The organism is Oxalobacteraceae bacterium OTU3CINTB1 (assembly GCA_024123955.1).
Taxonomy (GTDB): Bacteria; Pseudomonadota; Gammaproteobacteria; order Burkholderiales; family Burkholderiaceae_D; genus Rugamonas.
In genome coordinates, this window is sequence record CP099652.1 from 3054725 (window position 1) to 3167767 (window position 113043).

Genomic DNA, 113043 nt, shown 5'->3' on the forward strand with positions numbered 1-113043 from the left:
GTGGCCAAGCTGGTGCAGGGCGCCATCGACGAGATGACGGTGCGCCAGGTGCATTTGACCTTGTACGCCGACGGCAGCACCGACGTCGAGCAGCGCCGCCTGGTGATCGAAAAACAGGACCGCCTGCTGTTCACCGATACCGGCGCGACCACGGTGACGCCGTTGTCGGCGGCCGAACGCGGCGACTATCTGGAGTCGGTGCTGCCGATCGATTTCAATGGCAGCTTGTGGAAGGCCCACTTCCAGGTGAAGAAATCGCAGCTGCTGACCGGCTTCGATGTCTACTTCCCCTGGCTGGCGGGGTTGACCGGGTTCGCCGGCACCTTGCTGCTATATAGCTATCTGGCGGTGCTGTATTCGTCGCGCCGGCGCGCCGTCAAGCACCGGGTGCTGCTCGACACGGTGCTTAACAACGTCGACGCCCACGTCTACATGAAGGACCAGAACCGCCGCTTCATCTATGTCAACGCCCGCATGGCGCACAGCCTGGGCATGCCGGTGCAGGACATCGTCGGCAAACTCGATAGCGAGTTGATGCCGGCCGCCGCCGCCGACGCCGCGTGGGCGCTGGAGCAGCCCGTGTTCCAGGAAAACGTCAAGCGCTCCGGCGAGACCCAGTTCGTCGGCGCCGACGGCGAGGTGCAGTACCACTGGACCGTCAGGGCGCCGGTGGAGATCGGCCGCTCGGTGACGGCGGTGATCGGCATGTCGACCGACGTCACCGAGCTCCATCAACTCAAGGAAAAGGCCGATACCGCCAACCAGGCCAAGAGCGATTTCCTGTCCAATATGAGCCACGAGATCCGCACGCCGATGAACAGTATCATCGGCATGGCCCACCTGGCGCTGAAATCGGTCACGCATCCGAAGCAGCGCGACTATCTGCTGAAGATTTATCACTCCGGCCAGCACCTGCTGGGCATCATCAACGATATCCTGGACTTCTCCAAGATCGAAGCGGGCAAGATGGATCTGGAGATGCTCGACTTCACGCTCGACGCGCTGCTGGCCAACATCACCAGTCAGCTCGGCGAGAGCGCGCGCGCCAAGGGATTGGAGCTGGTGTACGAGGTCAATCCCGGCTTGTCGCGCCAGTTGCGCGGCGATCCGCTGCGGCTCGAGCAGGTGCTGCTCAACTTCACCAGCAACGCGATCAAATTCTCGGAGAACGGCAAGGTCTTCGTGCGCGCGCGCCAGCTGGAAGATAACGACTGCCATATCCTGGTGCGCTTCGAGGTCGCCGACCGCGGCATCGGCATGACGCCGGACCAGATGTCGCAGCTGTTCCAGTCGTTCCACCAGGCCGACACCTCCACCACGCGGCGCTACGGCGGCACCGGCCTGGGACTGGTCATCAGCAAGCAGCTGGCCGAGTTGATGGGCGGCGGCGTCGGTGTCGACAGCCATCCGGGCGAGGGCAGCACCTTTTGGTTCACGGCGCGCCTGGCCAAGGGCACGCAATTGCTGCAGCCCAGCGTGGAGGCGGTGCAGCCGGAAGTGCTCGACAGCATACGCGGCGCATCCATCCTGCTGGTCGAGGACAATATCTTCAGCCAGCAGGTCGGGCAGGAGCTGCTGGAGGACGCCGGCGCCACCGTTTGCGTGGCCAATAACGGCAAGGAGGCGATCGACCTGCTGCTCAAGGAGCGCTTCGATTGCGTGCTGATGGACGTGCAGATGCCGGTGATGGACGGCTACGAGACCACGCGCCTGATCCGCGCGCATCCCAAGCTGTCGGCCACCTTGATCATCGCGATGACCGCCAACGCCGGGCGCGGCGACCAGGAGCGCTGCCTGGAGGCGGGCATGGACGAATTCGTGACCAAGCCGATCGCGCCCAAGGTGCTGTTTAATATGCTGTCGAAGTGGATGAGTCAACGCGCCAGGGGCGCCGCCGGCGTGGCGCGGCCGGTGTCGCCGCCGCCGCCGTCGTACTTCACGATGGCCGATGGCACGGCGTCGGCCGCAATGGCCGCGTCCAGCGCGATCGGAGCGCTGGCGCCTCCACAGCCGCCGGTGCGGACGATGACGGAAGCGGACGTGGAAATACGCGCGCATGGCATCGTGCAAACGAGGTTGCAAACGATGCCACAGCTTGCGCTGCCGGAACCTGAACGCGAATCGGAACCCGTGCCGCATCCAATGCCGGTCGACGGCGAGTTGTTCGACCTGGCCGCGCTGGCGCAGACCTTCGGCGGCAAGCCTGACAAGATGCGTAAATACGCGCTGCTGTTTGTCGAATCGGCGCGCGACGGCATGCGCGAAGTCGACGCCGCACTGGCACAGAACGACCTGGTGGCGCTGTCGGAATTGGGCCACCGCATCAAATCGTCTGCCCGCGCGGTGGGTGCGATGCAATTCGGGGATCTTTGCCTGGCGCTGGAACGGGTGCGCGCCGATCCCGATACGGCCAACGCGCGCCGCCTGGTGGCGCAGATGCACGCCATGCTGGTGGTGCTGGACCGGCACATCGCACAGGAGTTGCTGGCCTACGCGCCGGGCTAGATGAGCGATAATAGGGTTTTCACGGCGGCGTTTCGACCCGTTTGGTCCCTATAAAGAGTCTTATGCAACCCAGCATCACCCCCGGCTTGTTGATTTTGCACGGCAATCAGATGGAGCAGCTGCGCGCCGCTGTGTTCCAGTGGCTGCGCAATCACTCGCTTGGGGCGCTGGAATCGGATATCTTCCTTGTCCAGTCCAACGGCGTGGCCGAGTGGCTGAAGATCGCGCTGGCCGAGGAAATGGGCGTGTGCGCCGCCACCCGCGTGGCGCTGCCGGCCCGCTTCCTCTGGGAAACCTATCGCGGCATGCTGGGGCGCGACCGGGTGCCGGTCCGTTCCGCCTTCGACAAGGGGCCGCTGACCTGGCGCCTGATGCGCCTGCTGCCCACCTTGCTGGCCGATCCCGTGTTCACGCCATTGCGCCACTTCCTCGCCGACGGCGAAGCGGAGCGGCGCCTGCAACTGGCCGAGCGGCTGGCCGACTTGTTCGACCAGTACCAGGTGTACCGCGCCGATTGGCTCGACGACTGGGCGCATGGCCGCGATCAGCTGCGCAACGCCCGCAACGAGGCCGTGCCGCTGCCGGACGACCAGCGCTGGCAAGGCCAGTTATGGCGTGCCGTGATCGCCGACGTCGATCCGCAGGAACGTGACCTGGGCCGCGCGACGGTGCACACGGAGTTCGTGCGCGCGGCCGCCGCCGGCGAAGCGCCGCTCGGACGTCTGCCGCGCCGCATCGTCATTTTCGGCGTCTCTGCGCTGCCGTATCAAAGCCTGCAGGCGCTCGCCTCGCTGGCGCGTTATGCGCAAGTGGTGCTGGCCGTGCCCAATCCGTGCCAGTTCTATTGGGGCGACATCATCGAAGGGCGCGACCTGCTGCGCTCCGCGCACCGCCGCCAGCAACTGCGCAACGGCCAGGACCTGGGCCAGATCCCGCTCGAGGAACTGCATGCGCACAGCCATCCGCTGCTGGCCAGCTGGGGGCGTCAGGGACGCGACTTCGTCCGCATGCTCGACGAATTCGACGAGGCTTCGGCCAGCGCCGCCGCCATCGCCAGCGAGGCGGGCGACGACGACCACGTGGCGCCGCTGCGCATCGATTTGTTCAGCGAGGGCGATGGCGGAACACTGTTGTCGCAGGTGCAGGCGGCGGTGCGCGACTTACTTCCGTTGTCCGAGCATCCGCACGTGCCGCCGCCGGACGACGACCGTTCTATCGAATTCCACGTCACCCACAGCGTGCAGCGCGAGGTGGAGGTGCTGCACGATCAGCTGCTGAAGATGTTCGCCGGCTCAGAGAGTGGCGGGCAGCCGTTGCGTCCGCGCGACGTGGTGGTGATGGTGCCGGACATCGACACCTTCTCGGCCGCCATCCACGCGGTCTTCGCGCAGCACCGGCGCAGCGATGCGCGCTACATTCCTTTCGAGATCGGCGACGTCAATGACCGCAGCGTCAATCCGCTGCTGGTGGCGCTGGAGTGGCTGTTGCGATTGCCGCAGCAGCGCTGCCGCCAGAGCGAGATCCGCGATCTGCTGGACGTGCCGGCGCTGGCCGCGCGCTTCGGCCTTGGCGAGGAAGATTTGCCGACCCTCGGACTGTGGATCGAAGGCGCCGGCGTGCGCTGGGGCCTGGACCAGGAGCACCGCAGCGGCCTGGGACTCGGCCCGGCGGGTGAGCAGAATGCCTGGATCTTCGGCGTGCGCCGCATGCTGCTCGGCTATGCCAGTGGCGGCGGTGGCGATGTCGGCGCCAGCTTCGCGGGCATCGAACCGTTTTCGGAAGTCGGCGGCCTCGATGCCGCGCTGGCCGGCTCGCTGGCGCAACTGGTCGAGGCGCTGCTGCACTGGCGCGCGGTGCTGGCGCAGGCGCGCTCGCCGGCCGATTGGGGCGTGCAGGCGCGCGCCTTGCTGGCGGCGTTCTTCGATGCCGGCGAGGAGGGCGACCGACTGACCTTGGCGCAGCTGGACGATGCCCTCAGCAACTGGCTGGAAACCTGCGAAGGCGCGCAGTTCGACGAAGCGGTACCGCTGGCGGTGCTGCGCGAGGCGTGGCTGGGATTGATGGACGAGCCGACCTTGAACCACCAATTCGTCTCCGGTGGGGTGACCTTCTGCACTTTGATGCCGATGCGCGCCGTGCCGTTCCGCGTGGTGTGCCTGCTCGGCATGAACGACGGCGACTTCCCGCGCCGCGCGCCGAAGGCCGATTTCGATCTGCTGGCGCAGCCGGGCATGGCGCGTCCCGGCGACCGCTCGCGCCGCGACGACGACCGTTACCTGATGCTGGAGGCGCTGCTGGCGGCGCGCGACAAGCTGTATATCAGCTGGGTCGGCCGCAATGTGCGCGACAACAGCGAGCAGCCGGCGTCGGTGCTGGTGTCGCAGTTGCGCGATTACCTGGTCAACGGCTGGCAACTCGATCTGCACGCGCGCACCACCGAGCATGCGTTGCAGCCGTTCAGCCGCCGCTATTTCGAGGCCGGCGGTTTGCTGACCTATGCGCGGGAATGGCGCGAGGCGCATAAAGCGGGGGAGGATGGCGAGGCGCCTGTATCGTCCGAGCTGCCGCCGTTCGACATCGACGACAAATTCAGCCTCAAACTCATTAGCCTGAATAACTTCGTGCGCCAGCCGGTGCGCTTCTTCTTCCGCCAGCGGCTGGGCGTGATGTTCGGCGAGTCGGCGCTGGTGGGCGAGGACGAGGAACCGTTCTCGCTGAACGCGCTGGAACGCTATCTGCTCGAAGACACGATGCTCGACGACGGCGCCGACGCGGAGCAGATCGAGGAAGTCTACGACAAGCTGACCGAACGCGCGGAACGGCTGGCGCGCGAAGGCGTGCTGCCGATCGGGTTGATCGGGCAGCAGTATCAACGCCAGCTGGTCGAGGCGCTGGTCCCGGTGCGTTGCGCCTGGCTCACGTTGCGCGAGCACTATCCGCAACCCGCCGCGAAGGTGGCATTGAGCCTGGTGCTGGCTGGCGTACGGGTGGACGACTGGATCGACCAGCTGCGCAGCAACGGCCTGGAGACGGTGTGGCTGACGCAGATGTCGTCCAAGGTGACGGACAAGCAGGGCAAGCCGCGCGGCGATAAATTGATCGCCATGTGGCTGCGGCAGTTGGCCGCCGCCGCTGCCGGCATGCCGGTCACCGGGTATTTGGTGGCGCGCGACGCCATCGTGACGATGAAGGCGTTGCCGGGCGACGAGGCGCTGGAAGCGCTGCGCGAGCTGGTATGCCTGTGGCGCGACGGCATGAACCGTCCTTTGCCGACCGCATGCAAAACCGCGCTGGCACTTGCGCAGGGCGGCGACCCGCGCGCGGTCTACGACGGCGGCTTCGAAATCTCCGGCGAAAACGAGGAGCTGTGCCTGGCCCGCCTGTGGCCCGACTTCGCGGCGCTGAGCGCGCAGCCGGACTTCGCCGATGTCTCCGATGCCTTGTACGGACCATTGGCGAACTGGCTGGAACATCACATCACGATCGAAGCCATCGAGGCGGGGAGCCCGGCATGAACAACGTCGCCAATCAACTCGCGCCGCTGACGTTCCCGCTGCACGGTTCGCGCCTGATCGAGGCCAGCGCCGGCACCGGCAAGACCTGGACCATCGCCGCGCTGTATGTGCGGCTGGTGCTCGGGCATGGCGGCGAGAACGGCTACCGCCGGCCGCTGCTGCCGGCCGATATCCTGGTGATGACCTTCACCCGCGCCGCCACGCGGGAGTTGTCGAACCGGGTGCGCGAGCGGCTGGTGGAGGCCGCGGCCTACGTGCGCCGCTTCGAGGACATGAGCGACGACGACGCGCGTGACGATTATCTGGACGCGATCCTGGAGTCGTACCCGAGCCACGCCGAGCGCCAGCAGGCCGCGCACCGCCTGATGCTGGCGGCGGAGACGATGGACGAAGCGGCCATCTTCACCATCGACGCCTGGTGCCAGCGCATGCTGCGCGAGCACGCCTTCGACAGCGGCAGTTTGTTCGACGAGGAACTGGTCAGCGACGAGCAGGCGCTGTTCGAGGACGCCGCCCACGACTACTGGCGCCAGCAGGTCTATCCGCTCAACGCTGTGTCGCTGGAGGCGCTGCTGTCCTGCTGGAGCGACGTCGGCGTGATGAAGAAGTCGATCCGCGAACTGGTCAAGCGCGCCGATATCATCGGCGACGTCGACGCGACGCAGTCGCTGGGGGCGCTGATCGGCGCGGTCCAGCGCGAGCAACTGGCGCAGCTGGCCGGTTTGAAGGCCGGCTGGCACGAACGCGCCAACCGCATGGAACAGTGGATCGCCCAGCACCGCGAGATGTCGCCCAAGTGCTTCAACGGTAACAAGATGCGGCCCGATTCGCTGGCCGGCTGGTTCAACGGCCTGCGCGCCTGGGCGCTTGACCCCGGCGCGGTGCTGCCCGAGATTACCGACACGGCTTGGAAGCGGCTCACGCCCTGGGGCATCGAGGACGCCTTCTCCAAGGGCTTCAGCGCGGCCATCCCGGAAGACTTCGACGCCACCGAGGTGCTCAAGCAGGCGCTCGACCAGCTGGAGCCGATGGCGCACGCGCTGTACCGCCACGCCGCCGCGTCGGTCGCCAAGCGCATGGACGAACTGAAAAAGCGCAACCGCCAGTTCGGTTTCGCCGACATGCTGGACCGCCTGAACGCGGCGCTCCAGGGCGAGAATGCGGACGCGCTGCGCAAGCGCATCACCGAGCAGTATCCGGTGGCGATGGTCGACGAGTTCCAGGATACGGCGCCGAACCAGTACCAGATCTTCAACCTGCTGTACCGCGTGGCGGACAACGATGCGGAGACGGGGCTGTTCCTGATCGGCGACCCGAAGCAGTCGATCTACGGTTTCCGTGGCGCCGACATCCACAGCTATCTGTCGGCGCGCAAGGCCACCACCGGGCGCCATTATCAATTGGGCACCAACTACCGCTCCACCAAGCCGGTGGTCGAAGCGGTCAACCATTTGTTCATGATCGCCGAGGGCGAGGCGGCGCAGGGCGGTTTCGGACGCGGCGCGTTCCGCTTCCGCGATCCAGGCACGCGCGTCAATCCGCTGCCGTTCGAGGCGGTCGGCGCCAAGGGCCGCAAGGAACGCATGGTCGACGCCGACGGCGACGTGCCCGCGCTGGTGGTCGCGTGCAGCGCCGCGCAGGATCTGAAAGCCGACAGCTACCGCGAGTTCTTCGCCCATCACTGCGCCGAGGACATCGTCGCGAAGCTCAACGACGAACGGGCAGGCTTCGACGGCCCGGATGGATTCGAGCGTTTGAAGCCGGCCGATATCGCGGTGCTGGTGCGCGACCGCAAGGAAGCGGCGGCGATCCGCCGCGCGCTGCAACGGCGTCAGATCGCCAGCGTCTACCTGTCCGACAAGGATTCGGTCACCGACAGCGAGGAAGCGGCCGACGTACTGCGCTGGCTGTCGGCGGTCGCCAATCCGCTCGATGGCGCGCTGGCGCGGGCCGCTTACGCCACCCGTACGGCGGGACTGGAACTGGCGCAACTGGCGCTGATGACATCGGACGAACTGGCATGGGAAGAGCGCGTCGAGCAGTTGAAGGCGCTGCACATCATCTGGCAGCGCCAGGGCGTGCTGGCGATGCTGCGCCGCTTCATCCACGAGCTGCAATTGCCGGCGGCCTTGCTGCGCCAGCCGGGCGGCGAGCGGCGTTTGACCAATCTGCTGCATCTGGCGGAGCTGCTGCAATCGGCCAGCCGCCAACTGGATGGCGAACAGGCGCTGATACGCTGGCTCGCGGAGCAGATCGAAGGCGGCGAGGGTGCCGGCGACGAGCGCGTGCTGCGTCTGGAAAGCGACGCCGAACTGGTGAAGGTCGTCACGGTCCATAAATCGAAAGGGCTGGAGTATCCGCTGGTGTATCTGCCGTTTGCTGTTACCGCGCGCAAGGTGGAACGGCGCAACCGCAGCTTCTTCGAATTCAGCGACGACGACGGCGTGCGCCGGATCGACATGGCGCTGACCGAAACGGCGATGGAACTGGTCGAGCGCGCGCGTCTGCAAGAGGACTTGCGCCTGCTGTACGTGGCGCTGACGCGGGCGCGCCACTTCCTGTGGCTGGGTGTGACGGCGCTGGCCAGCCGCAAGGCCGGCGACAACACCTTGCACGAATCGGCGCTCGGCTACCTGCTCACCGGCGGCGAAGCGCTGCCGTCCGACCTGGTGATGGAGCGTTGGGAGCACACGTGCAAAGGCTGCGCATCGATCAGTATCGTCCCCCTGGACATGACGCCGCAGCCGCCGACGCGCTTGAGCCGAATCGAACACCGCCCGCCGTTGCTGGAGCCGCTGCATTACACCGGCCGTTTCGAGCGCGATTGGTCGGTCGGCAGTTTCAGCTCGCTGGCGCGGCGCACCGGGCCGACCGGCATGATCGGCTCTTCCGATAACATCGGCGCGGCGCCGGTGCCGCGCGACGGATCGCAGGCCACCTTGCTCGAAGACGGCGACGTGCCGGGCATCGTGCTGCCGGTGCGGGTGGAGGACGCGCCATGGCATCGCTTCCCGCGCGGCTCGGTGCCCGGTAACTTCCTGCACGAGCAGCTGGAGTGGATGGGCGAGGAGGGCTTCGCCATCGTCGAGCAGGAGAACTTCGAGGCGCGCCTGACGCGGCGTGTCGAGCGTGCGGGCTGGGGCAACCGGCTGGCCGACACGCTGGCGTGGCTGCGCGAGATCGCCACCACCGAGCTGCCGTATGTGAACGCGCCGCTCAGCCGCATCGAGGCGCCGCTGCCGGAAATGGAATTCTGGTTCCCCAGCGAGCGGCTCGACACCGGCGCGTTGGACCAGTTGTGCGTCGCGCATTTGCTGGACGGCGCGGCGCGGCCATCGCTGCCGGAGCGCCAGCTGCACGGCATGCTCAAAGGCTTCGCCGACCTGGTGTTCGAGCATGAGGGCAAATTCTGGGTGCTCGATTACAAGTCGAACGCGCTGGGCGCGGGCGACGCGGCCTATCACGAGCCGGCGCTGATCGCCGCGATCGCCGAGCATCGCTACGATATCCAGGGCGCCATCTATATGTTGGCGCTGCACCGGCTGCTGCAAAGCCGCCTTGGCCGGCGCTACGATCCAACCGAGCACTTGGGCGGCGCCGTGTTCCTGTTCCTGCGCGGCATCGCCAATACGCAAACGCGGGGGTGTTACTGGATGGCGCCGGACCCGGCGCTATTGAACGGATTGGATGAACTGCTCGGCTACACATCCGCAGCGAATGGCGAGGTCCACGATGACTATTGAAACCCGGCTGGCCTCCGAAGCGTCCGCGCCATTGTTCGCACAGATCGACGCGTTGACCGAAAGCGGCCATCTGCGCCGGCTAAGCGGCGCCTTTGCGCGCTTTATCGCCTCCGTTGGAAGCAGTTCGCCGCAGTTGATGGCCGCTTGCGTACTGTTGTCGGAACTGGAAGGGCGCGGCCACAGCTGTCTGCTGCTGGAGGAATTGTCGGCCGACCCCGCCGCATTACTGGGCTGGGCGGGCGACGAGTGGCGCGAACTGCGCGACACGGTGGGCGCCTGGCCGAAAAACGCCGCCGCTTGGCGAGCCCTGCTGGCTGGTTGCGACCAGGTGTGGCCGGTTGGCGATCTCGATTTCCAGCAGCCGCTGGTGCTGGAGGGCGAGCGGCTGTATCTGCGCCGCTATTGGCGCGACGAAACGCTGGTCGCCCAAGCGGTGCGCAGCCGCTCGCTTGGCGGCGTCATCGCCATCGACGCCGACGACGAAGTGGCCGGCGTGCGCCGCTGGCTCGATATCCTGTTCCCCCACGCAGCGCGCGGCGGCGGTGTCGACTGGCAAAAAGTCGCGTGCGCCGTGGCCATGCGTGGCAAGCTCGGCATCATTACGGGCGGCCCCGGCACCGGCAAAACCTACACGGTGGCACGCTTGTTGGCACTGTTGTTCGCCACCAGCGGCGGCCGGCATTCCGATCTGCGCGTCGCCCTGGCGGCGCCAACCGGCAAGGCGGCGGCCCGGCTGAAGCAATCGATCGACGTCGCGCTTGCCGGCCTGGACCAGCGGGTGCGCGAAGTGATGCCGGAGCGTGAACTGGGCGCGGCCCGGACCTTGCACAGCTTGCTGGGCGCGCGCCCGGACACGCGCGCGTTCCAGCACCACGCCGGCAACCAGCTGGATGTCGACGTGCTGATTGTTGATGAAGCGTCAATGATTCACTTGGAGATGATGTCGGCGCTGCTGGCCGCGCTGCCGCCAACCGCCACCTTGATACTGCTGGGTGACAAGGATCAGCTTGCGTCTGTGGAAGCCGGCGCGGTGCTGGGCGACCTGTGCCACAACGCCGAAGCCGGCGACTACGGCGCGGAAACGTTGACATATGTACTCGAAAGCACGGGCCAGCAATTGCCTGCCAGCTTCGCCGGCGACGGCGGCCCGATCGCCCAGCAAACGGTCATGCTGCGCGAAAGCCGTCGTTTTGGCGGTCCGATCGGCGCGTTGGCGCTTGCGGTCAATGCCGGCGACGCTGCCGCCGCGGTCAATGTCCTGCGCGAGAGCGAGGAAGAAAAGGTGGCCTGGATCGATCCGGCGCAAGCGGCGGACCTGTTGCAACTCGCTTTGGCAGGCCGCCACGGCGCCGCCGGCGGTTATCAGGATTACCTCAAAATGATCGCGGCAGGCGCTCCGGAAGGCGAGGAGATCGTACGACTTGCCTGGGTGAAATCTGTGCTGAACAGCTTCGAAACCTTCCGCATCTTGTGCGCGGTCCGAGAAGGCGAATGGGGCGTGACCGGTTTGAATGATGCAATCGAGAAGACGTTGCAGTCGGCCGGCCTGCTGAAAAGGACCGGCGAATGGTACGTCGGGCGACCGGTCATGGTCACCCGCAACGACTACGGCACCGGCGTTTTCAACGGCGACATCGGCCTGACTTTGCCTGACCCGGCGCGTCCCGGAGCGCTGCGCGTGTATTTCTCGGAGGGCGAAAACGTCCGCAGCGTGCTCGCCACGCGGCTGCGGAATGTGGAAACCGCGTTCGCCATGACGGTGCATAAATCACAAGGTTCCGAGTTCAAGCACACCGTGCTGGTGCTGCCGAAAGACAGCGGCGGCATGCTCGCGCGCGAGCTGATTTATACCGGCATCACCCGCGCCCGTGACTACTTTACGTTACTGACTCCGAACGGCCAAGTCTTGCTGGACGCCATCGCCCAACGCACGCAACGCGCGAGCGGCCTGCGCAACCTCCTCGACAACTGAACGATCAAAACGAACTGGCGCAGGGCTAGTCCACGCTCCCAATAAGCCAAAAATTAGCACGAAAACACCAAAATCCGGCATGGTGAGGGCGCGTAATAACGAAAACACGTAGGGCGGATTAGGCGGCACGCCGTAATCCGCCAAGCGTCGCCACCACCGCCAGCGTCGGCCCCCATCCACCAGACGAAAAAAAACCGGACCCAAAGTCCGGTTTTCAGCATCCCAAAACAGCAAAAAATCACATTGCCCGACGATTCCGCTTGCTCGCCTTGATAACCTTCTTCTTGGTTTTCGCCGCCGCCTTCAATACTTTTGGTTTCTCGATCGGACCCGAAATAAAGCGGCGGATATTGAACGCATCCATCAACCTAGCCGAATTTGCTTTCGCATTCAACAACACCAAAGTATTGTCCTTACCACCAGACTTAAAGCGCATGATCAGGCAGCGACCAGCCTCTTCGGTGTAGCCGGTTTTCGACAAACCGACATCCCAACCCTTGGCGCCGACCAAGCGGTTGGTGTTGTGATACTCCACCTGCCGACCCTTGATCTTGATGATGTCCTTGGTGTCGGTGGTGATGCGGGCGATCTCCGGATAGGCCGAAGCGGCCTTTGCCATTTTGACCAGATCGGTTGCGGTCGAGCGGTTATGCGGCGACAAACCGGTCGGCTCCTCGATCACCGTCTGGGTCAGCCCCAGCGCGCGGATCTTGGCGTTGACCGCCGCCTTGAACGCGGCAGGACCACCCGGATAGGTACGCGCCAGCGACGCGGCGGCACGGTTGTCTGACGACATCAGTGCCAACTGCAGCACGTCGCCACGCGGGATTTCCGCGCCGACCGGCACGCGCGAGGTGCTGTGCTTCAGCATATCGACGTCGGCCTGGTCGATGCTGATGGGCGCCGACATGTCCGGTTTGGAGTCGAGCACCACCATCGCCGTCATCAGCTTGGTCAGCGACGCGATCGGGACTTGAACGTTGGAATTCTTTTCGACGAGGACCTTGCCAGTGGCGTCTTCGACGACCAGCACGGACTGAGAGCCGAGCGGCACTGCGAGCGCGGCCGCAGTGAACGTACTCAGCAATACAGCGACAATTTTCTTGAGCATGTTAGGTATTCTTGGGAGTGAGGAGTGAAACGGGCGCCTGACGAAGGCGCAGCGCAAAGCTAAGACTAGCTATACGGCAATACGAAGGATAGACGATAACATTAAAGTGGTTTCTCGTCTATTGTATGTAACCTACGGATTCTATTATTTTGTATCAAGCAGAAATAAAGCCCCGAGGCGGGGGGAGCGCTCGGGGCTTTATCGGTGTCCGGCGGCGGCGGCGGCCGGTTGCGGGTGCTGCGGCGGTTGGACGGCTCAGCTACTGATCTTGGCGATCGAGACCTCGGTGGATTTGACCAGGGCGATCACTTCGCTGCCCACTTTCAGGTCCAGGTCGTGGATGGAGCGCGACGTGATCACCGAGGTGACGATGCCGTGCTGGGTTTCCACATCGACTTCCGAGACCACAGGCCCGAAGATGATTTCCTTGATCTTGCCACGGAACTGGTTACGTACGTTAATTTCAGAAATGGCCATCGTGCATCCTTTGTCTGGTTAGTTACTACACGTCCAGATTAAGGGCATTCACGGCCTTTGCAAACGAATCGATCCGTATAACCTTATTTGTTCTGGTAGATCTTGTCGAATTCGCCGCCGTCGTCAAAGTGCTTTTTCTGGGCCGCTTTCCAGCCGCCGAAGACGTCATCCACCGTGAACATGGTGATTTGACGGAAGTTGGCGCTGTATTTCTTGAAAGCCTTTTCCGAGCGCGGACGGAAATAGTGCTTGGCGATGATGTCCTGCGCCGCCTCGGTGTAGAGGAAGTTCAGGTAGCCGGTGGCCTGCTTGCGCAAACCGCGACGGTCGACCACCTTGTCGACCACCGCCACCGGCGATTCGGCCAGGATGGAGATCGAAGGATAGACCACCTCGAAGTTGTCGCCGAACTCGGCGCGCACCATGTTGACCTCGTTTTCGAAGGTCACCAGCACATCGCCGATGTCGCGCTGGGTGAAGGTCGTGGTGGCGCCGCGTCCGCCCGCGTCGAGCACCGGCACATTCTTGAAGATCTTGGCGACCAGGTCGCGCGCTTGCGCTTCGGTGCCACCTTTTTTCACTACCGAGCCCCACGCTGCCAGATAGGTATAGCGGCCGTTGCCGGCGGTTTTGGGATTCGGGATGACAACCTTGACGCCGGGCTTGGCCAGGTCGGCCCAATCCTTGATCTGTTTCGGATTGCCCTTGCGGACGAGGTATACCATCGTCGAGTAGAACGGCGCGGCGTTGTTGGGGAACTTCTTGGCCCAGTCCTGCACCACCAAGCCGCGATCGGCCAGCATATCGATGTCATTGGCCTGGTTCATGCTGACAACGGCCGCTTCCATGCCGTCGGCGACGGAGCGGGCCTGCTTCGACGAGCCGCCGTGCGACTGGTTGACGCTGACGGTCTCGCCGGTGGTCTTCTTCCAGTCAGCAACGAATACGGGATTGATGTCCTTGAACAGTTCGCGCGCGACGTCGTAGGAGGCGTTCAGCAGCACAGGCTCGGCGGCGGCGCTGGCATGCAGCGGCAGGCCCATCAAGAGCGCCGAGGCGGCCAGGAACGAGGTGACAACGAGGCGGCGAGCAGGATTTTTGTTGGTCATAATGAGCTTTCGTAATAACAGACGCCCATGGTGTAAAATTTCGCCCGGAAAAGATACGAATTTTTCGTAATATGCTTAGACCGTATGGATTTCGCGAAGTTTTCGTTAAAAACCGTATAACGATTTTTGAAAACATTCGTGGGCAAAAGCAGGGCCAGCCACTAGGCTGTCATAGGGGAAACCGGTGCGTCCGCAACGGCTTTGGCAGCTTGGTGTATAGTCGAATCAGGCACTGAGAAGGCGACTTCATTTTGCTATCGGGAATATTTGTGAGCGTACATGAGTCTTGAAATTCGGAGTCTTGAAGTCCGCATTGCTGTTTCGACAGATGCGGACGCGGCGTGCAACGTCTTGCGCCGTTCTATCTCGGAGTGCTGTGCGCTCGACCACAAAAACGATCCGGCGATCCTGGATGCGTGGTTGGGCAACAAAACGCCGCAGATGGTGGCCAACTGGTTCAGTTCGCCCACCAATTTTTCGCTGGTCGCGGTCAGCGAAGGCATCGTGGTCGGCGTCGCTTTGCTGACCGGGGCAGGGAAGTTGGCTTTATGCTATCTATTGCCGGAAGCACGGGGGCACGGGGTCGGCACGGCCCTGCTGGCGCGCGTCGAGGAGCAGGCTTGCAGTTGGGGCGTCAAGGCCCTGCAGCTGCACAGCACGGCCACCGGCCAGGCGTTTTTCGCGCGGCGCGGCTATGTGGATGCTGGCAAGGTCCGCTCGCCCTATGGCGTCGAGACGGTGTTCTTCTGGAAGCAGCTCGACGAGGCCGGCGTGCCGGACGCGGCCAAGCGTAAACGGTTTTGTAACTGTAATTCAGCGTAAATCAAAGCCGGCCTTGGCCGGCTTTACTTTAATAGCACACGGCCAGTTGCCACGCCTCGCGCCTTGCCGGCGCAGCGCCCACCTCCTCACCCCCAACGAACAGCTTGAGCTCGCCCGGCGCCAGCCTGGTCCACGTCTCGTTCGACGTCAGCGGCTGGGTGGCGATCACGGCGATCCGGTCGTCGAGATGGTTGTGCTTGCTGAAATCGATGCTGAGGTCGCAATCGATCAGTTTGGCGACCGAAAACGGATACTCCCTCACCACGAAATGCAAATCCGTACTGCAATGCGCGAACAGCAGCTCGCCATTGGACAAAATGAAGTTGAAGGTACCGTAATCGGCGATCTCGCCGGCCAGCGTTTCCAGCGTTTGATACAGCAGGTGGCGCGGCGGCGCCTGCTCGAAGCGCAGCGCCAGGCCCGATAGCAGGTGGCAGAAAGCCCGCTCGCTGTCGGTATCGCCCCATGGCGCGTACAGGCTGGGGTTGGGGTTGAACAGTTTCAAATCGCCATTGTGGGCGAACGACCAGGTCTGGCCCCACAGCTCCCGCGTGAACGGGTGGCTGTTTTCCAGCGAGATGCGGCCTTGCGTGGCCTTGCGGATATGCGCGACGACGTTTTTCGCCTTGATCGGGTTTTGCTTGAACTGCGCCGCCAGCGGCGAATCGATCGACGGCAGGAAGTCGGTGTACAGGCGGCAGCCGGTGCTGGTGTGCAGCGCGATGCCCCAGCCGTCCTTGTGTTCGCCCGTGCGTCCGCCCCGTTCGGCAAAGCCCGCGAACGAAAAATCCACGGCGGCAGGCTTGCTGCTGTTCATAGCGAGTAGTTGGCACATGGGTCTGGGGAGTTGGTTGACGATGCCCCACAATAGCCGCGCCCCCATGGGAGCGGAAGGAATGTTTTGGCATATCCATAGGTGAAAGCATTCGTTCTGGTTTTCCCGGGGCGCGCATACGCTGTCGACATTGCCTGTATCCGTCGAGGAACCCATGTCATTTCCCGTTCTACAAAAATACCTGGCGCGTTTATCCGACGCGACCGGCGCCGCCACCAGCATCTGGCTCGATCACGAGGGCAAGGCGCAGGGGCGGTTTTTCAATTGCACCATGAGCAGCGCCTTCCAGCCGGTGCGCCAGCTCGAAACCGGCACGATCCACGCGTACGAGGGGCTGGCGCGCAGCGTGTCGGCGCAGGACATGGGCCTGTCGCTGTGGAAGCTGCTCGACCATGCGGCCAGCGACGACGAGTCCATCGAGCTCGACCGGCTGTGCCGCATGCTGCACTCGATCAATTTCTTCCGCCAGGCCGACACGGCGCCCAATGCCGACGCCGATCTGTACCTGAACGTGCACGACCGCCTGCTCAGCGCCGTCAGCAGCAACCACGGGCACGCATTCCGGCGCATCCTCGACGCGCTGGAGTTGCCGTTGTCGCGCATCGTGCTGCAACTGCCGGCGGCCACGCCGCAGCAGGGCTGGCTGTTGAATTATGTGTCCGACAATTACCGGCGCAACGGTTTCCGTTTCGCCGTCAACGTGGCCAGCGCGCAGGACGGCTTGCAGGTGTTGGACCGTCTGCGTCCGGACGTGTTCAAGCTCGATGCGCGCGAGCTGCACGACACCGAAAATTTGCTGATCTTGCTGCGTCGCTCGGCCGCCGCCAACGTGTCGGTGCTGTTCAAACGGGTGGAAGCGCCGCAGACGCTGACGGTGCTGCGGCAGCTGGGCGAGGCCGCCGGCGTGCCGCTGCTGGCCCAGGGCTATCTGCTCGATGAGCCGCGCGCGGCCTTGCTGCCGCCGCAGTCGGCGCCGCAGCGGGTGGCCGCCGCCGCGTAATCGTCCATCGTGCCCGAACGGGCGGCGCGGCAGGCGCTTTACTAGCGCGATGGCGTTACGCAGCGCCTGCCGTGTTTTTCATTTCCCCCTGCTTACGCTATAGTATCCCTATCGAGTTTTACGGAATAGCTATGGCATCGCGCAGAGAGTTTTTACAGCAGGGCTTGGGGTTGACGGCGGCGGGGTTCTTGTCCGTGCCGTTGATAGGATGTGCATCGGACGGCGCCGCGCGCAAAACCGCCGCGGCCGCCAAGCCGCCGGCGGCGCGAGTGGCGGCCCCGGCTGTTGTCACGCAGTCGCGCACGGCGGGCAGCATGCCGTCGGCATCGACGCAATCGGCGCCGTCGGGCCTCGGTTCGGGCTCGGGCGAGATCGAGCCGCCGCCGGACATCTTCGACGCCCAGCTGCTCGACATGGAATTCTGGCTCAAGCCGCGCACCATCGAGGTCTTCCGTCCGGCCAGCAACGAGCGCGCCAAGCTGCTGTACTGGCGCGACGGCGAGATCATCGAGTCCGCCTACCAGGACTTGTGCCACCTGCTGCGCGACGTCAACGGCAAGGAAACCGCGCGCATCGATCCCAAACTGTTCGAAACCTTGTGGGGCACCCAGGCTTTCGTGCAGCGCTACGGCATCGATACGCCGCTGGAGATCCTGTCGGGCTACCGCACCTCGGCGTCCAACAACAAGCTGCGCGAGGCCGGCGTGCCCGCCGCGCGCCAGTCGCTGCACATCGAAGGCCGCGCCGCCGACATCCGCATCGCCAACCTGAACGCCGAAGTGCTCGGCGGCTTGGTCAAGAGCTTCCGCCAGGGCGGCGTCGGCTTTTACTACCGCGCCGGCCCGCGCGGCGGGTGGATCCACGCGGATACCGGCCTCAAGCGCACCTGGAAGGGTTGACCCGGGCCGCCATCGACGGCGTCTACTCGTAATAGTAGGAGTGGTAGGCGGTCGGCTTCAGGTTGGCCTGCCGCTCGCGGTCGATCGCGCGCGGGTCCACCGGGCGCTCCCACCAGATACGCCAGCCGAGTTCCTGGTCGCGCTTGACTTCGGGATGCTCGTCCATGAACTGGTTCAGAAACTGGCCGAAGTCAGAGACATATTCCCTCCGGCGGGGGGCGAATAAAGATTTGAATTTCATCGTCGATTCCTCCTATCGAGTAAACTGGCGGCTTGGCCAGTCAATGGGATGAGTATGCAAGATAAGAATGAGCCGCCGCGTTTCAAGCCGGTGCCGTGGCAGGGGCTCGAGAGCCCGGCCGATGTCGAACTGTGGATCGAGGAACATAACCTCAGCCTGCAGCAACATATCGGCAAGAACGAAACCGGTTACGGCGTCTGCTTCACGCTGGCCGAGGGCGGCGAGATCTATATGCAGACCACCCAGGACGGCGCGCTGATATTGGATGTTACGCCCGAAGCGCAATGGGTGGCGCCACTGATCATGGCGGCCGCGCGCACCGACGAGGCGCCGCAGGGCTCGCTGTGGGTGCTACCGGACGATAAGCTGGTACAGTTGATGATCGGGCTGAGCGGACTGATCGCCACCTCGATGCTGGTCGTGCGCCACAATTTCGGCCTGCGCCGCCGTATGGGCGCCTGGTAGCGCCTGCCACTATGAGGAATTCCATGCAGACACAGTTCAGTATCGCTTCCGCCATCAAACCCGGGCGCCGCCGCGCGCTGCGGACCGTGGCCATGACCTTGGTGCTCGCGGCCGGCCTGGCGGCGGCTTGGGCGCCGACGACGGCGTCGGCGGCGGACCTGCTGGCCACCGTCAAGGCGCGCGGCACGCTGAAGGTGGCGCTGGAGGGAACGTATCCGCCGTTCAACTACAAGGACCAGAAGACGGGTCAGCTGGCCGGCTACGACGTCGATGTGGCGCGCCTGCTGGCGGCGAAGTTGGGCGTGAAGGTGGAGTTTGTCAGCAGCGAATGGGCCAGCATCCTGGCCGGGCTGTCGGCCAACAAATACGATGTGATCATTTCGCAGGTCGGCATCAATCCCAAGCGCGAGCAGGCGTTCGACTTTTCCACCCCATATATCTATTCGATGCCGCAACTGATCGTGCGCAAGGACGAGAAGGCCGCCTACGCTTCGCTGGCCGATCTGAAGGGCAAGAAGCTCGGCGTGGGGCAGGGCAGCGTCTACGAGCAGCAGGCCAGGGCGGTGCCCGGCATCGACGTGCGCAGCTACGCGGCCGCGCCCGACACCATGTCGGACCTGGCCAGCGGCCGGCTCGACGCCGCGCTCAACGACAGCCTGATGTCGGCCTATCTGCTGAAAATCTCCAAGTTGCCGATCAAGGCCGGCGCCCGGGTCGGCGCGGTCGAGCGCATGGGCATTCCCTTCCACAAGGGCAATCCCGAGTTCAAGGCCGCGCTCAACAAGGCGCTGGCCGACGTCGCCGCCGACGGCAGCCTGAAGGCGATTTCGATCAAATGGTTCGGTACTGACGTCAGCAAGGCGCCCTGAGCATGGCGTGGCAGGACGTGCTGGAGCTGCGCACGCTGCTGGCGGAGGCGGCGCCGGTCATGTTGCGCGGCGCCGGCTACACGGTGATCTTCGCGCTGGCCTCGATGCTGGGCGGGTTGCTGATCGGCTTCCCGGTGGCGGTGATGCGCATCCTGCCGTACCGGCTGCTGCGCTGGCCGGCCACCGTGTATGTCAGCCTGTTCCGGGGCACGCCGCTGCTGGTGCAGATGTTCGTCATCTATTACGGCCTGCCCAGCGTCGGCATCGAATTCACGCCGGTGACGGCCGGCATCCTGGCGCTGAGCCTGAACTCGGGCGCGTTCCTGTCCGAAAGCCTGCGCGGCGCCATCGGCGCGGTCAGCCAGGGGCAGTGGGCGGCCAGCTACAGCCTCGGACTCGGTTACTGGAGCACCTTGCGCCACGTGGTGTTGCCGCAGGCGCTAAGGATCGCGGTGCCGGCGATGAGCAACACCTTGATCAGCCTGATCAAGGACACCTCGCTGGTGTCGGTCATCACCATGACCGAGCTGATGCTCTCGACCAAGGAAGTGATCGCCACCACGTTCCGGCCGTTGCCGCTGTACCTGGCCGCGGCGCTGATCTACTGGGCGCTGAGCCTGCTGTTTGAGGCGCTGCAACGACGCGCCGAACAACGTTTGAACCGTGCACATCGCTAACTTCCCGTGTTTTCTCGACATCGCCACCCGTAAATGCTAGTCTAACCCCATACCCCCAAGCGGGGGTCAGTGCCGACATTCGGACACGAGCTCCGCCAACGTCTGCATGGCGGCGCCGGGCTCCGGGCCAGATTCGCCATTGAAGCATGAGTCCGTGTCCGAATGTCGGCACTGACCCCGGAGTTGCGGAGTTGGGGTTACGCAAAGGGAGGGTATGGAGAAGCAAACGTCCGGTACCGAGTCGCTGGGCCGCGGGCAGCCGATCACCGAGGAGCGCCTCGGCGGGCTGGCGTCCCTGGCGCCCTATGAGGCCATGATGGCCACCATCGGCGAGTCCACCGTGCCCGCCGCCGGCTTCGCCGAGACCGGCACGGCCGTCGTCGAGACCTCCTATTTCAACGATATCTATCTGCTGGCGCCGGTCGGCTATTTCGTGCTCGGCTTCGACACCGCCATCCTGCAGATGAACGTGGTCGGCGCCGATTTGCTGGGCTTGTCACGCGGGCATCCCGAGCAGGCGTCGTTCCGCCAGTTCGTCGCGCCACGCTTCCACGAGGACTTCGACCGCTTCGTGCGGCACGCCCTCAACAGTGCGCAGCCCGAGCAGTGCGACCTGCAGATGGTGCGCGGGCGCAACCAGCAGGGCTTCCCCGTCACCCTGCGCGCCAGCGCCGACGCCAGCGGCCAGGCGCTGCGGGTGGTGGTCGAGCTGGCCGAGGGCAAGACCGCCGCGCTCGAACGCAGCGAGGAGCGCTTCCGCCGCATCGTCCATTGCGCCGAGGAGGGCATCTGGGAAATCGATGCCAGCGCGCGCACCAGCTTTGTCAATCCGAAGATGGCGCAGATGCTCGGCTATACGATCGAGGAAATGCTCGACCAGCCGCTGGTGGCGTTCATGGACGACGAGGGCCGCGCCATCCTCGAGCGCAACATCGCGCGGCGCCAGCGCGGCGTGGCCGAGCGCCACGAGTTCAAGTTCCTGCGCAAGGACCGCGCCGAGCTGTGGGTGACCCTGGCGACCAATCCCATCTTCGATGGCGAAGGCGGCTACCTGGGCGCGCTGGCGCTGGTGAGCGACATCACGGCGACCCGCGCCTCGACCGAACTGATCTGGCAGCAGGCCAACTTCGACAGCCTGACCGCCTTGCCCAACCGCCACATGTTCCACGACCGGCTGGCGCAGGAGGTCAAGAAGGCGCGCCGCGAGGGCGTGCTGCTGGGACTGCTTTTCATCGACCTCGACGGCTTCAAGCGGGTCAACGACACCCTGGGCCACGACCAGGGCGATGTGTTGCTGGTCGAAGCGGCGCACCGCATCGGCGCCTGCGTGCGTACCTCCGACACGGTAGCGCGCCTGGGCGGCGACGAGTTCACCGTCATCCTGACGGGACTGGAGCAGATCAGCGCCATCGAACGCATCGCGCAGACCATCCTGGCGCGGCTGAACCGGCCGTTTACCCTGGGCGTGGCCCATCCGTCGGTGTCGGCCAGCATCGGCATTTCGGTGTTCCCGGCCGACGCCAATTCCCCCGAGGCGCTGCTGCGCAACGCCGACCAGGCCATGTACGCGGCCAAGCAGAGCGGGCGCAACCGCTATAGCTATTTCACGCCGGAACTGCAAAAGGCGGCGCAGGCGCGCCAGCAGGTCACCGTCGACTTGCGAACGGCGCTGTCGGGCCAGCAGTTCGAGTTGCATTACCAGCCCATCGTCAACCTGCGCAGCGGCCAGATCGAGCGCGCCGAGGCGCTGCTGCGCTGGCGCCATCCGCGCCGCGGCCTGCTGGCGCCGGCCGAGTTCCTGCCGTTCGCCGAATCGGGCGGGCTGATGATGGAGATCGGCGACTGGGTGTTCCGCCAGGCCGCCAGGCAGGCCCGGCAGTGGCAGGACGAGCTCGGTTCGGGCTTTCAGGTGGGCATCAACCAGTCGTCGGCGCAGTTTCGCGGCGACACGGCGCTGTATGTCGGCTGGCTCGAGCACGCGGCCGCGCTGGGCCTGTCGCCGCGCAGCCTGATCATCGAGATCACCGAGGGCGTGCTGCTCGACGGCGCCGCCCAGGTCGGCGACCGCCTGCGCGAGTTGCGCGAGATGGGCTTGCAGGTGGCGCTGGACAACTTCGGCACCGGCTATTCGTCGCTGGCCCACCTCAAGCATTTCGGCATCGACCTGCTCAAGCTCGATCACAGCTTCATCCAGCACCTGGCCAACGACAGCGGCGACCTGGCCATGTGCGAGGCGCTGATCCTGATGGCCCACAAGCTGGGGCTGCGGGTGGTGGCGGAGGGTGTCGAGACGGTGGCCCAGAGCAATCTGCTGGAGCTGGCAGGCTGCGATTTCGCGCAGGGCTATGTGTACGCACAGCCGATGCCGGCCGAGGCGTTCAGCGCGCTGGCGCGCCAGGGACTACCGAGGCTGAATTGATTGTGTAGGGCGGACTAGCGGGTGAGGCCCGCCAATCCGCCCCGGGGGCCCACAGGAGGAGGCGGCCTACCTGCCGGTAGACCTTAAGAGGCGGCACGCCGTAATCCGCCAAGCTTCGTCGGCGGCGCATGGATGGCGGATTACGCTGCGCTAATCCGCCCTACGTGTTGCAGATGGTAAATTGGCGCGCTGGATTAGCGCAGACTCAGCAGCGAAACCACGCGCTCGCGGCTGATGCCGGCCAGCGCCGACGTGATCGACAGCAGCGACTGGTAGCCGGGCTGCCTGGCGGTCGTCACGAAGTTCTGCGCGACCTGCTCCATGCCGTCGGTGGTGCCGGACGGCACCGCGTTCTTGACCCGCGCGGCGGCCTGGTTGAGCGCCGTTTGCACCGAGGCGATCGAGCGTTCCACCTGCGCCAGCGCCTGCAGCACTTGCTGCAAGGTGGTGCGGATCGATTCGACATCGGCCGTCTGCCAGTTGTCCGGGTCGACCACCGGCGCCTGCGCCTCGGCCTTGACGCGGTTCAACTGGCCGGTGGGGAAGCGCTGTCCGCCGCCCTGCACGGCGATGGTGTCGCGGATATTGCCCCATTGCGATTCGGCGACGGAAAATTCCAGCTGGCCGTCCTCGCCCAAGGCGGCGCGCACGCCGCTTGGCGCCAGCGCCGTGTCGAAGCGCTGGGCGATCTGCTGGTCGGTCAGGCCCGGCTCGAGCACCACCGAACTGAGGTTTTGCCCGCCCAGCGAGATGGCCAGCACCTCGCGCCCGCCGGGGCGCAGGTTGGTCAGGTTCATGCCGCGCACGTTGAAGCGCGTGTTGGTGGCCTGGTTGCTGAAGTTGAGCTGGGAGTCGAGGGTGCCGCCGGACGCCTGCGAACGGTTGCGCCAGCTGTTGCTGAACTGGCGCACCCGCGCCTCCAGGGTGCCGTCGGCGCGCTGGCGGTTGGCCAGGCGCGCGCTCAGGTCGGCCTTGAGGTTGCGCAGCTGGGCCGCGCTTTGTTCGAGGAAGTCGAGCGCTTGCTGGGCGCCGGAGATTTCGCCCTGCAGCGGCTGGTCCATATTGGTCAGGCCGCGGCGCAACGGCGCCGCCGAGGTCGGCGTCGGGTTGACCGGGGTGGCCGTGGCCGCGTTCTCGCCGTTCAGCCCGAGCGCGGTGCCGTCCACCGCGCTGGCATTGCCGGCGCCGCCGGGGACAATGACGGTGGGAGCGGGTTGGGGCGAGATTTGCATACGCTAGGATGGTGACGTGGTGACGCGGTTACAGGATGCTGAACAACGACAGGTTGCTCACCTTGGAATAGGCCTTGTACGATGCTTCGAGCGACAGATTATACCCGGACAGCTCGGTGGCGGCCTCGGCGTAATCGAGCTGTGACAGGTCCACGATGGCGGTCTTGTTGGACAGGCTGACGTTGGCGTGGTTGTCGTCGAGCGTGCTCATGATGTTCTGGGCGCCCCCCAGTTCGGCGATCTTACCGGCCAGCAGGTCGAGCGTGGCCGTGGCGCTGTCCATGTTGTCGGTCAGCGTGGTGCGCAGCCCCGGGTCGCCGGCGGACATGGCGGGATCGGACAGCGCGGCGATGGTGGCGCTCAGCTTGGTCAGCAAGTGCTGCAAGCCGTCGACGTTGACGTTGACGGTCTGCGTGATGCCGTTGCCGATGACGGTCTTTTGCTGGCCCGGATTGCCCATGTAGGCGTAGGTCGCCGGCGGGCCGGCCGTGGCCTGCATCGGCTCGATGTCCGTTGCGGTGCCGGAAAAGATGTAGCGGCCTTCCTGGTCCTTCTGGTTGGCGGTGTAAAGCAGGCTGTCGCGCAACGCGCTCAGCGAGGTGACGGTCGCCTTCAGGTCGGCCGTCGAGTTGCTGCCGTCCGTGGCCTGCACCAGCAGGTCGTTGAGCGAGGTGATGTCGCGCGTCATGCTGCTCAGGTATTCTTCGTTGCTGTTCAAGCGGATCTTGGAGGCGGCGATGTTGTCGCGGTACTGTCCGACGATGGCTTCCTCGCGCGTCAGGCGCGAAATGCGCACCGCGCCGATCGGATCGTCCGACGGCACCATGATGCGGGTGCGCGCGGCCATCTGCTCGGTCAGCTTGGAGACCCAGCTTTGGTTTTCCTGCAGGCCACGGTTCATGGTGGCCTGGAATTGACTGGAGGCGATACGCATGACGTTTCCTTAATTAAACATTTGCAAGGTGGCGTCGAACAGGTTGTTCGCCACCGAGATGACCTTCATATTGGCCTGGTACATGTTCTGGAACTCGATCAGGTTGATCGCTTCCTCGTCGCGGTTGACGGCGCTGGTGGACTTCCAGTCGTCTTCGGACTGCTGACGGATGGTGGTGGCGGTCTTGAGCAGCGCCTGGTTTTGCTGGCTTTCGACGGCCAGCTTGCCGACCACCTGGGTATCGGCGTCGTTGAGCAGCACGCTGCCCAGGCCGGTCAACGTGATCGGCTGGCTCTTGATATCGATGAGCACCTGCAAATTGCTGCTGTCGCCCGGGGTGCCGTCGTTGGAGAAGGCCAGGCCGGCCGCCGTGATGGTCGGATCGATGCCCAGCAGGCCGGTGGCGCTGGATGGGTTGAACACGAACAGGTCCGTGCCGTGCACGCCGGGCGCGGTGTAGCCCAGTTTGAGCTGGTCGTTGACCAATGTCGACATCTGCTCGGCGATCTCGGAGATCGATGTTTGCAGCGGCTCGAGGGTTTTTTTCAGGAAATCTCCCAGGCCGCCCAACTGGCCGCCGACCTTGGTGTCGTCGAGCTTGAACTTGGTGCCGGCGAAGGTCAGGTTCAGCGTTTGCGTGCCCGACAGCGTCTCGAAACCGAGCGTGGCCGCCATGTCGGTGATCACCAGCGGCTGGCCGCTCTTGAGCGACACGCTGACGCTGCCGTCGGGATTGTTGAGCACTTCCACCGCCACCTGCGCCGACACGTCGTCGATCAGCTGTTCGCGCTGGTCGATCAGGCCAGAGGTGCTGGTGCCGGCGGAGCCGACCTGGATGATTTGCTTGTTGAGCGCGGCGATGCCGGCCAGCGATTCGTTGATCGACGGCAGCATCGTGGTGCGCTGCTGGTCGACCGAGACGCGCTGGGTCGCGGTCAGGTTGTAGATGCTGTTGATCTGTTGCGACATCGCGTTGGCCATCGTGATGACCTGCTGGCGCAGCGGCGTCGAGGTCGGATCGACGGCGGCCGCGTTGAGCGCCTTGAAGAAGTTGTCGACCCCGTAGCTGATGCTCGAGGTCTTGTCGGCCATCACCTTTTCCAGCTGGGTCAGGTAGGGCTGGATCTGCCCGCGCTGGCCAAGGTCCGAGTTGGCGCGCCACATCTGCTGCGACTTGTAGGAATCGCTAAAGCGCAGCAGCGCGCCGACCTGCACACCGTTGCCCGGGCTGTTGACGCCGGGATCGGAACCGATCGACTGCAACAGCACGCCCTGGCGGGTGTAGCCCTTGGTCTGCAGGTTGGCGACGTTCTGGCTGGCGGTGTTGATGGCGGCTTGGGCGGCCAGGGCGCCGGACAATGCATTGTATGAGATGCTCATGGTGCTGGGTCTTTCCTGGTGAAGGCCGAAGGAGCGGTCGCTTGCAGCGCTAACGCTGGCACGAGCGCTCCGTTATCAGTACAAGGCGACAGCGAAGCGGCCAGGATTAAGCGCTGCCCGCATAAAATTTCCGTTCGGGAAGTTTTCCCGGCTCAGGCGGCCGGTGCGGCGCCGTTCACGCCGGCCGGGGAGGCCGGAGCGGCGTCGGCTTTCGGCGCCGCCGCCACCGGGGCCGCCGCCGGCAGCAACTGGCGCAGGATGACGTCGGCCACGCCGAAGGCGCGGCGGCCGGCCATCTGGTCGGCCACCAGGTTGTCGGCCATGTCCAGCATGTCCTGGTTGACCTTGTTTTTGAAGACGCTGTCCTCGGCCGACAGTTCGCGCGTGCCCGAGCGCATCTGGTGCAGCATGTGGCTGATGAAGAAACTCTCGAACTTGACGGCCGCCTGCGTGACCTTGGCGCGGTAGGCCGGATCGACCGTGTCGCCCGGCTGGGCCGCCGCCGGCGCCACATGCACGTCGCTCAGCTTGTCGGCGATGCCGGGAATCAGCTTGCTGGGATCGAAAGGGGCTTGGATGCTCATGGGGCGCTTTCAGTGACGATTAGATGACGACCAGTTCGCCTTCGATGGCACCGGCGTGGTCGAGCGCCTGCAGGATCGCCATGATGTCGTCGGGCGAGGCGCCCAGGCTGTTGATGACGTCGATGATGCCTTGCAGCTTGGCGCCGGCCGGCCAGTTGAACATCTGGCCCGAGCCCTGGTCGACGCTGACCTGCGATTGCGGCGTGGCCACGGTGTTGCCGGCGGCCAGGGCGTTCGGCTGGCTGACCTTGGTGCTCTCGGAGATCACCACCTTGAGCGAGCCGTGGGTGACGGCGGCCGCGCGCACGCGCAGGCCCTCGGCGATGACCACGGTGCCGGTGCGCGAATTGAACACTACTTTCGGCGAATCGTCGCCGACGTCGATCGACAGCGCTTCGAGCTTGGCCATGAACGCGATGCGCTGGGTCGGGTTGGCCGGGGCCACCACGTCGACGCTGGTGGCGTCGCTGGCGGTGGCGATGTCGCCGAAGCGCTTGTTGATCGAATCGACAATATTGATGGCGGTCTGGAAGTGCGGGTGGCGCAGCGACAGGCGCACGCTTGGCTTGGTGGCGAAATCGGTGGCGATCTCGCGTTCGATCGCCGCGCCGCTCGGGATGCGGCCCGAGGTCGGGGTGTTGACGGTCACCGACGAGCCGCTCTTGCCCTGGGCGCTGAAGCCGCCGACCACCACGTTGCCCTGGGCCAGCGCGTAGACTTCGTTGTCGGCCGCGCGCAGCGGGGTCAGCAGCAGGGCGCCGCCGCGCAGGCTCTTGGCGTCGCCCATCGACGACACCACCACGTCGATGTTCTGGCCCTTGCGGTAGCCGGGCGGGAACACCGCCGACACCATCACGGTGGCGACGTTTTTCGATTTGGCGTCGGTGCCGTCGGGCACCTTGACGCCGAACTGCTTGAGCATGTTGATGACGGACTGGCTGGCGAACTTGACCTGGGTCGAGTCGCCGCTGCCGTTCAGGCCCACCACCAGGCCGTAGCCGACCAGCGGATTGTCACGCATGCCTTCGACGGCGACCAGGTTGCGCAGCACTTGCGCGGCCTGCGCCGGCACCGTCGCGGTCAGCGTCAGGCACAGCGTCAAGGGCAGGGCGAGAATGCGGTGCAGCTTGCGGAAGTTCATGATGTTCATCCAGGTAATTAAAACGGCCGCCGTTAAAACGGCATATATGGACCGGTGAAGAAACGCGACAGCCAGCCGGCCGATTGCGTGTCGGCCAAGGTGCCCTGGGCCGAGTAGGCGATGCGGGCGTTGGCGATGCGCAGCGACGACACCTGGTTGTTGGCGTCGATGTCGGCCGCGCGCAGGTAGCCGCGCAGGCGGACGAATTCCTCGCCCTGGTTCAGGGTCAGCGTTTTTTCGCCGGACACGCGCAGCAGGCCGTTGGGCAGCACTTCCTGCACGATCACGGTGATGGCGCCGGTCAAAGCGTTCTGCTGGGTGCTGGTGGCGTCGCCGGCGAAGTTGGTCGACGAGCCCAGGCCGATGGATGCTTTGGGGAACACCTTGCCCAACAGGCTGGGGGCGTTGATGTTGTTGTCCGAATCCTTGGAATAGCTGGTGCCGGCCTTCTTGCTGGCCTGCGTGGTTTCCTGCAGGCTCACGGTGACGACGTCGCCGACGCGGAAGGCGCGGCTGTCGGAGGTCAGCGACAGGCCGACGTCGGGACTGTAGACGCCGCCCGAGCTGCCCTTCGGTCCCATCACGCGCGAGATCGTCGGCGCCTCGTCGGACGGACCGGGGCGCACCGGCGGCGGTTGGATCGCGGCACACCCGGCCAGCAGCGAGGCCGCGACCACCAGTGCCAGGGTGTGCGATGCGGCTTTCATCAGCGTGCCGCCTGCGCCAGGTATTGCAGCATGTTGTCGGCGGCCGACAGCACCTTGGTGTTCATTTCGTAGGTGCGCTGGGCGGCGATCATGTCGACCATTTCCTCGACCACTTGCACATTCGAGCCTTCCAGGGTGCCTTGCTTGAGCTTGCCCCACTGGGCGGTGCCCGGCGCGCCTTCGGTCGGTGTGCCGCTCGAGGCGGTTTCGGCGAACAGGTTCTCGCCCAGCGCCATCAGGCCGGTCGGGTTGATGAAGCTGGTCAGGGTCAGCTGGCCCAGCTGGCTCGGGGTGGCGGTGCCGGCGATGGTGGCCGAGACGGTGCCGTCCTCGCCGATGGTCAGCGCGGTGGCGGTCGGCGGCACGGTGATCTGCGGGATTAGCGGCAGGCCGTGGGCGTTGACCAGGATGCCGTTGGCGTCGACCTGCAACTGGCCGGCGCGGGTGTAGGCGGTCTCGCCGTTGGGCTGGCGCACGGCCATGAAACCGTTGCCCATGACGGCGACGTCGAGGTCGCGGCCGGTCGTTTGCAGGCTGCCGTTGGTGAACACTTTTTGCGTGCCGACCATGTGCACGCCGTTACCGAGCTGCACGCCCGACGGCGCCAGCGTGTTGTTGTCGGCCACTTGCGCGCCCGGCTGCTGTTCGATCGAGTAGAACAGGTCCTCGAACACCACGCGGTCGCGCTTGAAGCCGACGGTGTTGGCGTTGGCGAGGTTGTTGGCGATGGCTTGCAGTTTCTGGTCTTGCGCCTGCACACCGGTCTTGCTGATCCACATTGCTGGATTCATGAATTGCTCCTGTTAATAGTACGAGAGTACGAGGTACTTGGATCAGCTTAGCCGCTAATCAGGCGGTTACCGGTTTCGGCCATCGAATCGCTGGCCTTGAATAATTTCATCTGGATCTCGAACGTGCGGTTCAGGCTCATGGTGGCGACCATTTCCTCCACCGCCGAGACGTTGCTGCCCTCGAGGTGGCCGGCGCGGATCACCACGGTCGGATCGGTGGCCAGCGGGATGCCGTCGCGCGCGATCAGCAGGCCCGCTTCGTTCTTGGTCAGCTCGGACGCTTCGGCCTTGACCAGGCGCAGCTTGTCGACCGTTTGCATGGTCGTCGTGCCCGGATTCTGGATCGAGATGGTGCCGTCGGCGCCGATGTCGATCTTGCTGTACTCGGGCAGGGTGATCGGACCGCCTTCGCCCAGCACCACGTTGCCGTTGATGCGCAGGGTGCCGTTTTCGTCGAGCGCCATGTTGCCGGCGCGGGTGTAGGCCTCCCCGGTCGGGCCGTCGACGGCCAGGAAACCGGCGCCGGAGACGGCCACGTCGAGCTCGCGGCCGGTGGCCTTGAGCGTGCCCTGGCGGGTCGACACCGAATTCGCCTGCAGCTGCGACATGTGGCGGTCGTCGTAGCCGTAGCCTTGCACGGTTTGCGCCGTCGCCAGCTCCATATTGGCGCGGAAGCCGCCCGTGTCGATGTTGGCCAGGTTGTTGGCCCGCACCTGTTGTCCGCGCAGGGCCCGTTCGGCCCCGCTCACCGCTGTGTAAAGCAACGCGTCCATGGCTCAGTCGTTCCTTAGATCGCTTGCATCAGCGATTGCAGCATCGTGCTCTCGGTCTGGATGACCTTCGAGTTGGCCTGGTAGTTGCGCTGCGAGGTCATCAGGCCGACCAGTTCGGACGTGATGTCGACGTTGGACTGCTCCAGCGACGAGGTGTTGATGTTGCCGCCCTGGCCGATGCCCGGGGCGTTGACCAGCGGCGTGCCGGAATTGACCGACTCGATCCAGCTGGTGCCGTCGATGGCCTGCAGCGAGCCCTCGTCCGGGAACGTGGCGATCGCCAGGCGGCCGACGGCCTGCTTCTGGCCGTTGTTGTAGCTGGCGATGACGGAGCCGTCGGTGGCCAGCGCGATGCCGGTGAAGGTGCCGGCCGCGTAGCCGTCGGCGGCGTTGGTGCTGGTGGTCGCTTCGCCGGCGAAACCGGTGGTGCCGGCGTAGTCGATGTCGAGCGGGCCGTACTGGCCGCCGTTGGGGGCGGTAGCCGGCAGCGTCACCGTGAACTTGCCGGTGGCCGGGGCGGTCATCTGGCCGGTGGCGGCGTTGAACGTCAGGGTGGCGGTGCCGCCCACGCTCACGCCGTCCAGCACGTAGTGGACGCTGATGGAGTTGGCGGTCGCGTCCTGCGCGAAATACTGGGTCATGGTGTGCTTGCCGCCCAGGGTGTCGTAGATCACCGAGGCCTTGGACATGTTGAAGGTCGACGGGTCGGGCGGCGCGGCGACGGTGGCCGGCACCCAGGTGGCGGCCGGCGTCCAGTCGGCCGACATGTTGCCGACGTAATCCATGTTTTTCGAGACCACGGCCGGGATCGAACCGGTCGGGATCGGCACGTCGCCCAGCGCGCCCAGCGTGGTGCTGCCTTGCTTGATCGGATAGCCCTGCACCTTGCGGCCGGTGGCGTCGACCAGGAAGCCGTCCTTGGAGGCGTCGAAGATGCCGACGCGGGTGTATTCGGTCTGGCCGGTGTTCTGGTCCTTGGTGACGAAGAAGCCGCGGCCGTTGATCGAGGCGTCGAGCGCGCGGCCGGTGTTGAGCACGCCGCCCTGTTTGCTGATGCTCTGCGTGGTCGAACCGATCATGACGCCGGTCTGGACGTCGCCCGAGACCAGCGACGAGAAGTTGGCGCGCGACGACTTGTAGCCGTAGGTGCCGGCGTTGGCGATGTTCTGGCTGGTGCTGTTCAGCGATTCGTTGATGGCCTGGATGCCAGACAATGCGATATCGAAACTCATGATGGAGTCCTTCCTAAGTAAAGATTATTGAATGGCAGAGGCGGATTTGCCGTTGAAGGCGGTGATCGAGGTCGGCGCGATTTCGCCGATGTTGCTGACGTTGAGCACGACGCCGCCGTTGGCCGACAGGCGCACGCTGTTGAGGCGGCCCTGGACGTCAACCGGCGGGACTTCCTTGGAACTGGTCTCGACCGACAGCTTGTAGGTGCCGGCCGGAATCTTCAGGCCGGCCGTATCGATCGTGAACGGCACCGTGCCGGCCGCCTGCGTGCCCAGCTTGACGGTGTACTTTGTGCCGTCGTCGCCGGTCAGCACGACGCTGGTCGCGGTGCTGGAGGCGGCCAGGGTGGTCTGGCCGCTGACGGGCGTCTTGCCATCGATCTTGACGGAGCTGCTCTCGGCCATGACGTCCGAGCCGACCTGGGCGCCCAGCGAGATCACTTGCATGCTTTGCAGCACGCTCGAGTTGGCGCTGGTGAGCTGCGACAGGTTCTGCAGCGCCTCGGTCTGCGACAGCTGGGTCAGCTGCTGGACGAACTGCGACGGATCGGTCGGCGACAACGGGTCCTGGTTCTGGATCTGCGCCACCAGCAATTTGGTGAACATGTCCGACGAGGCGCTGGCGGCGTTGCCGGTCACGCTGGTGCCGCCGTTGCCGGTGCTGGCGCTGCTGTTGTTGAGTAGACTGACTGCCATGGCTTAACCTTCAGCGAGTTTGAGGAGGGATTGCTGCATGCCGCGGATGCGGCCCAGGACTTCGACATTGGTTTCGAAGGCGCGCGAGGCCGACATCATGTCGGCCATCTCCGCCACTTCGTTGACGTTGGGGTAGAACACCATGCCCTCGGCGTTGGCCATCGGATGGCCCGGCTCGTAGACCTTGCGCAGCGGCTCGGCCGACTGGACCACGTCGAGCACTTGCACCTTGCCGCCGGCCTGCATGTCGCCGTCGAAGCTGTCGCCCATGACGGCCGAGAACACGGGCTTGCGCGCGCGGTAGGTGTCGGCTTCGTTGCCGTTGACCGAATCGGCGTTGGCCAGGTTGCTGGCGATGGTATTGAGGCGCACGGTCTGGGCCGACATGGCCGATCCTGCGATCTCGGAAATATTTTTAAAGGACATGGCTTACTCCGTGGTGGATGCGGGCGCTGCTGCGGTTGTTGCGGCCGGGATCATGGCGGCGGCGTGCTCACTGGCCATTGATGGCTTTGGCGAGACCGCGCAGACGCATCGTCACGAACGTCAGGCTGGTCTGGAAGTCGGAGGCGTTTTGCGAGAACGCGGCCTGCTCGACGCCGATCTCGACGGTGTTGCCGTCGCGGGTCGGGTGGTAGGGCACGCGGTACATCGACGCGGCACCGTCGTCGCCGCCGATGTCGCCGGCCGCCTCGGCCTGGGTGTTGGCCAGGGTGGCGGCGAAGTCCATGTCGCGCGCCTGGAAGCCCGGCGTGTTCTCGTTGGCCAGGTTGGTGGCCAGGATGCGGGTGCGTTCGGCGCGCAACTGGAGCGCGTCGGCGTGGACCCCTGCCGCTTCTTTGAAGTTGATGCCCATAGTCTTCCCCTGTCCAAATTCAGGCTGCGTTGCTAAAAAACGGTGTTGCATGAGTGCAAAACGTTACCGTCAATGTAAAATGACGGCACAGCGGTTTAACTACCATCGCTCTCCGCATCATAGTAGAGGTATTGCCCATGTTCAACAAAAGTATTGTAACTGGTTTAGGTGGAATGTTGCTGCTTAGCACAACAATTTTTAACACTTTAGCCGCCTCCAGCCCCACAAACGCCGAACAAGTCCCCGTTTTGGTGGAGGCTGCGGCGCGTCAATATGTGTTGCGCTGGGCAGACAGTAGCGGTTTGATAGAGCCTCAATTCGCGTTGAATGTGTTGCGCGGCAGCCGCCCTTTGGCCGCGTGCGGGCAGGGCGTGACGGTCGAGGCGGTCGATACGCGCTCGCCGGGCCGCATGAAATTCGCCGCGTCGTGTGCGGCCGGCGCCGGCGCGCCGGGCTGGCGCTACGAGTTCGTGGTGCGGGCGCAGGTGTCGGCGCGGATCGCCATCGTGGCCAGCGACGTGCCGGCCGGGAAAGTTATTGCGGACGAAGATGTGTTACTTGAACGCCACGATATTTCCAACATCACGGACCCGGTCTCCGATCCGCAGGACGTGGTGGGCATGAGCGGCAAGCGCGCGCTGCGCAGTGGTGAGGTGCTGCGCTTGGCGCTGCTGGCTTCGCCGACCCTGGTCAAGCGCGGGGAGGCGGTGCGCATCGTCGCGCGCAACGACCAGGTGGAGGTGAGCATGGCCGGCGAGGCGCTCGACGCCGGCGCGCGCGGCTCGCTGGTGCGGGTGCGCAATGCCAGCGGCACCATCATCCGCGCCAAGGTGACCGGCGCCGGCACGGTGCAGCCGGCCGACATGCCGGTGACGATCAAGCCCTAGCGCGTTCCGAACAGCTGCTTACGCACGTTACAAAGGGTAACAGCTTGATGTCCGGGTGATTGTTAATCTAGTTCCATACTTTTAGCGTGGAAGGATGTCAATCATGGGTACGCCGTCGAAGAACATGAGGACCGTGGTGTCCTCGGCGCTGTTGCTGAGTCTGCTGGCTGTTGCCGGATGTAACAAGCCTTCCGACCCCGTGCAGCCGAAGACGGCGGACACGCCGGCCGCCGCGCAGGCCGCGCCCTACACGCCGCCGACGGCCGACCAGCTGTCGCAGATGGTCGCGCCGATCGCACTGTTTCCGGACAAGCTGGTCGGCCAAGTGCTGGCGGGGGCGACCTATCCGGAGCAAATCTCCGCCGCCAACCAGTGGCTGGCGCAAAATCCATCGCTGAAGGGCGACGCGCTGCAGAGTGCCGAAGCCGGCCAGCCGTGGGATGTCAGCGTCAAGGCGCTGACCACCTTCCCAAGTGTGCTGAATCAGATGGCCGGCAATCTCCAGTGGACCACGGCGCTGGGCGAGGCCTATGTCAACGATCCGAACGATGTGATGAACGCGATCCAGGCCATGCGCTTGCGCGCGCAGCAGGCGGGCAACCTGAAATCCTCGCCGCATCTGCGGGTATCGACCACCGCGCGCGCCGCGCCGCCGCCCAATTACGTCGAGCAATCGCCTGTGGAACCGCTGGTCTATTCGGGGCCGGCGGTGATTCCGCCGCCGCCCCAAACCATCGTCATCGAGCCGGCCGAGCCCGATGTGGTGTATGTCCCGCGCTACGATCCGGCGGTGGTCTATGGCGCGCCGGTGCCGGTATACCGCAGCTACCGTCAGCCGGCCTATTCCGGCGAGAACCTGGTCGCGACCGGCGTGATTTCGTTCGGTGTCGGGGTGCTGGTGGGCGCGGCCGCCAGCCATCACCATGACTGGGGATGGAATGCCTGGGACGTCAACTGGGGCGCGCCGCGCCACTACGACGGCGGCTGGCAGCGTCCGGCGGTGGTGTACAACAACGCGACCTATATCTCGAAATCGGTGACGGTCGTGAATCATGTCAACAATATAAACGTCGTCAACAATAACTACCGAACGACTAACAACGTTGTCAATCGCACCCAGAACGTCGCGATTCACAACGCTCCGCAGCCGCCTGCCGGGATCCCCGGCGCGGCCCGTTTCCAGCCGAATTATGCGCCCCTGGGAACGTCGTTGGCGGCCCATCCACCGGCACAGCGTCCGGTCGGCGCGATGACGGTGCCGCATTTCAACGCCCACGACACGGTGCCCGGCACGCGCCCGTCCTTTGGCTCCCCGGCGATGTCGTTACAGGAGCGCGGCGGCGGCATGCATATGCCGCTGGTCCGGCATGCCGAGTCCTCGACGACGCCCACCCCTCACGCCGAAGCCCCGATGCCGCCCGTCCATCACGCCGAGGCGCCGATGAGAGCCTTCCAGCACCCGGAGACCGCGCCGGTCCTGCGCGCCGAGGTGCCGGTACGGCCCGTCGAGCACGCAGAGGCTCCCATGCGGCCGGTCCAGCACGCCGAGGCTCCCATGCGACCGGTCCAGCACGCCGAGGCTTTCCTGCCGCGCGGCACGCCGTCCAACCACGACGTCAACGATTTTGAGCGGGCGCATGCCAACGGCGCACGCCAGGAGATGCTCGCCATGCACAATGAGCGCCCTCATGCGTCACCGCCGGCGCCGGTCAAGCACGTGGCGGCGAAGCACGAAGACAACCATCATCACGACAAGCACGACGGACAGGAGCGTCACGGCTAGCGTGCCGTCCACCAGCTGGAAAGCGAAAAGCCAACCCGAGGGGTTGGCTTTTCGTTGTTTTGCCTGACGATCTGACTTAAGGCTTGGAATCGAGCGCTGCGCTGGCGCCACGCTGGACTTGCGCCGCCAGCTTGCTCAGCTTGTCGGCATAGGCGGGGTCGGTGGCGTAGCCGCCGCGCGCCAGGCCTGTGGCGAAGGCGTGGGCGTCGTTGCCGGTGTTGAGCGCGGCCTGGTAGCGCGGATTGCTCGACAGCATATCGGCGTAGTCGCGGAAGGCGCTGGCGGCATCCGGGTAGCTGCGGAAGCGCTCGGTCTTCTTGACCATCGCGCCCTGTTCGTATTCGGTGGTGGTGGCCGCCGCCACGGCACCTTGCCAGTTGCCGCCGGCCTTGATGCCGAACAGGTTGTTGGTGTCGGCACCGCCCTTGCGCAGCGGTTGCTGACCCCAGCCCGATTCGAGCGCGGCGTGGGCGGCGACCACGTCCGCCGAGACGCCCAGCTTCTGGCCGGTTTCCTCGGCCCAAGGCTTGATGGAGGCCAGGAATTGATTTTTGAGATCGTTGTCGATGCCGCCGCCGTTTGCCCCCGCGCTGACCCCATCGATGGCGCCGCTCGAGCGCTGCAACGCCATCGCCTGCAGGCTCATCGCTTGTGACGCGGAAGGCGAGGGCGACGGATCGCCGAAGCCGCCGCCGCCGTGGCTGATGAACGTGGCGACATCCTGCTGCACCTGGCGGAAGGTCGAGGCGAAGTTGCCGGAGGACGAGGACGAAGGCGAAGACGAGAAAGCGCCCACAGCCGCGACGGGGCGGCTGGAGGTCATGTTCGATACGGTGGCGGCGGTCGGCGCCGTCGCGGGCATAAAGTTAAGCTGGCGCATAAAGTTGGTCCTCGCCATGCAGCACGCGCTGCATGATGCTGTGCTGTTCTAACAGCAAGTCGCTATTGCGCTTGCCGAGACGCTTGCATTCAACCACCATGGTTTCCAGCGTCTTCCAGTCGGACTCTATTTTCTCTCGGGCAGCATTTTTCAGCAAGGCAAACGCCTGGTCCATGTTGGCAGTTGGACCAAGTAAACGTTGCGCAAGCGCAACGCGTTGGGCGCGGCGCGCCTGCAAGACGTCCACCAGGGCCGAAATGGCCTCGGCCGCCTGGCCCAGCTCCGCAGCCTGGTGGCGCAGCGCGGCATGGAATTGCTGTTCCAGCAAATCCTGCAACGCGGGGTAGGCGCGCAAGTCGTCGGCGATGCCGGCCAGCAGCACGCGCATGGCGTCCTGGCGCGTCATGGCGGCGATGTTCACGGCTCGCTCCCGTGGAAGCGCTGGATCAGGCCGGCGAGCTTGGCCGGGTCGAACGGCAATTCGCCCTTGGCCAGCGCGTCGCGCAGCATGTCGACCTTTTCCTGGTCGATTTCGGGCATGTCGCGCATCGCCTGCAGCGCCGGCTGCATGACGGCCGACTGCAACGGCGCGGCGGCCGGCGCCGGCGCGGCGGCTTCGCCGGCGTCGACCGGCGCGGCGTCGGCCACGCGTTGGACGGTCATGCCGTCCGGGGTGGAGGTCGTGATTCTCATACGTGTGCCTCTGCTTGGCTTGGTTTCCATACGATATCTTTAATGTTACCGCTTAATTGTGGCCGCTGCTGTTACCGCTGCGGCGCGGATCGGCCGGCGCCGGCGCGGGCTGGCGCTGGGCGCCGCCGCCGAGCGAGTCGCGCAGCTTTTCCAGCAGGCCGCGGTCGGGCAGGGCGGTGTGGATCTCGTCGGTCAGCGGCACCGAGTTGTCCGGCATGCCGAACATGGCGGCGATGATCTTCGCTTGCGTCGTGGTCAGGATCAGCAGCTCGATGCGGCGGTTGACGCCGGCGTCGACGCGCTTGGTGTCGAGCGGCGCGCGGTCGGCCATGCCGACCACCTGCAGCACCGATTCCGGATTCATGGTGCCGGCCAGCAGCTGGGCGCGGGCCGACATGGCGCGGTTCGACGACAAGGTCCAGTTCGAGAAGGCGGCGTAGCTGGTGTCGGCGTACTGCAGCGAGTCGGTGTGGCCGACGATCAGCATCTGGTTTTCCATCTTCTTGAACAGCGGCCCCATCTTGCGCAGCAGCGCGCTGAACTTGTCGGTCGGCACGGCGCTGCCGCGCACGAACATGCCCTGGCGGTCGGTGTCGTGCAGCATCACGCGCAGGCCGTAGGGCGTGATGATGGCCTCCAGGTTGGACGTCAGGCCGAAATCGGCGCTCATCTTGGTCAGCGCCTTCGACAGCGCGGCCAGGTCGGCTTGCGACTCGTACTTGACCTTGTCCTGCTTGAGCGGCGGCACCGGGTCCGGCTCGCCCTGGGCGTTGGTTTTCTCGCCGGGCGCGTCGCTGGTGCCGAAGTGCGGCATCGGGTAGCGGTCGATCAGGCTGCCGCGCGGGCCGCCGACCTGCTGCGGCATGACGCCCTTGCCCTGGTCGGTCTTGGCGCCGTTGGCCTCGGTGAGGATTTGTTCGAGCGATTCCGTGTTGCGCGCGGCCATCAGCCACAGCACCAGGAACAAACACATCAGTGCCAGGCAGAAGTCGGCGAACGCCACCTTCCAGGCGCCGCCGTGGTCGTCGTGCTTGTGCTTGCCGCCACCGCGCTTGACGATGGTCTGGTCATGCCCCTTGTCATGCGGCTTTAGCACCACGACCTCCCCTGGCGTTGTCGGCTGGTTCGCTGTCGCGGCCCTCGAGGTCGTTGATCCAGCGTTCCAGCTGGGCAAAGCTCGGTTTGATGTTCAGCGCCACCAGGCGGCGCCCGGCGTCGATCGCCAGCAGCGGCGGTTTGCCGGCCACGTGCGTGACCAGCACCACCTTGACGGTTTCCTTGTTCGAGCCTTCCGAGTTGACCAGCTGCTTCATCATGTTGCACAGCGGGTCGATCAGGCCGTAGCACAGGAAAATACCGATGAAGGTACCGACCATGGCCGCGCCGACGTGCTCGGCGATCTCGCCCGAGGTCGCACCTTCGCTCACGGTGCTCATGGTGATCACGATGCCCAGCACGGCGGCCAGAATGCCGAAGCCCGGCATCGCCTCGCCGATCTTGCCGAGCGACTTGGCCGGCTGCTCGAGCTCGGTGTGGATCGCTTCCAGTTCCTGTTCCAGCACGCCTTCCAGCTCGTGGGCGTTGATCTTGCCCATGGCCATCAGGCGGAAGTTGTCGACGATGAAGGCCAGCAATTTGGGTTCTTCCAGCACGCGCGGATAGCGCTGGAACAGCGGACTGTCCTTGGGCGCCTCGACGTGGGCGTCGAGCGCCTTGAGGCCGCCGGCGGCCAGTTGCAGCAGTTCGTACATCAGCAACAGCAGCTGGCGCTGGAATTCGGAGTCGTACTTTTTCTTGGTGACGATTTTTTTAATTTGCGTCATCATTTCCTTGAGCACGTGGGTCGGGTTGCCGATGACCAGCGCGCCCAGGCCCGAGCCGGCGATGACGATCAACTCGATCGGCTGCCAGATTTGATGGAACGAGCCGCCCATCATGAAGAAGCCGCCGAAGACGCTGCCTAAAACGATGAGGATGCCGACTATTTGCTGCATGATGATTCGCCTTTCCGCGTCATTGACTAATTCCTGGTGCAGTCCCGAACGATTCAGGCCTGCAGCACGGCTTTCATTTTGCCCAGCGCCGCCTTGTTGAGCTGACAGACGCGGGCGTCGGTCAGGTCCAGCACGGCAGCGATTTCCTTGTAGCTGAGCTCAAATTCGTAATACATTTGCACCACCCGCTGTTCGCGCTCGTCGAGCCCGCGCAGCGCCTGTTCCAGGCTGCGGCGCACCATCAGCTGGTCTTCCGGGCTGGGCGCGCTCTCGTTGCTGACGCTGTCCTGCAGGATCTCGTCGAAACTGGCGATCAGCTCGGCGTTCTCGTCGAGCTGGTAGGCTTGGTAGGCCTCGGCCGTCAGGCCCAGGCCGGTCGTGATCTCCTGCTCGCTCGGCTCGCGGCCGAGCTTGCGGGTCAGCGCGCGCACCGCGTCGCGCAGCTTATGGCTTTGCTGGCGCACCGCGCGCGGGCGCCAGTCCTGGCGCCGCAATTCGTCGAGGATGGCGCCGCGGATGCGCAGGCTGGCGTAGCTGCCGAAGCCGCCGTCGGGCTCGCCGTAACGGCGCAGCGCCTCCAGCAGGCCCATCAGCCCGATCTGCTCCATGTCGTCGCGGTCGATGGCGCCGGCGACCTGCGAATTGAGCTGGCGCACGATGCGCTTGACCAGCGGCGCATAGGCGAGCAGATACTTTTGCTCGTCGGCCGCACTGTGCATGACCGGCGCCTTGCCGTCTTCACTGTAGCCTTCGGCATAAGTTTCCGCATACTGCTCTGTGTAGGCCATGCCCGCTCCGCTTGTGTTCATGCCCGGTCCGGCTTACTCAATGATGAGTTTGCCGATCATGACTTCGGAAAATGGTTTTTCCCGGCCTTCCTGCTCGTACGTTTCGTCGAAGGCCTTGTTCAATTCGTTGGCGAACTGGTCGATCGTCATCACTTGCGCGGTCGCCATCGGCAAATTCGACAGGGTGCGCACGGCAACGCTGCGCAGCATCGGCAAGTGTTCCTTGGCTTCCTTCTCCAGCTTGGCGTTGGTGGTGATCACCAGGTCGGCCGACATGTAGTGGGCCGAGGTGTCGGTCGGCACCCGCTTGAGCATGATGATGACCTTGTCGACCGTCAGGTACTTCGGCGGCGTTTCATCCTTTTTCTCTTCCTTCTTGGCCTTCTTGGCCTTGGCTTCCTTGCCGTCCTTGCCGCCCTTGGCGTCGTGTTCCTCGGCGGCGGCCTCGTCGCCCTTGGACATGTACCACACCGCGCCGCCGGCGACGGCGGCGCCGACCACCGCCACTAGGGCGAACGCGACAATCATTTTCATGTTCTTCATCTACTGATTACTCCTGCTCGGACGTCATGGCAAAGAGGGAGGCGGCGCCGTCCTCGGACAGCGCGCGGCCCGGCGCGCGGCCGTTGTCCTGGTCGCGCTGCTGGCCGTTGCGTCCGCCGCCGTCGGCCTGGGCTTGCGCGCGGCTCGACGACACCGTCACGGCGACGTCGCCGAACTGGCGCGTGGACAGGTCCTGGCGCACGCTGTCGCCGATGGTGTTGAGCTGGCGTAGCACTTCGCTGTTGTTGGCCGACAGGTTCACTTGCAGCGAACCGGCGCTGTGGCGGATGGAGATCTCGATGCTGCCCATGTTGGGCGGTTCCAGGCGGATCACCGCGTGGTCGTTGTTGCGCTGGAGGTTGAGCTGCAGGCGGTCGCCCAGCGCCTGGCGCAGCGGCTGCTGCCACTGTTCCGGCGTGCCGGCGAGCTTGACGGTGGCGCCGGCGGCGGACGGGGCGGCGGGCGCGCCCGCCGTCAAGCCGGCGCCGGCGGTGGTGGCCGCCGGCGTGGCGGCCGTGGCGCGGGTCTCGTCTTTCGTTACGGCGGCGTTGGCCATTGGCGCGGCGGCGCTGTCTGCGCGCTGGCCGGCTGCCGCTTCGGCGCCACGCGGCAGTGCGCGCGGTGCCGGACCGGCGTTGGCCGTTTGTGGGACGGCCGCGTCGATCGCCGGCGCAGGAGCGGCATCGGCGCCGGGCGCGTCCGCCTTGGTTTGCTGGGCAATGGCGGGCAGGGCGGCGCCGTTGGGCAAGCCCTGGGCGGTGGCGCCGGCCGTGGCTTGCAGCTGGGCGGCGGCCAGCGCGGCGGCGGCATCGGCGGCCGGCTGCGGCGCGACGACGTTGACGGCCACGCTGGCGGCGGCCAGGTTCAGGCGCGTGGCCGAGTTGCTCAGCGTGGAGACGGCGCTGACCGTCTCGCCGCGGGCGTCGGCGGCCATGGCCAGCGTGCCGCCGGGGGCGGCGCCGGCGTTGAGCATCGAGGCGAGCATGGCCGGCAGCGTGTCGGCGCCCGTCGCGGCGGCGTGGTCGGCGCTTGCGCTGGCGGTTGTGTCGCTTGCAGCGGCGGCCGGCGCGGCGGCATCGTCCTGGCTGGCGGCGGCCGGGTCACCCATATTGAGCAGGTAGGCGAACGGCGCCACCACCGGGGTGTCGGCGCTGGGCTCGTCGGTCGGTTCGGCGGCCTGGCCGGTCTTGCCGGATTGCGTGGTCTTGGCCGCTTGCGTGCCCGCGCCGGACTGGGCGCTTTTGGCCGGGGCCGGGCCGGACGGCGATCTGGCCGGCCCGGCCTGGCCCGTCGTTGCGTTGGACGCGGTCGCGTTGCGCTGGGCCGGCTGCCTGGCGGGGGGGGCGCTGTTGCCGGCGCGCTCCTGCTGGCCGCGATTGGCGGCGACCGGCGCGGCGAAATCGGCTTTGGCGGCCTGGTCGGCGGCGCTGGCGTGGTTGACGCGGTTCATAGTGATGCTCATGCTTGAATTCCGTTTTCTGCTTGTTCGCTGTCGAGGGCGTAGGCCAGCCACCCCTCCTTGTTTGCCTGCATTTCGTTCAGACGACGCCCCAGGTCTTCGGTGGCGAGGTCGCAACGCTGTACCGCTTCCTGATGCATTTCATGCAAGGCCGACAGGGCGGCCCGTTCGGCGCCGCTCCATTTGCCCTGCGCCGCCATGTGCGGCAAGGTCGACGCCACCAGCGTGTTGATCGCCGCCAGCAGCTTCCAATCCTCGGCGGCGATGGCGGCGTTCATTTTCTTTGCCATCTGCAGCAATGTCGCTTGCCTATCCATTTTTGGCCTGCACGCCCAGCCAGCCTTTTTTGATGGTCGTCAGTAAAGTGGTCACCTCGTCGATGACGGCCGGGTCCAGGCTGACGCCGGCGGTGTAGAGGCGGCCCGCGCAGTAGTCGTACAGGCGGCCGAGGTTTTCGACCACCTCGCCGCCGTTGTCGAAGTCCAGCGAGCTCGACAGACCATTGATGATGTCGGTGCACTTGTTCAGGCTGACAGCCTTGAGCTCGTAGCGCTTGCCGACGATGTGGCCGCGCGCGCGCGCCAGCTCCTCGAGCAAGCCGTCGGTCAGCACCAGCACCAGTTCGATCGGCGACGCCCGTGCCACCTGGGCGTCCAGATTGGTGGAGTGGTAACTGCTATAAGCTTCATGGTTCAACATGGGATTCACCGTACGGGTAAGTATCCGCGGCACGATTGCCGCGGCGATAAGTGGGTTGCTAGCTATTGCTGTCCGACGAGAACATCGCCGTGAACATGTTCGACGTCGACGTCATTGACGCCTGCAGCGTCTGCAGCGCGGTAAATTGCGCCAGGTAGCGCTCGTAGGCGTTGGTGAACTGGTTTTCCAGCGTCGCCAGGCGGTCCGTGACGGCGTTTTGCTCCTTGGTCGTCTGCTGCTGGCGGGCGCCGATGAAGCCGTTGGTGGCGTTGGTCCAGCTCGACACGAGCTTGTTCATCGTGCCCAGCACGCCGGTGCCGGCGTTGGTGCCGACGCCGGTCTTGCCGAACAGCGTGTCGAGCGCGGCCGGATTGTTGCCGACGGCCTTGTTCAGGCGGGCGGTGTCGAGCGTGAGCATGCCGTCGCGTCCGGCCGCGATGCCGAAGGTGACCAGCGACTGGCCGCCGGTGGCCGAGCGCAGCGCCGCGCCGAGGCGGTCGCGCAGCGAGGCCAGCCCGGCGTCGCCGTGCAGCGCGGCGTCCGCGCCCTGGGCGCCCTCGGCGCCCGAGCTGGTCAGCGTGTTCATCACGCCCAGCAGGGTGTTGTAGGCGGTCACGAAGGTCTGGACGTTGGCGGCGGTGCCGCCGCTGTCGGCGCCCACGGTGAGGGTCACCGGCGCGGCGTTGGCCGCTTGCGCCTGCGCCACCGTGAAGCTGATGTCGTCGATGGCGGTGATGGTGTTCGAGGCCTGCTCGATCTTGGTGCCGTTCTGGCCGCCGATCCAGACGATGGCGTTGCTGGCGGCGCGCAGCACCGTCTTGGCCGACAGGTCGGACTGCAGCGCCGAGTCGCCCAGGCCGGCGACGTCGATCGACGCGACGGCGTTGTCGGCGCCGGTCTTGGTCGACGTCAGCACCAGCTTGGAGACGCCGTTGATCGTCATCGTCGATGCCGAGATGCGCGAGTTGTTGGTGGCGGCGACGTTGACGGCGGCGGCGATTTCCCTGGCGGTGAGCTTGCCGTCCATGTCGCTGTCGGCGCTGGTCAGCGTGACCTGGAAGCTCGAGCCGTCGGCCAGCGCGATCTTGAGCGAGCCGGCATTGGTGGCGGTGCTGTCGGCAACGTTATAGGAGACCTGGCCGGCCGTGGCCAGCTGTTCGACGTAGAACGAATAGGTGCCGGCGACGGCCTTCGAGTTGGCGCTGGCGGTGGCGACCGCCGTGTTGCTCATGGTCGCTGTGTTGGCCGTCACCGTCTTGGTGCCCGAGGTCAGGCCGGACAGCGCGCCCTGGAACGCGCTCAGCGCCGAACCGAGGGCCGACAGCGCGCTCGAGGTGGCCTTGGCCTCGGCCGCCTGCGCGTCGAGGATCGCCTTGGTCGGGCCGACGTAGGCGTTGGCCAGGTTGGTGGCGGTGGTTTTCGGGTCGTAGGTCGGACTGCTGATGACTGCCATGATCTTGCTCCTGGAAAGGATGAATGAAGTGTACCTTGATACAAGGCGACCCTAATCGTTTCCGTATGAAAATATTTCTAACTTTTTTTTTGGTGTTGCAAATGTGTCGCGCAGCGCTGGAATGTGTCCTGAAGGCTATCGATGACGCGGCGACAACAGAGCTGACAAGGCGTCAAGATTACCCGGGGATTTTTTGCCCGCGCAGCCAGGCCTGGGTTGCCAGGTCGTCATGCTGCTTGCGCTCCTTGGCGTCCTTTTCCTTGAGCACCACCTTCTGTTGCGTCACCAGCACCTTGCCCAGCACCTCGCGCTTGGCCCAGGCGGCGTTGAGCGCCTGTTGCGACACCGCCATGTCGGCCTCGTGCATGTGCAGGTCGAGCCGGTGGCTGTCGACCATTTGCATCACGGCCTGCTTGTAGTCGCCGCAATTGCCGGCCAGGGCCGGGTGCAGGTTGCCGCTGGCGCCGCTATTCGTATACAGCCCGGTCAGGCGGTCGAGGTTTTTCTGGTAGCGGTCGCGCAAGTTTTGCTTTTCGGCCATCTCGGTCTGCAGCTTCTCGACCTCGGTGTTGCGCAGCGCGACCAGGGTGGTCAGGTTACGGATGTTGTTGTGGCTCATGTCATCAGCTTTTCAAGTTCACTTACGCACGGCGCGAACGGCGCTTCTTCCTTGGTGCCCTGGCACAGAAAATCTTCCACTTTCGGGTGCAGCATGACCGCCTTGTCGGTGATCGGATCGGCGCCGGGCACGTAGGCGCCCAGCGGGATCAGGTCGCGCACGCGGTTGTGGCGCGCCATGCTCGACTTGAGCGCGCGCGCGGCCAGCATGTGTTCCTGCGTGATAACCTGGCTCATGCAGCGGCTGATGGAGGCGCCGATGTCGATCGCCGGATAGTGGCCGCGCTCGGCCAGCTCGCGGGTGAGCACGATATGGCCGTCGAGCACGGCGCGGGCGGTGTCGACCACCGGGTCCTGCTGGTCGTCGCCCTCGGCCAGCACGGTGTAGATCGCGCTCATCGAGCCGGTCTGGTTCTCGCCGTTGCCGGCCGATTCGACCAATTGCGGCAGCGCCGAGAACACCGACGGCGGATAGCCCTTGGTGGCCGGCGGCTCGCCCAGCGCCAGCGCCACCTCGCGCATCGCCATCGCGTAGCGCGTGAGCGAATCGACCAGCAGCAGCACGTTCTTGCCCTGGTCGCGGTAGTGGGCCGCGATCGAATGGCACAATTCGGTGGCCATGATGCGCATCAGCGGGCTTTCGTCGGCCGGGGCGATCACCAGCACCGCCTTGGCCAGGCCGTCCTTGCCGAGCGACATGTCGACAAATTCGCGCACCTCGCGCGAACGCTCGCCGATCAGGCCCACCACCACCACGTCGGCCACGGTCTGGCGGGTCATCAGGCCCAGCAGCACGGACTTGCCGACGCCGGAACCGGCCATCAGGCCGACCCGCTGGCCCTTGCCCAGGGTCAGCATGGAGTTGATGGCGCGCACGCCGACGTCGAGCGGCTCGGTGACCGGTTTTTTCTTCAGGGGATGCACGCGCGGCGGCTGCGACTCGAGCGGAAAGTCGCCGGTCAGCTTGCCCAGGCCGTCGATCGGTTCGCCCAGGCCGTTGACCATGCGCCCGAGCCAACTCGAGCCGATTTGCAGGCTGATTTTTTCGGGGGAGGGCAGCACGCGGGCGCCGGTGGTCAGCCCGACCGCTTTTTTGAACGGCATCAAAAAGGAAAGCTTGTCGCGAAAGCCAACGACTTGCGCGTCGAGCCATTCGCCGCTGACTGTCTCGATTTGGCAACGCTGGCCGGTGTGCAGCGGGCACCCGGCGGCCTCGAGCAGCAAGCCGGACGCGCCCACCAGGCGGCCCGTCGGGGTCGCCATGGGCACGGAGCCCAGCTCAAGGTTGCGTAACGCGTCAGCGATCACTCTTCCGTCTCCGTTTCGTCGCCGCCGTCGGCCGCCTGCAATTGATTATCGACCTGTTCCATGACAGCGGCAAGACGTTGATGACATCCGGCATCGACTTCGTTATCGCCAGCCTTGATGCGGCACTCGCCCACTTCCAGGCGGGCGTCGGGGATCAGGTTCCAGCGCTTGGAGCGTTTCGGATCGAGCTCGGCGATGCGTTTCAATTCCTCCGGGTTGAGGAAGACGTCGATCTCTTCGCGCGTCGGTGGCATCGATGCCAACGTTTCCTCGACCAGGGCCATCAGCTGCACCGGCTGCAGGGCCAGTTCGGCGCGGATCACCTGGCGCGCCACCTTGGCCACCAGGTCGACCACTTCCTTGCGCTGGGCGGCGCGGTAGTCCGAGCGCAGCTTCTTCAAACTTTTGAGCATGGCGTCGACCGGGCGCGCCATCTGGTCGTAGGCGACCAGGGTTTCGTGGCGGCCTTCCTCGCGGCCCTGTTCCTGGCCGGCGGTGCGGCCGGCCTCGAAGCCGTCCTCCTGGCCGCGCGCCATGCCGATCTCGTAACCGTCGCGCTGGCCTTGTTCAAAACCCTCGCTGACCGACGCCGCCCACTGGGCGCCGCCGTCGCCGCCCTGGCCGTGGCTTTGCGCCACGGCGCGCTGGTGGGCGAGGTTGGTGAACTGGGCCAGCGGCGGAAAGCGGTAGGCACGGAACTGCTTCATTCGACCACCTGTTCTGCGAACAATTGAATTTCGATCTCGCCGCCGTCGGCCAGGGCCTTGACGGTGGCCATGATCTCCTGGCGGGTTTGCTCGATGCGCGACATCGGCATCGGGCCGGCGCGGCGCATCATGTCCTCGAAGGCCTGGGCCTGGCGTTTCGGCATGGTCTTGAGCACGGCGTCGCGGATCGACACTTCGGCGCCCTTGAGCGCGATCGCCCATTGCTCCAGCGGCACTTCCTCGATGATGCGGGTGATCGCCACTTCGGACTGGTTGCCGAGGATGAAGAAGTCGTACATCGACAGCTCGATCTGCGCCACCACCTCCGGATCATGGGCGCGCAGCAGCTCGACCATCTGGGCGCGGTTGCCCGGCAGGCGGTTGAGGATCTCGGCGGCCTGGCGGATGCCTTCGACGCTGGTGCTTTGCGAGTCGAACGAGCTCAGGCATCGCACCACCAGTTCGTCGAGCTCCTGCAGCAGGTCGCGGTCGATCTCGTCGAGGCGCGCCAGGTTCAGCAGCACCAGGTCGCGGCCTTCCTGGGGCAGGGCGTCGATGATCTGGCCGGCCAGCGCCGGCGGCAGGAAGGCCAGGAACACCGACTGCATCTGCACGTGTTCGTTGGAGATGTATTCGGCCAGCCACTTCGGCGAGGCCCACTGCAGGCGCGCCATTTTCGGGCGCAGCTCGTCGCCGTAGATGTTGTTGAGGACGGTGTTGGCGAGGTCGCCGCCGAGCGCCAGGTCCAGCGAGCGCTTGAGGTAGCTGCGCGAGGCGCCATGCACGCCGGACTGTTCGCGGTAGTCGTCGAAGAAGGTCTGCATTGCCGATTTGACGGACTCGACCTTGATGCCGCTCATGCGCGACATCACCTGCGTCACCTCCAGCAATTCCTCGCGGCTCAGGCAGCGCAGCACGGCGGCGGCGGGCTCCTCGCCAATGCTCAGCAAGACGATCGCGGCCTGCTCGACCGGCGACAGCTTGGGCGCCGCGTGGGCGTAGTCGGAATCGTCCTGGTCCTGCGGTTTATTGAGTTCGGCCATTTTTCTGCATCCATTGTTTAACGACTTCGGCTACGCGTTCCGGTTCCTTGGCGGCCAGCACCTTGAGGTGGTCGACCATGACGTCGACCGCCGAGCCCGGTGGCGGCAGATCGTAGTTCTCCAGCAGCGGCACCACCGGCATGCCCGGCTGTCCGGCGGCGCCCGGCAGGGCCGGGGCCGCGCCCGGCGTGCCCGGCGCGGCGGCGCCCGCCAGCGCCGGCAGCACGCCGTCCTTGGCGTCCTTGGCTTCCTTGGCGGCCGCCACGGCGGCGGCCTCGGCGGCGCGGCGTTCGGCGGCCACGCGCTGCAATTCCTTCGGATCGGGCGTGAAGCGCACCGTCACCAGGCGCATCAGCGGACGCAGGATCAACAGGTAGCCCAGCAGCAGGCCGACGCCGTAGATCACGTAGGAGCTGATGTCGACGATGTTGTCGCGCTCTTCCCACCATGGCGTCACGGCCGCCCTCGGCGGGAAGTTCATGGCCGACACCACCAGCTGGTCGCCGCGCTCGGCGTTGATGCCCAGGCCGTTGCGCAGGATTTTGTCGATGTTGGCGATCTCGGCGGCGCTCCAGCCGGTCTTCGGCGTCGGCGCGGCGGCCTGCGCCAGGACCACGGCCACGCTGAGTTTTTGCAGGCGGCCACGGCTGCGCTTGGTCTGGACGATGCTGCGGTCGTAGGCGTACTGGCGGGTGGTGGCGTTCTTGCGCGCCGTGCCGTCGCCGGCGCTGGCCGGGTCGGTGGCCGGCTTGGCGGCGTCGGCCGGATTCGGGTTGGCCGGCGGCGGCCGGTTCGACAGCGTGCCGGGCACGCCCATGGTCATGCGGTTGCGGTCCTGCTCCTCGCGCATGGCCTCGCTCGTCACTTTCGGGTCGGCGCCGAATTTCTCCACCGTCTCTTCGATCTTGTCGTTGTCGACGGCGGCCATCACGCTCAGGCGGAAGTTGTCGTCGCCGATCACCGGGCCCAGCAGGTTCTTGACGTTGGCCTTGACCTCGTCCTGGATGCGCTTGCCGTTTTCGTTGCCGGCGCTGCCGGCGTCGAAGCCGTCGGTCAGGTCGATGTGCGACGACAGCAGGTTGCCGGTCTGGTCGACCAGGCTGACCCGCTGCGGGCTGAGGCTGGCGACGCTGCCGGCCACCATGTTGACCACGGCGGCGATCGCTTCAGGCTGCAGGGTGCGGCCCGGCTTGAGCGCCACCACCACCGAGGCCGACGACTTGTCGCCGTCGGACGAGACGAACGAGGTCGACTTGGCGATCGACAGGTGCACGCGGGCGTGCGCGATGGCGTCCATGGTCATGATCGACTGCGCCAGCTCGCCTTCGAGGCCGCGGCGGAAGCGCACGTCCTGGACGAACTGCGACACGCCCAGCGGGTCGTTCTTGTCCATCAATTCGAGGCCGGCCGGCAGCTGGGCGGTGACGCCCTTGGCCGCCAGCAGCATGCGCACCTTGCCCAGCATCGACGCCGGCACCAGCACCTGGCCGCTCTCGGGATGCAGGCGGTAGGGGATGTGGTCGGTGTCGAGCACGGTCATCATGTCGGACGCCGAGACTTTCTCGCGCGCGCCGAAGACCGGCTTGTAGCCGGACTGGTCGTTCCAAAGGTACATCAGCACCAGGGCCGTCACGCCGATCGCCAGCAGCAGCAGCGGATACAGGTTCTTGAGCAGGTTAGGTGGCAGCGACATGGCGGCCGGGCTGGTGCGCCAGCGACCAAAGGCGGTCTTGATGGTGTTGATCACGTTGATTGCTTTCGCGTTGTGGGTGCGCGGTGGTGGGGTGGTGTTTGCTTGGTCCGCTGGGTTGCCTGATTAACGGCGCTTACAGCGGCAACTTGATGAGCTCGTCGACGGCGCCCATCACTTTGTTGCGCACTTGCATCAGCATCGAGAACGACAGGCTCGCTTCCTGGCTGGCCAGCATGGCGCCGACCAGGTCGTCGCTCTTGCCGGCGTCGACGTCGGCCATCTTCTGGCCGGCGGCGGCGTCGCCGTCGTTGACCTTGCCGATCGCGTCCTTCATCGACTGGGCGAACGAAAAGCCGGCGTTGGCGTCGGCGGCGCCGAACTGGCCCGCGTGGCCGCCGAACTGGGCCGCCGGCGCGATGGCGCTGTTGCCCAGCGTTTGCGCGGCGTTGGTCAGGGACGCCAGGTCGGCCTGAATCAGGCTGGAGAATCCGTTACTCATGCTTGTTACCTCCTGTTGCGTGCAACTGTGCGGCTTGCATGCCGCGTCTGTCCCACGTGTCTACCATATCCAGATTGCCGGTATGCAGCAAGCTCGGCGTCCATCGCCGGGCTGTGCCGCCTCGTCTCTATCGCATTCGTGCTACACATTCATCTTGCATGTCACAGTCTTGTAGTAATGACAGTGAGGGCAATGACCAACCCTGGTGAATTGCTTGAAAGCAATTGTGTCGGGCGGTATGGTGTGGCGGGAAAATGTCACGTTTTGAGCGTACCCTGATTAAATGTTTGCGCCGCGAATCTCGGATCTCCTGAAAAGTGTTTTCCTGGAGTAAATACCGTTATAAATCATTCACTAAGGGTCGTTTGTTAAGGTTGTTGCATTGCAGCGTTTCCTCTATGAGGCTGCGTTTAGCTTACCGACTGGCAATATTCTTGTAAAGGTTTATTTGCCCACCGTAAACATCCTGCGACAAAAACTTGTTCCATAGCAATAATGTGAATTATCCTGTAGACTCTGGCTAGCGATCCGGAGCTACTTTCCGTTATGCTGTTGCACGGAGCCAAATTTTGCGCTGGAAGTAACCAGTTTTTAGCTGGATAGTGCGATGATGGAGCGTATGAAGAATTATCCGACCCGGCCCTAACACCCGACCTGGCCCTAACATGACAACCACAAAACCGACCGCGCCCCATCAGGTTCTGGACCCTTGCTTGCTGGGGCGTCCCGTGCACCTGCTGCACATTTTCGCGGCCCAGTTGCGCGACGACCTGACGCAGGCCATGCGCCTGAACATGAACCGCCGCTACTGGGGCGGGTTCCGGGTCGACGACGTGCAGTTCACCCGCTTCGACGGCGAACAGCGCGGCCGCTGGTTGAGTTTTGCGGCCCCGGCCGGCCACATCTCTTTCTCGCTCGAACGCAAGGTGTTGCTCAGCGTACTCAATTCCCGCTACGGCAGCCCCGGCAAGTCCGACACCAGTCCGGCCCCGGTCGACGAGAGCGCGGTGCGCGTGACCGCCACCGAGGAGCGCCTCGCTGTGGTTTTGGGGCAACAGTTGGCCGGCACCCTGGCCGGCCGCATCGAGCTGAACCTGCCGGTGATCGACAAGGCGCCGGCCGGCGACGGCGAAGAGGGCGTCGATACCGAATTCAAACCGGCGCCCGGCGCACCGCCGCCCAAGGGCAATTGGACCATCACCGTCACCCTGGCCGACAACGCCAGCGGCGCCACCGGCCAGTTCTGGTTTGCGCTGGACAAGGCGCTGATGGCCAGCGTGCTGCGCGGCCTGTTGCGCGACCGCGACGGCGCCAAGAAGCCGCAGGCCGCCAGTCCGCTGGCGCAGCGCCTGCAGGTCGGCCTGACGGGCCGCCTGGCCAGCAAGGAAGTGATGCTGGGAACCTTGTACGATTTGCAGGTGGGCGATGTCATCCCCATCAGCCTGAGCAGAGCCGACGTCCTGCTCGAGGATTCCCGGCTGTTCACCGCGGCCGTGACCGAGCACAAGGGCAAACTCTGTCTAACCTCCTTTGAAGATGTTGAATAAACATGATGAACATGAACGTAGCCAACCCCACCGACGCCCTGCTGGAAGACTTGTCCGAGGAAATGATCATCGACCAGGTCGGCACCGAGCTGGCCGACGTGCCGGCCGTCGCGCCGCGCCGCGACCTGCCGGCGATGATGCGCAAGATCCCGGTGACGCTGACCCTGGAGGTCGGCTCGGCGCGCATCTCGCTGCAGGAGTTGATGGCGATCGGCCCGGACAGCGTGGTCGAGCTCGACGTGCTGGCCGGCGAGCCGCTGGTCATCAAGGTCAACGGCACCGCCATCGGCCGCGCCGAGGTGGTGGTGGCCGGTGAGAACTACGGCCTCAAAGTCATCGACCTGGACGGCCTCAATCTCGACATGATGACTTCATGACCCGGAGTGCGACGACGCGGTGGCGCCGGCCCGGCCTGGCCGCCGCCGGCGTGGCGGCGCTCGCGGCCGGCATGACCCTGGCGCTGGCGCCGGGCGCGGCCCAGGCGGTCGACCTGCTGGCCAACGTGGTGCCGGGCGCCAAGACCGAGCTGACGGTCAAGATGCAAATCCTGATCATCATGACCTTGCTGGGTTTGCTCCCGGTGATGGTCATGATGATGACCAGCTTTACCCGCTTCGTCATTGTGCTGTCTCTGCTGCGCCAGGCGCTGGGCCTGCAGCAGGGCTTGCCCAACCGGGTGATCACCGGGGTCGCCCTGATTCTGACCTTGCTGGTGATGCGCCCGATCGGCGACCAGATCTGGACCGACGCCTTCGTGCCCTACGACCAGGACAAGATCAGCCTGGAGACGGCGCTGCAAATCGCCGAAAAACCCATTTCCCGCTTCATGCTGGCGCAAACCAGCAAGGCCGCGCTGCAGCAGATCGCCCACCTGGCCGGCGAGGACAAAATCACCGTGCCGGCCGAGCACGCGTTCACCGTCAAGCTGGCCGCGTTCGTGCTGTCGGAGCTCAAGACCGCGTTCCAGATCGGCTGCATGCTGTTCATCCCGTTCCTGGTGATCGACCTGGTGGTGTCGTCGGTGCTGATGGCGATGGGCATGATGATGCTCTCGCCGCTGGTTATTTCGCTGCCGTTCAAGCTGCTGCTGTTCGTGCTGGTCGACGGCTGGACCCTGACCGTCAACACGCTCGTCACCAGCGTGCAGGCGTATTAGATAGATAGTAGATAGAGATAAAGATAGGCTAGCCCCATGCTGACTCCCGAAGTTGCCGTCGACCTGGTGGTCGAATCGCTGCACATCGTCATGCTGCTGGTGATCCTGCTGGTGGTGCCCGGCCTGATCATGGGCCTGCTGGTGGCGCTGGTGCAGGCGGCCACGCAAATCAACGAACAGACGCTCAGTTTCCTGCCCAGGTTGCTGGTCACCCTGCTGGCCATCATTTTGATGGGCCGCTGGATGGCCGGCTACCTGATGGACTTCTGCGTCTCCATTTTCACCCGCGCCGCCACGCTGGTCGGCTAGCCGCGCGCCGACCCGCGACATGGAACCGGTCCTGGCCCAGCTGCTGCCGATGCTCACCGCCATCTGGTGGCCGTTCTGCCGCATCCTGGCGATGTTCATCGGCGCCCCGGTGCTGGGCGAGGCCGTCACGCCGGTAACGGTGCGCATCCTGATCGCGCTGGTGCTGGCGGTGCTGATGCTGCCGGCCACTGGCGGCGTCGGCGGGTACCAGATCGACCCGTTCTCGATGCACGGCGTGGTCGCCACCATCGAGCAGGCGCTGATCGGCTTCGTGCTGGGGCTGGCGTTCCACTTCGCCATGTCGGTCATCGGCGTGCTCGGCTTTATGGTGTCGTCGCAGATGGGCTTTTCGATGGCGGTGATGAACGACCCGATGAACGGCCAGTCGTCGGACGTGGTCTCGGCGCTGTTGTCGGTGCTGTCGATCATCGTGTTCTTCGCCATCGACGGCCACCTGGTGATCTCCAACATCATCGGCCAGAGCTTCCGCGCCTGGCCGCTGGGGCACGGCTACGCGCCGATCCTGCTCAACGCGGTGGCCTACAATGTCGCCTGGATCTTCTCGGCGGCGATGCTGCTGGCGATCCCGATCGTGTTTTCCACGCTGGTGGTGCAGCTCGGCTTCGGCTTTTTGAACCGGGTCGCCCCCAGCCTGAACCTGTTCGCGCTGGGCTTTTCGGTGATCACCATCTTTGGGCTGATGATGCTGGCCGAGGTGGTGCGCTTCATTCCCGAGCATTACGTGCGCATGACCAACCAGGTGCTCGAGCTGATCCGCCAGCAGATGCAGGTGGCCGCCAATGGCTGACAATAGCAGCGGCGACAAAACAGAAAAGGCTTCCCAACAGAAGCTGAAAAAGTCGCGCGACGAAGGGCAGGTGGTCCGCTCGCGCGACCTGTCGACGGCGATCGGCATCCTGGTGAGCCTGAAGCTGTTTGTTTACCTGTTGCCGACCTATATGGCCGAGTTCCACGAAATCTTCCACCAGAGCTTTGCGCCGTTCGACAGCACCGGGTCGATCGACAACGCGATGTCGACCGTGTTCGGCAGCGCCATGTGGCTGTTCATCAAGATGGTGCTGCCGCTATTCGTGGTGCCCTTGTTCATCGTGCTGGGCGCGATGGTGCCGGGCGGCTGGGTGATGAGCACCAAGCACTGGGCGCCCAAGCTGAGCCGCATGAGCCCGGCCGCCAACCTGGGCCGGCTGTTCGGCGGCAAGCACGCCTTCGAGCTGCTGGTGTCGATCGCTAAGGCCGGCGTGCTGATTTCCGTGCTGATCCACGTTGCCCGCTCGACGGTCAAGGATTACACGCAGCTGCAGCACATGCCGATGGGGCTGGCGATGATGAACGGCTCGAACCTGATGCTTGACGGCCTGATGGCGTTGATCGCCGTGTTCGTCATCTTCGCGTTGATCGACGTGCCGGCGCAGGCCTTCTTCTTCGCCAAGCAGCAGCGCATGAGCAAGCAGGACCAGAAGGAGGAGCACAAGTCGACCGAGGGCCGCCCCGAGGTGAAAGGCCGGATCCGCCAGTTGCAGCGCGCGCTGGCGCGCAACAGCGCTCGCAAGACCGTGCCCAGCGCCGACGTCGTCATCGTCAATCCGGAACACTACGCGGTTGCGCTGAAGTACGACCACGACCGCGCCGAGGCGCCGTACGTGGTGGCCAAGGGCGTCGACGAGATGGCGCTCTACATCCGCCAGATCGCCACCGAACACAAGATCGAAGTAATGGCGCTGGCGCCGCTGGCGCGCGCCATCTACAACACCAGCCAGGTCAACCAGCAGATCCCGGTGCAGCTGTACCAGGCGGTCTCGCAGGTGCTGAACTATGTGCTGCAATTGAAAGCATTCCGTACCGGGCGGCGCGCCGCCGAGCCGGCGTATCCGAATGAAGTCGTCGTCCCAACATCCATGAGCGAGGTTAAGCAGTCATGAATTTATTCCAGCGGTTGATCGCCGAAGCGCGTCGCCACAAGTTCGCCACACCGATATTCCTGTTGGTGATCCTGGCGATGATCATCCTGCCGTTGCCGCCTATCCTGCTGGACGTGATGTTCACGTTCAACATCGTGCTGGCGCTGATCGTCATCATGGTGGCCGTCTCGGCCAAGCGGCCGCTGGACTTCTCGGTGTTCCCGACGGTGATCCTGGCCACCACCATGCTCAGGCTGACGTTGAACGTGGCCTCGACCCGGGTGGTGCTGCTGCACGGCCACCAGGGCACGGCCGCGGCCGGCGAGGTGATCGAGGCCTTCGGCGAGGTCGTCATCGGCGGCAACTACGTGGTCGGTATCGTCGTGTTCGTCATTTTGATGATCATCAACTTCATGGTGGTGACCAAGGGCGCCGAGCGCATTTCCGAGGTCTCCGCGCGCTTCACCCTGGACGCCTTGCCGGGCAAGCAGATGGCGATCGACGCCGACCTCAACGCCGGCCTGATCAACCAGGAGAAGGCCCAGGCGCGGCGCAAGGACGTCGCCGCCGAGGCCGACTTCTACGGCGCCATGGACGGCGCCTCCAAGTTCGTGCGCGGCGACGCCGTCGCCAGCATCCTGATTTTGATCATCAACATGGTCGGCGGCGTGGCGATCGGCTCGATCATGCAGGACATGTCGTTCGGCGACGCCTTCAAGCAATACGCGCTGCTGACCATCGGTGACGGCCTGGTGGCGCAGATTCCGGCGCTGCTGCTGTCGGCCGCCTCGGCCATCCTGGTGACCCGCATTTCCGACTCGGGCGACTTCGAGAAGCAGGTCGGCGACCAGGTGCTGACGTCGCCGCAGGTGATGTTTAGCGCGGCCGGCATGATGCTGATCCTGGCCCTGGTGCCGGGCATGCCGTGGCAGATGTTCGCGCCCTTCGCCATCGTGCTGGCCTATGTCGGCTGGAAGCTGGGGCAGGTGGTCAAGGCGCCCGACACCTCCGGCATCGACGCCATCGAGGCGGCGCTGCGCGACGACCGCGCGCCCGAGCTCGACTGGCACAGCCTGCCGGCGGTGCAGCAGTTGCAGCTGGCGCTGGGCTACAAGCTCGTCGGCCTGATCGACAAGACCCACGGCGAGCCGCTGACCAAGCGGGTGCGCGGCGTGCGCCAGAGCCTGTCCGAATCGATGGGCCTGCTGCTGCCGCCGATCGTCGTGCGCGACGACCTCGGGCTCAAGCCGTCGCAATATTCCGTGATGCTCTCGGGCAGCGTGGTGGCCCAGGCCGAGGTGTTCGCCGACCGCCTGATGGCGATCCCGTCGCCGAATGTTTACGGCCAGATCGACGGCATTCCCGGCATCGAGCCGGCCTACGGCATGCCGGTGACGTGGATCGAAACCAGCGAGAAGGCCAACGCGCTGGGGCTGGGCTACCAGGTGGTGGAGGCGCCGAGCGCGATCGCCACCCACCTGTCCAAGCTGATCCGCGAATACCTGCCGGAACTGTTCCGCCACGAGGACGTGCCGGCGCTGATGGACCGGCTCACGGCCTTGTCGCCCAAGCTGGCCGCCTCGCTCGACAAGGCGCTGACGCACACGCAGATGCTGCGCGTGTTCCGCGTGCTGCTGGCCGAGAACGTCTCGCTGAAGGATATCGTGCCAATCGCCACCACCCTGGTCGACAGCTCGGAGACCACCAAGGATCCGATCCTGCTGGCGGCCGAGGTGCGCTGCGCGCTGCGGCGCCAGATCGTCACCGGGCTGTTCGGGCAAAAGACCGAGATGCTGGCTTTCAACCTCGGCGGCGACCTGGAGAACATGCTGCTTGGCTCGCTGAACCAGGCGCGCCAGGGCGGCAAGGTGGTGTTGGACAATTACCCGATCGACCCGCACCTGCTGGCGCAGCTGCAAGTGAACATGCCGGTGGCGCGCGAGCAGATGAAGCAGCAGGCCACGCCACCGCTGCTGCTGGTGCTGCCGCAGATCCGGCCGCTGCTGGCGCGCTACGCCAGGTTGTTCGCGCCCGGCCTGCACGTGCTGTCGTACAACGAGATCCCCGAGAACCGCGAAGTGAGCATCATCGGCACGGTGGGATAGACCGGGCGGAGCGGGCTGAACGCCCGTATGCGCCTAGCCGCCGAGCAGTTTCATTGCCCAGCTTGGCACGCGATTGAAGATGCAGTGGGTGACGCTGTTGAAGCTGCCGAACTGCAGTGCGTGGCGCTCGGCCAGCAGCACCAGGCTGCGCTTTGAAAACAGGCTGATGTGCCCGTTGCGCGGTGAGGCATACCACCAGGTCAGCCGGCTGTTGGGCGTGATGTGCCCGTCCGATAGCAATGTTGAAAAAATGACCACGCACTCGTCCTCCATCAGGGAAGTGATGTTGCGCATTAATTCAGACACGTCGGGCACATGTTCAAACACCTCGAACGCGGTGATGAGATTGAATTTGCCCAGATCTTCGATCCGCCGCTCATTGCGCGGAAACGGATCGTACGTGGTCGAGTTCCAGCCCTGCGAGCGCAGGTCTTTCGACAGCACGCCACTGCCGCCGCCGTAATCGAGGTGGCGGATCTGCTTGCGGCTTTCCCCGAACAACTTTTTCAGGAATTCGGCGTTGCCCCGGGGGCGTATGCTGACGTAGTCGGGATCGATGTCGATGTAGCGATCATTGTAGATGTGGTCCTGGAACTCCTGGTCCGACCACTGGCCGAACTCCGGCGCCAGCGTGAAAGCGCAGCCCGGACAGCGATTGTAATAGATAGGCCGTCCCGATAGCGGCAGGAAGAATTGACGCGCTTCTTCGCAGCTTTTGTTGAAATCGACGACGTCGTGGATGACCGTCTCGGTGTTGCATACTGGGCAGAGTGGATGGGTGGTCATGGCAATTCCGGTTAAGTCCTCAGTTCGCATGGCAGGTATTGGCGGGGTAGAAGTAAAAGTTGGCCAGGGCGATGAACGGTGTGGCCGGCGCGACCCTGTAGGTCAGCTCGCGGCGCTGCGCGTTGTAGCCGGTCAGCGCGCCGATCTTGCTGCGCAGTTGTACCTTCGTCAGATCCGTCGGGAATGGTTCGGTGCCGCCCAGGGTCAGCGTCAGAATGCCGGTGCCGGCATCCTGACGCCATGTGCCGGGCTGGTAGAACCGCAGGCCGCCCTTGAACGCCAGCGTGCCGTCCTCCAGCATCAGCATGCAGAGCGCCGGATACTCGGCGGCCGGGCTTTCCCAGGTCTGCACCGCCTTCGGTGCCGGCTTGAGCAGGGTGCAGCCGCCCAGCGCGGCCAGGATCACTGCGGAATATAAATGTGCTTTCATGTGCCTCATTTGAGTAGGAGCGTCCAGGCCAGGCCGGCCAGTCCGCAGGCTGCCACGACCGGGATCACGCCGCGTTTGTAACGGAACAGGGCCGCACCCGCCGCCAGCCCGATCAGCGCCGACGGCCACTCGAAGGCGCCGGTCCAGCCGTCGGGCCAGAGGGTGTGCCAGGCGAAAAACAGTGCCAGGTTGAGTATCACGCCGACCACGGCGGCGGTGATGCCGGTCAGCGGCGCGGTGAACTTGAGGTTGCCGTGCGTCGATTCGATGAACGGTCCGCCCAGCAGAATGAACAGGAACGACGGCAGGAAGGTAAAGCAGGTGACCACCGCCGCCGCCACCGCGCCCGACAGCAGCAAAGCGTCGGCGCCGAAGATTGCCGTGTTCCAGCCGCCGGCGAAGCCGACATACGAGACCACCATGATCAGCGGTCCCGGCGTGGTCTCGCCCAGCGCCAGGCCGTCGATCATCTGCGCCGCGCTGAGCCAGTGATGGTGCTCGACCGCGCCCTGGAACACATAAGGCAGCACCGCGTACGCCCCGCCAAAGGTCAGCAGCGCGGCCTTGGTGAAGAACCAGGCCATGCGTGTGAGCACCGCGTCGGTGCCGAACACGGCGACCAGCGCGCCGATGCCGCCCAGCCACAGGGCCAGGTGCGCCAGCAGCACGATGCCGCAGCGCCGCCAGCTGAATTGCGCGTGGGCCGGGGGCGGCGTGTGGTCGTCGATCAGCGCCGGGCCCGCGGGCGCGGCGGCCTTGCCGTGGCCGCCCGCGCTGTTAAAGCGCTGCGGCGCGTAGCGCCCGCCCAGGTAGCCGGCCAGGCCGGCCGCCAGCACGATCAGCGGGAACGGGATCGCCAGCAGGAAGATGGCCAGGAAGGCGGCCGTGGCGATCGCCCACAGCCAGCCGTTTTTCAGCGTGCGCGAACCGACCCGCCAGGCCGCGTGCAACACCAGCGCGGTGACGGCCGGCTTGATGCCGTAGAACAGTCCCGCCATGGCCGGCGTGTGGCCATAGGCCATATACATCCACGACAGGCCGATCAGGATCAACAGCGACGGCAGCACGAACAGCACGCCGGCGGCGATGCCGCCCCGGGTGCGGTGCATCAGCCAGCCGATGTAGATCGCCAGCTGCTGCGCCTCGGGGCCGGGCAGCACCATGCAGTAGTTGAGCGCGTGCAGGAAGCGTCGTTCGGAAATCCAGCGGCGCCGCTCGACCAGCTCCTGGTGCATGATGGCGATCTGGCCGGCCGGTCCGCCGAAGCTGATAAAGCCGAGCTTGAGCCAATACAGAAAAGCGGCGCCGAAGCTGACCGCTTCCGGCGCCGCCTGGGCGGTATGGTGTCCGATGTCTTTTGCACTCATGCGCGCGAGTTTATCATGCCGCTATCAGGCGGTTTCCACAAAAACGTCGTCCGGCGGCAGCGGCTGCGACAGCATGACAGCCATCTCGGCCATGGCCTTGAACACGGCCGCCGTCAGCGCCGCCGTGTGGGCCCGGGTGGGGTAGGGGTGCTCGCTGCTGGTCGGCGGCAGTTCGCGCCGCAGGCGGCAGCGCAGGATCGTCAGGCCGCAGCGGCCGACCATCGCCGCCAGGTGCGGCAGGATTTCGCGCATGTGCTGCATGGCCGAGGTGTGGGCCGCGCCCACCTCCATGAACACGCCGTTGCCGCCCGCCGGTTCCATCTGGATCACGATCCGGCCCAGGCCGGGCAGCATCAGTTCGAGCCGCAGCGCCACGCGCGCGCGCTTGCGGCGCGGTGGCACGGGCTCCTCGTCGTCGTTGACGACCACGCGCAGCACCAGCCGTTCCGCCCCCCAGGCGAACACGGCGAAGCGCCACGGTTCCATTTCCGTCACCAGCGGCAGGCCGGGGCGGCCCTCGCGCAGCGCCGATGGCGTGTGCTCGGCCATGAACAGGCTCGACGGGACGTGCTTGCCGGCGGCCTGTTCCAGCCAGGCGGCGCGCTGCTCACCGTAGGCGCGCACCATGGTTTGCCACGAGCCGGCCATCATGGCCGTGTCGGGCGGCTGCCACACCATCTGGCGCGACAGGAAGACCTGGTTGGGCCGCATCGCCGACGGCTCGGCCGCGTTGGGCAGGTCGGCCAGCGCGGCGGCCAGGGCCTCGAGCCCGGACTGCTGCAGCGGCTGGGCGTCGGGGCCGTCGAAGGGCATGCCGACCTGGCCCGGCGCGGTCGGCGCCTGCGGCGTGACCGGGTAGGGGGCGTTGCTGTCGCGCGCGTCGAGTGGTCCGCGCACGGCCGGCCCCGGCTGCCCGGACTGCCGCTCTGGAATGCCCAGCGGGCGCAATGTGGCGCCGACGCGGTCTACGGCCATCTCGCTGCCTCTCCGAATGATTGCCGGCCGCTGCCGGATGTGCGGCCGGCGGGATTATTCACACCCGTCGACCCCCGCAACCCCGTTCGCCGCTTCCCTGGCCAAGTCCGCCGCTACGGCGGCGATCACCGGCTCCCAGGCGCCGATGCGTTCCTGGCGGTACAGCGTGGCCGTTGGATACCACGGGCTGGTCGCGCCCTCTTGCAGCCAGCGCCATTCGAACGGCGTCGGCAGCAGGATCCAGACCCGCTTGCCGAGCGCCCCGGCCAAGTGGGCGACGCTGGTGTCGACCGTGATCACCACGTCCATCACGTCGCACAGCGCGGCGGTGTCGCCGAAGTCAAGCAGCAGTTCGCTGACCTGGCGCACCGGCAGCGTGGCCAGCAGCGGCTGGTCGTCGGCCCGGATTTCTTTCTGCAAACAGATGAATTCGTAGCGGTCCGACAGGGCCTTGGCCAGCACGGACAGCGGCAAAGTGCGGTTGTGGTCGTTTCCATGGGTGGCGCTGCCGCTCCACACCAGGCCCACGCGCAGCTTGGTCTTGGGGCCGAGGACCGCATTCCACTGCTCGCGCTTGGCCGCGTCGCTGCTCAGGTAGGACGGCGCCGATGGAATCGTGTCGACCCGGGTCTTGAAGGCGAAAGGCAAGCTCATCAGCGGGATGTGGAAATCGAAGGCCGGCAAGCTGCTGCCGGCGGCGACGATCTGGTCCACGCCGGCCAGCGTGCCCATCAGCGGCACCAGCGTTTTCGGCACTTCCAGCACCACCCGCGCGCCGCGCTGCTTGGCCAGCGCCGCGTAACGGCAAAACTGCAGCGAGTCGCCGAAACCCTGCTCGGCGTGCAGCAGGATGGTCTTGCCCTGCAACGGCTCGCGACCGCTCCATTGCGGCTTGAGGAAGTGGCGCTTGTGCTTGTAGAGCGGCAGCTCCGGAGTTTTCCAGCGCCACTCATAGGCCGCCCAGCCGCGCTCGTAGTCGCCGCGGGCGAGCAGCATCAGCGCGCGGTTCCAGTTGCCCAGCGGTGAGTTCGGGGCGACCGCCAGCGCGCGATCGTAATTCTCCATGGCCAGATCGTCGAGGCCGAGCTTTTGCAAAATGCTGCCGAGGTTGATGTAAGCGCGCGGATTGCTCGGCGCCAGCTTGGTCAGTTTCTCGAAGGCGATGCGCGCCGACTCGTAGTCGCGGTCCTGGTCCGTGTTTTCCAGCACTTCGCGGGCGCCGTGCAGGGCCGCGCGTTCCATCTTCAGTTCCAGCGCCTGGCGCAGGCTGGTGAGCACCTGTTCCTGCTGGCGGCTGTTGCCGAGCGCGCGCGCGTGGTCCCGGCGCAGCGTGTCGTCCTCGGGATCGAACTCGAGCGCGGAGGCGTACAGCGCGGCGGCCGATTCGTGTTGCCTGAGTTGTTCGAGCTCCCCGGCGCGCTTGCGGTAGGCCGCCACCAGCCCGGCTTGCAGCGCCAGCACCTGGGTCTCGGCGTGCCCGGCCTCGTCGGTCCGGTCCAGCCGCCGCAGCGCCTGCGCCCGCTGCCGCTGGGCCTGCAGGAATTGCGGATGCAGGGCGATGGCCTGTTCGTGGCAGGCCAGCGCCTCGGCGTCGCGCCCGGCCGCCAGCAGCAGGCGGCCCAGGTTGTAATGGGCGTCGGCGTAGTCCGGCAGCATGGCCAGCGCCTGGCGGTAGCTTTGTTCGGCCCCGTCCGGCTGGCCCAGATCCTGCAGGATGTTGCCGAGGTTGTTGTGCGCCTCGATATTGTCCGGATTGATCGCCAGCGCCTGCTCGACGTTGATCTGCGCCAATTCATATTGTTTGGTTTGCCACAGCAGCAGCGCGCGGTTGTTCCAGGCCTGGTCGTCGCCGGCATCGAGCGCCAGCGCCTGGTCGTAGCCTTGCAGCGCTTCGTCGACCCGCATCAGCGACTGCAGCGTGACGGCGCGGTTGAAGTGCGTGTGGGCATCGTCGGCGTCGAGCGCCAGCGCCTTGTCGTAGCAGCGCAGCGCATCTTCCAGCAGTTGCAGCTCGCGCAGCGCGTTGCCGAGGTTGTTCTGCGCGGCCGCGTGGCCGGCGTCGACCGCCAGCGCCGAGCGGATAAAGCTGGCGGCCATTTCGAAGTTTCCGTTCTGGAAGGCCGCGATGCCGGTGTGGTGCAGCGCGTCGAAGTGCTGGGGCGCGAGCCGCAACACCTGCTCGTACACTTGCAAGGCCTGGGGCAGATTGCCTTCGCTGTGCAACTGAACGCCCTGGGCGAACAACTGGTCGACGTTGGATGAAGTTGACATAGATGAGAGAGGAAAGAGAAATCGGGACGGGACGGTGTACTGATCATACCTGAGCAACATTCCTTCTGGCTAGTGAAGGCGGCGAGTAAGGGTCACTAAGGATTACCAGGGGCGTCGCGCGTTGCGTGCCCCTGGGCGGGTGGGCGCGACAGCAGCGTCGCCACTTCGGCCATGGCGCGGAAGAGCGCCGGACTGAGCGCGCCCGCCTGCGCGCGGCTCGGCTGCAGCGCGCAGGCCGGCGCCAGCGCGCCCCGCAGCCGGCAGCGCACGATGGTCAGGCCGCAGCCGTTGATACGCAGCGCCAGGCGCGGCAGCGTGCCGCGCAAATGCCGCATGGCCGAGGCGTGGACGGTGGCCAGCTCGAGCAGCACGCCGTTGCCGGCCGCCGTCTCGAGCTGAACCAGCACCCGGCCCTGGCCGGGCAGCACCAGCTCCAGGCGCAGCGCGGCGCGCCCGTGCCGGCGCTGGCCATGCCCGGGCTGCTCGTCCTCGATCACCACCTTGAGCACCAGCCGCTGGTTACCCCGGGCGAACACGGCGAAGCGCCACGGTTCGATCTCGGTGACCAGCGGCGGTGGCTGCCGGCCATCGCGCATGGCGGCCGGCGTGTGGTCGGCCATGAACAGGCTCGACGGCACATGCCGGCCGCTGGCCTGTTCCAGCCACGCCGCGCGCCGCTCGCCGTAGGCGCGCACCATGGTGTGCCACGACGCTGCCATGGCCGCGCTGTCGGGGGTCTGCCAGACCAGTTGGCGCGACAGGAACACCTGGTTGGCGCGCATGGCCGACGGCTCGTCCTCCTGCTGCGGCGCGGCGGCCAGCGCGGCGGCCAGCGTCTCGAGGCCCGACAGCGGCAGCGGCAGCGCTTCCGCGGCGTCGGCGCCCAGGGCCGATGCCGCGCCGGCGGCGAGCGGCGGCGTGCCGGCGGCCACGCCCGGCCTTGCGGCGGCGCGCGCCGCTGGGCGCTGGATACGCCCGGAGGCGCTGACGCGGTCGACGGCCATCGGGCTCGCCCTTCACGAATATTCGGTGAAAAAAAAGCCAACCGCATACCCGGTTGGCTCCCGTTCGCACTGTTCCGTCGCCGGAACAGGCAAGACTATTATTGCAGCAGGGACATGACCAGCGACGAGGTGCTGTTCGACTGCTTGAGCATCGCGGTGCCCGCTTGCAGCAGCATCTGCTGCGACGTCATGTTCGACGATTCGGCGGCGAAGTCGGTGTCCATGATGCGGCCTGCGGCGGCCTTGGTATTGGTCGAGACGTTGGCCAGGTTGTTGTAGACGTGTTCCAGGCGGTTCGAGGTCGCACCCAGGGTCGAACGCAGGTTCGAGACGGAGTCGATGGCGCTGGCCAGCAGGTTGATGGCGCTGTTGGCGCCGTTGGCGGCGGTCAGTTCGGTGCCGACGGCGGTCGAGGCGGTGCCCGAGCTGCTGTAGCCGGCGGTGGCCGAGGCGATCGCGGCGTGCATGGAACCGACCATCGAGCTCATGTCGACGGTCAGTTTTTCGCTCGACGAGGCGCCGATCTGGAACGTCAGGCTGGCGTTCTGGAACGTGGCGGTGGTGCTGCTGGTGTCGGCGTTGAACAGTTTCTGGCCGCCGAACGAGGTGTTGCCGACGATGTTGGTCAGTTCGTTGGTCAGGGCGTCGAATTCGGCTTGCATCGACGTTTGGTCGGCGCTGCTCGAGGAGCCGTCGGCGGCCTGGGTGGCCAGGTCTTTCATGCGCACCAGGATGTTGGTGGTTTCGTCGAGGGCGCCTTCACCGGTTTGCATCAGCGAAATCGAGTTTTGGGTGTTGCGCATGGCGACGGTCATGCCGCTGGTCTGGTATTTCAGGCGCGTGGCGATCTGCAAGCCGGCGGCGTCGTCCATGGCGGAGTTGACGCGGAAGCCGGTCGACAGGCGGGTTTGCGAAGTCGACAGCGACGATTGCGTGCGCGAGATCGAGTTCTGTGCCGACAGGGCGGCGGCGTTGGTGTGAAGGCTCAGCATCTAAATACTCCTGGTAGGTGGATTCGGTCGGAGCGACGCTGTTCTGCGCTCTCCTAATGACAAGACGACCAACGCCGTGGAGATATTAAATGCTTTGTGGAAATTTGTTGAAATAAGTGCCGGAAAGGGCGGTGACGGGCGGAACGGGCGTAAAAAAGCCCGCAGTGCCGTCGGCACTGCGGGCGCGATACCCAATTACTTTGCAGATTACTATTATTGCAGCAGCGACATGACCAGCGACGAGGTGCTGTTCGACTGCTTGAGCATGGCGGTGCCCGCCTGCAGCAGCATCTGTTGCGATGTCATGTTGGACGATTCGGCAGCGAAGTCGGTGTCCATGATGCGTCCCGCCGCGGCCTTGGTGTTGGTCGAGACATTGGCCAGGTTGTTGTACACGTGTTCCAATCGGTTCGACGTCGCGCCCAGGGTCGAACGCAGGTTCGAGACGGAGTCGATGGCGCTGGCCAGCAGGTTGATGGCGCTGTTGGCGGCGGTGCCGGTGGTGATTTGGGTGCCAGACGTGGTCGGTGCCGTGCCGGCATCGCTGTATTCGGCGGCGGCGGCCGAGATCGCGGTGTGCATCGAGCCAACCATCGAGGTCATGTCGATGGTCAGTTTTTCGCTCGACGAGGCGCCGATCTGGAACGTCAGGCTGGCGTTCTGGAACGTGGCGCTGCCGCCGGTGGCGAACAGTTTCTGGCCGCCGAACGAGGTGTTGCCGACGATGTTGGTCAGTTCGGCGGTCAGGGCGTCGAATTCGGACTGCATCGAGGCCTGGTCGGCGGTGCTCGAGGAGCCGTCGGCCGCTTGGGTGGCCAGGTCTTTCATGCGGACCAGGATATTGGTGGTCTCATCGAGCGCGCCTTCGGCGGTTTGCATCAGCGAAATCGAGTTTTGGGTGTTGCGCATGGCCACGGTCATGCCGCTGGTCTGGTATTTCAGGCGCGTGGCGATCTGCAAGCCGGCGGCGTCGTCCATGGCGGAGTTGACGCGGAAGCCGGTCGACAGGCGGGTTTGCGAAGTCGACAGCGACGATTGCGTGCGCGAGATCGAGTTCTGTGCCGACAGGGCGGCGGCGTTGGTGTGAAGGCTCAGCATCTAAATACTCCTGGTAGGTGGATTCGGTCGGAGCGACGCTGTTCCGCGCTCTCCTAATGACAAGACGACCAACGCCGTGAAGATATTAAATGCTTTGTGGAAATTTGTTGAGGGAGGGGCCCGAAGGGGCGGGGATGGGCGTAAAAAAGCCCGCAGTGCCGTCGGCGCTGCGGGCGCGGTACCCAATTACTTTGTAAATTAGTATTATTGCAGCAGCGACATGACCAGCGACGAGGTGCTGTTCGACTGCTTGAGCATCGCGGTGCCCGCTTGCAGCAGCATCTGTTGCGATGTCATGTTGGACGATTCGGCAGCGAAGTCGGTGTCCATGATGCGTCCCGCCGCGGCCTTGGTGTTGGTCGAGACGTTGGCCAGGTTGTTGAACACGTGTTCCAGGCGGTTCGAGGTCGCACCCAGGGTCGAACGCAGGTTCGACACCGAGTCGATGGCGCTGGCCAGCAGGTTGATGGCGCTGTTGGCGGCGCCGGTGGCCGTCAGTTCGGTACCGATCGCGGTCGACGCGGTGCCGGCGGCGCTGTAGGCGGTAGCGGCAGCGGCAATGGCGCTGTGCATCGAACCAACCATCGAGGACATGTCGACGGTCAGTTTTTCGCTCGACGAGGCGCCGATCTGGAACGTCAGCGAGGCGTTCTGGAAGGTCGAGGTGCCGGTGCTCGTGTCGGTGCTGAACAGTTTCTGGCCGCCGAACGAGGTGTTGCCGACGATGTTGGTCAGTTCGTTGGTCAGGGCGTCGAATTCGGACTGCATCGAGGCCTGGTCGGCGCTGCTCGAGGAGCCGTCGGCGGCCTGGGTGGCCAGGTCTTTCATGCGCACCAGGATGTTGGTGGTCTCGTCGAGCGCGCCTTCGCCGGTTTGCATCAGCGAAATCGAGTTTTGGGTGTTGCGCATGGCGACGGTCATGCCGCTGGTCTGGTACTTCAGGCGCGTGGCGATCTGCAGGCCGGCGGCGTCGTCCATGGCCGAGTTGACGCGGAAGCCGGTCGACAGACGGGTCTGCGAGGTCGACAGCGACGCTTGCGTGCGCGAGATCGAGTTCTGTGCCGACAGGGCGGCGGAGTTGGTGTGAAGGCTTAACATCGAATGACTCCTGGTAGGTGGTTTCAGCGTAAGCGCAGCTATCCTGCGCCCACCCAAGGACAAGACGACCGTAGCCCCGAAGTAATTAAATGCTTTGTGGAAATTTCTTGAAATATGTTCGATCACAGGACCGACATAAAAAAACACAAGCCGAAGCTTGTGTTTTTGGAACTGCTCGCCCGATCACATATTCGGATAATTCGGCCCGCCGCCGCCTTCCGGCGTGACCCAGACGATGTTCTGGGTCGGGTCCTTGATATCGCAGGTTTTACAGTGTACGCAGTTTTGCGCGTTGATCTGCAGGCGGTCGGCGCCGGCGTCGGTCTTGACGAACTCGTACACGCCGGCCGGACAGTAGCGCGCCTCCGGCCCGGCGTACTGGGCCAGGTTGACGTCGACCGGCACGCTCGGGTTCTTCAACGTCAGGTGGATCGGCTGGTCCTCGGCGTGGTTGGTGTTGGAGATGAACACCGACGACAGCCGGTCGAAGGTCAGCTTGCCGTCCGGCTTCGGATACACAATCGGCGCGAACTGCGAGGCCGGCTTCAGGCACTCGTGGTCGGCGTGGGTGTGGTGCAAGGTCCATGGCGCCTTGCCGCGGAAGACGATCTGGTCGATGCCCGTCATCAGCGAACCCAGCACCAGGCCCTTGTTGAGCCACGGCTTGACGTTGCGCGCCACGTGCAGCTCCTCGTGCAGCCACGATTTTTCGAACGCGGCCGGGAAGGCGGCCAGCTCGTCGTGCTGGCGGCCGGCGCCGAGCGCCTCGAACGCCGCCTCGGCCGCCAGCATGCCGGTCTTGATGGCGGCGTGGCTGCCCTTGATGCGGCTCATGTTCAGGAAGCCGGCGTCGCAGCCGATCAGCGCGCCGCCCGGGAAGACCAGCTTCGGCAGGGATTGCAACCCCCCTGCGGTGATCGCGCGCGCGCCATAGGAAATGCGCTTGGCGCCCTCGAAGAACGGTTTGATGGCCGGGTGGGTCTTGTAGCGCTGGAATTCCTCGTACGGCGACAGGTAGGGATTTTCATAATTGAGCCCGACCACATAGCCGACCACGACCTGGTTGTTCTCCATGTGGTAGAGGAACGAGCCGCCGTAGGTCTTGTTGTCCAGCGGCCAGCCGGTGGTGTGGACCACCAGGCCGGGCTGGTGCTTGGCCGGGTCGATTTCCCACAGTTCCTTGATGCCGATGCCGTACGACTGCGGGTCCTTGCCCTTGTTGAGGTCGTACTTGGCCATCAGTTGCCGGCCCAGGTGGCCGCGCGAGCCTTCGGCGAACAAGGTGTATTTGCCGTGCAGCTCCATGCCCAGCTGGAAATCCGAGCCGGCCTCGCCGTCGCGCTTGACGCCCATGTTGCCGGTGGCGACGCCCTTGACGGAACCGTCGTCGTTGTACAGGATCTCGGCGGCAGGGAAGCCGGGGAAGATCTCCACGCCCAGCGCCTCGGCCTGCTGGCCCAGCCAGCGCACCACGTTGCCCAGCGAGATGACGTAGTTGCCGTGGTTTTCAAAGCAGGCCGGCAGCGCGAAGCCCGGCGTCTTGAAGGACTTGGTTTCGGTCAGGAACAGCACGCGGTCCTCGGTGACGGCGGTGTTGAGCGGCGCGCCTTTTTCCTTCCAGTCGGGGATCAGCTCGGTCAGCGCCTTCGGGTCCATGACGGCGCCCGACAGGATGTGCGCGCCCAGCTCGCCGCCTTTTTCCAGCACGACGACCGAGACTTCCTGGCCTTTGTCGGCCGCCAGCTGCTTGATGCGGATCGCCGCCGACAAGCCGGCGGGGCCGCCGCCGACGATGACGACGTCGTACTCCATCGCGTCGCGCGGGCCGTACTGTTCTACGAGATTTTGAGGCTGTGTCATGGTCTTTTTATAGTGGTTATGAGGTGTTTAATAGGGGGACGGCTACGTGATGGGAAAATTTTAGCACGAGTGTGCTTCTTTTTCCGTCCGAATGCAACTTTGGCGCCATTTTGAGGGACATTATTAGACACCGCAATCTAATACTGGCGATTTGTGTAATGATTACGTTTCGACAGCCGGGGCGGTCACCTGGGGTGCGACCCGGCCATCAAGAATTCGTCACCAATAAAATCTAGGAGTAGCTCGTGGGCATAGAAGTCAACTTTGAGGGAAAAATCGCGCTGATCACCGGCGCCTCCAGCGGTCTGGGAGCCCGGTTCGCCAAAGTGCTGGCCCAGGCCGGCGCCCAGGTGGTGCTGGCATCGCGCCGCACCGAGCGGCTCAAGGAGCTGCGCGCCGAGATCGAGGCCGACGGCGGCGCCGCGCACGTGGTCAGCCTGGACGTGACCGACTTCGCCAGCATCAAGTCGGCCATCGCCCATGCCGAGACGGAAGCCGGTCCGATCGACATCCTGGTCAACAATTCGGGCGTGTCGACCACGCAGCGGCTGGTCGATGTCACCCCCGAGGACTATGCCTTCGTGATGGACACCAACCTGCGCGGCGCGTTTTTTGTTGCGCAGCAGACCGCCAAGCGCATGATCGCGCGCGCCAAGGGCGACCCGAGCAAGAAGCACCGCATCATCAACATCGCCTCGGTGGCTGGCTTGCGCGTGCTGCCGCAGATCGGCGTCTATTGCATGAGCAAGGCCGGCGTGGTGCAGATGACCAAGGCGATGGCGGTGGAATGGGGCAAGTACGGCATCAACACCAACGCCATTTGTCCCGGCTACATCTCGACCGAGATCAACGAGGACTATTTCGCCAGCGAGCAGGGCCAAAAGCTGATCAACATGCTGCCGCGCAAGCGTCCAGGCACGCCGGAGGATCTGGATGGTTTGCTGTTGCTGCTGGCGGGGGAAGATTCGAATTTCATCAACGGCGCCATCATATCGGCCGATGATGGCATGACGGCTATGTAGTGAGCTGGATGCCGACCAGCTTGTGCACCAGTTCCGAAGAGGTCGAAGCCGAGAATTTACGCATCAGTTTGGCGCGGTGCATTTCCACCGTGCGCGGGCTGAGGTCGATCTGGCGGGCGATGCTTTTGCTGGTCTTGCCCTCGACCAGCAGGGCGGCGATCTCCCGCTCGCGCGGGGTCAGCTCGGCGGTGACGGGACGTTTTTCGCTGACGTCCTCGAAGGTCCAGATGCCGGGGCCGAGCGGGTCCTGGGCCTTCATCGAATGGCCGGTGACGTGGCACCAGAACAGTTCGCCATTGGCGCGCCGCATGATGCGCTCGTCCGAGTAGCGGCCCTTGGCGTTCATGATCGGAATGATGCGGTCGCCGGTGCGCAGGAACTCGTCCATCGTCGGATACAGCGACAGGAAGGACAGGCCTTCGAGCTGGGCGCGGGTGTAGCCGAACATCGACGCCAGCGCGTCGTTGCAGCGCTGGATGACGCGACTTTCCGAGATGCACATGCCCACCGGCGCGTGCAGGAAAATGGATTCGTAGTCGATGACGGGGGCGGCGTTCATGGTGAAAGTGGCAGGTAGTTCTACGGTATTGTGCTTTTAGAGAGCGTATTCTATGCTGAGACGCCGCATCAGTAGCACAGTTAACAACGTTATCAACTGATTTGGCAACAGAGACGAACAATCGACTTCGATAGATAAGAGACTTCGATACATAAGAGACTTCGATACATAAGACCAGCACCACTTAAATACAAGAGTTAAGGGACAACATGAACAAAATCTATCCGGATGCCGCCGCAGCCTTGGCGGGCGTCGTTCAAAACGGTCAAACGATCGCCGTCGGCGGCTTCGGTTTGTGCGGCATACCCGAAGCGCTGATCGGCGCCTTGCGCGATTCCGGCGTGACCGGCTTGACCGCCATCTCCAACAACGCCGGCGTCGACGGCTTCGGCCTGGGCCAGCTGCTGGAAACGCGCCAGATCAAGAAGATGATCGCATCCTACGTCGGGGAAAACAAGGAATTCGCGCGCCAGTACCTGGCCGGCGAACTGGAACTGGAATTCACGCCGCAGGGCACCCTGGCCGAGAAGCTGCGCGCCGGCGGCGCCGGCATTCCCGCCTTCTTCACCAAGACCGGCGTCGGCACCATCGTCGCCGACGGCAAGGAAATCCGCGAATTCGACGGCGAGCAATATGTGATGGAACGTAGCCTGGTGGCCGACGTGGCGCTGGTCAAGGCGTGGAAGGCCGACAAGGCCGGCAACCTGGTGTTCCGCAAGACGGCGCGCAACTTCAATCCGAACGCGGCGATGGCCGGCAAGATCACCATCGTCGAAGTCGAGCACCTGGTCGAGATCGGCGAGATCGATCCGGACGCCGTGCACCTGCCAAGCATTTTCGTGCACCGCATCGTCGTCAACGCGACGCCGGAAAAACGCATCGAGCAGCGCACCGTGCGCGCCAACTAAGAACATCGGAGACAACTATCATGGCATGGACACGTGACGAAATGGCCGCGCGCGCGGCGAAGGAATTGCAGGACGGGTTTTACGTCAACCTGGGCATCGGCTTGCCGACCCTGGTGGCGAACTATGTGCCGCCCGGTATCGAAGTGTATCTGCAATCGGAAAACGGCTTGCTGGGCATTGGCCCGTTCCCGACCGAGGATGAGATCGACGCGGACCTGATCAACGCCGGCAAGCAGACCGTGACGGCGCTGCCGGGCGCGGCCTACTTCAGCTCGGCCGATTCGTTCGGCATGATCCGCGGCGGCAAGATCAACCTGGCGATCCTGGGCGCGATGCAGGTGTCGGAGCGGGGCGACCTGGCCAACTGGATGATCCCGGGCAAAATGGTCAAGGGCATGGGCGGCGCGATGGACCTGGTGGCCGGCGTCAAGCGGGTGGTGGTGCTGATGGAGCACGTCGCCACCGCCAAGGATGGCACGACGTCGCACAAGCTGCTGCCGAAATGCGACCTGCCGCTGACCGGCGTCGGCGTGGTTGACCTGATCGTCACCGATCTTGGCGTCATGGAAGTGACCGACGCCGGCCTGAAGGTGACCGAGCTGGCGCCGGGTGTGAGCCGGGAGCAGATCCAGGCCGCCACGGGCGTCGAGCTGGATATGTCGGCGCTGTGACGTTTGCGGTAGCCGTATGAAAAAATAGCACGCCTCGGCGTGCTATTTTTTTGCCTGGTATCGGATCAGGCCGACGGGTTGCGGCGGCGGGCGAGGGCGCCGATCAGCGCCAGCCCACCCAGCAGCATCGCATAGGTCGCCGGCTCCGGCACCGCCGAGACGGTCGTCAGGCTCCAGCGGCTGGCCGAGTAGTCGCCGTCGCCTTCGCCATTGAACGGCAGGCCGGCTATGTTGTAGTTGATGGCGTCGGTGTCGCCGCCGTTGAACGCGCCGATGATAAAGCTGGATGTCCAGACACCGGTGACAGGGCCGTCAAACGCCAGCAGCGAGGTGGCCAGGCCGTCGAAGGAGATTCTGGCGTCACCTTGGACGTATCCGCCATCGGTGGCATAGGCGTAGAGGTTGCCGCTGTTCGGCATGGCGAAGCCGTTGACCGCGATCGCCAGCTTGCTGATGCCTTCGACCAGATTGCCGTTGGCCGTGCCGTCGAAGCTGCCGGTGATGCGGGTGTTGTCGAGCATGGTGTATTCAAAGGCGAAGCTGCCGGCTTGGGCGGCGGCGCTGCCGGCGAGCAGGGCGGCGCAGGCGAAGGTGCGTGTAATTTTGTTCATTTAAGATTCCTGTTGGATAACTTTGATTGTCTCATAGGCTATTAAGTTATACAAAAGAAAAATGTGGCCCAGCTTCGCATGGCGCATATCAGCAAAGAAAAAAGCCCCGGGCATCGCTGCGCGGGGCTCCTTGCGAACTGGATGCCGGCTTAGTGCGCTGGCACGATGATCGCCGGTTTCACTTCGGTGTCCACGGCGACCACGGTCGAACCCGGATTGTTCAGCTCCGCGTTCATCTTGGCCACGTCAAGTTCGTTTTCCCATTTCGACACCACCACCGTCGCCACGCCGTTGCCGATGAAGTTGGTCAGCGCGCGGCATTCGCTCATGAAGCGGTCGATACCCAGGATCAGCGCCATGCCGGCCACCGGGATCGTCGGCACCACGGCCAGGGTCGCGGCCAGGGTGATGAAGCCGGCGCCGGTGATGCCGGAGGCGCCCTTGGAGGTCAGCATCGCCACGCCCAGGATGGTCAGTTCCTGCCACAAGGTCAGCTCGGTGTTGGTCGCCTGGGCAACGAACAGCGCGGCCATCGTCATGTAGATGTTGGTGCCGTCCAGGTTGAACGAGTAGCCGGTTGGGACCACCAGGCCGACCACCGGTTTAGCGCAGCCGAGGCGCTCCAGTTTGGTCATCAGCGAAGGCAGCGCGCTTTCCGACGAGCTGGTGCCCAGCACGATCAGCAGCTCTTCCTTGATGTACTTGATGAACTTGAAGATCGAGAAGCCGGTGTAGCGGGCGATCAGGCCCAGCACGACGAACACGAACAGGCCGCAGGTCAGGTAGAACGAACCCATCAGTTTTGCCAGCGGGATCAGCGAGGCCAGGCCGTATTTACCGATGGTGAAGGCCATCGCGCCGAACGCGCCGATCGGAGCGACTTTCATGATGATGTTGACCACGCCAAAGATGGCGTGCGACAGCTCGTCGATCAGCTTGGTGATCGGACGGCCGCGCTCACCGAGCAGCGACAGCGAGAAGCCGAACAGGATGGCGATCAGCAGCACTTGCAGGATGTCGCCCTTGGCGAACGCGTCCACGAAGGTCTTCGGGATGATGTTCATCAGGAAGTCGGTGGTGGTCAGGCCTTCGGCGTGCGTGTATTGCGCGATCGACTTGGCGTCCAGGTGGGCCGGATCGGCGTTGAAGCCGGCGCCCGGTTTGAGCACGTTGGCCACGACCAGGCCGATGGCCAGGGCGAAGGTGGAGACTACTTCGAAGTAGATCAGGGCCTTGCCGCCGACGCGGCCGATTTTCTTGACGTCTTGCATGCCGGCGATGCCGGAGACCACCGTACAGAAGATCACCGGGGCGATGATCATCTTGATCAGCTTGATGAAGCCGTCGCCCAGGGGTTTCATGGCGACCGCGTCGGCAGGCAGGAAGATGCCGAGCAGGATACCGCAGGCGATGGCGAACAGCACCTGGATATATAGGATTTTATAGAATGGCTTTTTCACGGGGTCTCCTCGCGTTCATTTGAGGAGTTCATGATGTCCCAACTGGAGAGTTATCACTATTGTGGAAACCCGCAAATCACTGGCTGTGATAACTCTCCCATATGAGGGATAACACGTACCCGGAAAAATTACTGTGCGACCCAGCCGCCGTCCATGTTCCACGCCACGCCGCGCACCTGCTTGGCGGCGTCGCTGCACAGAAACACCGCCAGCGCGCCCAGTTCCTCGGGCGTGACGAACTCTCCCGACGGCTGCTTGTCGGCCAGCAGCGCCTTTTTCGCCTCGTCGTTGCTGATGCCGTCCTTGGCAGCGCGGGCGTCGACCTGCTTTTGCACCAGCGGCGTGAGCACGAAGCCGGGGCAGATGGCGTTGACGGTGACACCGGTGCTGGCCGTTTCCAGCGCGCCGGCCTTGGTCAGGCCGATCAGGCCGTGCTTGGCCGCGACGTAGGCCGACTTGCCGGCCGACGCCACCAGGCCGTGGGTAGAGGCCAGGTTGATGATGCGGCCCCAGTTGTTGGCGCGCATGCGCGGCAGCACCAGGCGCGACGTATGGAATGCCGAGGTCAGGTTGATGGCGATGATCGCGTCCCATTTCTCGACCGGGAAATCCTCGATGTTGGCCACGTGCTGGATGCCCGCGTTATTGACCAGCACGTCGACGCCGCCGAACTTGTCGCCGGCGAAGGCGATCATGCTTTCGATCTCGGCCGGCTTGGACATGTCGGCGTTGTGATAGGCGACCTGGACGCCGAATTCCTTGGCCAGATCCTGCTGCAACTTGTCGATCTCGGCGGCGTCGCCGAAACCGTTCAGCACCACGTTGGCGCCCTCGGCCGCCAGGGTGCGCGCGATGCCCAATCCGATGCCGGATGTGGAACCGGTGACCAATGCTGTTTTACCGCTCAAAGTCTGGTTTGTCATGGTGTTCTCTGCGGGGTTGGAGATAAAAGGCTGGCTGCGCTACACTTCGGTAGGATTTTAAGCGCAACGCCCGGTAAAATGGTATTTCAGAACATCATTACATAAAAACCATCAAGGAAGCCGCATGCTCGAAGCGAAAATAAAGTCTGTTCAGTGCCTGTCGTTGGCTGGCTTGCACCGGATGGCATATAAGGAATGGGGCGACGCGGCCAACCCTAACGTGCTCGTCTGCGTCCACGGCGTGACCCGCGTCTCCGACGATTTCGACAACATGGCGCGCGCGCTGGCTTCCGACTACCGCGTGATCTGCCCGGACGTTGTCGGCCGGGGCCGCTCCGACTGGCTCAGGAATCCGCAGCTGTACCGCATTCCCCAATATGTCAGCGACATGGTGACGTTGCTGGCACGTGTGTTGGACCAGGGTCCGGCGCAAAAGATCGATTGGTTCGGCACCTCGATGGGCGGCCTGATCGGCCTGGGCCTGGCGTCGCTGCCGGACAACCCGGTCCGCAAGCTGGTGCTCAACGATATCGGCCCGGTGCTGGCGCCGGCGGCGCTGCAGCGCATCGGCGACTACATCGGCCAGGACTTGCGCTTCGACACGTTCGAGGATGGCGCCAAGTTCGTGCGCGACGTCTCGGCGTCCTTCGGCGAGCACACCGAGCAGGAATGGCATAAACTGGCCACCGATGTGCTGCGCCAGGATAAGGACGGCAAGTGGGTGCGCCATTACGATATGGGGCTGTCGTTGCCGTTCCGCTCGGCCACACCGGAGTCGGCCGGCGCCGACGAGGCGATGCTGTGGGCCGCCTACGACGCCATCACTTGCCCGACCCTGCTGGTGCGCGGCGCCGATTCCGATCTGCTGACGCGCGAGACGGCGGCCATGATGGCGCAGCGCGGTCCGAAAGCCACCCTGGTGGAAATCCCGAACGTCGGCCACGCGCCGACCTTCACCCACGACGATCAGATTGCGATCGCCCGGAAATTCCTGCTGGGCTGATGAGCCCGGCGTATGACATCAAGCCTCAAATTAAGTAAAGAAGAAAAAGTATGGAAATCAAACGACTGCACGTAGGCAAACGATTGTCCGAAGTGGCAATTCACAATGGCACCGTCTATCTGGCGGGCCAGATCGCCGAAGAAACCAGTCTCGATATCAAGGGTCAAACCCGTGAAGTCCTCGGTCACGTCGACCGCCTGCTGGCCGAATCGGGCAGCGACAAAACCTGCATCCTCAGCTGCCAGATCTACATCGCCGACATGGCCGATTTCGAGGGCATGAACGAAGAGTACGACGCCTGGGTGCCGAGCGGCCACACGCCGCCGCGTGCCACGGTCGAAGCCAAACTGGCCAATCCGGAAGTCCTGGTCGAGATCGTCATCGTCGCCGCGCAGCGTTAGGAACATCATGGTTTCAATCACCGCGCTCACCAGCGCCACGTCGGAACAACTGGTGCAGGGGCTCACGCCGGACGACAGCGCGCGCATGCTGTCGGCGCTCGACTTCGCCAGCACCGCGTACGGCGACCTGGTCAGCACCAGCGGCCAGTCGGCGCTGGACTTTTCCATCGGCGTGGCCGGCACCTTGTCGTTCATGCGCACCGACGTCGAGACCCGCATCGCCGGCCTGATGTTCGAGCTGACCTTGCTCGACACCACGCAGGCGGCGGTGATCGAACCGCGTTTCGGCCAGGAGGTCGGCGACCTGGTGGCCGGCGTGCGCCAGCTGATACGCCTGCGCGAATTGACGCAGGCGCCCGGTGGACACGGCGGCGTGGCGCCGGTGGCGGTGGGACGCGGGCGCAACGCCGCGCAGATGGCGGTGGCGCAGGTTGAAACCTTGCGCAAGATGTTGCTGGCGATGGCCTCGGACATGCGCGTGGTGCTGGTGCGCCTCGCCTCGTGCGTGACGACCTTGCGCTACTTCGCCGACATCAAGCTGTTCAACGACATGACGTGCGCCTACGGCCGCGAGACCCTGGACCTGTACGCGCCGCTGGCCAACCGGCTGGGGATCTGGCAGCTGAAGTGGGAGCTGGAGGATTTGTCGTTCCGCTTCATCGAACCGGAGGCGTACAAGCGCATCGCCAAGATGCTGGAAGAAAAGCGCATGATGCGCGAAGGCTTCGTCACCAACGCCATCGCGCGGCTGCAATCGGAAATGGCGGCCGCCGGCATCCAGGCCGAGGTGTTCGGCCGACCCAAGCACATCTACTCCATCTGGAGCAAGATGAAGGGCAAGGAGCTCGACTTCACCGACCTGTACGACGTGCGCGCCTTCCGCGTCATCGTCGCCGACGTCAAGACTTGCTACACGGTGCTGGGCGTGGTGCACAACATCTGGACGCCGATCCCCAAGGAATTCGACGATTACATTTCCCGTCCGAAGCCCAACGGCTACCAGTCGCTGCACACGGTGGTGACGGCCGAGGACGGCCGGCCGCTGGAGGTGCAGATCCGCACGCAAGAGATGCACAGCTTCGCCGAGTACGGCGTGGCGGCGCACTGGCGCTACAAGGAGGAGGGCGGCTCCAATTTCGCCGGGCAAAAGTACGACGAAAAGATCGCCTGGCTGCGCCAGCTGCTGGCGTGGAAAACCGACGTCGCCGACGCCGTCGTCGGGCAGGAGGAGCAGCAGCGCGAATGGGTGGAGAAGCTCAAGTCGGCGGCGCTGGACGACCGCATTTTCGTGCTCACGCCGCAGGCGCGGGTGCTGGAGTTGCCGGTCGGCGCCACGCCGGTCGATTTCGCCTATCACCTGCACAGCGACGTGGGCCACCGTTGCCGCGGCGCGCGCGTCGACGGCGTCATGGTGCCGCTGAACACGCCGCTGAAAAACGGCCAGACCTGCGAAATCATCACCGCCAAGGGCGCGCCCGGCACGGCCGGTCCGTCGCGCGACTGGCTCAGCGACGAATACACGGTTGCCACACGCACGCGTTCGAAGATCCGTGCCTGGTTCCACGCCATCGACATGCAGGAAACCTTGTCGCACGGGCGCGCGATGGTGGAAAAATCATTGCAGCGCGAAGGCAAGACGGCGGTCAACCTGGAAGCGCTGGCCAACAAGCTGGGCTTCGCCAAGGTCGACGACCTGTTCCTGTCGGTGGGCAAGGATGAATTCAGCCTGCGCCATGTCGAGCACGCGCTGCACGACACGGGCGAGCCGGTCGAGCAGGAAGACGCGGTGGTCCTCGGCAAGAGCAAGGCGTCGAGCGTGGACCAGGGTGCCAAGTCGGGCGTGCTGGTGGTTGGCACCGACGGTTTGATGACGCAGCTGGCCAAGTGCTGCAAGCCGGCGCCGCCGGACGGCATCGTCGGCTTCGTCACGCGCGGCAAGGGCGTCTCGATTCACCGCGCCACGTGCAAGAACTTCGCCGAAATGCGGGCCAAGGCGCCGGAGCGGGTGATCGTCACCGAATGGGGGCGTGCCGTCTCGGACACGGTTTATCCGGTCGACATCTTCATCCTGGCGGGCGACCGCCAGGGCCTGCTGCGGGATATTTCGGAGATCTTCTCGCGTGAAAAGATCAACGTCGTCGGCGTCAACACGCAAAGCGCCAAAGGCTACGCGCGCATGACGTTCACGGCCGAAATCGGCGCCACCGCGCAACTGCAAAAAGCGCTCAACGCCATCGCCGAAGTCACCGGCGTGCAAGAAGCCCGCCGCGCCTAAAAGCAACTCCGGGGTCAGGTCCACCATTTCTACACGGCCTGATCCATTGGCGCCAACGTGGGCGTCGGCGCACCCTAAAATGGCGCGTGATGACACATTTTTGCCGTGTAGCGTCCAGCTCGTGTAGAAATGGTGGACCTGACCCCGGAGTTAGCTTTGGGGAATGCGCGAGGCGTGCGACGATACCAGCAGCCAACTGTCGCCAGACCATTGCCAGACGCGGGTGATGCGCTGGCGTTCCGTCCACGGGGCGCCGTCGCGCGTCCCCGATTGCGTGCTGACGTTGTTGATGATCGCCATGTCGCCGTAGAACCGCGTGCTTGATTCCTCGTTGAGGATGGCGTTGCTGAGGCTAGGTCGCGCGGCCAGGTACATCAGATAGTCGAGCTTTCGCTGGACCGCGCCATCCGCGTTCACCAGCACGAAGTCCTCCGCCATGAGCTGGCCCAATTGTTCGACGCGCGCTTGCTGACGCAGTGTGTTCCACGCGTCGTCGACGACCGTCAGCGACTCCCGCTGCGCTTCGGCGGCCACCACCGGCAGCGATGCACCCAAGGCCATGGCCAGCGATGCCGCGAGCAGGCCACGGCGCATCATTTCTCTTTTGGATATCCCGGCGATCATGCTTCGATGATCCCCGCCACGCGCGCGGCGATGGTTTCTGCCAGCAAGTGAATGTGGTAGCCGTCGACAAAGCCGTGGTGCGCCTGCACCGAGAACGGTACCGTCATCTTGCCGTTGTCGGTGTCGCCGAACTTGCCCCAGGCCAGCGAGGGAATGTCATAGCCGCCGTGCCGGTAGATCGGGTGCTCGATCGAGGTCAGCTTGAACCACGGCATGCAGGTGATGTGGACGTTGTTCTTTTGGTCGCGCTCCGATTGTTCCTTGGCCGAGTTGATCATCTCGCTGCTGGCCTCGGCGGTCGCTTTCGCTTCCAGGCTGCGGGCGATGAACTCCCGCAAGTCCGTCGACATGGCGAAACAAGCGAAGTTGAGATTCTTGTCCTTGTTGAGCACGGTGTACGACGCCCAGAACTCCTCGATCTTGATCACTTCGCCGTCGTGGATGCGGTACATGAAGTTGTCGATCTCCTTGATCGAATTCAGTATGCAATACAGGAAGAAGTGGAACGGCGGCAGCTTGTGCTCCTTGCAATAATGCCGGAAGTCGGGCAGGGCCATCTCAAAGCTGACGTTGACGAGCGGCTTTTCAAACGCGGCGAACAGGTTGTAGCGGTCGCGGCGTTTTTCGAAATTGTGCATGGTGTTCCAGGACTGTTGTTAAAGGGATGCCTGCGGCGCGACTTCGGCCTGCAAGGTGATATGGTCGATGCCGTGCTTGTCGAGCAGCATGGCCTTGATCGCGTGCAGGATCTCGGGCCAGCGCCCGAGGTCGACGATCTCGACGTGGCCGATCAGCGCCGGCTCGCCCGGCGACATGTCCCACACGTGCAGGTCGTGCACCGAGCAGACGCCGTCGATCTGTTCGAGGTCGGCGCCCACCTTCAGATAGTCGATCGGCTCGGGCACGCCGCCCATCAGGAAGTGGTAGGACTCGCGCAGCACACTGACGGTCGACTTTAAAATCAGCAGCGCGACAAAAATCGACAGCAGCGGGTCGATCATCATCCAGCCGGTGTAATAGATGACGGCGCCGGCGACCAGCGCGGCCACCGATCCCAGCAAGTCGCCCATGACGTTGACCAGCGCCGCGCGCGTGTTCATGTTGCTGTCGCCGCGCGACAACATATAGGCGAGCACGATATTAATGACGAGGCCGATGCCGGCGACGATGAACACCGTCGCACCATGCACCTGCTCGGGATGCGAGAAGCGTTGCGCGGCTTCGAACACGATCCACGCGACCAGCACCAGCAGCACCAAGCTGTTGACGAACGCTGCCAATGCCTCGGCGCGGCCGAAGCCGAACGAGTGGCGCGCCGACGGCGGCCGCTTGGCGATCAACTGCGCCAGCAACGCCAGGCCCAGTGCGGCGGCGTCGGTGACCATGTGGCCGGCGTCGGAAATCAGCGCCAGCGAATTGGACATGAAGCCGGTAATCACCTCGACCACGGCGAAGCCCAAGGTCAACGCCAGCGACCACGCCAGCACCGATTGGCTGCGCTGCAACGTGAAGTGCGCGTGCTTGGCGTCGCCATCGCGGTGTTCGTGCAGATGGGCGGAAGGCGAGGCGGGCGGCTCGGCGCTAGCGTTGATGCGGGTTTCAGCTTGCATGAGGTCTGTCGGTGATGAGAATAGACCACAGTTTAATGGATGCCGCCCTGCGCGTCTTGCGCTGTCATAGTGCGTTTCGTAAATGTTTCCTATGAATACCCTTGTTTTTCTCCGAATCGCTCTCTATAATGCTGGTCTTCGGGCGGTTAGTTCAGCTGGTTAGAATACTTGGTCGACATCCAAGGGGTCGCAGATTCGAATTCTGCACCGCCCACCAGATTACGTAGTACGGTTGTAAATGAGCAGTAAAGAGTAGTAAAAGGCGGTAAAATGGCAGCACAGTAGCAAAGTTAAGAAGTACCTCGGGCGGTTAGTTCAGCTGGTTAGAATACTTGGTCGACATCCAAGGGGTCGCAGATTCGAATTCTGCACCGCCCACCAGAACATATGTAAGAGCGAGAAAGGCAATCCGGTTATGACACCGCGAACTACTACCAAGCTTTGGGAGTGACGCTAGTCGATCGGGATTCTTTTGCTCAAAAAAAGAGAAAACGCGGCTAGCCCGCGTTTTTTTTCGTCCGCGTTTTTATTATCACATTCCGCTGTAACTACACCGGCCTTGCGCCAACAGGAGATCACTATGCTTTCAGTCCGCCTTCCAGATGGTTCTGCCCGTGAATTCGACGGCCCAGTCACCGTGGCTCAAGTGGCGACCAGCATTGCCACCAGCCTGGGCAAAGCCGCGCTGGCCGGCAAGGTCGATGGCAAAGTGGTGGATACCTCTTTCCTGATCGAAAAAGATTCCGATCTGGCCATCATCACCGACAAGGATCCGGAAGGCCTCGACGTGATCCGTCACTCGACCGCCCACTTGCTGGCCTACGCCGTCAAGGAATTGTTCCCTGACGCGCAAGTGACCATCGGCCCGGTGATCGAAAACGGCTTTTACTACGACTTCTCGTACAAGCGCCCGTTCACCCCGGACGATCTGGTCGCGATCGAAAAGAAAATGACCGAACTGGCCAAGAAGGACGAGCCGGTCACCCGCAAGGTGTTGCCGCGTGACGAAGCCGTCGCCTACTTCAAGTCGATTGGCGAAGACTACAAAGCCGAGATCATTTCGTCGATTCCGGCCGACCAGGACGTGTCGCTGTACTCCGAAGGCAAGTTCACCGACTTGTGCCGTGGGCCGCACGTGCCGTCGACCGGCAAGATCAAGGTGTTCAAGCTGATGAAGCTGGCCGGCGCCTACTGGCGCGGCGACAGCAAGAACGAAATGCTGCAGCGTGTCTACGGCACCGCCTGGACCAAGAAGGAAGATCAAGAGCAGTACCTGTTCCAGCTGGAAGAGGCGGAAAAGCGCGACCACCGCAAGCTGGGCAAGCAGCTGGACTTCTTCCACTTCCAGGACGAGGCCCCGGGCCTGGTGTTCTGGCATCCGAAGGGCTGGACCATCTGGCAGCAAGTTGAGCAATACATGCGCAACAAGTACCAGGTCAACGGCTACCAGGAAGTGAAGGCGCCGCAGATCCTGGATTCCAGCCTGTGGGGCAAGACCGGTCACTGGGACAACTATCGCGAAAACATGTTCGTGACGGAATCGGAAAACCGTTCCTACGCGCTCAAGCCGATGAACTGCCCGGGCCACGTGCAGATCTTCAACAGCAATATGCGCAGCTACCGCGACCTGCCGCTGCGCTACGGCGAGTTCGGCCAGTGCCACCGCAACGAGCCGTCCGGCGCGCTGCACGGCATCATGCGCGTGCGCGGTTTCACCCAGGATGACGGTCACATCTTCTGCACCGAAGAGCAGATCGAGCCGGAAGTGGTGTCGTTCCACACGCAGGCGATGGAAGTCTACAAGGACTTCGATTTCCACAACATCGACGTCAAGCTGGCGCTGCGTCCGGACAACCGTATCGGCACCGACGAAGTCTGGGACGAGGCCGAGGACGCGCTGCGCTCCGGCCTGCGCGCCTGCGGCGTGACCTGGACCGAGTTGCCGGGCGAGGGCGCGTTCTACGGTCCGAAGATCGAGTACCACCTGAAGGATTCGCTGGGCCGCCCATGGCAGGTCGGCACGATGCAGGTCGACTTCTTCATGCCGGAGCGTCTGGGCGCGGAATATGTCGCGGCTGACAACACCCGCCAGGTGCCGGTCATGCTGCACCGTGCGATCGTCGGTTCGATGGAGCGCTTCATCGGCATCCTGATCGAGAACTACGCCGGCGCGTTGCCGACCTGGCTTGCGCCAGTGCAAGTTTCGGTGCTCAACATCTCCGATGCGCAGGCCGATTATGTGAACCAGGTCACGGAAAAGCTGCGCCGGAGCGGGTTCCGCGTGCAGAGCGATTTGCGCAACGAGAAAATAACCTATAAAATACGTGAACATTCCGTCCAAAAACTGCCTTACATCCTTGTAATCGGCGATAAAGAGCGGGATGCCAACACCGTGGCCGTGCGGGCACGGGGCAATGTCGATCTGGGCGTCATGTCCGTCGATGCCCTGATCGAGCGACTCCAGCAAGACGTCGCCAATAAAGCCTGATCGCACTGGCCTTACCATTAGATTTTAAAAGGAATCACCATAGCTACTGACAAGTCGCATCGCATCAACGGCGAAATCACTGCCCCTGAAATGCGTTTAAGTGGGGTCGAGAACGAGCCGCTCGGGATCGTCACTTTGGCCGAAGCCTTCCGCCTGGCGGAAGAGGCCAATGTCGACCTGGTCGAGATCGCGCCAACGGCGGTACCGCCGGTTTGCCGTTTGATGGACTACGGCAAATTCAAGTATTCGGAGCAGAAGAAGGCTCACGAAGCTAAATTGAAACAGAAGATCATCGCCGTGAAGGAAGTCAAATTCCGTCCGGGTACCGATGACGGTGACTACAATATCAAGCTGCGTAACCTCATCAAGTTCCTTGATGAAGGCGACAAAACCAAGATCACGCTGCGTTTCCGCGGTCGTGAGATGGCGCACCAGGATATTGGCTTCCGCATGCTGGAACGTTTGAAAGCCGATCTGGAGCCGTACGGCCAGGTCGAGCAGTTCCCGAAGATGGAAGGCCGCCAGATGATCATGGTGCTGTCTCCTAAGAAAAAGAAGTAAATCCGTCTAGTGTGGATCGACTGGGGGCGCTTTCGGGCGCCCCTAGTAATTTGTGGTGCAGATTTGCCGCAACTGGTCTATAATTGCCGGCTGTTGTAAATGTAGTGGACTCGCATCTGCTGCAAAAACAAGTGAAAGCAGGCATCTAAGTGTGACGTCGTGTCACCACCTGCAATCCTGTTTGATATGGAGCTACCCTGAGGGTAGATTGCTATGCCAAAAATGAAAACCAAAAGCTCCGCGAAGAAACGTTTTCGCGTGCGTCCAGGTGGTACTGTTAAGAGTGGTCACGCGTTCAAACGCCACATTCTGACCAAGAAAACCACCAAGTCGAAGCGCCAATTGCGCGGTATCACGAATGTCGATGCGGCTGACGTGAAATCCGTCCTGCGCATGATGCCATCCGCTTAATCTCACACTCAATTTAAGGAGTTACTATGCCTAGAGTAAAACGTGGGGTTACAGCTCGTGCCCGTCATAAAAAAGTCTTAAACCTGGCCAAAGGTTACCGTGGTCGTCGCAGCAAGGTTTACCGTGTTGCCAAGCAAGCAGTTATGCGCGCTGGCCAATACGCCTACCGCGACCGTCGTAACAAGAAGCGCGTCTTCCGCCGCCTGTGGATCGCTCGTATCAACGCCGCTTCCCGTGAGCATGGCGTGACGTACAGCGTCTTCATGAACGGTCTGAAAAAAGCTTCGATCGAACTGGACCGTAAGGTTCTGGCCGATATGGCAGTGATGGACAAGCCGGCCTTCGCCGCGATTGTCAACGCTGTGAAAGCAAAAATCGCTGCGTAAGCATTGATTGTTGATCGCTGGCCCCTTACCGGGCCGGTGGTGGGAACGGGGCAAAGGTCTAGACCTCTGCCCCGTTTTTGATTGAGGATAAGAAAAACGCATGGACTCCCTGGAACAACTCGTCGCCTCAGCAGTGCAGGATTTCACGGCCGCGCAAGATGACGCCGCCGCGCTGGAAAATGCCAAAGCCAAATATCTGGGCAAGACCGGCCAGATTACCGAATTGATGAAGGGTCTGGGCAAGCTCGACCCCGAGGCACGCAAGGCGCAGGGCGCCCTGATCAACGCGGCCAAGGGTCAAATTGAAGCGGCCTTGACGGCCCGGCGCGACGCGCTGGCCGACGCCCAGATGCAAACCCGTTTGAACGCCGAGGCCATCGATGTCTCGCTGCCTGGCCGCGGACGCGCCGGCGGCGGCCTGCATCCGGTCATGCGCACCTGGGAGCGCGTGGAGGAAATCTTCCGCTCGATCGGTTTCGACGTGGCCGACGGCCCCGAGATCGAAAACGACTGGACCAACTTTACCGCCTTGAACAGCCCGGAAAACCATCCGGCCCGTTCGATGCAGGACACTTTCTACATCGAAGGCAACGACAGCGAAGGCAAGCCGCTGCTGCTGCGCACGCACACCAGCCCGATGCAGGTGCGCTACGCCCGCAGCCACACGCCGCCGATCAAGGTGATCGCGCCGGGCCGCACCTACCGCGTCGACAGCGACGCCACGCACTCGCCGATGTTCCACCAGGTCGAGGGCCTGTGGATCGCCGAGAACATCAGCTTCGCCGACCTCAAGGGCGTGTACCTGAACTTCGTCAAGGCCTTCTTCGAGACCGACGACTTGCAGGTGCGTTTCCGTCCGTCGTATTTCCCGTTCACCGAACCGTCGGCCGAGATCGATATCGCCTTCGGCTCCGGACCGCTGAAGGGCCGCTGGCTGGAGATTTCCGGCTCTGGCCAGGTGCATCCGTCGGTGGTGCGCAACTTCGGCCTGGACCCGGAAAAGTACATCGGCTTCGCGTTCGGCTCCGGCCTCGAGCGCCTGACGATGCTGCGCTACGGCGTCAGCGACCTGCGCCTGTTCTACGAAGGCGACCTGCGCTTCCTGAAGCAGTTCAACTAACGGTTCAGTACACACACGCGGTCGAGCGCGGCCTTTTAGGCATTGCGCTCCCGCTGGACACTCTTTGAAGGCTTGATTATGCAATTCTCCGAAAACTGGCTCCGCACCATGGTCGATCCGAAGATGACTTCGGACGAACTGGCCCACCTGCTGACAATGTCCGGCCTGGAAGTGGAAGAAGTCGAAGCGGTCGCGCCGCCGTTCTCCAACGTGGTGGTCGGTCTGGTGCGCGACATGGCCAAGCATCCGAACGCGGACCGCCTCAACGTTTGCCAGGTCGATGTCGGCACCGGCACCTTGCTCAACATCGTCTGCGGCGCGCCGAACGTGCGTCCGGGCCTGAAGGTCGTGTGCGCCATGGCCGGCGCCGTGCTGCCACCGGGCGCCGACGGCAAGCCGTTCGAGATCAAGGTCGGCCAGCTGCGCGGCGTCGAGTCGCAGGGCATGCTGTGCTCGGCCAAGGAACTGAAATTGTCGGAAGAGGGCAGCGGCCTGCTGGAGCTGCCGGACGACGCGCCGGTCGGCAAGAACTTCCGCGACTACTACGCGCTCAACGACCTCAAATTCACCATCAAGCTGACCCCGAACAAGGCGGATTGCCTGTCGGTGCTGGGCGTGGCGCGCGAAGTGTCGGCGCTGACCGGCGTCGCGCTGCACGCGCCGCAGTTCCGCAACGCCGCCGTCAACAGCGACGAAGTGCTGCCGGTGAAAATCTCGGCGCCGGACCTGTGCGGCCGTTTCTCCGGCCGCGTGATCCGCAACCTGAACGCCAAGGCCGCCACCCCGGACTGGATGAAGCAGCGCCTCGAGCGCAGCGGCCAGCGCTCGGTGTCGGCACTGGTGGACATCTCCAACTATGTGATGCTCGAACTGGGCCGTCCGACCCACGTGTTCGACCTGGCCAAGATCCACGGCGGCCTCGACGTCCGCTGGGGCAAGGCCGGCGAAACCTTGAAGCTGTTGAACGGCAACACCGTCAACATCGACGAGTGGGTCGGCGTGATCGCCGACGACAAGGAAATCGAATCGCTGGCCGGCATCATGGGTGGCGACGCCACCGCCGTGTCGCTGGAGACCGAATCGATCTACCTGGAAGCGGCGTTCTGGTGGCCGAACGCCATTCAGGGCCGCGCCCGCAAGTACAATTTCTCGACCGACGCGGCGCACCGCTTCGAGCGCGGCGTCGACTACGCGACCACGGTCGAGCATATCGAGCGCATCACCTCGCTGCTGATCGAAATCTGCGGCACGGCGGCGACCAAGGTCGGTCCGGTCGACGACCAGATCGTCAACATTCCGCAACGCCAGCCGGTCAAGATGCGCACCGCGCGCGCGCAGAAAGTCATCGGCGTGGCGCTGGACGACAAGGTCGTGGCCGACATCTTCACCCGCCTGGCGCTGCCGTTCACGCTGGAAGACGGCGTGTTTTCGGTCACTTCGCCAAGCTACCGCTTCGACATCGAAATCGAGGAAGACCTGATCGAGGAAGTCGCGCGCGTCTACGGCTTCGAGAACATCCCAACGGTTGCCCCGGTGGCCGCCAACACGATGATCATCGCGCCGGAAAACACCCGTTCGCTGTTCGCCGTGCGCCACCAGTTGGCCGACCTGGGCTTCCAGGAAGTGGTCAACATGAGCTTTGTGGAAGCGGCGTGGGAGCAGGACTTCGGCGGCAACACCAATCCGATCAAGCTGCAAAACCCGATCGCCAGCCAGATGAGCGTGATGCGCTCGACGCTGGTCGGCAGCCTGGTCGCCAACGTGCGCTACAACCTCAACCGCAAAACCAACCGCGTGCGCGTGTTCGAAGTCGGCGCGATCTACCAGCGCGACGACAGCGTGCCCGACGGCCCGCTGACGGTGGCCGGCTACAACCAGCCTAAACGCGTCGCCGCGATCGCCTACGGCACCGTGGCGGACGAGCAGTGGGGCCAGGACAGCCGCGCGGTCGACTTCTTCGACCTGAAGGCGGACCTGGAACACCTGTTCGCGCCGTTGTCACTGCGCTTCGTCAAGGCCGAACATCCGGCGCTGCATCCTGGCCGCTCGGCGCAGGTGCTCCTCGACGGTAAGGTGATCGGCTTCATCGGCGAGCTGCATCCGCGCTGGATGCAGAAGTACGAGCTGCCGCAGGCGCCGGTCGTGTTCGAGGTCGATGCGGTTGCTTTGCAGCAACGATCCGTGCCAGAATACGCAGAGATCTCGAAGTTCCCCGGCGCCACGCGCGATCTGGCCGTCGTGGTCAAGCAAGACGTCCCGGCGCAGGATTTGGTGGACGCGTTTAATGCTGCCGTGCAAGCAAGTCCGCAAGGAAAAATCGTGCAAGCCATTGTTTTGTTTGATGAATATCGTGGCAAAGGTTTGGAACAGGACGAGAAATCGCTTGCTTTCCGCTTTAGCTTGCAAGATACTCAAAACACGCTGCAGGACGATGTTGTCGAGGCCGTCATGGCCGCGGTAGGCGATGCGGCGAAGCAAAAACACGGCGCGCGCTTACGGTCTTGATCGGCCGATAAAGTCCGTTCCGTTTTCTTTTTTTGATCATTCGGGAGTCCGGCAAAGGCCGGACTCATTCGTTCTTTGATAAGGCAGGGCAGGAAAATTAATAACAACGACGTTGATTCCGCCGTACTCCAATCCGCATTGGCTGCCGATTTGCATCGCGCCATGCAGGTCGCCAAGGTACGCCAGGATGCGGAAAAAGATTTGCCCACGCTGACCAAGGCGGAGCTGGCCGAACTGCTGTTCGAACAGGTCGGTCTGAACAAGCGCGAAGCCAAGGACATGGTGGAAACCTTCTTCGACGAGATCCGCAACGCGCTCGAGCGTGGCGAAGCCGTCAAGCTGTCCGGGTTCGGCAACTTCCAGCTGCGCGACAAGCCGCAGCGTCCGGGCCGCAACCCCAAGACCGGCGAGGAAATCCCGATCACCGCGCGCCGCGTGGTGACCTTCCATGCGAGCCAAAAACTCAAGGGCATGGTCGAAGAGACCAACCCGATGGCGCGTGCCGCCTGAGTAGGAGCGAGTGATGAACGATCGTCTCGCCAAGTCCGAACTGGTCGTCCTGCCACCAATACCGGCCAAGCGCTACTTCACCATCGGTGAAGTCAGCGAGCTGTGCGGCGTCAAGCCGCATGTGCTGCGCTACTGGGAGCAGGAATTCACCCAGCTCAAGCCCGTCAAACGGCGCGGCAACCGGCGCTATTACCAGCACCACGAAGTGCTGCTGATACGCCGCATCCGCGAGCTGTTGTATGAGCAAGGCTTCACCATCAGCGGGGCACGCAATAAACTCGATAGCCGTGCTGTCGATGGCGCGGCGGCGGAGTATGATGGCGGTTTCGGCGAAGAGGCGCGGGACGTGCCCCCGCCGTTGGACCGCGAAATGATACGCAGCGAACTGCTTTCCATCCTGAGTCTGCTCCAGCAAGACTAGCGCGCACACCACTGCGCAGGGCGTGGCAAGAAGCTAATTCCTGATATACTTTCAATATTATTCAATTATCAGCGACGCTGATATACACGGTGGCGTGAAGTCCGGCGTGCCCGAGGGGCGCGGGCCGGACAAGACGAGGGGAAACAATGATACGCGTTGCCATTTGTGACGACCATCAGATAGTAAGAGCAGGATTTAAACAGATTTTTTCGGCGTCGGACGATTTCGACGTGGTCGCGGAAGCCGGTACGGGGCGTGAAGCGCTCGATATCGCTCGCCGTGAGATTTGCGACGTGTTGCTGCTCGATATCGCCATGCCCGACCAGAGCGGCATCGATACTTTGCGCACCATACGCCAGGGGCAGCCTGATCTGCCGGTGCTGATTTTGTCGGGCTATCCGGCCCAGCAGTACGCGCTGAACCTGTTCAAGATGGGCGCCAACGGCTATCTGAACAAAGAGTGCGAGGCCGACGAGCTGATCACCGCCGTGCGCACCGTGTACCAAGGCCGCCGTTACGTCAGCTCGACCGTCGGCGAACTGCTGGCGCAAAGCTTCGACCGCGATCCGAACACGGCGCTGCACACCGAGTTGTCCGACCGCGAGTTCCAGGTCTTCCTGCGGCTGGCGCGCGGCGCAACGGTGTCCGATATCGGCGTGGCGCTGTCCCTAAGCATCAAAACCGTCAGCACTTACCGCACCCGCATCATGGAAAAGATGGGGATGCAGTCGAACAGCGATTTAACATATTACGCAATGAAAAATAACTTGCTGGACTGAAATTTTGCAAGCCGGTCTCGTCCTGAGACCAATTGCTTAATGGATACAGTTGCGCACTCTTGCGGTGCGCCGCTGCTGCATCTATTTCCCTAACGGACTATAATGAGCCAGCCTGGCGTGTTGCCGGCTGGACTTAACTCTCCCCCGCGAAGGAAGTGGATGTATTTCACCGCCGAAACAGCGCCGCATCACCGCCTGCCGCTGTACAAGACCGTCTTGTGCGTGACCTGCGCGTTGTTGCTGATCGTGAACGGCTTCAGCCTGTTTTACAATTTGCAGGCCCTGCGCGGCGCGCAAGTGCTGCTGGGGCAGAGCGCGCGCGTGGCCGACCGCCTGCAATATCTCAACGTGCTGGTGCTCGATGCCGAAAGCAGCATGCGCGGCTATTTCCTGTCCGGCAGCGACGCCTATCTCGGTCCGACGCGCACCGCCCTGGTCGACAGCGAACATGAATTCAAGGAATTGCAAAAGCTGCTGGCCGATAATCCGACCCAGCTCAAGAACCTGACCCAGCTGCAGACCCTGGTGCGCCGCCGCCTGACCACCGTCAGCCAGGCGATCGACGTCTACCGCGAGGGCGGGCTGGACGAGATCGTTAAAATCGCCAAACTGAGCGACGGCCGCGGCAGCATGGACGAGATCCGCCTGCAGGTGGTCATCATGGAGCAGGAGCAGAACGAGACCATGGCCACGCGCAGCGCCATGTTCTATCAGGAATATCAAAAGGCGGTGTTGCTCGGCATGAGCATCAACGCCGTCGCCATCGTGGTGTTGATCATGTTCTACCAGCTGGTGCGGCGCAGCTTCGCCAACCGGGCCCAGGTCGAGCACGCGCTGCAGGCTGCCAATGAAACCCTGGAAACGCAGGTCGAACAGCGCACCGAGCAGCTATCGGTGCTGTCGCGCCACCTGATCAGTATCAGCGAGGAGGAGAAGGTCCGGCTATCGCGCGAGCTGCACGACGAGATGGGCGCCTTCCTGACCTCGATCAGCATGGACATCGCGGCCGTCACGCAGCAGTTGCAAAAGAATCAGCCCGAGATGGCCGCCCAGCTCAAGCGCGCGCGCGGCACCCTGATGGAAGCGGTCGAAATGAAGCGCCGCATCGTCGAGAACTTGCGGCCTAGCCTGTTGGACAATCTGGGCCTGTGCGCGGCCATCGAAAGCTATTGCGACGAGTTCAGCCGCATGTCGCAAGTGCGCTGCGATTGCGACGTCGCCGCCGACATCGAGGCGCTGGGCCGTGATTCGGGCGACCTGTCGATCGCCTTGTTCCGCATCGTGCAGGAATCGCTGACCAATATCCGCAAGTACGCCAAGGCCAGCCGCGTGACGGTCACCTTGAACCGCAATGAGGAAGCGCTGATGCTGCGCATTATCGATGACGGCATCGGCATCGCTGCCAACAACATCGTCAAGCCGATGTCGCACGGTTTGCTGGGCATGCGCGAACGCGCCTTGCTGCTGGGCGGGACCATGACGATACGGCGGGGACGCAACGATACGGGGACTTGCATCGAAGTGGCCATTCCGCTGCGTAAGAGCGATGGCCGTAGCGGCGTGGCGACCAATGCCGCGCCAGCGCCGGGACAGGAGCGCCGCATGCAGCCGCAGACGGTGGATGCGATGATGACCGCGACGGCCGTCACGGCGGCGCCATTGCCGCCGCTGCCGTCCGCCATCACGGACGTACTTCACCGCGCCGACGCGCTTAACAGCGCGCTACATCAATCAGCAGACGGTCATACTCCGTCTTCGCAACCTTATAGCACTCACCCGCATAATCCTCCAAGCCTGAGCGATCAAGCACGGTGATGTTGCCGCGGCGGTAGGTGATCAAGCCGTCTTCCTGCAGCTTGCCGGCGGCGGCGGTGATGCTCTCGCGGCGCACACCCAGCATGATCGAAATCATTTCCTGCGTAACTTTCAGTTCGTTCGATGGCGAGCGGTCCAGGCGGTCCAGCAGCCAGCGGCACAGCTTTTGCTCGATCGAGCTGTGGCGGCCGCCGACGGCGTTTTGCGCCATCTGCGCGAACAGCGCGGTGTTGTAGCGCATCAGCAGCGCGGGCAGGGCGCCGCCCTGGTTGAAGGCGTCGCGCAGGTGCTGGGCCTTCATGCGATAGCCGTAACCGGCGGCCTGCACCACGGCGCTGCACATGGCGCGCTCGCCGTCGAACAGCGACACGCCGACCACGCCTTCGTGGCCGACCACGGCGATCTCGGTGGTGGCGCCGTCTTCCATTACATACAGCAGCGACACGATGGCGGTGGTGGGGAAATGAACGTAGTCCATCGCGCCGCCGAATTCAAACAGTTCTTTGCCAAAGGGCAGGGTGACGAGTTCCAGGTGTTCAAACAAGGATTCGAGCACGTCACGTGGAAGCGCGGCCAGCAGTTCGTTTTGCTGGGTGCCGCTGTAGCTGACAACAGGCCGCGACGCAACCTTAAACTCTTTCGAATCGACCGCCATGGTGCCGGATACGGTGGATTTCTCGGTTGCGTTGACTTGGGTGTTGTTCATATTTTCCTCACTAATCTCTGGCTATACAAAACACGTCGGGGTTATCTGACGTGCTGGTAGCACTTTATGGGGAATGTTAGTTTGCGAACATAAGAGGAGTAGACGCACAAATGTAGGCTTGCAACATGGTTGGATGTAGGCCTGCTCCTACAGAGTGACTATGTTTCTACTTATCGCCGGTGCATAATGCACAAATCCCAGTCGGAGGGCGCACAACATGCATGTACTTGTGGTGGAAGACGACGCCGTCCTCGCAGACGGCCTGAGCCGTGTGTTGGGCGGCCACGGCATGGTGGTGGAAGTGGTGGCCGACGGCGCCCAGGCCGACGCGCTGCTGCAGCGTGCCGCGCAGGCGGAGGTGATCGTGCTCGACATCGGCCTGCCGGGCGTCGACGGCTTCGAGGTAGTGCGCCGGCTGCGCGCGCGCGGCAGCCAGGTGCCGGTGCTGTTGCTCACGGCGCGCGACGCCATCGAGGACCGGGTGCGCGGGCTGGAGTTGGGCGCCGACGATTACCTGGTCAAGCCCTTCGCCACCGCCGAGTTGGTTGCGCGGCTAAAGGCGCTGGCGCGCCGCAACGCGCCCAAGCCGACCGTGCTGGCGCTGGGCAACCTGGCGCTCGACCTGTCGGCCAAGCGGGCGCGGGTGCGCGACAAAACCGTCGAGCTGTCGGTGCGCGAATGGGCCGTGCTCGAATATCTGCTGCAGCACGGCGCGCGGGTGGTGTCCAAGCAGCAGATCATCGAAGCCATCCTGCCGTGGGGCGACGATTTGACCTTGAACGCGGTGGAGGTCTATATCTCGCGGCTGCGCTTGAAGATCGCCGACGCGGGCGTCTCGATCCGCACAATCCGCGGCTTTGGCTACATGCTGGAGCTGACTGCCGCGCGGGGCACGGATGACTAGCATCAGGCTACGGCTGCTCAAAACGCTGATCGTGCCTATCCTGCTGATCAATCTGGCGGGCGGCGCGTTGGCCTACATGCTGGCATGGCTGCCGGCGCAGATCGCCTTCGACCAAAGCCGGGGCGAGCCGGCGACGCCTCAAGTTCCGTCCACGGACGGCGCCGTCGTTGCGTCCCCGGCAGGGAAAATCGTGCTCGGCCAGGCACCGAACAAGCACGTGCAGATGCGGCAAGCCGTGGTGCGCGGGCTGGTGCTGTTGGAGGTATTGATCGCGCTCGCATGTATCGGCTTGATCTGGTTCTCGGTCAGCAACGGACTGCGGCCGCTGAACCGCCTGCGTGCCGGCCTCAACGCGCGCGACGGTGACGACCTCGCACCGATCGCCATCGCCGACGTGCCGTACGAACTGGAGCCGGTGGTGTCGGCCTTCAACGGCCTGCTGGACAAGGTGGGCGAGGGCGCCAGGGCGCGCCAGGACTTCCTGGCCAACGTCGCGCATCAGCTGCGCACGCCGCTGGCGGGCTTGAAGACGCAGCTCGAATGGCTGGGCGCGCGCCACGCCGAGCCGGACACGGCGCACTCGGTCAAGCTGATGCTGTTGGCCACCGAGCGCATGATCCGGCAAACCAACCAGTTGCTGGCGCTGGCTCGCGCCGAACCGAACCATTTTGAAAAGACCCGGCTCGAAGCGGTGGCGTTGAACGAGCTGGTCGAGGACGCGATTCAATCCTTCGTCGACCAGGCCACGGGCAAGGGGATCGACATCGGATTCGATTTGCGGCCGGTGGAGATCAACGGCGACCGTTTCCTGCTGCGCGACCTGATCGACAATGTCATTGACAACGCCATCCGCTACACGCCGACGGGCGGCACGGTGACGGTCGCGTGCCGGGCGGACGAGGGCGGCGGTGTGCTGACGGTCGAGGACAGCGGCCCCGGCATCCCGGCGGCCAAGCGCGGGCAAGTCTTCAGCCGCTATGTCCGGCTCGACGACAAAACCCACGGCAGCGGCCTCGGCCTTGCCATCGTGCGCGACATCGCCATCGTCCACGGCGCCACGCTGAGCATCGGCGACGCCGCTGGCGGCCACGGCGCACTGTTCACGGTCCGCTTCCCCAACAGCAACTCCGGGGTCAGGTCCACCAATTCTACACAAGCTCTGCCCTAGGCCGCCCAAATCGCGGTTAACGGCCGGGCTCGTGTAGAAAAAGTGGACCTGACCCCGGAGTTGTTGTTTGTCAGGTGTTTGTCAGCATTTCCTCAGGGAAATGCAAGCTTGCGGGCGTAGACTGGTTCCAGCAGATAACATACCTGGAGCCGGCCATGAAAAAACGACTACCTAAGGGCTTTACGCTGATCGAGGTCATGGTCACTGTCGCCATCGTCGGCATCCTGCTGGCCGTGGCCATCCCCGCCTACAGCGATTACGTGGTGCGCGGCCGCTTGAGCGAGGCCTTCACCGCGCTCGGCGGCGCCCAACCGGCCGCCGAGCAGTTTTGGTCGAACAACCGCACCTATGTCGGCTTTGGCGCCGCCAACACCTTCCCGGCCAATACCGCTTACTTCACCTACGCGCTCAGCGGCGAGTCGGCCTCGACCTATACCCTGACCGCGACCGGCACCGGCAAGACGGCCGGCTTCGTCTACACCATCGACCAGAACGGCACCCATGCCACCACCGGCAGTCCGGCCGGCTGGGGCATTAGCGCTTCATGCTGGGTCGATCACAAGGGTGGCGCATGCACCAATTGACGCGGCCGCCCCGGCGCGGCCGGCGTCGCCAAAGCGGCGTGACGCTGATCGAGCTGCTGGTGACCATCACTATCTTCGGCATCATGCTGGCGGTCGGCATTCCCAACGCCAGCCGCTGGCTGCTGGCCAACCGCGCGCGCGGCGCCAGCGAGTTCTACGCCGACGGGTTCAGCCTGGCACGCCGCCAGGCCGTCGCCCACAACGCCTTCAGCCGCATTTCGCTCACGCCCAACGTCAACACCGGCCAGATGGATTGGCAGGTCGATATCTGCTTCGTCAGCCAGGACGCCCAGTGCACCGATGCCCAGGGCGCGTGGTCGACCACCGATGCGCCCTCGGCCAGCGACCCGGAAGGCGCCGCCGGCTGGAAATCCGTGTTCCGCGCGGCCGATGCGCTGCCGCCGGCCGAGATCCTGCTGCCGACCACGCAGCCCGCCGGCAGCAGCCAGGTGTACTACACGCCGCTCGGCTGGGTCGATCCGCAGATCGCCAATCGCCTCGGCAGTCTGCGCCTCGATCCATCGACGGCCTTCGCCGACGAGGTGCAGCCGGTGGCGCTGGTGGTGACCCTGGCCGGTATGGCCACCAAATGCAATCCGACCTTGCCAAGCACTGATAACAGGGGCTGTCCGCCATGAAAACCATTCCCGTCCGCCGTCAGGCCGGTATCGCGCTGCTGGAGGCGATGCTGGCCATCGTGATCCTGGGCATCGGCCTGCTGGGCACGGTCGGCCTGCAGGCGCGCGCCTATTCGGCGCTGTCGGACGCCGGCATGCGCGCCGAGGCCACCATCGCCGGCGAGAAACTGCTGGGCGTGATGACGGCCGACACGGCCAACCTTGCCGCTTATAACCTGGCCGAGAACGGCACGCCGGGCCCGGTCATCGCGCCGTGGGTGGCCGAGACGCGCGCGGCGATCCCCGGCGCCGTCGTCTCCGTCACCGTGACCCGCCAGGTGTTCCAGACCCAGGTCGATATCGCGATCCGCTGGCAGCGCAAGGCGAATACCGAGCAGAACCGGCATTTCCTCACCTCCTATATCGCGAACTGAGATGGGCGCCCAACTTGCTCCCGTCCTGGCCGCGCGGCACCGTCGCGGCCGCGGTTTTTCGCTGGTCGAGCTGATGGTCAGCGTGGTGATCGGCCTGCTGGCGCTGGTGTTCGCCACGCGGCTGGTCGTCAGCGGCGAACAGAACAAGGATGCCGCCGTCGGCGGTTCCGACTCCATGCAAAACGGCATGCTGGCGCTGTTCTCCCTCAGTGGCGACGCCGCCGACGCCGGCTGGGGCTTGAACGATACGATGCTGGCCGGCTGCGACACCGTGTTCTCCGACGCCAACGGCTACCAGCTGGCGGCGGCGCAGCGCGGCGGCGGCGCCATTACGCCGCTGGCGCCGGTGGTGATCCAGTCCAACGGCGCCAACAGCGACGTCGTGTCGTTCTATAGCGGCACCTCGCAGGCCGGCGTCGGCTCGACCAAGCTGGTGAGCAATTACGTCCCCGGCGAGGGCACGCTCACCGTCGACAGCCGCAATCCTTACGACTTCAATGTCGGCGACGTGCTGGTGGTGGCGCCCGCCACACCCGGCGCGCGGCCATGCACCGTATTCCAGTTGTCCGGCTTCGGCATCGGCGTCAACGGCAACCAGTTGCAGGTCGCCAGCGGCGCGGATTTCCCGTTCAATCCGCAGGCCGGGCTGACCACGGCGTACCCGCTCAACGTCAGCTATGTCTACAACCTGGGCAGCGCCGCGCGGCTGCATTTCCACACCTGGTCGGTCAACAACGGCATCCTGCTGCTGCGCTCGACCGACATGCCCGGCTCGGCGCAGCAGGGCGCGTCGGTGATCGACAACGTGGTGGCGCTCAAGGCGCAGTACGGCTTCGACAACCGCGCGCTGGCGGAGTACGACCCCAACACGCCCGGCAACAGCACGGTGCCGGTGTCGACCGCCAGCGGCATGCGGATCGGCGTCTGGAGTTCGACCATGATCGACGCCGACCACGACGGCGTCGTCGGCAGCGCCGGCGATTATCAGCGCATCGGTTCGGTGCGGCTGGCGGTGGTGGCGCGCAGCAAAAGCGCCGAAAAGCCCAACAGCGCCGGCCAGTGCGGCGCCACCACCGTGCAGTCGACCGTGTTCGCCGGCAATGCACCGGCCACGGTAGCGGCCGCGCCGGTGCAGGTGAACGTGGCGGTGGCCGGCGACACGCTCGATTGGAAATGCTATCGCTACCGCGTGTTCGAGACGATCGTGCCGATCCGTAACGCCCAATGGAGGCCATGATGATCCCGCTCCCACCGCCATCGCCGTCGCCTTTCCGCCGCCGCCGGCTCCAGCGCGGCATCGCGTTGCCGGTCATGCTGATCATGCTGACGGTGATGATGGTGAGCAGCATCTACCTGCTCAAGTCGAGCACGTCGACGACGATGACCGCCGCCAACCTGGCCTACGACTCGGCATTGAGCAAGTCGGCCGACGCCGGCCTGCACGCCGGCTTCGCCTATCTGCGCTCGGTGGTAAACCGTTCCGATTTGCTGGTCAACCAGCCCGCCCAAGGTTATGTGGCGACCCTGACGCCGACCTGGACCGTGAGCAACGCCAACTTCTGGCTCGGCGCCGTCACCATGGCAGCCAATCCGGCCACCGGCGACCAGGTGCAGTACGTGATCCACCGCATGTGCACCTTCCCGGGACCGTACAACGGCAACAACAACCGCTGCCGGACCACGTCGGCGCGGCCCAACAGCCAGGCGCCGCAGCCGTTCGGCACCTCGTTGGCGCTGGGCGGGCCGAAATTCCTGCTGCAGCCGCAGATCCACTATGTGGTGACGGCGCGCATCACCGGCGCGCGCGGGGCCAACGTGGTGACGCAAGCCGTGGTCTTGAAGGGGCCGTAATCATGAACAAGCAAATGAACAAGCACATGAGCAAGCACATCTTCCCGTCGCCGGCGTCGCTGTTGGCCGTAGTGCAGTCTGCGGCGCTGGCTGTGATGATGGCCTTGGCGCCATCCGCCGTCATCGCCGCCGCCACCCAGATCGCCCAGGTGCCGCTGCTCAATATCACCGGCACCGGCACGGTCAAACCCAATCTGATGCTGCTGTTCGATAATTCCGGCTCGATGGAGCAGACCTACACCCCGGATTACGTCAACGACAGCCTGTGCCGCAGCGGCGCCACCTTGCAGTCCGGCACGACCGTGTGCGCGGTCGGCCACCCGCCGTTCATGAGCCCGGATTTCAACAAGCAATACTACAACCCGGCGATACGCTATCTGGTGCCGATCAAGGCCGACGGCAGCTTTTATCCCGAGCAAAACCGCGCCAACACCACCGACTGGACCTCGGTCAGCGGCGACGGTTTCGGCGCCAGCAAGCGCGACCTGGCCGGCGCCACCGTCACCGCCAACCTCAACCTGGTGACCGGCTTTCCGGACCTGCGCTGGTGCGCCGGCGGCACCTGCCGGGCCAACACCTCCAGCTATACCTATCCGGACGCGACCTACCAGACCGCCAGCGCCGTCACCACCGGGCCTTACTACTACACCATCGGCGTCGGCCAGTTCTGCACCGACGACACGATGAAGGTGTGCCAATCGACCGCCGTCGGGGCGACGGCGCCGGCCGGCTATCCGGTGCCGGTCAAGGTGCGCTGGTGCAGCGACCGGCTGTTGACCCAGTGCCAGGGCAAGCGGGTCGGCGCCTTCATTTATCCCGGCTATTCGGCGCCGGCCGGCGCGGTGGCCGCCTACGGCACCATCGCCATCGGCGCCTCGGCCACGGCGACCTCGATGACCATCACCGGCGTGACGCTGACCGATGCCGGCGGCGTCCAGACCAGCCTGACCAATACCACCATCACCGCCGCCGCCGGCACCAACAGCGCCACCAAGCAGCAGACGGTGGCCAGCGCGCTGGCCGCCAACATCATCGCCACCAGCAACCCCACGCAAAAGCAGATGTTGGCCTGCGTGCGCACGCCCACCAGCCAGTCCAACGTGCCCGCCTGCAGTGTGTTCGGCATCACCCTGGCCTCCGACAACATCGTCGCGGTGGTGCCGGTGAACTGCACGGGCACGCCGAAGAGCGTCGCCGGCTGCGTCGTCGTCAGCGACGGCTCGCGCGCCGGCTGGGGCCTGTCAGTGACCGCGCCGCAGGCGGTGGTCACCGCGATGGTGCCGGCCAAGTCGGTGATCACCTTCGCCGGGACCAATACGGCCAACGGCTCCGGCCAGAACGCCATCCTGCGCAACCTGTCGCTGGGGACGACCGTGCTGGTTGGCGGCAGCAGCGGCGGCAACCCGCCTTACCTGAACATGGGCCGCAACCGCAGTCCCAGCTATGTGGCCGGCGCGCTGGCCGGCGAGATCGGCGTGACCGGCGCCATCCGCGCCTATCTGGGCGGCCACGCGCTGTGCCCGGGGCTGACGGACGCCAGCGTCTGCCTGCTGGATTACGGCGCCACGTCCAACGCCGCCGCGATCAGCAATTTCACGATGGACAACCAGGGCGGCGTGACGTGGACGCGCGGTGCGACCGGCGGTTACCAGGCCGCCGTCAACGACGGCATTCCGACCTCGACGGCGGCCATCTCGGCCGGATCGAGCGCGCCCAATCCCTTCGTGCGGGTCGACATCGTCAGCGGCCGGACCTATCCGAAGAGCGCCGACCGCGTCGATTGCGCCGGCGCCAGTTGCAGCTACGACGAGGAGATGACCAATTTCGCCAACTGGTACGTCTACTATAAAAGCCGGCTGCAAATGATGAAGACGTCGGTCGGCCTGGCCTTCGCGGCCATCACCGGCAACTACAAGGTCGGCTACGTCAAACTGTCGAACGCCGGCTCCGGCCAGGCGATCGACCAGAAGCCGGCCGACTTCACCGGCACCGCCCGCACCAACTGGTACACCAATCTGTACACCACCACCACCTCCGGCTCGACGCCGATCCGCACCGCGATGGACAACGTCGGCCGCATGTTCGGCAACCTGGCGCCCTACAACTACGGCACCGGCCAGGAGGTCGTGCAATATCCCTGCCAGCAAAACTTCCTGATCCTGACCACCGACGGCTACTGGAACGGCAGCACCACCAACAACGTGGTCAACAACGACAACGTGGAGAACCCGGCGCGTTTCTGCACCCAGGCGCGCGGCTGCGTCGACGGCAGGACGCAAGGGCAGCCATCGATCGCCGACGTCGCGCTGCACTGGTACAACGGCGGCTCCAGCACCACCACGGTGTCGCTGCGCCCGGCGCTGGAGCCGGACATGACGCGCCCCGGCTCGGTGCCGGCCGGCCCCGGCGAGAACACCCACCTGCACATGAATACCTACACGCTCGGCCTTGGCGTGGACGGCGTCATGACTTACGAGCGCAATTACGACACTGCGGCCAGGCCCGGCGGCGATTTCTACAACCTGGTCACCGGCCTCACCACCGGCTGTCCGTGGAACGGCAACGGCGCCTACGTCTGGCCCGATCCGGCCACCGCCAGCACCGCCAACACGGTGCAGGAGCGGGTCGACGATTTGTGGCACGCGGCCATCAACGGTCACGGCAAGTACTTCAGCGCGCAGGAGCCCAAGGAGGTCATCAGCGGCCTGAGCGAGGCGCTGTCGAACATGCAGGTGCGCAGCGGCGCGGCGGCGGCGGCCGCCACCTCGACGCCGAACATCACCCGCACCGATAACGATATCTTCTCCGACACCTTCACCACGGTGAAATGGTACGGCGAGCTGTCCAATCAGAAGATCGACATCACCAACGGCGACGTCATCCCGACGCCGGTCTGGACCACCAGCAGTACCCTGGGCAAGCGCGTGGCAGGCGGCACCGACACGCGCCGCATCTACATGATGAATCCGGCGGGCGCGCCCGGCGGCGACCTGCTCGATTTCCGCTTCGCCAACATGACCGGCATCACCGCCGGCTGGTTCAGCAACAAATGCGCGGCGCTGGCCCAGTGCACCTTGCTGTCGGCCCCCGACCGGGCCATCGTCAACGACGGCAACAACCTGGTCAACTGGCTGCGGGGGCAGCAGCAGCACGCCGACGACAACCTGTTCCGCGCCTATACGATGACGCCGGACGATCCGGGCGCGCCCTCGACGCCGATTCCTATCGTGCTGGGCGACATCGCCTCGTCCAAGCCGGCCTTCGTGCGCGCGCCGCTGGCCGAGTATCCGGATAGCGACTACGACGCCTACAAGGACAAATACGGCAATCCGGCCAGTCCGGGCTACCGCGCCGGCACGGTGTACACCGCCGCCAACGATGGCATGCTGCATGCGTTCAACGCCCAAAACGGCGAGGAGGTGTGGGCCTACGTGCCGCGCATCACGATGAAAAAGCTGCACGCGCAGGCCAGCACCACCTACGGCACCAACCACCAGTACACCACCGACGGCTCGCCCGAGGTGGCCGACGTCAAGGTGGACACGCCGTCAGGCAAGCAGTGGCGCACCATCCTGGTGGCCGGCCTGAACGGCGGCGGCCGCGGCTACTACGCGCTCGATGTCACCGACACAGGCGCCGCGCCCAGGCAGTTGTGGGAGTTTTGCGCCGATCCGGCCGTCTGCGCGCTCAACGATCCCGATTTGGGGCTGACCTTCGGCAACCCGCAGTTCGGCACCTTGGCCGACGGCCGCTGGGTGGTGTTCGTCACCTCCGGCTACAACAACATCACCGGCACGGACGGCGTCAGCGGCGGCGACGGCAAGGGCTACCTGTACATCCTGGACGCCTACACCGGCCAGTTGCTGAAAAAGGTCGGCACCAATTCCGGCGATGCCGTGACGCCGTCCGGGCTGGCCAAGATCACCGCCATTTCCGACGACCCGGGTTCGGACCCTAAGGCGACCTATATCTATGGCGGCGACAACCAGGGCCAGATGTGGCGCTTCGACCTGACGGCCGCCAGCGGAGCGGTGTCGGTGATCAAGATGGGCGACGCCGGCGTCACCAAGCCGATCACCACCCGTCCCGACGTGACCATGTGCGGCGTGCAGACGACCAGCACCGCCGGCGGCGTGACCACCACCAGCATGCGGGGCGTGCGGGTGGTGCTGTACGGCACCGGGCGCCTGCTCGATATTCCGGACACGTCCAGCACCGCGATCCAGAGCCTGTACCTGCTCAAGGACAGCGGCGTGCCGATCAGCAATGTGCGCGGCGCGACCATGGTGCAACAGACGCTCAGCCTGCTCGGTTCGAGCAGCAACACCAGCAACTATGCGATCACCAGCAACCCGGTCGACCTGTCGCAGAAGGACGGCTGGTTCTTCGACTGGTCGCTGGTCCCCGGCGAGCGCATGAACCTGGACCCGCAGATCGTCAGCGGCGTGGCCAACGTGGTGACCAACCTGCCGACGTCCTCGTCGTCTTGTTCCGTAGGCGGTTCGAGCAACCTGTACCAGGTTAATGTCTGCAACGGCCACGCGATCGGCACCCAGCCGGCCGGCATCACGTTATCGAGCACCTCGGCGGCGGTCGGCTTCATCATCGTGCGCCTGCCGAGCGGCCAGCTCAAGCTGATCTCGACGCTGGCCGACGGCCGCAAGGTGGTCAACGAGGGGCAGGAGGAGGCCGCCGCCGAGGCGCACCGGGTGGGCTGGCGCCGGGTCCGGGGCGAATAATCGCCGGCCGGAGCGGGGCGGCGGCAGCCGCAGTGGCCCCGCCGGCCCGTGAAACAATTCACACGGCAGAGCCAAGTGCCGGTAAAATCGAGGGTTTTGCAGAACCGCCTTAGATCGCGAACAAATGGTCAACGATATCGAAACCGCAATACCCGAAAATAACGACGACGCGGCCCCGGCGGCCAGCGCCAAAACGCCTGCGCTGATCGCGCGCGAAGTGCAGCGCCGCCGCACCTTCGGCATCATTTCCCACCCCGACGCGGGTAAGACCACGCTGACCGAAAAGCTGCTGCTGTTCTCGGGCGCGATCCAGATGGCCGGTACCGTCAAGGCCCGTAAATCGGGCCGCCACGCGACCTCGGACTGGATGGAGATCGAGAAGCAGCGCGGCATTTCGGTGGCCTCGTCGGTGATGCAGTTCGAATTCCGCGACCACGTGGTCAACCTGCTCGACACCCCGGGTCACCAGGACTTCTCGGAAGATACCTACCGCGTGCTGACGGCGGTCGACTCGGCGCTGATGGTGATCGACGCCGCCAAGGGTGTGGAGGCGCAGACCATCAAGCTGCTGGCCGTCTGCCGCATGCGCAATACGCCGATCGTCACCTTCATGAACAAGATGGACCGCGAGACGCGCGATCCGCTGGAACTGCTCGACGAGCTGGAATCGGTGCTCAAGATCCAGTGCGCGCCGGTGACCTGGCCTATCGGCATGGGCAAGAACTTCCGCGGCGTGTACCACCTGCTGAACGACGAGATCATGCTGTTCAAGGCGGGTGAAGAGAAGGCCGACGGCGCCTTCGAGATCATCAAGGGCATCGACAATCCGCGCCTGCAGGAGATGTTCCCGCTGGAGATGGACCAGTTGCGCATGGAAGTGGAGCTGGTCAACGGCGCCTCGCATCCGTTCGACCTGGAGCAGTTCCTGTCGGGCGTGCAGACGCCGGTGTTCTTCGGCTCCGCGATCAACAACTTCGGCGTGCGCGAGATTCTGTCGGCGCTGGTCGACTGGGCCCCGGCGCCGCGCGAGCGCGACGCCACGGTGCGTTCGGTCGATCCGAAGGAGCAGCCGTTCACCGGTTTCGTGTTCAAGATCCAGGCCAATATGGACCCGGCCCACCGCGACCGCATCGCCTTCCTGCGCGTCTGCTCGGGACGTTTCGAGCGCGGCATGAAGGTCAAACATTTGCGCCTCGGGCGCGAGATCAAGGTGTCGTCGGTGGTGACGTTCATGGCGTCGTCGCGCGAGCAGGTGGAAGAGGCGTACGCCGGCGACATCATCGGCCTGCCGAACCACGGCAATATGCAGATCGGCGACTCGTTCTCCGAGGGCGAGCTGTTGACCTTCACCGGGATTCCTTACTTCGCGCCGGACTTCTTCCGTTCGGTGCGGATCCGTAATCCGCTCAAGATCAAGCAGCTGCACAAGGGTTTGCAGCAGCTGGGCGAGGAGGGAGCGGTACAGGTCTTCAAGCCGGTGCAGGGCGGCGAGCTGGTCCTGGGCGCGGTCGGCGTGCTGCAGTTCGAGGTGGTGGCGAGTCGTCTGCTCAACGAGTACGGCGTCGACGCCGTATTCGAAGGCACCAGCATCAGCAGCGCGCGCTGGATTTCCAGCGACGACAAGAAGGCGCTGGCCGACTTCGAGAACGCGCTGGGCCACAACGTCGCCTACGACGCCGCCGGCAACATGGCCTACCTGGCCACGTCCAGCGTCAATCTGCGCTTGACCGAGGAGCGCTGGCCTAAGCTGAAGTTCCACGCCACGCGCGAGCACTCGGCCAAGCTGGTGTAATACTAATGCGCCGCGAGGGCCCGCAACAGCGCGGGCACCTCGCCGCTGATCTCGCGCGCCAGATAGCCCAGCGGTCCATGCCGCAGCGACAGCTGTTCCCCGGCCATCGCATGCAAGGCCACGCCCCAGGCGGCGGCTTGCTCCAACGCCGCGCCGCGCGCCGCCAGGCCCGCGATCAACCCCGCCAGCACATCGCCCGATCCCGAAATCGCCAACCCCGTATTGCCGCCCTCATGGCGCCAGCGTTTGCCCGACGGCGCGACGATCGTGGTGACCGCGCCCTTGAGCGCCACCACCGCTCCCCAATTGTCCGCCGCCTGCTGCGCCGCCAGTTCCGGCTGCGTGGCGATATCCTCTTTCTTCTCGCCTGTCAGCCCCGCCAGTTCGCCCGCGTGGGGCGTCAGCAGCACCGGACTATCGAAGCGGAAGCCGTCACGCACCAGGCACATGGCGCCGGCATCCAATACAAGCGGCGCGTGTGCGCAATGCGGAAGCAGCGACCGCACCAGCGCCGCGCTGGCCGCTTCGTCCTGCATGCCCGGACCGATCAACACCGCGCTGGCGCGCTCACAGGCCTTGTACAGACTTGCGCAACCGTCGGCCACCAGCCCGCCGTCGGGCGTCTCGCCCAAGCCGATCACGCGCGCCTCCGGCAGCGCCACGCCGAGCGCCGGCGCCACGCTGACCGCGGTCGCGATGGTCAGCTTGCCGGCCCCCGCCCGCAGCGCGGCGGTCGCCGCCAGCAATAGCGCGCCGGGCATCTCCCGTGACCCGGCCACGATCAGCACATGGCCGCGCACCTCCTTGTCGGCATCCGGCCCCGGCATCGGCAACTTCCAGTCGCGCAACGACCCAGCGGTAATAGCAACTCCGGGGTCAGGTCCACCAATGCTACACGGGCTCGTCCCTACAGACTCGATACCCTCGGGCTCGTGTAGAAATGGTGGACCTGACCCCGGATTGGAATTGGTGGTATTCATGATTTCGGGGCGGCCGGCATGTCCGGCTGGTGGGTGACCGGCGTGCCGCTGTCTTCCAGCGGCGCGACGAAGTTGGCTTGCACCAGCGTCAGCTTGCCGTGCTTGCCGGCCTTGGGGTCGAAGCGGTATTCGGTGATGCCGCAGTTGGGCACGTCGCCCATGCGGTCGATCGCCAGGATGCCTTCCTCGTCGAGCCGCTCGAGCAGGTAGCGGAAGCAGTTGACGATCACCTGGTGGGCGACGATCAGCACCCGCTCGCCCCGGTATTCGCGGCTGATGGTGTCGAGCGTACTGCGCAGGCGCAGGATGACGTCGCACCAGCTTTCGCCGCCCGGCGGACGGAAATAGAATTTGCCCACGTGCTGGCGCTGCTCGGCCAGCTCCGGGTATTTGTCGCGGATGCCCAGCGGCGTGAGGCGGTCGAGGATGCCGAACTCCTTTTCGCGCAGGCGCTCGTCGGCCACCACGGTGCTCAGGTTCTCGCGGCCCAGCTGATCGAGCACCGCGCTGGCGGTGGCGCGCGCGCGGATGTACGGCGAGAACAGCACCACCGTCGGCTGGCCGTCCGGTCCGAGCGCGCGGAACCAGCCGCCCAGCGCCTGCGCCTGGCGTTCGCCCAATGGCGACAACGGTACGTCGACGTCGCGCTCGGCGATGTCGATCAGGAACTGCGACGCGGCTTCGGCGGCGTCGCGCGCGACGTTGCCGGCGCTTTGGCCGTGCCGCACCAGCCAGATTTGATCAGGCCATTTTTGTTCGCGCTCCATCACTTGCCTCCGTCGATATCGAGCTCGATCCACACCGGCGCGTGGTCGCTGGGTTTTTCGCGCCCGCGCACGTCGCGGTCGACCTCCGCCGCCTTCAACGACGGCGCCAGGTCGGGGCTGAGCAGCAGGTGGTCGATGCGCAGGCCGGCGTTGCGTCCATAGGCGTTGCGGAAGTAGTCCCAGAACGTGTAGATTGTCTCGCCCGGATGCATGGTGCGCAGCGCGTCGGTCCAGCCCTGCGCCAGCAGCCGGTGGAAGGCTTCGCGCACCTCGGGCCGGAACAGCGCGTCGTCGCCCCAGCGTTCCGGCTTGTAGACATCGAGCTCGGTGGGCATGACGTTGAAGTCGCCGGCGATCACCGTCGGCGTGCCGCTGTCGAGCAGGCGCGCCGAGTGCGTGATCAGCCGCTCGAACCATTTGAGCTTGTAGTCGAATTTGGGGCCGGGGGCGGGATTGCCGTTGGGGAGGTACAGCCCGGCGATCAGCACCCCGTTGACCACCGCTTCGATGTAGCGGCTTTGTTCGTCCTCGGGATCGCCCGGCAGGCCGCGCCCAACTTCGATCGGCGCCACGCCGCGCGCCAGGATGGCGACGCCGTTCCAGCTCTTTTGGCCGTGCCAGACTGCCTGGTAGCCGGCTTCGTTGATCGCCGCCTCGGGGAATTTTTCCTGCGGCGCTTTGAGCTCCTGCAGGCAGACGGCGTCCGGCTGCGTCTCTTGCAGCCATTGGAGCAGGGCGGGCAGGCGGCTGCCGATGCCGTTGACGTTGAAGGTGGCGATACGCATGGATCTCCTTGTGTTTGGTTTGACTACTCGTCGTGGAGCACGGTGATCTGGCCGTTCGCCTCCAGGAATATGCATTTCATTTCATCTAGCGAGCAGTTGGCCTCGCGCAGCGCCTGGTCGACGTCGCCCTTGGCCACGTGGTTGCGGCGCATCGCGTCATGGAATACCTTGCCGTCGCGTCCCAGCAGCACCGCTTCGCCGTCGATGATGGCCGCGATCTTTTCGCTGCGCGAGGTGGCGACGGCGATCGCCACATTGAGCACGATCAAGGTCAGCGCCAGGATCAGCGCGCCCGGGATGGAATCGTCGCCGCCCGACAGCGAAGACGATACCGCCTCGCTCAGCAGCATGACCACCAGCAGGTCGAACGGCGTGAACTGGCCCACGGTGCGCTTGCCGGAAAAGCGCATCATGACCAGCAAGGCGATATACACGATACTCGCGCGCAAGACGAATTCCCACCATGGCAATTCCATGTCGAACATACATTTCTCCAGTACGATTCTTCGAGCGATTTCATTGCATTATATGCAGCGCGCCACGGGCGTGGCGCGCCGGTGCGGGGCCAAATCGCGGCGGCGGTGAAGCAACGCACATAGCGTGGGCGGCCTCGCCACTAAGCTGTGCGCATGCCCGATTGGATCGATTTCTTGCAATGGCCAGCGATGGCGGTGACCGTGCTTGCCGCCTGGCTGGTCGCGTCCACCCGGCACACCCGGCGCAAGGCCGGGTTCTGGTGTTTTCTCGCCAGTAATGTGTTGTGGGTGGTGTGGGGGCTGCACGACGAGGCCTACGCGCTGATCGCGCTACAGCTGTGCCTGGTCGCCACGAATATCCGCGGCGCTTTCAAGAACGAAGACAAGCCCGCCGAAGAAAAATAAGCCGGTAAAAAAAGCAACATCGGGTTGCGGCTTGGTGTATTATCCGACTAATGCACCAATACATAGAGCGATACAGCCTGCGATGACCTCCCATTCCGCCACACTTTTTACGATCGCCGTCGGATCGTCCGACCCGATCTACCGGCAGTTGATCGAGCAAACGCGCCGGCTTGTCGCCGCCGGCGTGCTGGCGCCCGGCGACGTGCTGCCGTCGGTGCGCGAGGTCGCGCTGGCCCTGGCGGTCAACCCCATGACCGTCTCCAAGGCCTACAACATGCTCGAAACCGAGGGCGTGCTGTCGCGCGCACGCGGCATCGGCATGCTGGTGGCCGAGCGCCCGGCGCAGGCGCACAGCCGGCGCGACCGCGAAGACCTGCTGCGACCCACCTTGCAACGTGCGGCGGCCGAGGCCCGCCAGCTCGAACTCGATCCCGATGCCGTCCTCGCCCTTTTCAAGAAAATTCTCAAGGAAGAACCATGAAATCATCCATCGTCGATGTCGCCGGCCTGCATAAAACCTTCGACGGCCAGCCGGTGCTCCAAGGCGTGAACTGGTCGATCGAACCGGGCAAGGTGATCGGCCTGCTGGGGCGCAACGGCGCCGGCAAATCGACCTTGCTGGCCTGTCTGCTCGGGCTGCGCGAAGCCGATAGCGGCGCCGTCACGCTGTTCGGCGAACACGTGCCCGAGTTGAGCGACACGGTGCGCGCGAAGATCGGCTACGTGCCGCAAAAGTCCGACCTGTTCGAGTGGATGACGCCCGTGCAGATGCTCGACTACTTCAAGGCGCTCTATCCGCGCTGGAACGCCGACAAGGTGGCGGGCCTGATGCGGCGCTGGAGCCTGGACGGGCAGGCCGCTGGGCAGCAGATCGGCAAGCTGTCCGGCGGCGAGAAGCAGCGCCTGTCGATCATCCGCGCGCTGGCCCACGATCCCGAACTGCTGGTGCTCGACGAGCCGGTCGCCAGCCTCGACCCGGTCGGCCGCCGCGACTTCCTGCACGAGCTGGTGGACGACGTCATCGAACGCGATACGACGGTGATTTTCTCGACCCATATCTTGTCCGATCTGGAGCGGGTGGCGCTGGACGTGGCGTTTCTACAGGGCGGCAAGATCACCTTGCAGGCGCCGCTCGACGAGCTGCTGGAAAGCGCCCACAGGATCAGCGGCAGCGACGCGATCATGGCGGGTATGCGCTTCGGAGACGAGATCCGGCGCATGCGCAACGGCGGTGACGGCGCTTCCGTGCTGGCGCGCCTGACCGGCGCCGAGGCGGCGGCATTGAGCGCCAGCCCAGGATTGCGCGTCGAATCACTCAGCCTGGAAGACTTGTTCGTCGAGGTGACCAAATGAACGCTGTTTTCCGCGCCTATGCGCCCTTGTTCCACCAAATGCTCGGCGATCGTGGCGGCCGCCGCACGCTGTTGTGGGTCAGCGGCGTACTGGTGGTCGTCGCCGTCGTGGGGGCGTGGCTGTCGCTCGCGGTCAAACACTCGTCAGATGGCGCCGGTGCCTTCTGCTGCGTGGCGCTGGCTCTGTTCCTGTGGCTCTGGTCCAGCGTTTTCGTGAGCACCGCCATGCTCCAGAATCATCCGGCCAACGCCTGTCTGGTGCCGCATTTGCGGCGACGCCTCATTACGGCCTGCGTTGCGATGTTCGTCGTCAGCAGCGTCGTGCTGGCTGTCGCGGTCAGCCTGTTTTTCGGCCACTTCGGCTACGCGGTGGCCGGCGCCGGCTTGCTGGTTCCTTACGTGCTGCTGGCGCAGCGCTTTGTCTATCTCGCAATGCTACCGGTGTATGCCTCGCCGCTGTCCCAGTTGGTGCCGGCGGCGTGGACCGACAGGCTGACAGCTTTGCTGGCGTCGATCAACGAGCCCACGTTGTCGTTGTTCGGTGTCGCCGCCGATATTGCGTTGCTGGCCTGGGGGATAAGCATTGCGCTGCCGCGAGGCGGCGACCGGCACTTCGCGCTGAACGCGCGACGCACGTTGTGGCGGACCGCCGGTACGGACGGCGCGGCGCTGCGGGAATTGCAGCGCCGCCGTGTGTGGCGTTGGGGCTACGCGCGCGTTCTGCGCCGCGATAGCGTGCGGGCAGGGGCCCCGGGGCATAAACTGATGCACACGATGGGGACGACCGTGAACGAAGGGAGCACCGTTTTCGGGGTGGTCGTCTGCACGCTGCTGGCGGTACTGGCGGCACTGGCAAACGTCCCCGATGTGAAGATTTTTGGACCGATTGCCATCTTTGATCTTGCCCAGGTCTTCATGTTGCTGTCGGTTTCTTCGTACACGGTGGCGGTGCTGTTGGCCGCAGTGACACATAACGCCGAGCAGGGGCTGTATCGGCTGGCACCAGGGGCGCCATCCGCGCGTGAATTGAACCGCGTGTTTGCCAAAGCCATCGTGCTGCGGTTCCTGAAGATTTGGCTGGTGGTGCTGGCGGGCCTGGTGGCGATCGACTGCGCGCGGCGAGGCAGCCTGGAACTTCGCGCTTATCCGCTGGCGCTGGCATCGCTAACGCTGCCGTTCATTTGCTTCCTGCTGCCGGACTATGCGCGCCTGCGCGCCGCCCCGCGCTGGGGTGTGAGCTTCGGCTTTCTGGTGGCGCTGATCCTGGGATACCTGTTTTTTGCGGCGCTCGCCGCGAGTCCAGGCTTTCCCTGGCTGGTGCTGGTGTGCCCGATCGTCGCCGGCTCCCTGCTGACGTTGTGGGTGCGGTGGATATCGATGACCAGGATGCCACCGGCATTCCCCGCCGGCCGTTTGGCCGCCTGACGATGACGACCGCGCGCGGCCGCCGCCAATTCTACGCCTGTCCGCGCCGCCCCAGCCAATAAGCGTCGACCACCGACCCGATCCAGCACAGCAGGATCACCAGCGAGGCGGCGTTGGTGGCCGGATTGTCAACGCCGGTGGCGTGGATGCGGGCGATGATGTCGATCGGATCGAGCGCCAGCTTGCCGCTGTTGATCTCATCGACCAGCGTATTGGCCAGCTCCAGCGTGGTGCGCAGCAGGAAGCCGATGGCCAGCAGCGCCGGCACGACGAACAGGCAGCCCCGCAGCGGCCGTTTCAGCACCAGGTGGCCGAGGCCGGGGAAGATCAGCGCCGACACCAGGGCCGCCTTGGTAGTGGGTTTCATCATGCGTGCGTGTTTCCGTTCGTTATCGCTGTTGTTTATTGGTAGGGCTGGCGCCAAGTTGAGACAGCGCAAGATTGCGTAAGGGTACGGGGCGTAGATTACAGCATGTTACCTGCGGGGGAAAATCATGCGCGCCATATTCGGAATCGTCACATTGTTAAGCTGTTTATCGGTCAACGTCGCCGCCAACGCCGATCCGGGCGAGAAGGATGCCGTCGCGCTGGCCGAGCGGGGCGCCTTGTTCATCAAAACCTACGGCAAGGCGGAAATGATCGCCCGCATCAACCGCAAGGACCCGCTGTTCAACCAGGGCGCGCTGTACCTGGCCATGCGCGACATGCGCGGCATCACCATCGCCCATCCCACCAACGCTTTGATCGGCAAGGATTTCCTCGACGTGCCGGACGCCGACGGCAAGGCCTTCCGCCATGAGATGGTGGCCGTCGCCCAAGGCAGCGGCAAAGGTTGGGTCGACTACAAATTCCGCAATCCCGCAACCGGCAAGGTCGCACCCAAGAGCACCTATGTGCTGCGGGTGGACGACGTGGCGCTGGAAGCCGGCATCTATAAACACTGACCGGTCAACGTCATGCTCAGCAAACTTCGTATAGGTCCCAAACTGTTGTTGGCGCCCGGTGTGGTGTTGATCCTGCTGATTTGCCTGTCGGCCGGGGCTTATCTCGGCATGGTGCGGCAGAACGAGTCGCTCGAAAACATGGTGCAGCAGCGCGCGGTGCGCCTGAAGGCCACGGCCGACCTGGTGGCCGGCGCCAATCGCGCGCACACCGAAATCTACCAGCTGCTCACCTGGATCAATGCCAGCTTCGCGCCGCCGCGCATCGACGCGCTGGTGCGCGACATCCATACCCGCCACGCGGCGCTGGACCGGCAATTCGCGCAGCTCGAAATGGTCACCCAATCGAATCCCGCCGAGCGCCGCTTCGTGGTGCAGTCGCAGGCCGCGCATAGCCAGTATGTCAAGGCGATCGCCGATGTGATCGAGCTGGGGATGGCCGATCATTCGATGGCCGCCAACGCCATGTTCAAGGCCGAACGCGCGTTCGATGTGGTGTCCCAGCGGCTCGACGAGCTGTCCAGGCTCGAACAATCGCTCAGCGAGCGCGCTTTCACGGAGGCCGAATCGGAGTTCACCAGCGTGTCGGTCTGGATGCCGATCATGGTAGCGATATCAATTATTTTGTCGCTACTGGTGACGATGGCGGTGCGTAACGCGCTACTGAAGGAGGTACGCGAGATCGGCTCGGCGGCCATCGATCTGGCCGAGGGCAACCTGACGGTCAAGAACCGCGTCTATGGCCGCGACGAGATCTCCGAGACCTCGCGCGCGCTCGACACCAGCATCCGCAACCTGAACACGACGCTCAAGACGATACTGGCGTCGGCCGAATCGATGGACTCGGCGTCGCGCTCCGTGGTTCAAGGCAGCGTGGATCTGACGCAGCGCGCCGAAAGGCAGGCGACCTCGCTGGGGGAGACCAGCGGCGCGATGCGTGAGCTCAGCTCCACGGTCGCGCAGACGGCGAACAACGCCCAATTGGCCAATCAACTGGTGCGCTGCGCCACCAACATCGCGGTGCGCGGCGGCAGCGTGGTGCAGCGGCTGGTGGGGACGATGGCGTCGATCCGCGGCAGCTCGCGCAAGGTGGTGGACATCGTCG

At 64.5% G+C, this 113043-nt stretch carries 108 protein-coding genes and 2 tRNA genes (2 of these 110 only partly in view); 53 read left to right on the forward strand and 57 right to left on the reverse strand.

Annotation, left to right across the window (positions count from 1 at the left end; all coding sequences use genetic code 11):
- The 4 genes from NHH73_13415 to recD form a co-directional block, all read left to right on the forward strand.
- Positions 1–2505, forward strand: the 3' portion of a protein-coding gene (locus NHH73_13415) for a CHASE domain-containing protein (protein USX29217.1). It extends 720 nt beyond the left edge of the window; the window shows 2505 of its 3225 coding nt (coding positions 721–3225); the start codon falls outside the window, past its left edge; the stop codon is at positions 2503–2505.
- 62 nt (positions 2506–2567) lie between these two features.
- Positions 2568–6020: an exodeoxyribonuclease V subunit gamma gene (gene recC, locus NHH73_13420; protein USX29218.1), complete on the forward strand. Its 3453-nt coding sequence runs from the start codon at positions 2568–2570 to the stop codon at positions 6018–6020.
- Entirely contained in the window at positions 6017–9763 is a 3747-nt protein-coding gene (gene recB, locus NHH73_13425) for an exodeoxyribonuclease V subunit beta (protein USX29219.1), read from the forward strand. Before recC ends, recB begins: the two co-directional genes overlap by 4 nt.
- A complete protein-coding gene (gene recD / locus NHH73_13430) occupies positions 9753–11735 on the forward strand; it encodes an exodeoxyribonuclease V subunit alpha (GenBank protein USX29220.1) in 1983 nt (660 codons plus the stop codon). Before recB ends, recD begins: the two co-directional genes overlap by 11 nt.
- 238 nt (positions 11736–11973) lie before the next feature.
- Here recD and NHH73_13435 read toward each other — a convergent pair whose 3' ends face one another.
- The 3 genes from NHH73_13435 to NHH73_13445 form a co-directional block, all read right to left on the reverse strand.
- Complete coding sequence (locus NHH73_13435; GenBank protein ID USX29221.1) at positions 11974–12846, reverse strand: serine hydrolase; 873 nt, start codon at positions 12844–12846, stop codon at positions 11974–11976.
- A gap of 255 nt (positions 12847–13101) precedes the next feature.
- Positions 13102–13323: a TOBE domain-containing protein gene (locus tag NHH73_13440; GenBank protein ID USX29222.1), complete on the reverse strand. Its 222-nt coding sequence runs from the start codon at positions 13321–13323 to the stop codon at positions 13102–13104.
- A gap of 83 nt (positions 13324–13406) precedes the next feature.
- Positions 13407–14432, reverse strand: coding sequence for a sulfate ABC transporter substrate-binding protein (locus NHH73_13445; protein USX29223.1), 1026 nt, complete (start codon positions 14430–14432; stop codon positions 13407–13409).
- 279 nt (positions 14433–14711) lie between these two features.
- Between NHH73_13445 and NHH73_13450 the strand changes: the two genes are divergently transcribed.
- Complete coding sequence (locus tag NHH73_13450) at positions 14712–15254, forward strand: GNAT family N-acetyltransferase (GenBank protein ID USX29224.1); 543 nt, start codon at positions 14712–14714, stop codon at positions 15252–15254.
- Between the two features lie 28 nt (positions 15255–15282).
- Here the strand turns inward: NHH73_13450 and NHH73_13455 are convergent, their stop codons facing one another.
- Positions 15283–16071, reverse strand: coding sequence for a class II glutamine amidotransferase (locus tag NHH73_13455; GenBank protein ID USX29225.1), 789 nt, complete (start codon positions 16069–16071; stop codon positions 15283–15285).
- 172 nt (positions 16072–16243) lie between these two features.
- Here NHH73_13455 and NHH73_13460 point away from each other — a divergent pair, with 172 nt between their 5' ends.
- On the forward strand, positions 16244–17089 hold the full coding sequence (locus tag NHH73_13460; protein ID USX29226.1) for an EAL domain-containing protein: 846 nt from the start codon (positions 16244–16246) through the stop codon (positions 17087–17089).
- Between the two features lie 131 nt (positions 17090–17220).
- Entirely contained in the window at positions 17221–17988 is a 768-nt protein-coding gene (locus NHH73_13465; protein ID USX29227.1) for a DUF882 domain-containing protein, read from the forward strand.
- A gap of 22 nt (positions 17989–18010) precedes the next feature.
- Here the strand turns inward: NHH73_13465 and NHH73_13470 are convergent, their stop codons facing one another.
- Positions 18011–18154 carry a DUF3460 family protein gene (locus NHH73_13470; GenBank protein USX29228.1) on the reverse strand — a complete coding sequence of 48 codons (144 nt, stop codon included), beginning with the start codon at positions 18152–18154 and terminating at the stop codon, positions 18011–18013.
- A gap of 129 nt (positions 18155–18283) precedes the next feature.
- On the opposite strand from NHH73_13470, the gene NHH73_13475 reads away from it, so the two are divergent.
- From NHH73_13475 to NHH73_13490, 4 genes are all read left to right on the forward strand, one after another.
- Positions 18284–18694 carry a hypothetical protein gene (locus NHH73_13475; GenBank protein USX29229.1) on the forward strand — a complete coding sequence of 137 codons (411 nt, stop codon included), beginning with the start codon at positions 18284–18286 and terminating at the stop codon, positions 18692–18694.
- A 92-nt stretch (positions 18695–18786) separates the two neighbouring features.
- A complete protein-coding gene (locus tag NHH73_13480; protein ID USX29624.1) occupies positions 18787–19563 on the forward strand; it encodes a transporter substrate-binding domain-containing protein in 777 nt (258 codons plus the stop codon).
- Between the two features lie 2 nt (positions 19564–19565).
- Entirely contained in the window at positions 19566–20240 is a 675-nt protein-coding gene (locus NHH73_13485; protein USX29230.1) for an amino acid ABC transporter permease, read from the forward strand.
- A 214-nt stretch (positions 20241–20454) separates the two neighbouring features.
- Positions 20455–22659: an EAL domain-containing protein gene (locus tag NHH73_13490; GenBank protein USX29231.1), complete on the forward strand. Its 2205-nt coding sequence runs from the start codon at positions 20455–20457 to the stop codon at positions 22657–22659.
- Positions 22660–22853: 194 nt separating this feature from the next.
- On the opposite strand, the gene NHH73_13495 is transcribed toward NHH73_13490, so the two are convergent.
- The 12 genes from NHH73_13495 to flgB all read right to left on the reverse strand — a co-directional run bounded on the left by NHH73_13495 (position 22854) and on the right by flgB (position 32985).
- Complete coding sequence (locus NHH73_13495; protein ID USX29232.1) at positions 22854–23891, reverse strand: hypothetical protein; 1038 nt, start codon at positions 23889–23891, stop codon at positions 22854–22856.
- A 28-nt stretch (positions 23892–23919) separates the two neighbouring features.
- Entirely contained in the window at positions 23920–24825 is a 906-nt protein-coding gene (gene flgL, locus NHH73_13500) for a flagellar hook-associated protein FlgL (protein ID USX29233.1), read from the reverse strand.
- Between the two features lie 9 nt (positions 24826–24834).
- The gene (gene flgK / locus NHH73_13505; protein ID USX29234.1) at positions 24835–26205 is read right to left on the reverse strand and encodes a flagellar hook-associated protein FlgK; all 1371 of its coding nucleotides are present in this window, start codon (positions 26203–26205) and stop codon (positions 24835–24837) included.
- A gap of 152 nt (positions 26206–26357) precedes the next feature.
- Positions 26358–26789 (reverse strand): rod-binding protein, encoded by a 432-nt coding sequence (locus NHH73_13510; protein ID USX29235.1) that lies wholly within the window; start codon positions 26787–26789, stop codon positions 26358–26360.
- Between the two features lie 19 nt (positions 26790–26808).
- Entirely contained in the window at positions 26809–27930 is a 1122-nt protein-coding gene (locus NHH73_13515; GenBank protein ID USX29236.1) for a flagellar basal body P-ring protein FlgI, read from the reverse strand.
- A gap of 32 nt (positions 27931–27962) precedes the next feature.
- On the reverse strand, positions 27963–28637 hold the full coding sequence (gene flgH / locus NHH73_13520) for a flagellar basal body L-ring protein FlgH (GenBank protein ID USX29237.1): 675 nt from the start codon (positions 28635–28637) through the stop codon (positions 27963–27965).
- Complete coding sequence (gene flgG / locus NHH73_13525) at positions 28637–29428, reverse strand: flagellar basal-body rod protein FlgG (GenBank protein ID USX29238.1); 792 nt, start codon at positions 29426–29428, stop codon at positions 28637–28639. Before flgG ends, flgH begins: the two co-directional genes overlap by 1 nt.
- Positions 29429–29475: 47 nt before the next feature.
- On the reverse strand, positions 29476–30201 hold the full coding sequence (locus NHH73_13530; GenBank protein ID USX29239.1) for a flagellar basal body rod protein FlgF: 726 nt from the start codon (positions 30199–30201) through the stop codon (positions 29476–29478).
- Between the two features lie 14 nt (positions 30202–30215).
- Positions 30216–31433: a flagellar hook-basal body complex protein gene (locus NHH73_13535; protein ID USX29240.1), complete on the reverse strand. Its 1218-nt coding sequence runs from the start codon at positions 31431–31433 to the stop codon at positions 30216–30218.
- Positions 31434–31457: 24 nt separating this feature from the next.
- Entirely contained in the window at positions 31458–32129 is a 672-nt protein-coding gene (locus NHH73_13540) for a flagellar basal body rod modification protein (protein ID USX29241.1), read from the reverse strand.
- 3 nt (positions 32130–32132) lie between these two features.
- A complete protein-coding gene (gene flgC, locus NHH73_13545) occupies positions 32133–32555 on the reverse strand; it encodes a flagellar basal body rod protein FlgC (protein USX29242.1) in 423 nt (140 codons plus the stop codon).
- Positions 32556–32622: 67 nt separating this feature from the next.
- A complete protein-coding gene (gene flgB / locus NHH73_13550; protein ID USX29243.1) occupies positions 32623–32985 on the reverse strand; it encodes a flagellar basal body rod protein FlgB in 363 nt (120 codons plus the stop codon).
- A gap of 302 nt (positions 32986–33287) precedes the next feature.
- On the opposite strand from flgB, the gene flgA reads away from it, so the two are divergent.
- Together flgA and NHH73_13560 are read left to right on the forward strand one after the other, a co-directional pair.
- Positions 33288–33872 carry a flagellar basal body P-ring formation chaperone FlgA gene (flgA, locus tag NHH73_13555; GenBank protein USX29244.1) on the forward strand — a complete coding sequence of 195 codons (585 nt, stop codon included), beginning with the start codon at positions 33288–33290 and terminating at the stop codon, positions 33870–33872.
- Positions 33873–33975: 103 nt separating this feature from the next.
- Positions 33976–35655 (forward strand): DUF3300 domain-containing protein, encoded by a 1680-nt coding sequence (locus NHH73_13560; GenBank protein ID USX29245.1) that lies wholly within the window; start codon positions 33976–33978, stop codon positions 35653–35655.
- 76 nt (positions 35656–35731) lie between these two features.
- Here the strand turns inward: NHH73_13560 and NHH73_13565 are convergent, their stop codons facing one another.
- The 17 genes from NHH73_13565 to NHH73_13645 all read right to left on the reverse strand — a co-directional run bounded on the left by NHH73_13565 (position 35732) and on the right by NHH73_13645 (position 50032).
- Positions 35732–36535, reverse strand: a complete 804-nt coding sequence (locus NHH73_13565; GenBank protein ID USX29246.1) for a glucosaminidase domain-containing protein — start codon at positions 36533–36535, stop codon at positions 35732–35734.
- Entirely contained in the window at positions 36522–36956 is a 435-nt protein-coding gene (locus NHH73_13570) for a flagellar protein FlgN (GenBank protein USX29247.1), read from the reverse strand. Before NHH73_13570 ends, NHH73_13565 begins: the two co-directional genes overlap by 14 nt.
- Complete coding sequence (gene flgM / locus NHH73_13575) at positions 36953–37228, reverse strand: flagellar biosynthesis anti-sigma factor FlgM (GenBank protein USX29248.1); 276 nt, start codon at positions 37226–37228, stop codon at positions 36953–36955. Before flgM ends, NHH73_13570 begins: the two co-directional genes overlap by 4 nt.
- 52 nt (positions 37229–37280) lie before the next feature.
- A complete protein-coding gene (locus NHH73_13580) occupies positions 37281–38324 on the reverse strand; it encodes an OmpA family protein (GenBank protein USX29249.1) in 1044 nt (347 codons plus the stop codon).
- Positions 38308–39222, reverse strand: coding sequence for a flagellar motor stator protein MotA (gene motA, locus NHH73_13585; protein USX29250.1), 915 nt, complete (start codon positions 39220–39222; stop codon positions 38308–38310). The genes NHH73_13580 and motA overlap by 17 nt, the downstream gene beginning before the upstream one ends.
- A gap of 53 nt (positions 39223–39275) precedes the next feature.
- Entirely contained in the window at positions 39276–40010 is a 735-nt protein-coding gene (locus NHH73_13590; GenBank protein ID USX29251.1) for a FliA/WhiG family RNA polymerase sigma factor, read from the reverse strand.
- A gap of 33 nt (positions 40011–40043) precedes the next feature.
- Complete coding sequence (locus tag NHH73_13595; protein ID USX29252.1) at positions 40044–40553, reverse strand: flagellar basal body-associated FliL family protein; 510 nt, start codon at positions 40551–40553, stop codon at positions 40044–40046.
- A gap of 7 nt (positions 40554–40560) precedes the next feature.
- Positions 40561–42015, reverse strand: coding sequence for a flagellar hook-length control protein FliK (locus tag NHH73_13600; GenBank protein USX29253.1), 1455 nt, complete (start codon positions 42013–42015; stop codon positions 40561–40563).
- On the reverse strand, positions 42012–42329 hold the full coding sequence (locus tag NHH73_13605) for a hypothetical protein (GenBank protein ID USX29254.1): 318 nt from the start codon (positions 42327–42329) through the stop codon (positions 42012–42014). Before NHH73_13605 ends, NHH73_13600 begins: the two co-directional genes overlap by 4 nt.
- Complete coding sequence (gene fliS / locus NHH73_13610; protein USX29255.1) at positions 42322–42711, reverse strand: flagellar export chaperone FliS; 390 nt, start codon at positions 42709–42711, stop codon at positions 42322–42324. Before fliS ends, NHH73_13605 begins: the two co-directional genes overlap by 8 nt.
- Before the next feature lie 58 nt (positions 42712–42769).
- Positions 42770–44164, reverse strand: coding sequence for a flagellar filament capping protein FliD (gene fliD, locus NHH73_13615; protein ID USX29256.1), 1395 nt, complete (start codon positions 44162–44164; stop codon positions 42770–42772).
- A gap of 178 nt (positions 44165–44342) precedes the next feature.
- Complete coding sequence (gene fliJ, locus NHH73_13620; GenBank protein USX29257.1) at positions 44343–44783, reverse strand: flagellar export protein FliJ; 441 nt, start codon at positions 44781–44783, stop codon at positions 44343–44345.
- A complete protein-coding gene (fliI, locus tag NHH73_13625; GenBank protein ID USX29258.1) occupies positions 44780–46045 on the reverse strand; it encodes a flagellar protein export ATPase FliI in 1266 nt (421 codons plus the stop codon). Before fliI ends, fliJ begins: the two co-directional genes overlap by 4 nt.
- Positions 46046–46086: 41 nt before the next feature.
- Positions 46087–46797 (reverse strand): flagellar assembly protein H, encoded by a 711-nt coding sequence (locus NHH73_13630; protein ID USX29259.1) that lies wholly within the window; start codon positions 46795–46797, stop codon positions 46087–46089.
- The gene (locus NHH73_13635; GenBank protein USX29260.1) at positions 46794–47840 is read right to left on the reverse strand and encodes a flagellar motor switch protein FliG; all 1047 of its coding nucleotides are present in this window, start codon (positions 47838–47840) and stop codon (positions 46794–46796) included. Before NHH73_13635 ends, NHH73_13630 begins: the two co-directional genes overlap by 4 nt.
- A complete protein-coding gene (fliF, locus tag NHH73_13640; protein ID USX29261.1) occupies positions 47824–49587 on the reverse strand; it encodes a flagellar M-ring protein FliF in 1764 nt (587 codons plus the stop codon). The genes NHH73_13635 and fliF overlap by 17 nt, the downstream gene beginning before the upstream one ends.
- Before the next feature lie 79 nt (positions 49588–49666).
- Positions 49667–50032 carry a flagellar hook-basal body complex protein FliE gene (locus tag NHH73_13645; protein USX29262.1) on the reverse strand — a complete coding sequence of 122 codons (366 nt, stop codon included), beginning with the start codon at positions 50030–50032 and terminating at the stop codon, positions 49667–49669.
- 665 nt (positions 50033–50697) lie between these two features.
- Between NHH73_13645 and NHH73_13650 the strand changes: the two genes are divergently transcribed.
- The 7 genes from NHH73_13650 to NHH73_13680 are packed head-to-tail and all read left to right on the forward strand — an operon-like array spanning position 50698 to position 57068.
- On the forward strand, positions 50698–51579 hold the full coding sequence (locus NHH73_13650; GenBank protein ID USX29263.1) for a FliM/FliN family flagellar motor C-terminal domain-containing protein: 882 nt from the start codon (positions 50698–50700) through the stop codon (positions 51577–51579).
- Positions 51580–51584: 5 nt separating this feature from the next.
- On the forward strand, positions 51585–51956 hold the full coding sequence (locus NHH73_13655; protein USX29264.1) for a FliM/FliN family flagellar motor switch protein: 372 nt from the start codon (positions 51585–51587) through the stop codon (positions 51954–51956).
- Positions 51953–52735 (forward strand): flagellar type III secretion system pore protein FliP, encoded by a 783-nt coding sequence (gene fliP, locus NHH73_13660; GenBank protein USX29265.1) that lies wholly within the window; start codon positions 51953–51955, stop codon positions 52733–52735. The genes NHH73_13655 and fliP overlap by 4 nt, the downstream gene beginning before the upstream one ends.
- Before the next feature lie 36 nt (positions 52736–52771).
- A complete protein-coding gene (locus tag NHH73_13665) occupies positions 52772–53044 on the forward strand; it encodes a flagellar biosynthetic protein FliQ (GenBank protein USX29266.1) in 273 nt (90 codons plus the stop codon).
- A 19-nt stretch (positions 53045–53063) separates the two neighbouring features.
- The gene (locus NHH73_13670; GenBank protein ID USX29267.1) at positions 53064–53852 is read left to right on the forward strand and encodes a flagellar biosynthetic protein FliR; all 789 of its coding nucleotides are present in this window, start codon (positions 53064–53066) and stop codon (positions 53850–53852) included.
- A complete protein-coding gene (locus NHH73_13675; GenBank protein USX29268.1) occupies positions 53845–54984 on the forward strand; it encodes a flagellar type III secretion system protein FlhB in 1140 nt (379 codons plus the stop codon). Before NHH73_13670 ends, NHH73_13675 begins: the two co-directional genes overlap by 8 nt.
- A complete protein-coding gene (locus NHH73_13680) occupies positions 54981–57068 on the forward strand; it encodes a flagellar biosynthesis protein FlhA (GenBank protein USX29269.1) in 2088 nt (695 codons plus the stop codon). The genes NHH73_13675 and NHH73_13680 overlap by 4 nt, the downstream gene beginning before the upstream one ends.
- 33 nt (positions 57069–57101) lie before the next feature.
- Here NHH73_13680 and NHH73_13685 read toward each other — a convergent pair whose 3' ends face one another.
- The 10 genes from NHH73_13685 to NHH73_13730 all read right to left on the reverse strand — a co-directional run bounded on the left by NHH73_13685 (position 57102) and on the right by NHH73_13730 (position 68949).
- Positions 57102–57854 carry a class I SAM-dependent methyltransferase gene (locus tag NHH73_13685; GenBank protein ID USX29270.1) on the reverse strand — a complete coding sequence of 251 codons (753 nt, stop codon included), beginning with the start codon at positions 57852–57854 and terminating at the stop codon, positions 57102–57104.
- A 19-nt stretch (positions 57855–57873) separates the two neighbouring features.
- Positions 57874–58284 (reverse strand): hypothetical protein, encoded by a 411-nt coding sequence (locus NHH73_13690; protein USX29271.1) that lies wholly within the window; start codon positions 58282–58284, stop codon positions 57874–57876.
- Between the two features lie 5 nt (positions 58285–58289).
- Positions 58290–59651 carry a chromate efflux transporter gene (gene chrA / locus NHH73_13695; GenBank protein USX29272.1) on the reverse strand — a complete coding sequence of 454 codons (1362 nt, stop codon included), beginning with the start codon at positions 59649–59651 and terminating at the stop codon, positions 58290–58292.
- Positions 59652–59675: 24 nt separating this feature from the next.
- Entirely contained in the window at positions 59676–60626 is a 951-nt protein-coding gene (locus NHH73_13700) for a hypothetical protein (GenBank protein USX29273.1), read from the reverse strand.
- Positions 60627–60680: 54 nt separating this feature from the next.
- Positions 60681–62897, reverse strand: coding sequence for a tetratricopeptide repeat protein (locus NHH73_13705; GenBank protein ID USX29274.1), 2217 nt, complete (start codon positions 62895–62897; stop codon positions 60681–60683).
- A gap of 95 nt (positions 62898–62992) precedes the next feature.
- Positions 62993–63901 carry a hypothetical protein gene (locus tag NHH73_13710; protein ID USX29275.1) on the reverse strand — a complete coding sequence of 303 codons (909 nt, stop codon included), beginning with the start codon at positions 63899–63901 and terminating at the stop codon, positions 62993–62995.
- Positions 63902–63999: 98 nt separating this feature from the next.
- A complete protein-coding gene (locus tag NHH73_13715) occupies positions 64000–64893 on the reverse strand; it encodes a Lateral flagellin (protein ID USX29276.1) in 894 nt (297 codons plus the stop codon).
- 213 nt (positions 64894–65106) lie between these two features.
- The gene (locus tag NHH73_13720; GenBank protein USX29277.1) at positions 65107–65991 is read right to left on the reverse strand and encodes a Lateral flagellin; all 885 of its coding nucleotides are present in this window, start codon (positions 65989–65991) and stop codon (positions 65107–65109) included.
- Positions 65992–66195: 204 nt separating this feature from the next.
- Positions 66196–67089 (reverse strand): Lateral flagellin, encoded by an 894-nt coding sequence (locus NHH73_13725; GenBank protein ID USX29278.1) that lies wholly within the window; start codon positions 67087–67089, stop codon positions 66196–66198.
- A 183-nt stretch (positions 67090–67272) separates the two neighbouring features.
- Positions 67273–68949, reverse strand: coding sequence for an electron transfer flavoprotein-ubiquinone oxidoreductase (locus NHH73_13730; protein ID USX29279.1), 1677 nt, complete (start codon positions 68947–68949; stop codon positions 67273–67275).
- Between the two features lie 245 nt (positions 68950–69194).
- On the opposite strand from NHH73_13730, the gene NHH73_13735 reads away from it, so the two are divergent.
- Positions 69195–69971 carry an SDR family oxidoreductase gene (locus tag NHH73_13735; GenBank protein USX29280.1) on the forward strand — a complete coding sequence of 259 codons (777 nt, stop codon included), beginning with the start codon at positions 69195–69197 and terminating at the stop codon, positions 69969–69971.
- On the opposite strand, the gene NHH73_13740 is transcribed toward NHH73_13735, so the two are convergent.
- Positions 69964–70530, reverse strand: coding sequence for a PAS and helix-turn-helix domain-containing protein (locus NHH73_13740; protein ID USX29281.1), 567 nt, complete (start codon positions 70528–70530; stop codon positions 69964–69966). The genes NHH73_13735 and NHH73_13740 overlap by 8 nt on opposite strands.
- Positions 70531–70739: 209 nt before the next feature.
- Between NHH73_13740 and NHH73_13745 the strand changes: the two genes are divergently transcribed.
- Positions 70740–71438, forward strand: a complete 699-nt coding sequence (locus NHH73_13745) for a CoA transferase subunit A (protein USX29282.1) — start codon at positions 70740–70742, stop codon at positions 71436–71438.
- Positions 71439–71458: 20 nt separating this feature from the next.
- Positions 71459–72109: a CoA transferase subunit B gene (locus NHH73_13750; GenBank protein USX29283.1), complete on the forward strand. Its 651-nt coding sequence runs from the start codon at positions 71459–71461 to the stop codon at positions 72107–72109.
- A gap of 65 nt (positions 72110–72174) precedes the next feature.
- Here NHH73_13750 and NHH73_13755 read toward each other — a convergent pair whose 3' ends face one another.
- The 3 genes from NHH73_13755 to NHH73_13765 all read right to left on the reverse strand — a co-directional run bounded on the left by NHH73_13755 (position 72175) and on the right by NHH73_13765 (position 75103).
- The gene (locus tag NHH73_13755; protein ID USX29284.1) at positions 72175–72720 is read right to left on the reverse strand and encodes a PEPxxWA-CTERM sorting domain-containing protein; all 546 of its coding nucleotides are present in this window, start codon (positions 72718–72720) and stop codon (positions 72175–72177) included.
- A gap of 149 nt (positions 72721–72869) precedes the next feature.
- The gene (locus tag NHH73_13760; protein ID USX29285.1) at positions 72870–74180 is read right to left on the reverse strand and encodes a dicarboxylate/amino acid:cation symporter; all 1311 of its coding nucleotides are present in this window, start codon (positions 74178–74180) and stop codon (positions 72870–72872) included.
- Between the two features lie 128 nt (positions 74181–74308).
- Complete coding sequence (locus NHH73_13765; protein ID USX29286.1) at positions 74309–75103, reverse strand: 3-hydroxybutyrate dehydrogenase; 795 nt, start codon at positions 75101–75103, stop codon at positions 74309–74311.
- A 124-nt stretch (positions 75104–75227) separates the two neighbouring features.
- Here NHH73_13765 and NHH73_13770 point away from each other — a divergent pair, with 124 nt between their 5' ends.
- From NHH73_13770 to NHH73_13780, 3 genes are read left to right on the forward strand one after another with little or no spacing between them, the layout of a single operon-like run.
- On the forward strand, positions 75228–76106 hold the full coding sequence (locus tag NHH73_13770; protein ID USX29287.1) for an alpha/beta hydrolase: 879 nt from the start codon (positions 75228–75230) through the stop codon (positions 76104–76106).
- 50 nt (positions 76107–76156) lie between these two features.
- Positions 76157–76507, forward strand: a complete 351-nt coding sequence (locus NHH73_13775; GenBank protein USX29288.1) for a RidA family protein — start codon at positions 76157–76159, stop codon at positions 76505–76507.
- A 7-nt stretch (positions 76508–76514) separates the two neighbouring features.
- On the forward strand, positions 76515–78782 hold the full coding sequence (locus NHH73_13780; protein ID USX29289.1) for a bifunctional (p)ppGpp synthetase/guanosine-3',5'-bis(diphosphate) 3'-pyrophosphohydrolase: 2268 nt from the start codon (positions 76515–76517) through the stop codon (positions 78780–78782).
- 150 nt (positions 78783–78932) lie between these two features.
- Here the strand turns inward: NHH73_13780 and NHH73_13785 are convergent, their stop codons facing one another.
- Genes NHH73_13785 through NHH73_13795 form a run of 3 tightly spaced genes read right to left on the reverse strand, consistent with a single transcriptional unit; the run spans position 78933 to position 81016 of the window.
- On the reverse strand, positions 78933–79379 hold the full coding sequence (locus NHH73_13785; GenBank protein ID USX29290.1) for a nuclear transport factor 2 family protein: 447 nt from the start codon (positions 79377–79379) through the stop codon (positions 78933–78935).
- Positions 79380–79402: 23 nt separating this feature from the next.
- Positions 79403–80044, reverse strand: coding sequence for a CatA-like O-acetyltransferase (locus tag NHH73_13790; GenBank protein USX29291.1), 642 nt, complete (start codon positions 80042–80044; stop codon positions 79403–79405).
- An 18-nt stretch (positions 80045–80062) separates the two neighbouring features.
- Entirely contained in the window at positions 80063–81016 is a 954-nt protein-coding gene (locus NHH73_13795; protein ID USX29292.1) for a cation diffusion facilitator family transporter, read from the reverse strand.
- A 140-nt stretch (positions 81017–81156) separates the two neighbouring features.
- Between NHH73_13795 and NHH73_13800 the strand changes: the two genes are divergently transcribed.
- The 12 genes from NHH73_13800 (at position 81157) to NHH73_13855 (ending at position 92012) form a co-directional block, all read left to right on the forward strand.
- Positions 81157–81233: transfer RNA gene (locus NHH73_13800), tRNA-Val, on the forward strand.
- 87 nt (positions 81234–81320) lie between these two features.
- Positions 81321–81397: transfer RNA gene (locus NHH73_13805), tRNA-Val, on the forward strand.
- A 199-nt stretch (positions 81398–81596) separates the two neighbouring features.
- On the forward strand, positions 81597–83504 hold the full coding sequence (thrS, locus tag NHH73_13810) for a threonine--tRNA ligase (GenBank protein USX29293.1): 1908 nt from the start codon (positions 81597–81599) through the stop codon (positions 83502–83504).
- 90 nt (positions 83505–83594) lie between these two features.
- Positions 83595–84065, forward strand: coding sequence for a translation initiation factor IF-3 (gene infC / locus NHH73_13815; GenBank protein USX29294.1), 471 nt, complete (start codon positions 83595–83597; stop codon positions 84063–84065).
- A gap of 213 nt (positions 84066–84278) precedes the next feature.
- Positions 84279–84476, forward strand: a complete 198-nt coding sequence (rpmI, locus tag NHH73_13820; GenBank protein ID USX29295.1) for a 50S ribosomal protein L35 — start codon at positions 84279–84281, stop codon at positions 84474–84476.
- A 26-nt stretch (positions 84477–84502) separates the two neighbouring features.
- Complete coding sequence (gene rplT / locus NHH73_13825; GenBank protein USX29296.1) at positions 84503–84862, forward strand: 50S ribosomal protein L20; 360 nt, start codon at positions 84503–84505, stop codon at positions 84860–84862.
- Between the two features lie 100 nt (positions 84863–84962).
- Entirely contained in the window at positions 84963–85982 is a 1020-nt protein-coding gene (pheS, locus tag NHH73_13830; protein USX29297.1) for a phenylalanine--tRNA ligase subunit alpha, read from the forward strand.
- A gap of 78 nt (positions 85983–86060) precedes the next feature.
- Complete coding sequence (gene pheT, locus NHH73_13835) at positions 86061–88487, forward strand: phenylalanine--tRNA ligase subunit beta (GenBank protein USX29298.1); 2427 nt, start codon at positions 86061–86063, stop codon at positions 88485–88487.
- 162 nt (positions 88488–88649) lie between these two features.
- A complete protein-coding gene (locus NHH73_13840) occupies positions 88650–88997 on the forward strand; it encodes an integration host factor subunit alpha (protein ID USX29299.1) in 348 nt (115 codons plus the stop codon).
- A 13-nt stretch (positions 88998–89010) separates the two neighbouring features.
- The gene (locus tag NHH73_13845; GenBank protein ID USX29300.1) at positions 89011–89418 is read left to right on the forward strand and encodes a MerR family transcriptional regulator; all 408 of its coding nucleotides are present in this window, start codon (positions 89011–89013) and stop codon (positions 89416–89418) included.
- A gap of 146 nt (positions 89419–89564) precedes the next feature.
- On the forward strand, positions 89565–90197 hold the full coding sequence (locus NHH73_13850; protein ID USX29301.1) for a response regulator transcription factor: 633 nt from the start codon (positions 89565–89567) through the stop codon (positions 90195–90197).
- 159 nt (positions 90198–90356) lie between these two features.
- Positions 90357–92012 carry a CHASE3 domain-containing protein gene (locus tag NHH73_13855; GenBank protein ID USX29302.1) on the forward strand — a complete coding sequence of 552 codons (1656 nt, stop codon included), beginning with the start codon at positions 90357–90359 and terminating at the stop codon, positions 92010–92012.
- Here NHH73_13855 and NHH73_13860 read toward each other — a convergent pair.
- The gene (locus NHH73_13860; GenBank protein ID USX29303.1) at positions 91909–92718 is read right to left on the reverse strand and encodes a Crp/Fnr family transcriptional regulator; all 810 of its coding nucleotides are present in this window, start codon (positions 92716–92718) and stop codon (positions 91909–91911) included. The genes NHH73_13855 and NHH73_13860 overlap by 104 nt on opposite strands.
- A gap of 217 nt (positions 92719–92935) precedes the next feature.
- Between NHH73_13860 and NHH73_13865 the strand changes: the two genes are divergently transcribed.
- The 9 genes from NHH73_13865 to NHH73_13905 all read left to right on the forward strand — a co-directional run bounded on the left by NHH73_13865 (position 92936) and on the right by NHH73_13905 (position 104807).
- The gene (locus NHH73_13865) at positions 92936–93622 is read left to right on the forward strand and encodes a response regulator transcription factor (GenBank protein ID USX29304.1); all 687 of its coding nucleotides are present in this window, start codon (positions 92936–92938) and stop codon (positions 93620–93622) included.
- Positions 93615–94790: a HAMP domain-containing histidine kinase gene (locus NHH73_13870; GenBank protein ID USX29305.1), complete on the forward strand. Its 1176-nt coding sequence runs from the start codon at positions 93615–93617 to the stop codon at positions 94788–94790. The genes NHH73_13865 and NHH73_13870 overlap by 8 nt, the downstream gene beginning before the upstream one ends.
- Positions 94791–94945: 155 nt before the next feature.
- The gene (locus tag NHH73_13875; GenBank protein ID USX29306.1) at positions 94946–95374 is read left to right on the forward strand and encodes a prepilin-type N-terminal cleavage/methylation domain-containing protein; all 429 of its coding nucleotides are present in this window, start codon (positions 94946–94948) and stop codon (positions 95372–95374) included.
- Positions 95362–96012: a prepilin-type N-terminal cleavage/methylation domain-containing protein gene (locus tag NHH73_13880; GenBank protein ID USX29307.1), complete on the forward strand. Its 651-nt coding sequence runs from the start codon at positions 95362–95364 to the stop codon at positions 96010–96012. The genes NHH73_13875 and NHH73_13880 overlap by 13 nt, the downstream gene beginning before the upstream one ends.
- Positions 96009–96425, forward strand: coding sequence for a hypothetical protein (locus NHH73_13885; protein ID USX29308.1), 417 nt, complete (start codon positions 96009–96011; stop codon positions 96423–96425). The genes NHH73_13880 and NHH73_13885 overlap by 4 nt, the downstream gene beginning before the upstream one ends.
- Position 96426: 1 nt before the next feature.
- Complete coding sequence (locus NHH73_13890; protein USX29309.1) at positions 96427–97662, forward strand: PilW family protein; 1236 nt, start codon at positions 96427–96429, stop codon at positions 97660–97662.
- A complete protein-coding gene (locus tag NHH73_13895; GenBank protein USX29310.1) occupies positions 97659–98276 on the forward strand; it encodes a hypothetical protein in 618 nt (205 codons plus the stop codon). The genes NHH73_13890 and NHH73_13895 overlap by 4 nt, the downstream gene beginning before the upstream one ends.
- A gap of 3182 nt (positions 98277–101458) precedes the next feature.
- Entirely contained in the window at positions 101459–103015 is a 1557-nt protein-coding gene (locus NHH73_13900) for a PilC/PilY family type IV pilus protein (protein ID USX29625.1), read from the forward strand.
- 124 nt (positions 103016–103139) lie between these two features.
- Positions 103140–104807: a peptide chain release factor 3 gene (locus tag NHH73_13905; protein USX29311.1), complete on the forward strand. Its 1668-nt coding sequence runs from the start codon at positions 103140–103142 to the stop codon at positions 104805–104807.
- 2 nt (positions 104808–104809) lie between these two features.
- Here NHH73_13905 and NHH73_13910 read toward each other — a convergent pair whose 3' ends face one another.
- From NHH73_13910 to NHH73_13925, 4 genes are all read right to left on the reverse strand, one after another.
- Complete coding sequence (locus NHH73_13910) at positions 104810–105634, reverse strand: NAD(P)H-hydrate dehydratase (protein USX29312.1); 825 nt, start codon at positions 105632–105634, stop codon at positions 104810–104812.
- 149 nt (positions 105635–105783) lie between these two features.
- Positions 105784–106554, reverse strand: coding sequence for a histidine phosphatase family protein (locus NHH73_13915; protein USX29313.1), 771 nt, complete (start codon positions 106552–106554; stop codon positions 105784–105786).
- Positions 106554–107339: an exodeoxyribonuclease III gene (xth, locus tag NHH73_13920; GenBank protein ID USX29314.1), complete on the reverse strand. Its 786-nt coding sequence runs from the start codon at positions 107337–107339 to the stop codon at positions 106554–106556. The genes NHH73_13915 and xth overlap by 1 nt, the downstream gene beginning before the upstream one ends.
- A gap of 23 nt (positions 107340–107362) precedes the next feature.
- Positions 107363–107824 (reverse strand): DUF421 domain-containing protein, encoded by a 462-nt coding sequence (locus NHH73_13925; protein ID USX29315.1) that lies wholly within the window; start codon positions 107822–107824, stop codon positions 107363–107365.
- Between the two features lie 144 nt (positions 107825–107968).
- On the opposite strand from NHH73_13925, the gene NHH73_13930 reads away from it, so the two are divergent.
- From NHH73_13930 to NHH73_13945, 4 genes are all read left to right on the forward strand, one after another.
- Entirely contained in the window at positions 107969–108220 is a 252-nt protein-coding gene (locus tag NHH73_13930; GenBank protein ID USX29316.1) for a hypothetical protein, read from the forward strand.
- Positions 108221–108302: 82 nt separating this feature from the next.
- Positions 108303–108701 carry a GntR family transcriptional regulator gene (locus tag NHH73_13935; protein USX29317.1) on the forward strand — a complete coding sequence of 133 codons (399 nt, stop codon included), beginning with the start codon at positions 108303–108305 and terminating at the stop codon, positions 108699–108701.
- Positions 108698–109573: an ABC transporter ATP-binding protein gene (locus NHH73_13940; protein USX29318.1), complete on the forward strand. Its 876-nt coding sequence runs from the start codon at positions 108698–108700 to the stop codon at positions 109571–109573. Before NHH73_13935 ends, NHH73_13940 begins: the two co-directional genes overlap by 4 nt.
- Positions 109570–110997, forward strand: coding sequence for a hypothetical protein (locus NHH73_13945; GenBank protein USX29319.1), 1428 nt, complete (start codon positions 109570–109572; stop codon positions 110995–110997). Before NHH73_13940 ends, NHH73_13945 begins: the two co-directional genes overlap by 4 nt.
- A 31-nt stretch (positions 110998–111028) precedes the next feature.
- Here the strand turns inward: NHH73_13945 and NHH73_13950 are convergent, their stop codons facing one another.
- Entirely contained in the window at positions 111029–111367 is a 339-nt protein-coding gene (locus tag NHH73_13950; protein USX29320.1) for a hypothetical protein, read from the reverse strand.
- Positions 111368–111491: 124 nt separating this feature from the next.
- Between NHH73_13950 and NHH73_13955 the strand changes: the two genes are divergently transcribed.
- A complete protein-coding gene (locus NHH73_13955) occupies positions 111492–111941 on the forward strand; it encodes a cache domain-containing protein (GenBank protein USX29321.1) in 450 nt (149 codons plus the stop codon).
- Between the two features lie 12 nt (positions 111942–111953).
- A protein-coding gene (locus tag NHH73_13960; protein ID USX29322.1) for a methyl-accepting chemotaxis protein crosses the window boundary here: on the forward strand, positions 111954–113043 show its 5' portion. The gene runs 539 nt beyond the window's last position; the window shows 1090 of its 1629 coding nt (coding positions 1–1090); its start codon is at positions 111954–111956; its stop codon lies beyond the right edge, outside the window.

What these genes read in the sequence shown, in the direction of transcription:
- recC (USX29218.1), top strand. Translation starts at nt 2,568, where the DNA reads ATGCAACCCAGCATCACCCCCGGCTTGTTGATTTTGCACGGCAATCAG.
- recB (USX29219.1), top strand. Translation starts at nt 6,017, where the DNA reads ATGAACAACGTCGCCAATCAACTCGCGCCGCTGACGTTCCCGCTGCAC.
- recD (USX29220.1), top strand. Translation starts at nt 9,753, where the DNA reads ATGACTATTGAAACCCGGCTGGCCTCCGAAGCGTCCGCGCCATTGTTC.
- NHH73_13435 (USX29221.1), bottom strand. Translation starts at nt 12,846, where the DNA reads ATGCTCAAGAAAATTGTCGCTGTATTGCTGAGTACGTTCACTGCGGCC.
- NHH73_13440 (USX29222.1), bottom strand. Translation starts at nt 13,323, where the DNA reads ATGGCCATTTCTGAAATTAACGTACGTAACCAGTTCCGTGGCAAGATC.
- NHH73_13445 (USX29223.1), bottom strand. Translation starts at nt 14,432, where the DNA reads ATGACCAACAAAAATCCTGCTCGCCGCCTCGTTGTCACCTCGTTCCTG.
- NHH73_13450 (USX29224.1), top strand. Translation starts at nt 14,712, where the DNA reads ATGAGTCTTGAAATTCGGAGTCTTGAAGTCCGCATTGCTGTTTCGACA.
- NHH73_13455 (USX29225.1), bottom strand. Translation starts at nt 16,071, where the DNA reads ATGAACAGCAGCAAGCCTGCCGCCGTGGATTTTTCGTTCGCGGGCTTT.
- NHH73_13460 (USX29226.1), top strand. Translation starts at nt 16,244, where the DNA reads ATGTCATTTCCCGTTCTACAAAAATACCTGGCGCGTTTATCCGACGCG.
- NHH73_13465 (USX29227.1), top strand. Translation starts at nt 17,221, where the DNA reads ATGGCATCGCGCAGAGAGTTTTTACAGCAGGGCTTGGGGTTGACGGCG.
- NHH73_13470 (USX29228.1), bottom strand. Translation starts at nt 18,154, where the DNA reads ATGGACGAGCATCCCGAAGTCAAGCGCGACCAGGAACTCGGCTGGCGT.
- NHH73_13475 (USX29229.1), top strand. Translation starts at nt 18,284, where the DNA reads ATGCAAGATAAGAATGAGCCGCCGCGTTTCAAGCCGGTGCCGTGGCAG.
- NHH73_13480 (USX29624.1), top strand. Translation starts at nt 18,787, where the DNA reads ATGACCTTGGTGCTCGCGGCCGGCCTGGCGGCGGCTTGGGCGCCGACG.
- NHH73_13485 (USX29230.1), top strand. Translation starts at nt 19,566, where the DNA reads ATGGCGTGGCAGGACGTGCTGGAGCTGCGCACGCTGCTGGCGGAGGCG.
- NHH73_13490 (USX29231.1), top strand. Translation starts at nt 20,455, where the DNA reads ATGGAGAAGCAAACGTCCGGTACCGAGTCGCTGGGCCGCGGGCAGCCG.
- NHH73_13495 (USX29232.1), bottom strand. Translation starts at nt 23,891, where the DNA reads ATGCAAATCTCGCCCCAACCCGCTCCCACCGTCATTGTCCCCGGCGGC.
- flgL (USX29233.1), bottom strand. Translation starts at nt 24,825, where the DNA reads ATGCGTATCGCCTCCAGTCAATTCCAGGCCACCATGAACCGTGGCCTG.
- flgK (USX29234.1), bottom strand. Translation starts at nt 26,205, where the DNA reads ATGAGCATCTCATACAATGCATTGTCCGGCGCCCTGGCCGCCCAAGCC.
- NHH73_13510 (USX29235.1), bottom strand. Translation starts at nt 26,789, where the DNA reads ATGAGCATCCAAGCCCCTTTCGATCCCAGCAAGCTGATTCCCGGCATC.
- NHH73_13515 (USX29236.1), bottom strand. Translation starts at nt 27,930, where the DNA reads ATGAACTTCCGCAAGCTGCACCGCATTCTCGCCCTGCCCTTGACGCTG.
- flgH (USX29237.1), bottom strand. Translation starts at nt 28,637, where the DNA reads ATGAAAGCCGCATCGCACACCCTGGCACTGGTGGTCGCGGCCTCGCTG.
- flgG (USX29238.1), bottom strand. Translation starts at nt 29,428, where the DNA reads ATGAATCCAGCAATGTGGATCAGCAAGACCGGTGTGCAGGCGCAAGAC.
- NHH73_13530 (USX29239.1), bottom strand. Translation starts at nt 30,201, where the DNA reads ATGGACGCGTTGCTTTACACAGCGGTGAGCGGGGCCGAACGGGCCCTG.
- NHH73_13535 (USX29240.1), bottom strand. Translation starts at nt 31,433, where the DNA reads ATGAGTTTCGATATCGCATTGTCTGGCATCCAGGCCATCAACGAATCG.
- NHH73_13540 (USX29241.1), bottom strand. Translation starts at nt 32,129, where the DNA reads ATGGCAGTCAGTCTACTCAACAACAGCAGCGCCAGCACCGGCAACGGC.
- flgC (USX29242.1), bottom strand. Translation starts at nt 32,555, where the DNA reads ATGTCCTTTAAAAATATTTCCGAGATCGCAGGATCGGCCATGTCGGCC.
- flgB (USX29243.1), bottom strand. Translation starts at nt 32,985, where the DNA reads ATGGGCATCAACTTCAAAGAAGCGGCAGGGGTCCACGCCGACGCGCTC.
- NHH73_13560 (USX29245.1), top strand. Translation starts at nt 33,976, where the DNA reads ATGGGTACGCCGTCGAAGAACATGAGGACCGTGGTGTCCTCGGCGCTG.
- NHH73_13565 (USX29246.1), bottom strand. Translation starts at nt 36,535, where the DNA reads ATGCGCCAGCTTAACTTTATGCCCGCGACGGCGCCGACCGCCGCCACC.
- flgM (USX29248.1), bottom strand. Translation starts at nt 37,228, where the DNA reads ATGAGAATCACGACCTCCACCCCGGACGGCATGACCGTCCAACGCGTG.
- motA (USX29250.1), bottom strand. Translation starts at nt 39,222, where the DNA reads ATGCAGCAAATAGTCGGCATCCTCATCGTTTTAGGCAGCGTCTTCGGC.
- NHH73_13590 (USX29251.1), bottom strand. Translation starts at nt 40,010, where the DNA reads ATGGCCTACACAGAGCAGTATGCGGAAACTTATGCCGAAGGCTACAGT.
- NHH73_13595 (USX29252.1), bottom strand. Translation starts at nt 40,553, where the DNA reads ATGAAGAACATGAAAATGATTGTCGCGTTCGCCCTAGTGGCGGTGGTC.
- NHH73_13600 (USX29253.1), bottom strand. Translation starts at nt 42,015, where the DNA reads ATGAGCATCACTATGAACCGCGTCAACCACGCCAGCGCCGCCGACCAG.
- NHH73_13605 (USX29254.1), bottom strand. Translation starts at nt 42,329, where the DNA reads ATGGATAGGCAAGCGACATTGCTGCAGATGGCAAAGAAAATGAACGCC.
- fliS (USX29255.1), bottom strand. Translation starts at nt 42,711, where the DNA reads ATGTTGAACCATGAAGCTTATAGCAGTTACCACTCCACCAATCTGGAC.
- fliD (USX29256.1), bottom strand. Translation starts at nt 44,164, where the DNA reads ATGGCAGTCATCAGCAGTCCGACCTACGACCCGAAAACCACCGCCACC.
- fliJ (USX29257.1), bottom strand. Translation starts at nt 44,783, where the DNA reads ATGAGCCACAACAACATCCGTAACCTGACCACCCTGGTCGCGCTGCGC.
- fliI (USX29258.1), bottom strand. Translation starts at nt 46,045, where the DNA reads ATGGCGACCCCGACGGGCCGCCTGGTGGGCGCGTCCGGCTTGCTGCTC.
- NHH73_13630 (USX29259.1), bottom strand. Translation starts at nt 46,797, where the DNA reads ATGAAGCAGTTCCGTGCCTACCGCTTTCCGCCGCTGGCCCAGTTCACC.
- NHH73_13635 (USX29260.1), bottom strand. Translation starts at nt 47,840, where the DNA reads ATGGCCGAACTCAATAAACCGCAGGACCAGGACGATTCCGACTACGCC.
- NHH73_13645 (USX29262.1), bottom strand. Translation starts at nt 50,032, where the DNA reads ATGAGTAACGGATTCTCCAGCCTGATTCAGGCCGACCTGGCGTCCCTG.
- NHH73_13650 (USX29263.1), top strand. Translation starts at nt 50,698, where the DNA reads ATGACAACCACAAAACCGACCGCGCCCCATCAGGTTCTGGACCCTTGC.
- NHH73_13655 (USX29264.1), top strand. Translation starts at nt 51,585, where the DNA reads ATGAACATGAACGTAGCCAACCCCACCGACGCCCTGCTGGAAGACTTG.
- fliP (USX29265.1), top strand. Translation starts at nt 51,953, where the DNA reads ATGACCCGGAGTGCGACGACGCGGTGGCGCCGGCCCGGCCTGGCCGCC.
- NHH73_13665 (USX29266.1), top strand. Translation starts at nt 52,772, where the DNA reads ATGCTGACTCCCGAAGTTGCCGTCGACCTGGTGGTCGAATCGCTGCAC.
- NHH73_13670 (USX29267.1), top strand. Translation starts at nt 53,064, where the DNA reads ATGGAACCGGTCCTGGCCCAGCTGCTGCCGATGCTCACCGCCATCTGG.
- NHH73_13675 (USX29268.1), top strand. Translation starts at nt 53,845, where the DNA reads ATGGCTGACAATAGCAGCGGCGACAAAACAGAAAAGGCTTCCCAACAG.
- NHH73_13680 (USX29269.1), top strand. Translation starts at nt 54,981, where the DNA reads ATGAATTTATTCCAGCGGTTGATCGCCGAAGCGCGTCGCCACAAGTTC.
- NHH73_13685 (USX29270.1), bottom strand. Translation starts at nt 57,854, where the DNA reads ATGACCACCCATCCACTCTGCCCAGTATGCAACACCGAGACGGTCATC.
- NHH73_13690 (USX29271.1), bottom strand. Translation starts at nt 58,284, where the DNA reads ATGAAAGCACATTTATATTCCGCAGTGATCCTGGCCGCGCTGGGCGGC.
- chrA (USX29272.1), bottom strand. Translation starts at nt 59,651, where the DNA reads ATGAGTGCAAAAGACATCGGACACCATACCGCCCAGGCGGCGCCGGAA.
- NHH73_13700 (USX29273.1), bottom strand. Translation starts at nt 60,626, where the DNA reads ATGGCCGTAGACCGCGTCGGCGCCACATTGCGCCCGCTGGGCATTCCA.
- NHH73_13705 (USX29274.1), bottom strand. Translation starts at nt 62,897, where the DNA reads ATGTCAACTTCATCCAACGTCGACCAGTTGTTCGCCCAGGGCGTTCAG.
- NHH73_13710 (USX29275.1), bottom strand. Translation starts at nt 63,901, where the DNA reads ATGGCCGTCGACCGCGTCAGCGCCTCCGGGCGTATCCAGCGCCCAGCG.
- NHH73_13715 (USX29276.1), bottom strand. Translation starts at nt 64,893, where the DNA reads ATGCTGAGCCTTCACACCAACGCCGCCGCCCTGTCGGCACAGAACTCG.
- NHH73_13720 (USX29277.1), bottom strand. Translation starts at nt 65,991, where the DNA reads ATGCTGAGCCTTCACACCAACGCCGCCGCCCTGTCGGCACAGAACTCG.
- NHH73_13725 (USX29278.1), bottom strand. Translation starts at nt 67,089, where the DNA reads ATGTTAAGCCTTCACACCAACTCCGCCGCCCTGTCGGCACAGAACTCG.
- NHH73_13730 (USX29279.1), bottom strand. Translation starts at nt 68,949, where the DNA reads ATGACACAGCCTCAAAATCTCGTAGAACAGTACGGCCCGCGCGACGCG.
- NHH73_13740 (USX29281.1), bottom strand. Translation starts at nt 70,530, where the DNA reads ATGAACGCCGCCCCCGTCATCGACTACGAATCCATTTTCCTGCACGCG.
- NHH73_13745 (USX29282.1), top strand. Translation starts at nt 70,740, where the DNA reads ATGAACAAAATCTATCCGGATGCCGCCGCAGCCTTGGCGGGCGTCGTT.
- NHH73_13750 (USX29283.1), top strand. Translation starts at nt 71,459, where the DNA reads ATGGCATGGACACGTGACGAAATGGCCGCGCGCGCGGCGAAGGAATTG.
- NHH73_13755 (USX29284.1), bottom strand. Translation starts at nt 72,720, where the DNA reads ATGAACAAAATTACACGCACCTTCGCCTGCGCCGCCCTGCTCGCCGGC.
- NHH73_13765 (USX29286.1), bottom strand. Translation starts at nt 75,103, where the DNA reads ATGACAAACCAGACTTTGAGCGGTAAAACAGCATTGGTCACCGGTTCC.
- NHH73_13770 (USX29287.1), top strand. Translation starts at nt 75,228, where the DNA reads ATGCTCGAAGCGAAAATAAAGTCTGTTCAGTGCCTGTCGTTGGCTGGC.
- NHH73_13775 (USX29288.1), top strand. Translation starts at nt 76,157, where the DNA reads ATGGAAATCAAACGACTGCACGTAGGCAAACGATTGTCCGAAGTGGCA.
- NHH73_13780 (USX29289.1), top strand. Translation starts at nt 76,515, where the DNA reads ATGGTTTCAATCACCGCGCTCACCAGCGCCACGTCGGAACAACTGGTG.
- NHH73_13785 (USX29290.1), bottom strand. Translation starts at nt 79,379, where the DNA reads ATGATGCGCCGTGGCCTGCTCGCGGCATCGCTGGCCATGGCCTTGGGT.
- NHH73_13790 (USX29291.1), bottom strand. Translation starts at nt 80,044, where the DNA reads ATGCACAATTTCGAAAAACGCCGCGACCGCTACAACCTGTTCGCCGCG.
- NHH73_13795 (USX29292.1), bottom strand. Translation starts at nt 81,016, where the DNA reads ATGCAAGCTGAAACCCGCATCAACGCTAGCGCCGAGCCGCCCGCCTCG.
- thrS (USX29293.1), top strand. Translation starts at nt 81,597, where the DNA reads ATGCTTTCAGTCCGCCTTCCAGATGGTTCTGCCCGTGAATTCGACGGC.
- infC (USX29294.1), top strand. Translation starts at nt 83,595, where the DNA reads ATGCGTTTAAGTGGGGTCGAGAACGAGCCGCTCGGGATCGTCACTTTG.
- rpmI (USX29295.1), top strand. Translation starts at nt 84,279, where the DNA reads ATGCCAAAAATGAAAACCAAAAGCTCCGCGAAGAAACGTTTTCGCGTG.
- rplT (USX29296.1), top strand. Translation starts at nt 84,503, where the DNA reads ATGCCTAGAGTAAAACGTGGGGTTACAGCTCGTGCCCGTCATAAAAAA.
- pheS (USX29297.1), top strand. Translation starts at nt 84,963, where the DNA reads ATGGACTCCCTGGAACAACTCGTCGCCTCAGCAGTGCAGGATTTCACG.
- pheT (USX29298.1), top strand. Translation starts at nt 86,061, where the DNA reads ATGCAATTCTCCGAAAACTGGCTCCGCACCATGGTCGATCCGAAGATG.
- NHH73_13840 (USX29299.1), top strand. Translation starts at nt 88,650, where the DNA reads ATGCAGGTCGCCAAGGTACGCCAGGATGCGGAAAAAGATTTGCCCACG.
- NHH73_13845 (USX29300.1), top strand. Translation starts at nt 89,011, where the DNA reads ATGAACGATCGTCTCGCCAAGTCCGAACTGGTCGTCCTGCCACCAATA.
- NHH73_13850 (USX29301.1), top strand. Translation starts at nt 89,565, where the DNA reads ATGATACGCGTTGCCATTTGTGACGACCATCAGATAGTAAGAGCAGGA.
- NHH73_13855 (USX29302.1), top strand. Translation starts at nt 90,357, where the DNA reads ATGTATTTCACCGCCGAAACAGCGCCGCATCACCGCCTGCCGCTGTAC.
- NHH73_13860 (USX29303.1), bottom strand. Translation starts at nt 92,718, where the DNA reads ATGAACAACACCCAAGTCAACGCAACCGAGAAATCCACCGTATCCGGC.
- NHH73_13865 (USX29304.1), top strand. Translation starts at nt 92,936, where the DNA reads ATGCATGTACTTGTGGTGGAAGACGACGCCGTCCTCGCAGACGGCCTG.
- NHH73_13870 (USX29305.1), top strand. Translation starts at nt 93,615, where the DNA reads ATGACTAGCATCAGGCTACGGCTGCTCAAAACGCTGATCGTGCCTATC.
- NHH73_13875 (USX29306.1), top strand. Translation starts at nt 94,946, where the DNA reads ATGAAAAAACGACTACCTAAGGGCTTTACGCTGATCGAGGTCATGGTC.
- NHH73_13880 (USX29307.1), top strand. Translation starts at nt 95,362, where the DNA reads ATGCACCAATTGACGCGGCCGCCCCGGCGCGGCCGGCGTCGCCAAAGC.
- NHH73_13885 (USX29308.1), top strand. Translation starts at nt 96,009, where the DNA reads ATGAAAACCATTCCCGTCCGCCGTCAGGCCGGTATCGCGCTGCTGGAG.
- NHH73_13890 (USX29309.1), top strand. Translation starts at nt 96,427, where the DNA reads ATGGGCGCCCAACTTGCTCCCGTCCTGGCCGCGCGGCACCGTCGCGGC.
- NHH73_13895 (USX29310.1), top strand. Translation starts at nt 97,659, where the DNA reads ATGATGATCCCGCTCCCACCGCCATCGCCGTCGCCTTTCCGCCGCCGC.
- NHH73_13900 (USX29625.1), top strand. Translation starts at nt 101,459, where the DNA reads ATGACGCCGGACGATCCGGGCGCGCCCTCGACGCCGATTCCTATCGTG.
- NHH73_13905 (USX29311.1), top strand. Translation starts at nt 103,140, where the DNA reads ATGGTCAACGATATCGAAACCGCAATACCCGAAAATAACGACGACGCG.
- NHH73_13910 (USX29312.1), bottom strand. Translation starts at nt 105,634, where the DNA reads ATGCCGGGGCCGGATGCCGACAAGGAGGTGCGCGGCCATGTGCTGATC.
- NHH73_13915 (USX29313.1), bottom strand. Translation starts at nt 106,554, where the DNA reads ATGGAGCGCGAACAAAAATGGCCTGATCAAATCTGGCTGGTGCGGCAC.
- xth (USX29314.1), bottom strand. Translation starts at nt 107,339, where the DNA reads ATGCGTATCGCCACCTTCAACGTCAACGGCATCGGCAGCCGCCTGCCC.
- NHH73_13925 (USX29315.1), bottom strand. Translation starts at nt 107,824, where the DNA reads ATGTTCGACATGGAATTGCCATGGTGGGAATTCGTCTTGCGCGCGAGT.
- NHH73_13930 (USX29316.1), top strand. Translation starts at nt 107,969, where the DNA reads ATGCCCGATTGGATCGATTTCTTGCAATGGCCAGCGATGGCGGTGACC.
- NHH73_13935 (USX29317.1), top strand. Translation starts at nt 108,303, where the DNA reads ATGACCTCCCATTCCGCCACACTTTTTACGATCGCCGTCGGATCGTCC.
- NHH73_13940 (USX29318.1), top strand. Translation starts at nt 108,698, where the DNA reads ATGAAATCATCCATCGTCGATGTCGCCGGCCTGCATAAAACCTTCGAC.
- NHH73_13945 (USX29319.1), top strand. Translation starts at nt 109,570, where the DNA reads ATGAACGCTGTTTTCCGCGCCTATGCGCCCTTGTTCCACCAAATGCTC.
- NHH73_13950 (USX29320.1), bottom strand. Translation starts at nt 111,367, where the DNA reads ATGATGAAACCCACTACCAAGGCGGCCCTGGTGTCGGCGCTGATCTTC.
- NHH73_13955 (USX29321.1), top strand. Translation starts at nt 111,492, where the DNA reads ATGCGCGCCATATTCGGAATCGTCACATTGTTAAGCTGTTTATCGGTC.